We start from the raw sequence: 113,476 nt of genomic DNA, 5'->3' as shown, positions 1-113,476 counted from the left end.
CGACCATTATGTGCTGAACGGCACCAAGCAGTTCATTTCGGGCGGCGGGGTCAATGATGTCTATCTGATCATGGTCCGCACCGGTGATCCTGCCACGAAGGAAGGCGCGGGCGCGCGCGGCATTTCCTGCCTCTTGGTGGAAAAGGGCATGGAGGGGCTTTCCTTCGGCGCGCCGGAAAAGAAGCTGGGCTGGAACGCCTCACCCACCGCGCAGGTGATCATGGAGGATGTGCGCGTACCGGTTGCCAATCTGTTGGGCGCCGAAGGGGACGGTTTCAAAATCGCCATGGCGGGCATTGATGGCGGGCGGGTCAATATTGGCGCGGCATCGCTGGGCGGCGCGCAACGCTGTCTGGAGGAGGCGATTGCCTATACCAAGGACCGCAAGCAATTTGGCAAAGCCATTGCCGATTTCCAGTACACCCAGTTCCAGCTGGCCGATATGGCGACCGAATTGGAAGCGGCACGCCTGCTGCTCTATACCGCCGCCAGCAAGATCACCGAGGGCGCGGGCGACAAGACCAGCTTTGCCGCCATGGCCAAACGCTTTGCCACCGATACGGGCAGCAGTGTGGTGGACCGCGCGCTGCAAATGTTTGGCGGTTATGGCTATTTGCGCGACTATCCCATCGAACGTTTCTGGCGCGACCTGCGGGTCCATCGCATTCTGGAAGGCACCAATGAGGTGATGCGCCTGATCATTGCGCGGGAGTTGTTGAAATGAGTGATGTGCTGACCCGTATGGAAGGCGTTGCCGGTTGCATCTCGCTCAACCGCCCGCGCGCCATCCATGCGCTGACCTCTGACATGGTGCAGGCGATGATCGCAACCTTGCTGGAATGGCGCGATCTTGCCGAGATGACGGTGGTGATGATCGACCATGCCGTTGATCCGGCGGGCGCCCCCAAATTGTCGCGCGGCTTTTGCTCGGGCGGCGATATCAACCTGTTGCGGCAATCGGCTCTGAACGATGGCGGCGTGGCGGGGCGCCGGTTCTTTTACGAGGAATATCAACTCAACCATCTGCTGTTCACCTATCCCGAACGCACCGCTGGCAAGACGGTTGTGGCCTTTATGGACGGGATCACCATGGGTGGCGGTGTTGGCATTTCGCAGCCCGCCGCCTTGCGCGTGGCGACCCCGAACACCCGTTTCGCCATGCCGGAAAGCGGCATTGGCCTGTTCCCTGATGTGGGCGGCGGTTGGTATCTCTCGCGGTTGAAGGGGCGCTTGGGGCAATATCTGGCGCTGACCGGCGCGCGTCTGGACGGGGCGGAATGCCTGTGGGCGGGCCTCGCCACGCATTATTTGCCGGTCGAAGTGCTGCCCAAGGCAAAGGCTGCCATCGCGGCGGGTGAGGCGCCGGAATTGGTGCTGGATGCTTTGTCCTGCGCCCCTCCTCCCGCCCAATTGGCCGACCATGCGGAGGCCATCGAGCGCTTGTTCGCCAGCGACCATCTGGAAACCATCATCGCCGCGCTGGAGGCCGATGAGAGCGATTTTGCCCGCGAAACTTTGGCGACCATCCGCAGCAAAAGCCCGACGACTTGCAAGGTGGCGCTACGCCAATTGGTGCTGGGTGCGGCCATGCCTGATTTCGCCGCCAATATGGCGATGGAATATCGCATCGGCGCGCGCGTGTTGATGCTGCCCGATTTTGCCGAAGGGGTGCGCGCGGTGATCGTGGACAAGGACAATGCCCCGCAATGGTCCCCCGCCACGCCGGAAGCCGTTTCCGAAACCACTCTTGATGCCATTTTCGCGGCGCTGCCCGCGCAGGAAGAATGGAAACCCGTATGAGCTATGAAACTATTCTGGTCGAAACGCGCGGTGCGGTCACGCTGATCACGCTCAACCGCCCCCAAGCGTTGAATGCCCTCAATTCGCAAGTCTGCGCGGAGTTGATCGATGCCTTTGCCGCATTTGAGGCGGACAATAGCCAAGGCTGCGCCGTGCTGACCGGCAGCGGTGAAAAGGCCTTTGCCGCAGGCGCCGATATCAAGGAAATGGCCGAGAAGCCGGCGGCGGATTTCTTCCTCGGCGACTTTTTCGCCGAATGGCAAAGCAGCATCGTCAAACCTACCCGCAAGCCATGGATCGCGGCTGTCAACGGCTTTGCGCTGGGCGGGGGGTGCGAATTGGCGATGATGGCCGATTTCATCATCGCCAGCGACACCGCCCGCTTCGGTCAGCCCGAGATCAAGCTGGGCGTGGCCCCCGGCATGGGCGGATCACAACGCCTGACCCGCGCCGTTGGCAAAGCCAAAGCGATGGAAATGTGCCTGACCGGCCGGATGATGGGCGCGCAGGAAGCCGAAAGCGCTGGGCTTGTGGCCCGTGTGGTGCCTTTGGCCGATCTGCTGGAGGATACGTTGAAAACCGCTGCGGTGATTGCGGCTATGCCGCGCATGGCCGCGATGGTGAACAAGGAAATGGTCAACATCGCCTTTGAAACCACCTTGGAACAAAGTCTTTTGACCGAAAGGCGCCTGTTCCAGATTCTGACCGCAACCCAGGACAAGGCCGAGGGCATGGCCGCCTTTGTGGAAAAGCGCAAACCGGTTTGGACCGGACGATAATCACTGCGCCAAAATTCAAAGACATAAGGGAGAGGCTATCATGAAAATCGCATTTATCGGCCTTGGCAATATGGGCGGGGGTATGGCCGCAAACCTTGTAAAGGCTGGCCATGATGTTCGCGCTTTCGATCTGGCACCTGCCGCGCTGGAACGCGCCCGCGACAATGGATGCGCCACTTTTGCCACCGTGCGCGAGGCGGTGCAGGATGTGGATGCCGTAGTGTCGATGTTGCCCAATGGCGGCATCGTCAAAGCGGTCTATCAGGCAGATGTGATCGACCATGCGCCGACCGCTGCGCTCTTACTGGATTGCTCGACCATCGACGTGGGCACCGCCCGCGAAGTGGCCCAATTGGCACAGGACAACGGCTATGCCATGGCGGATGCGCCAGTCTCCGGTGGGATTGCCGCCGCCAATGGCGGCACGCTAACCTTTATGGTGGGCGGCAGCGATGAGATTTTCAACCGCGCCGAACCCATTCTGTCCGCCATGGGCAAAGCGGTAATCCATGCCGGTGACAACGGCGCGGGGCAGGCCGCCAAGATCTGCAACAACATGCTGCTGGGGGCCTCGATGGTGGCCACTTGTGAAACCTTCAAACTGGCCGAACGGCTCGGGCTGGACTTGCAGACCTTCTACGACATTTCCTCCAAGGCTTCGGGCCAGTGTTGGTCGATGACCTCCTATTGCCCGGTACCGGGTGTCGGCCCCGCCACACCTGCCGACAATGGCTATCAGGGCGGTTTTGCCACTGCCCTGATGCTGAAAGATCTGAAACTGGCCATGGCCGCCGCCGAGGCCGCGGGAGCGCCTGTCCCCATGGGGCATCGCGCCGAGGAACTTTACAGCGCTTTTGATGCAGATGGTCATGGCGGGATCGATTTTTCGGCCATTATCAAGACACTTTAACGGGAAAGTCCCATGTCGATCCTGATTGACAAGAATACCAAGGTCATCACCCAAGGGATGACCGGCAAGACCGGCACTTTCCATACCCAGCAGGCGCTGGCCTATGGCACGCAGATGGTTGGCGGCGTGACCCCCGGCAAGGGCGGCACCACGCATGACGAAACCGGTCTGCCGATCTGGAACACCGTGGCCGAAGCCAAGGCTGTTTCGGGCGCGACCGCCAGCGTGATCTACGTTCCGCCACCATTCGCTGCTGACTCCATCCTTGAAGCGATCGATGCCGAAATCGAGCTGATCGTAGCGATCACCGAAGGCATCCCCGTGACCGACATGATCCGCGTGAAGCGCGCGCTGTCGGGTTCGAAGTCGCGCCTGATCGGTCCGAACTGCCCCGGCGTTCTGACGCCCAACCAGTGCAAGATCGGCATCATGCCCGGTTCGATCTTCAAGGAAGGCTCGGTCGGCGTAGTTTCGCGCTCGGGCACGCTGACCTATGAAGCGGTGTTCCAGACCACCAACATCGGCCTTGGCCAGACCACGGCTGTCGGCATCGGCGGCGACCCGGTCAATGGCACCAACTTCATCGACGTGCTGGAACTGTTCCTGGCCGACGAAGCCACCAAGTCGATCATCATGATCGGTGAAATCGGCGGCTCGGCTGAAGAAGAAGCTGCCCAGTTCCTGAAGGACGAAGCCAAGAAGGGCCGTAAAAAGCCGATGGCTGGTTTCATCGCAGGCCGCACGGCGCCTCCGGGCCGCCGCATGGGCCACGCTGGCGCCATCGTGTCGGGCGGCCAGGGCGGCGCGGAAGACAAGATCGCCGCGATGGAAGAGGCCGGCATCAAGGTCGCCAACTCGCCCAGCCTGCTGGGTGAAACCTTGGCCAAAGTGTTGAAAAACCGATAAATGCCGACCGCGACAGACGTGCTCATGCTTTGCACCTGTCGCAGTCCGGCGCAAACCCTATTCAGGAGACAAGCGCGATGAAAATTGTGGTGCCGGTCAAGCGTGTGCTTGATTACAATGTCAAGCCACGCGTCAAGGCGGATGGTTCGGGGGTTGACCTCGCCAATGTCAAAATGAGCATGAACCCGTTTGACGAAATCGCGGTCGAAGAGGCCGTGCGCCTGAAGGAGCAAGGCACGGCCAGCGAAGTGGTGGTCGTGTCGGTTGGTCCGGCGAAAGCTTCGGAGACGCTCCGCTCGGCCTTGGCCATGGGCGCCGACCGCGCGATCCATGTGGTGAGCGAGGATGAGGTTGAGCCGCTGGCGGTGGCCAAGATCCTGAAAGGGGTGGTGGTCGACGAGACGCCCGATCTGGTTATTCTGGGCAAGCAGGCGATTGATGATGACAGCAATCAGGTTGGCCAGATGTTGGCCGCCTTGTTGGGGCGTCCGCAGGGGACATTTGCTTCCAAGGTGGAAATGGATGGCGCCAGCGTGCTGGTCACGCGTGAGGTTGACGGCGGGTTGGAGACGGTTCGCCTTGCCTTGCCCGCGATTGTCACCACCGATTTGCGCCTGAATGAGCCGCGCTATGCCTCGCTGCCCAACATTATGAAGGCCAAGAGCAAGCCTTTGGCCGCCAAAGCACCGGCAGATTATGGCGTGGACATCACCCCGCGCCTCAAGGTTTTGCAGGTGAAGGAACCTGCCCAGCGCAGCGCCGGTATCAAGATTGCGGACGTCGATGCCTTGATCGGCAAGCTCAAAGAATTGGGAGTGGCATAAGATGACTGTTCTGGTTTGGGCCGAGCATAATGGCGTGGCGCTGAAAGATGCCACTTTGAATGCGGTCACGGCGGCGGCGCAACTGGGCGCGGTGCATGTGCTGGTGGCAGGCTTTGGCGTTGACAGCGTTGCGGCGCAGGCAGCGCAGATTGCTGGTGTGGAAAAGGTGCTGGTGGCCGATGATGCCGCCTATGCTCATGGTTTGGCGGAAAATATTGCGCCATTGGTTGTCGCTGTGATGGCTGACCACGATGCTTTCGTCGCCACGGCGACCACCACAGGCAAGAATATTGCGCCGCGTGTGGCTGCCTTGCTTGATGTCGCGCAATTGTCCGAAATCCTGAGCGTCGAGGGGCCCAAGACTTTCACGCGCCCGATCTATGCCGGTAATGCCATCGCCACGGTGGAGAGCAGCGATGCCAAATTGGTGATCACGGCCCGTGGCACCGCTTTTGCCAAGGCTGAAGCCACCGGCGGTTCGGCAGTGATCGAGACCGTCAGCGGCGCAGGCGAGAGTGGCCTGTCCAGCTTTATCGGCGCGGAATTGGCCAAGAGCGAGCGGCCCGAGCTGACCAGCGCCAAGATTATCGTGTCCGGCGGCCGCGCCTTGAAGGATGCCGATACTTTTGCCGCCACCATTCTGCCCCTGGCCGACAAGCTGGGCGCAGCGGTCGGGGCAAGCCGCGCTGCCGTTGACGCAGGCTATGTCTCCAACGACTATCAGGTGGGGCAGACTGGCAAGATCGTCGCGCCCGAAGTCTATGTTGCGGTTGGCATTTCCGGCGCCATTCAGCATCTGGCGGGGATGAAGGATTCCAAGACCATCATCGCCATCAACAAGGACGAAGACGCCCCCATTTTCCAAGTGGCCGATTTTGGTCTGGTGGCGGATCTTTACACGGCCGTGCCGGAACTGACGGGAAAGCTGTAAGCTGATGACCATTGTGCGCGACGAGATGGCCTATGACGTTGTGATTGTGGGTGGCGGGCCAGCGGGCCTGTCGACCGCGATCCGGCTGAAACAGTTGAACGCGGATCTGTCGGTCTGCGTGCTGGAAAAAGGCAGCGAGATTGGCGCGCATATTCTGTCGGGCGCGGTGGTGGATCCGCGCGCGATGGATGAATTGCTCCCCGATTGGCGCGATTCTGATTGCCCGCTGGCGCAAACGCCGGTGACCGACAATTGGCACTGGGTGCTGACGCGCAAGGGCCATTACGCCATGCCCCATGCGCTGATGCCGCCCTTCATGAGCAATGAGGGCTGCTACACCACCTCCTTGGGCAATCTGTGCCGCTGGCTGGGGGGTAAGGCGGAGGAACTGGGGGTGGAAATCTTCCCCGGTTTCCCAGCGTCTGAAGTGCTGTTTGATGATAGCGGTGCGCTGATCGGGGTGCAGACCGGCGATATGGGCGTCGACCGTGAGGGCCAGCCCAAGGGCGATTTCCAGCCCGGCATGCGGCTGTTGGCGCGCTATACGGTGCTGGCCGAGGGCGCGCGTGGACACCTAACCAAACGGGTGAAGGCACAATTTGACCTTGAGCGCGATTGCCAGCCTCAGGTCTATGGGCTGGGCATCAAGGAATTGTGGGATATTGATCCGGAAAAACATGTTCCTGGCCGCGTTCTCCACACCCAAGGCTGGCCCCTGTCGGAAAGCGAGAGCTGGGGCGGCGGTTTCCTCTATCATCAGGCGGGTGGGCAGGTGGCGCTCGGTTTTGTAACCGCTCTGGATTACAAAAACCCGCATGTCAGCCCTTACGAGGAATTTCAGCGCTGGAAGCAGCACCCCTCGATCCGCGCCATTCTGGAAGGTGGCAAGCGCGTGTCCTACGGCGCGCGCGTGATCAATGAAGGTGGCTGGCAATCTGTGCCACAGCTGGCCTTCCCCGGCGGGGTTCTGGCCGGATGCAGCGCCGGTTTCGTCAATGTGCCGCGCATCAAGGGCAGCCATACCGCCATGAAATCAGGCATTTTGGCCGCCGAGGCGATCAGCGCCGCGCTGGCCGCTGGCCGTGGTGGCGATACTCTGGCCGATTATGATGCGGCGGTGCGCGACAGCTGGATCGCCAGCGAATTGAAGCTGGTGCAAAACGCTCAGCCTCTGGTCGCCAAATTCGGCGGCGCACTGGGCACCGTGCTGGCGGGGGCGGATATGTGGGCGCGGGTGTTGAAGGTTAACCCATTTGGCCCAATGCAGCATCACACGGATGCCGAGGCCACCGGCCGCGCCGATCTGTACAAGCCTATCGCCTATCCCAAAGCCGATGGCGTGATCAGCTTCGACCGGCTAACCAATGTGTCCTATTCCTTCACCAACCATGAGGAGGAACAGCCCTGCCACCTGCGGTTGAAGGATGCATCCGTGCCAGTCTCGGTCAACCTGCCGATCTATGCCGGACCAGAGGCGCGTTATTGCCCTGCGGGCGTCTATGAATTTCTGGGCGAAGGCGCCGAAAAGCGGCTGCAGATCAACGCGCAGAACTGCCTGCATTGCAAGACCTGCGACATCAAGGACACCACCGGCAACATCGATTGGGCCACGCCCGAAGGTGGCGGCGGGCCTAATTATCCGAATATGTAATGCCCTCTTCCGATGGATTTGATCAAAATGCCTAATACCACCCGACATATGACATCCACACTGGATGCAGATGGCCGCCTTACATTGGCCTTGGAGGAGGTGGAGCTTCCCGCCCCCACCGCCAGTCAGGTGGTGGTGCAAGTAGAGGCGGCGCCGATCAATCCGTCCGATCTGGGCCTGTTGTTTGGCCCTGCCGATGTGACGGGTGCGGAATATTCGAAGGGCAAGATTGTGGCGCAAATGCCGGCGGCCGCAATGCGCGCTTTTCAGGGGCGGTTGGGCCTGACCCTGCCCGCTGGCAACGAAGGCGCAGGGTTGGTGATCGACGCCGGTTCCGATCCGGCAGCGCAAGTCTTGCTGGGGCGGCGCGTGACGGCCTTTGTCGGTGGCATGTATGCCCGCCACCGCGTGATCGAGGCCAGGGATTGCATGGTCCTGCCCGAAAATGTCACTGCGCGTGAGGGCGCGGCGGCTTTCGTCAATCCTTTGACGGCGCTGGGTTTTGTCGAATGCCTGCATGCCGAAGGGCATAGAGCGATGGTGCATACCGCCGCGGCATCCAACCTTGGGCAAATGCTCCATCGCATCTGCGCCGCCGATGGCATCCCATTGGTCAATGTGGTGCGAAAGCCTGAACAGGCGGCGCTCTTGCGCAGCATCGGCGCCCGCTATGTTGTGGACAGCAGCGCGGACAGTTTCCGCCAAGATCTGCAAGCCGCCATTTCCGAAACCGGCGCCACCATGGCCTTTGACGCCATTGGCGGCGGCCCTTTGCTGGGCCAGATCATGGGCGCGATGGAGGTCGCGGCCAACAGCGGTTCGCAATATTCACGCTATGGCTCCACCAGCCCCAAGCGCGGCTATATTTACGGAATGCTCGACCCCTCGCCCACCATTCTCAACCGGAATTTCGGCTTTGTGTGGGATGTGTCGGGCTGGTTGCTGGCGCCGGTGATGGAACGTTTGGGGCAAGCCGCGCGCGAACGCATGTATGCCCGCGTCGCTGCCGAATTGACCACCACCTTTGCCAGCCATTACAAGGCCGAGGTCACGCTGGAAGCCGCTTTATCGCGTGAGGCGGTGCTGGATTATAACGCCAGGGCCACGGGCGCCAAATATCTGATCCTGCCCAACGGATAAAGGGAGCGGTATTACCGCCCCCCTCGCCCTTTCAACGTGTCGGCACCGGCGTTGCGCCGCTGTAATCATAAAAACCACGGCCCGATTTGCGCCCCAGCCAACCCGCCTCGACATATTTGCGCAGCAGGGGGGCGGGACGGTATTTGCTGTCCCCGGTGGTGTTCAGATAGACGTTCATGATTTCCAGCAGCGTATCCAGCCCGATAAAATCGGCCAGTTCCAGCGGCCCCATCGGATGGGCCAGCCCCAGACGCACGCCTTTATCAATGTCCACCACATTGCCGGTGCCATTGCCCAGCACAAAGATGGCCTCGTTGATAAAGGGCACAAAAATGCGATTGACCACAAAACCGGGATCATCCTGCGCCAACACCACCTGCTTGCCCATCCGCTCGCCCAGAGCGACGGTGGCATCGGTGGTGGCCTTGCTGGTGCCAAGGCCGGGGATCACCTCGACCAATTGCATCACCGGCACCGGATTGAAGAAATGCATGCCCACAAAACGGGCCGGATCGGGCGAGCCCTGCGCCATGCGCGTGATCGACAGCGACGACGTATTGGACGCCAAAATCGCGCCCGCCCCCAGCACCTTGCCCGCCTGTTCAAAGATCTTCATCTTGATCTCTTCACGCTCGGTGGCCGCTTCGATAATAATGTCTGCCGCCGCCATCGGGGCATAATCGCCAACCGGCGTGATCCGCGCCAACAGGTCTGCCGCGCTTTGGGTGGTCATCTTTTCCTTGGCCACCAAACGGTCCAGCCCTTTGGCAATGCGGTCCTTACCCTTTTGTGCCGCGTCCAGACTTATGTCCGACAGGATGACATCCATCCCCGCCTGCGCGGCGGTCTGGGCAATGCCTGTTCCCATCTGGCCCGCGCCGATTACACCCATGGATTGCATCATTCATCTCCCTATCCGCGCCCTGCGCGAGACAATACGGGCGCATGGCGCGCCCCTGTTGGTAAAAAGCTCAGCAGCCCTTGAACTGCGGCTTGCGCTTTTGGGCAAAGGCCGCGATGGCTTCGGCGAAATCCTGCGTGCGGCCACAAGCCGTCTGATGCTCGCGCTCGACCTCCAAAGTGGCATCGAAATCCAGCGTCAGCGCGCTGGCCACGGTTTGCCGAATCGAAGCCATGGCGCGGGTCGGCCCTGAGGCCAGCTTGGCAGCCAAAGCCTGGGCCTGACCCAGAACCTCGCCATCGGGCACCACGCGCGTGACAAGTCCCGCGCTGCGTGCCTCGGTAGCGCCCAACCTCTCGCCGGTCAGCGCCATGTCCAGCGCACGGGCGCGGCCAACACTGCGCGCCACCAGCCAAGTGGCACCGGCATCGGGCACCAGACCGATATTAACAAAGGCCAGCAGCAAATAGCCGCCCTCGCCCATCACCACAATGTCGCCTGCCAAGGCCAGCGACACACCCGCTCCGGCGCAAGGGCCGTTCAGCGCGGTCACCACCGGAATTTCCAGCGCGGCCAATTGCCGGACAAAGGGGTGGTAATGCTGGTCGAGCAATTGCCCCAGATCTTCGGGCAGGCCGTCATAACCCGCCCCGTCAGGCTGGATATCCGCCCCCGAACAGAAGAAACGCCCCTCCCCGGTCAGCACCAAGGCTCTGGCCCCGGCCTCGACCGAGGCCCGCACCGCCGCGCCCAATTCGGCAAAGACCGCAGGGGTTAAAGCATTGAGCTTTTCCGGCCGATTGAGCGCAATAGTGACAACATCACCCTCGCGCTGCGCCGCAATGAAGCGATAGTCCGCCATCACACCGCCTCGATCACCATGGCAATACCCTGACCACCGCCGATGCACATGGTGATCAAACCATAGCGCCCGCCGGTCCGTTGTAATTCATGGGCGGCCTTCACCACCAGAATGGCACCCGTTGCCCCGACCGGATGGCCCAAAGCCACGCCGCTGCCATTGGGGTTGAGCTTTTCGCTATCAAAGCCCAATTCGCGCGCAACGGCCAAGGCTTGGGCGGCAAAGGCCTCATTGGCCTCGATCACATCCATCTGGGCCATGGTCAGCCCCGCCCGTTCCAGCGCAATCGGCACCGCCTTGACCGGCCCCAAGCCCATCACGTCGGGCGCAACACCGGCATGGCCCCATGCCACGATCCGCGCCATGGGATTGAGCCCACGGCTCGCCACCTGCGCGCCCGTGGCCAGCACCACGGCTGCCGCGCCATCATTGATGCCGCTGGCATTGGCGGCGGTAACGGTGCCATCCTTTTTGAACACCGGCTTCATCGTGGAGAGGCTTTGGGCTGTGGTATCGGCGCGGGGGTGTTCGTCCGTGTCAAACAGGGTCACGCCCTTCCGGGTCTTGACCTCCACCGGCAGGATCTGGCTCTTGAAACGCCCTTCGGCAATGGCGCGAATGGCGCGGGCATGGCCCTCTACGGTTAGGGCGTCTTGATCCTCGCGGCTGATATTGCAACGGGCTGCGACATTTTCCGCCGTGATCCCCATGTGATAACCGTCGATGGGATCGGACAGGGTCTGCACCAAAGCGTCGACCAAGGCGCCATCACCCATCTTGCGCCCCCAACGCTGGCCATGGTCAAGATAGGGGGCGTTGGACATGCTTTCCGCGCCGCCCGCCACCGCGACCGAGGCCTCGCCCAATTGCATCATCTGCGCCGCCGAAATGATCGCCTGCAGGCCAGAACCACACAGGCGGTTCACGGTCAAAGCGGGCGTTTCCACCGGAATCCCGGCCTTCAACGCGGCGACCCGCGCCAGATAGGCATCCTTGGCGCTGGAGGGGATCACCTGCCCCATCACCACATGGCCCACATCCTGCGCCGGAACGCCCGAACGAGCCAGAGCCTCGGCCACCACCAAAGCACCCAGCTGGGCGGCATCAAAGGATTTGAGCCCCCCGCCGAAATCGCCAATCGCGGTACGCACGCCGCTGATGATGAAAATATCCTGCCGGTCAGTCATACATGGTCTTTCTTGAAACTTGGGTGGTGGCGCGCAGCATCAAGCCAATATCAGGCCGTTTGCGCAGCCTTGGACGCTGCTGCGGCCACCACAGGGTTGGGATCGAAATAATAGGGTTTGATCTCGGCCAGCTTGCCATCGCGGAAGAGGAAGAGTTCAAGGATTTCCGCAGGGCGCACCGCCGGATCGGCAAAGCGAAGCGACAGCTTCACCACGCCCATATCGTGTCCGACCATGGTCTCCTCCCGCTCGATCGCGGCGACATCCAGCGATCCGATCACCTTGGCGTAAAGCTCGCAAAGTCCGGCGCGCCCCGGATAGATGCCCTCCATCGGCAGGCCCGCAGCTTCCGAGACGAAGAAGTCATCCGTGATGCAGCGATCCACCGCTTCCCAATCGCCATTAGCGGTCATCGCGTAAAATTCGTCGACAAAATTGCGAATCTCGTCCGGTGTCATGATGCCATCCTCTCGCTTTTTGTGTTTTTCTTCGGCCCCACCATCGCCGCAAACCGGCCCCAGCATAACCTAGCGAAAGAGCCAGCAGGTAGGCGCGGCCACAAAGGCTTAGAAGGGGGACAGAACAAAGCTGGCCATCCGACCAAGGGGCCGCAAAAGGGGTAGATGATGGCCGATCAATCAAGCCTGATGGATAAAGATATTAGCACGCTGCCCGATGAGGTGCGGCAAATCGTGCTTTTGAAGCGTCCCTTGGGGGAACCCACAGAGGACTGTTTCGCGCTGCAAAATGCCCCCATGCCCCAGCCTGCAGAAGGGCAGATGCTGGTGCGGATGGATGTCTGCTCGCTCGATCCGGCCATCCGCGGTTTTCTGGATGACCGGCCCAGCTATTTGCCGCCTGTGGCAATCGGGGCGCCGGTCAATGGTATGTCCCTGGGCACGATTGTTGTGTCGCGCAACGCCGACTGGCCCGTGGGGACGGTGGTGCGCGTTTTTGCCACATGGTCGGACTATTATGTGATCGGGCCTGACGCGCTGGGTCTGGAGAAAGTTCAGGCAGCGCCCGGCGTGCCTTTGCGCCATTATATGGGAGCCTTGGGCCCTGTCGGCTTGACCGCATGGGTGGGCCTGTTCGCCGTGGGGCAGGCCAAGGCGGGCGAGACGGTGCTGGTCAGCGCGGCGGCCGGTGCCACCGGCAGCACCGTGGTGCAGATGGCCAAGGCCGCCGGTTGCCGTGTGATCGGGCTGGCCGGTGGGCCGGACAAGGCTGATCTGGTGCGGCAATTGGGCGCGGACGCTGCCATCGATTATCGCGCGGCGGGCGATCTGGGCGCGGCCCTGGACGAGGCGGCACCTGATGGCATTGATGTCTATTTCGACAATGTGGGCGGCCCGATGCTGGATGATATCCTGCCCCGCCTGCGCGAAAAGGCGCGGATCGCGCTATGCGGCATGATTGCCCAGTATAATGACGCCGATCACCCCTATGGCGTGACGCAGTTGTGGCAATTGGTGGTCAAAAGGGCGATGATGCGCGGATTCCTGACCTATGATTATGCCGACCGTCTGGGTGAGGCGCAGGCCATGCTGGATGATCTGCATGCCAGCGGCGCCTTGCGGCCAATCGAAAATCTCTACCACGGTTTTGCGCAATTGCCCCAAGCCTTTATCGCCTTGATGCAAGGGAAAACCACCGGTAAAACCTTGGTGGAAATCCATAAAAACTGAATAATCGGGATAGGAAGACGAGAATGAGCGCACAAAGCTGGCACAGGTTGCAAAGCGAAAGCGATCTGGCCGAAGGCGAGATCAAGGTGCATGCCGTGGGCGGGTGGCAAGTGTTGCTGGCCCGCAGCGAGGGCGAATTGGTGGCGATTAACGACCGTTGCACGCATCAGGCCGCCCGCCTGTCCACGGGACGCATCCGGCGCGGGGCGGTGATGTGCCCTTTGCATGGCGCAAGATTTGAACTGACCAGCGGGCGCTGTCTGGGCGGAGCCTATCCCGCGGTGCGCCAGTTTGAATTGCGCGTAGAGGATGGCATGGTCGAAGTGCTGGTGCCTGACGCTGCGCCGTCGATGGAAGAAACCGCGATTTCCATGTCTTAAAAAGCCTTGCTTGCCTCTCCATTGCGCTAGGCTGCCATGGAGAGGCATCGCGCTATGCTGCCTGCCAAGAACAAGCCTATATTGGGAGAGCAAGCATGCCTTATTCCGGACCCGCCGAAGATCGTCTGGCGCTGCGCGAATTGCTGGAAACCTATGCCGATGCTGTCACGCGTTGCGATGCGGACAGTTGGGGCGCGACATGGGCACAGGACGCGCAATGGTCGCTGCCTGACTATCCCGAAATCGGCACCACCCATGGCCGCGACGCGATTGTGGCCATGTGGGTAGAGGCCATGAAGCATTATCCAGGCATCATGTTCGAGGCATGGCCCGCCAGCATCGAAGTGGATGGCGACACCGCCAGGATGCGTTCCTATACCGCCGAGGTCTATGACTGGCCCGATGGCGTGCATCGTGATCGCGGCCTGTATGAAGATGAATGCGTGAAGGTGGATGGGCGCTGGCTTTTCAAGAGCCGGACCTTTCGCAATATCCATCGCCAGATCGGCCCCAAGGGCCTCTGAGCGGAGCGGGAACCATGACGCGCAACCATTATTGGCGGCTTGACCAGCATCCGGTGGGGCATGACTTTGCCTCGGCTCTCAGCTTGCAGGAAGAAACCCCAGCCCCCTTGGCAGAGGGCGAGGTGCGGATCGCGGTCGATTATCTGTCGATGGACGCGGGCACGCGGCTATGGATGACCGGACGCACAGATGGATATCAACCGCCCTTGCCGCTGGGTGCGCGCATGGTGGGACTGGTGCTGGGCCGCGTGGTGGAAAGCCGCGATGCCGCTTTTGCCGTCGGCGATCTGGTGCGCGGTTTTGGCCAATGGGCAACACTGGCAACGGTGGTTCCGGCCATGGCAGGGCTGGAGAAACTGGACGACAGCGTGCCGGATATTCGCCAGCATTTCGGCACCTTGGGCCTCAATGCATGGACCGCGTATATTGGCGTGGTGGATGTGGCGCAATTGCTGGCGGGACAATGGCTGGCCGTTTCCGCCGCCGCCGGATCGACCGGATTGATGGCATGCCAGATTGCCCGACAACTGGGCGCCAAAGTGGTGGCTATCGCGGGGGGCGAGCGCAAATGCCGCTATCTGCGCGAGGAACTGGGCGTCGATCTGGCGCTGGATTATCGCAAGGATGATGTGGCGGCGCGACTGCAGGCGATTGATGGCGGCCTAAGCGCCTATTTCGACAATGTCGGCGGGCCGCTGCTGGACGCGGTGCTGCCCGCTATGGCGCATTATGGCCGAATTGCCATTTGCGGCATGGTGGCTGGCTATGACGGCGACAGGCCCCTGCCCGGTCCTGCCCGTTTTGACCAGATCCTGATGCGCCGTCTGCGGGTCGAAGGTTTCTTCATTCCCGACAATCTGGCCCGCGGCGAGAGCTTTCCGCAAGTTTTGCGCGATTGGGCGATGGATGGCACTTTGACCATGCCCTTTGACCAGAGTGAGGGGATCGAGCAGGTGCTAACCGCCTATGGCCGGATGATGTCTGGGGCCAATATCGGCAAAACCATTGTGAAAGTGAGCGCCTGATGCCCATCATCCGCCATCGCGCGCCCTTGCAGGCCTTGGTTGCAGTACGCGGCCATCCGTTCGACCGCACCGCTTTTGACGCCATGTTTCAGGCCATGGATGGCATTGCCGCCACCATGGTCGACCAGCCCGCCGCCAGCTTGTTGATGAACCCGCAAGGCATGGCCGGTTTCGACGTGCTGGTGCTCTATGACATGCCCGGACTGGATTTCGAGGCTCCCGAAGGCGCGCCCCATTACCTAGCTCCCTCGCCTGAATTGCAGGAGGGTTTTCGCGCCTTGCTGGAAGCGGGCAAGGGCGTGGTGGCGCTGCATCATGCGCTGGCCGGTTGGCCGACATGGGGGGATTATCACGAATGGCTGGGCGGGCAGTTCCTGTATCGCCCATCAACCTTGCGCGGGCAGGACTGTCCCGACAGCGGATATCGCCATGATGTGACCCATACGATCACACCTCTGCCCCATCCCGTCACGGAAGGCGTGGATGGCCCCTTTACCATTACCGATGAACTCTATCTGGCGCAGGTGTTTGAACAGGATGTGGTGCCGCTGCTAACTTCGGACGCGTCTTTCACCCGCGAGAATTTCTGGTCGGCGCATTTGGCCGTGCAGGGGCGGATGTTTGACCATGAAGGCTGGGAGCATCCCGCCGGATCGAATGTGGTGGGTTGGGCCAAACAGGCGATCAACAGCCGACTGGTTTACCTGCAACCGGGCGACGGACCATCGGCCTATGAAAATGCCGCCTATCGGCGGTTGCTGGAAAACGCCATCCGCTGGGTGGCATGAAGTTCAAGGTGGCCGCGCGCGTGGCGGCCACCTGACTGTTGTTAGCGAGCCGTCATGCCGCCATCGACCACCATTTCTGTGCCGGTGATATAGCGCGATTCATCGGAGGCCAGAAACAGGTTGAGATTGGCCACATCCTCTGGCGCGCCCATATAGCCCATGGGGATCAAGGCCATGGTGGCGTCATAATTGGCGGCATTGTCTTCCAGCGCCACGCCCTGAATATTGGTGGCAATCATGCCCGGATGCACGCTGTTGCAACGGATGCCATCGGCGGCACCTTCAACCGCCGCCACCTTGCTGAACAAGCGAACCCCGCCCTTGGAAGCGGCATAGGCGCTGCAACCGGGCACGCCGATCAGGCCCGCCACCGAGGAAATGTTGATGATCGACCCGCCGCGCGCCTTGCCGTCATCGCCCTTGCGCCGCATCATTTCGGCGCCGCGCTTCGTGCCCAGGAACACGCTGTTGAGGTTGACATTGTTCTGATGCAGCCAAGCCTCCAACGTGCATTGGTCCAGCATGCCCAGCACCGCAATGCCGGCATTGTTGACCAGCACATCCAGACGACCATGGCCTTCGTCGATCGCGGCCATCACGCGGTCCCAATCGGCCTCGCTGGTGACATCATGCGCCAAAGCCTTGGCCTGACCACCCGCGGCCTTGATCCCTTCGGCCACCGCCTCGGCTCCGGCCAGATCGCGGTCGGTAATATAGACAAAGGCGCCTTCACGCGCGAAAACCTGCGCGGTCGTGCTGCCCAGACCGGGCACCGACGCGCCGCCGGTAACCAGCGCGATTTTGCCTGCAAGACGTCCCATCACCCTTACTCCTTGCTTATAGAAAAAGGGCCAGACAGAGATGTCCTGTCTGGCCCCAAGGTTTTATACGATTATCAGAACTTCAGACCAAGTGTGGCACCATAAGAGGTCGGCTCCAGCGCCGAACCGAAGGACCACAGGCCCGCCACCGTGAACGCATGGGTGGTCGTGCGCGTGTTGGCCAGATTGCGCCCGTAGACGCGGACATAGGCCTTGGCACCGTTGATCTTGAAATTGGCGGTGATGCTGGCATCGACCAGATTTTGCGTCACGGTCCGCACGCGCGGATCATTGCCATTCACCGTCACGCTGCTCACCGTATTGCCGCTGTAAACCGGCGTCAGGCTGGCCGACGAGATCTGTTCATCATAGGGGCTGATGTGGCGCAGGCCGACATTGGTGACCACATTACCGAAACTGGTGTCGGCAGTATATTCGGCCGAGATCGATCCGCTGAACGAGGGCGAATAGATCATGCGGTTGCCCGAATAATCAAACGGCACCAGACCAGCATTGGCGGTGGGACAAGCCTTGCCCGTGGGCAAAATGGCCGCCGGGCAGACGTTATTGGCGACAAAGCCGTGGAACTTGCTGTCCAGGAAGGCTGCCGTGGCAGAGATTTTCAAACCATGGGCGGGGCGCAGGGTGGTTTCAAACTCGGCGCCCATAATATCGGCCGAACCGATATTGCTGGTGATGGTCTGGCTACCCTGAGGCCCGCCGGGCAGGGTCACGTCCTGCTGCATGCTGGTATATTTGGAATAGAAGCCGGCCACGTTGAAGGTCAGCAGACGTTCCAGCAGGTCCAGCTTGGTCCCCACTTCAAAGCTGTCGACCATTTCGGGCTGATAGGGGGTTCCGGCTGTGGCCGCCGTCATGGCGCGCGGACTGAAACCACCCGAACGCGTGCCGCGCGACCAGCTACCATACAGCATGGTCTTGCTGCTGGGGCGCCAGTCGATGCCGATCTTGGGGGTAACCTTGCTGAAAGTCTTCGAACCATTGCCGATCACGCCCAAGGTACCGGGATAGGCATTGCTCAACTCGCGCTGATCCTGCGACCAACGACCGCCAAAGGAAATGCGAACCTTGTCCGCCACCGCCCAGTTAAAGTCACCGAAGGCGGCGACCGAACGGGTGTGGCCGGTAACCGTGTTATGTCCGGTGTTGCCACCAAATACAAAAGTATCGGCATCCAACGTAAACTTGGAGTCGAAGAAGAAGCCGCCCACCACATAGTCAAGGCTGTCAGTCAGCTTGCCAGCGGCGCGCAATTCCTGGCTCCACTGGGTATAGGTCTGCACGCGCTGCGAGACGTAGATATTGGTGCTGGAACCGTCGAAATCCTGCGTCTGGAATTCATTGGAATGGCGCCAACCGGTGATCGAGGTCAGCTTCACCCCGTCCAGCGTGTAATTCATCTGCAACGTGGCGGCGGGCGCGCGATAGTTGCTGTTCGCCTGCTGGGTGAAGACGGTATACAGATCGGTGGTCGTGTTGCGGTTCACCTGATTGGCGGGCATGAAAGCGCTGAAAGCTTCAGCCGAAGACGTCAGGTTGGCCACGGTGGGATCAAAATTCTGCTGGACCTGCTCGATGGTTAGCTGGGCATCAAAACGGCTGCCTTCGGGCTTGAACAGGAACGAGGCGCCATAGGCATCATTCTTGGAACCACCGGCGCTGCGCTTCAGATTGGCGTTATAGTAAAAGCCGTCGGATTGATTGTGGTAATACCACAATTTGACGCCAAAGCTGGAACCATTGCCGAAATTGACCACGCCGCGCGTGTTCCAGCTGTTCCAGCGGCCATAGGAGGCCTCCAGCTTGGCACCGGTTTGCATGGTGGGCTTGGAACGCTGGATATTGACCACGCCGCCGATGGTGTTCGCACCAAACAGCGTGCCTTGCGGACCGCGCAGCACTTCGATCTGTTCAATATCGAAAAAGTCCTGCAACTGGCCGGTGCTGGTGCCCATCATCACACCATCGACCACCACGCCCACGGTGGGGGTGGACGACTTTTCGATATTGGCAAAGCTGAGGCCGCGAATGGCGATATTGGCCGCCTGAGCGCCCGAATTCTGCTGGGTGATCAGCAGATTGGGGGCATCGCCCTGAAGGTCGCCAATATTGACCGAATTCTTGTTCTCCAGCATTGCGGCATTCACCGCGGTAATGGCCACCGGCGTGCTTTGCAGCGTTTCCGAACGACGACGAGCCGTAACAATGATGGAACCGCTGTCGGTCGTGGGCGCAGTAGCGGCCTGTTCTTCGGCGCTGGCGGCCATGGCCGGCGCTGTAAAACTAAGAAAAGTGCTAGCAAGCAGCGCGGGCATTACGCCGCGATACGCAATCCGTTTCATGAGTCATCCTCCCGATGATCTGGCAAGAAGGGTCTTTCCCTTTCTCCGGTCAGACTTACGCTTGCCCTTGGCCGCACACCTACTGCGATAAATCATAGGTGCATCGCCACAGGGTTCGGCCATGTTGCGCAGCATAGGAGAAGCAGATCATGGCCCCGCTGAAAAACCGTCGTTTCCTGTTGGTTAAAAGGCCCGAAGGCACACCGTCCCCCAGCGATTTTTCTTTGGTAGAGCAGCCCGTTCCCGCCGCGCCAGAGGGCGGGATGGTGGTTCGCAACCATTTTATCTCGCTTGATCCGGCCCAGCGCGGGTGGATGGATGACGCGCCCAGTTACATGCCGCCGATCACTTTGGGCGATCCGGTAAGGGCAACTACGGTGGGCGTGGTCCACGAGTCGCGGAACCCCGATTTCAAGGCTGGCGACTGGGTGTTGGGCCTCAATGCGATGGAGGATTACTCGATCGTGCTGCCCGGCGGCTTTACCAGCGCGATTGATGTCACGCTGGTGGACAGCCCTTCGCGCTATCTCTCGGCGGTGGGGGCGGTTGGGTTGACCGCCTATTTCGGCCTGCTGGAGGTGGGTAAACCACAGGCAGGCGAGACTTTGCTGGTTACTGGCGCGGCCGGTGCGGTGGGGGCCATGGTGGGCCAGATCGGCAAGATCAAGGGTGCGCGCGTGATCGGCATTGCCGGTGGGGCCGACAAATGTCGTCGCTTGATCGAGGATTACGGTTTTGACTTTGCCATTGATTACAAGGGCAAAAGCGAAGCAGAACTGTCCGCCTTGATCGCGCAGGCTGCACCGCAGGGCGTGGACATTGTGTTTGAAAATGTTGGCGGCGTGGTGATGGAAGCGGTCACGATGAACCTGGCCCAGCGCGCCCGTGTGGTGCTGTGCGGGTTGATCAGCGAATATAATGCGACCGAACGCGTGGGCCTGCGCAATCTGTGGCAGGTGATTGTCAAACAGGCCACGATTCACGGCTTCCTTATCGCGGGCTATGTCGACCGCTTTGCCGAGGGCGGAGCGCAAGTAGCGCAATGGATCGGATCGGGCCAATTGCGCGCCGATGAAGACATCCAGAACGGTCTGGAAAACAGCTATGATGCCTTTATGCGCCTGTTCTCCGGCGCGAATACGGGCAAGCTGGTGTTGAAAATCGCATGAGCGCCGCGCCAGAAAACGGACGCCTCGCAGGGCGCTGCGGCATCGTTACAGGTGGCGGCTCAGGCATTGGCGCGGCCACGGCGGCGCGTCTGCGTGCCGATGGCGCGAAGATCCTGACCGTCGACCGCGCAGGCCAAGTCGACCTTCTCATTGATGTTGCCGCGCCTGCGGCCAATGCCGAAATTGTGGCCGAGGCCATGGAGCGTTTTGGCAGGCTGGACCTGCTGGTGCCCTGCGCAGGGATCAGCGCCTTTTGTCCGCTGGAGGGCCATAGCGACGCCTATTTCGACGAGGTGATGGCGGTCAATGTCTCGGCCGTCTTTCGCCTCGTACGCAATGCCTTGCCCCATTTGAAGGCGGCAGGATCGGGGCGGATCGTGACCATCGGTTCAGTCACCTCGCAATTTGGCGATGCTGGTTTGGTCGCCTATGGCGCGTCGAAACATGCCGTGTTGGGCCTGACCCGCGCGCTGGCGGGGGAATTGGGGCCTTTTGGCATTACCGCCAATTGCATCATGCCCGGCGCGATCGACACGCCGATGACCGCGCCCGCCTTTACCGCCATGCCGCAATACCGTCAGCATTGGGAGCAAAAGGCCGCACTGGGCCGCTTAGGACAGCCCGAGGATATCGCCGATGTCATCGCGTTCCTATGTAGCGAGGACGCCCGCTTCGTCACTGGTCAGGGGCTGTTGGTGGACGGGGGAGCGATGACGCGGATGTAGTTTCCGCGCCATCGCATGCCCCTTGCCTCAGGCCTTCATCACGGGATGCGGGGTTTGGCCGGTTTCGTCCAGATAATAGGCGATCCACTGGTGGAAAAACTGGTTGCCCGGTTCGTTGCGGCCAAAGGTTTGATGGGTCATCGCCCCTGATTCCAGACCATTTTGCACCTTCAGCCCCAGAAAATAGTCCTCCTCCAGCACGACATTGTAGAAAAAGTCGCACATCTGGTCGAAGGCCTGCATCGCCTCCTCGCTCTCCGGCTTTTGGGGCAGGATGTAATTGAGGACCGTAGTGTTCTGATGGGGCTTGGGTCCGGGGAACAATTGGGCGAACTGGCACATTTCGGGCGCCAGAAAGAAGCTGAAATTGGGAAACAGCATCCGCACGAAATCATAGCCGTGGTTTTCCCGCTGCCCCCATTCCTCGCGCGGGATATCGCGTAGCTGGCCGATCGAATGCTGCGGGAAGCCAAGCCTGATATGCGGACCAAAGGCCTCATAATCGGCGCGGTTGGATGGCGTGCGGGTGGCCACCGTGTTGGTATGGGCCGCCTGGAAATGATAGCCTTCCAGATAGCCGTCATAGGCCACTTTCCAATTGGCGCCTTCCATGCTGCGCGCCTTGTGGAAATACCATGTCTCCAGCTTCAGAGCGGCAAAATCCTCATACATGCCGCCCAGCCATTCCACCGCATTGATCGGCAGATCGGGGGTCAGGATGACGAAAATCATGCCTGCGGCCTCGTCGCAGGGCAATGGAGTCATATGCAGGGTCGAACGGTCCACCGCGCCGAAAGTGCTGCTTTCGGCAATGCCCATCAATTGTCCATCATTGCCATAGGTCCACCCGTGATAAGGGCAGGCAAAGGCTTTGCAATGGCCGCGACCTTCGGGCGCCACATGCATGGCGCGATGTTTGCAGACATTGAGAAAGGCCCGCGCCTTGCCATCCTTGCCCCGCGTGATCAGCACGGGCAGGCCCATCACCTGCGTCGCCTTGTAATCATTGACGTTGGGCATTTCGATGGTCAGCGCCAACATCAAGGGGAGACGCTTGAAAATGCGTTCCATTTCCAATTGCCAACGCCCCTCGTCCAGATAGTCGGCGACCGGAACGCGCATGATATCGCTGGCCTGATCGGTCGAGCGGGTTTCCACAAAATGCAGCATTCTTTCGGCGGCATCGCCATATTGCGCGTAAAGTTCGGTCACGCTTTCTCTCCCCGATCAAGATAGTGGTCGAGCGTTTGGTGAAAATGGCGCAGGCGGACTTCCTGATAATCGGCCAGTTCAACCTGCTGGTTCTTCGATGCTTTCAACCCTTCATGGGTCAATTCCATATTCTCGGTATCCTGATCCAGCACACCGCCCAGCACGCCCAGTTCGGGGGCATCGGCCCATGCCTGATCCTCGCGCAGCATATGCATTGGCACGCCATGCAGCCGCTTGCCGGCCGCGCGTTGTACCTGCGTCATGCGGGCGATGACGCGCACTTCCATCAGGCAATGATCCTGATCGGGCCAAGGGCGCCAGCGATAGATGATATTGGGCATGAACCCGCCCCAAGGCGCAAAATTGGGAAAGACATTATAGACCAGCGCGTCCAGCAGCTCGCTTTCCGAAACGCCGGAATAATCACCGCCATATTGCTTGGCCGACACTTCGCGCATCTTGGCGCCAAGGGCCGCACGGGCGGTCTGGCCATCGGGGATGGCAATGGCATAGCTGTCTTTTTCCGGATCGTAATTGTCGACGCTGCGCCCGTTATATTTGCGGAACTCGTCGATAATGCGCTGCTGCGGCCAATGTTCATCCTGCGCCTGCGCGGCAATATGCGGGCTGACCACGCCAAAGGGGGTGTAATTCACATTCACATGCTGACCCAGCACATGATAGGCGGCATTGGCATCGCCGGTAAAAGGCATCAATTGCGGATGGGTGACATAGGCATGATAGCTTTCCATGAAAGCTTCCATGGTGATTTTCCAATTGGCCTTCACCACTTTGCCAACCCAGGCGACCGTCACGCATTCCTCGTGCCGCCACCTTTCAAAGAATTCAGGCAGAGGCGCCAGATAGTCCTCGATCGACGGGCCTTCGTCATTGTCACGCACAAAGACATAGCCCCGCCACCGCGCCACACTGGCTTCGGGCAATTGCATCCGCTCCTGCGTGCAATGGGCAAAGTCCCAGCGGCAGGGGATGTTGTTCAGGCTGCCATCGGTGTTCCAGGCAAAGCCGTGGAACGGGCAGACAAATTGCCGCGCGCTGCCGCTGTCAGTCTTTAACTTGCGCCCGCGATGCAGGCAGACGTTGTAGAACGCCTTGATCGTATCGTCATCCTGCCGGACGAGCAGATAGGAACGCCCCGCATTCTCATAGGTAACATAATCGCCCGCCTCGGGCAGGTCTTCCTCGCGCGCGGCAAATTGCCACACGGCAGGCCACATTTTCTCGATCTCGGCGCGAAAGAAATCGGGGCTGTAATAGCGCGCCGCATCCAGCGGCTGTGACCCCAGATAGGCATAGCGGTCCTGCGCCATGAATTCGGGCGGCGCGACATTATCGCTGGCCAGAATGTCTTCCCAACCGGGGCCGGGGCAACGCGGACGTTCCCATTGGTCCAGATCACGGTCTGCCATTGGCTTCCTCTCCTTTGCTGTGTTTATGGCAAGGAGATTTTCACGTGTGCAGGACCGATCCGTTGATCAAGGTCAAGAAAAAGGGGCCCCTCCCCCTCCGACTTTGGCTAGTTCCTAGCCAATTGGAGAGGGAGCGGGCCCCTATTACACAGCGGTTGGGATCAGAACTGGACGCGCTTGGTATAGCCGCCGTCGATCACCACATTGGTGCCGGTGGTATAGGACGAGGCAGGGCTGGCCAGAAACACCACGGTCTTGGCGACTTCTTCGGGCCCACCCCAACGGCCCAGCGCGAATTGGGCCTGTGTCGCGTCATACAATTCGGGCATGACCGACTGGATCGCTTCCCAATTGCCACCGGCAAATTTGATCGGGCCGGGCGAAACGGCGTTCACGCGGATGCCCTTGGGGCCAAGCGCCTGACTGAGCTGGCCTGCATAGACGACCAAAGCGCCCTTCAAAGCGTTGTAGCCCTGCGGCACGATGAAGGTTTCCAGACCGGCGGTGCTGGCCATGATCACAATCGAACCATTGCCCGAGGCAGCCAGCGCTTCTTCCAGCACTTCGGCGCCGATCACCGCGCCCATAATGTCGTAATCCAGCCCCTTTTGCCAATCGCCAGTCGCGCCAGCGCCGCTGGTGGAAATCATCGGCACGAAAATATCGCAACCGCCAAGATCGGCCAAAGCCTGCTGCAACCATGCGCGATAGGCGTCATGGCCCGCCTCCATGTCAAAGGCCGAACCGAACACCTTGCCGCCATGGACGCCCAGCGCCGTCGCCGTTTCGGCCACCTGATCGGAATTGCGCGAACAAAAGGCCACATCAGCGCCTTCAGCGGCGAACATTTCCACCGTGGCACGACCAATGCCGCGGCTGCCACCGGTCAGAATAACCTTTTTGCCCTTAAGACCCAGATCCATTGTTTCATCCTCTCACCCGGGCACAAGCCCTTTGCCATGATGGCAACTTTGGGACGTGCAAGGGCTGGCGGCCACTCACCTTTTGGAGAGGAATTCTGCGCCCATACCTATGTTAGCAAGGGGCAGAAGCCGCATCAGCGGCAAGAGGAGAGAAAAATGGGAAGGCTGACAGGCAAACGCGCCATTGTGCTGGGCGCAAGCAGCAAGGATAATATGGGGCAGGTCATCGCCCGCCGCTTTCTGGCCGAAGGCGCGCAAGTGCTGGTTTCCGGCCGCAAGGAAGGTGAACTGGCCCGTTTTGCCGCGCAGAATGGTTGCCATTATGCAACCGCCGACATTACCAGCGAGAGCAGCCTTGCCGCACTGGCCGATAGCGCCAAGCAAGTGATGGGCGGGGCCGATATTGCCGTCAACGCCACGGGCTGGGGCTTGCTTAAGCCTTTCCTCGACACGACACGCGAAGAACTGGACCAGATCACCGCGCTGCAATTTGTCGGCCCCCATCTGTTTTATCAGGCGATGATCCGCATCATGGCCCGCGACCATGGCGGTCAAGGCGGCTCGATCATCCAGATCAGCAGCGCAACCGCCACGATCATGCTCAATGACCATGCCGCCTATATGGGCACCAAAGCGGGCACCGATCACGTCATCCGCTGTGTAGCGCATGAATGGGGCGCACAAGGCATCCGCGCCAATTCGATCTCGCCGGGTCTGACCGACACGCCCATGACCGCCGAAGCCAAGACGGTGCCCGGCCTGTTTGACGCCTTCCTTTCCGGCTATCCCTTGGGCCGCATCGGCACTAGCGAGGATATTGCCGCCGCCGCCGTATTCCTGTCGAGCGACGAATGTTTCATGACCGGTGAAAACCTGCAGGTGAACGGCGGCCTGACCCTGCGCCGCAACCCCACCCGCGAGGAAATGGGCGCGGCCATCGCCGCAGCCCAAGCGTAACACCCGTCTAGCGGCGGAGGATCAAACCTCCGCCGCCATCTTTTCCGCAATCTCTTTACGCAACACATCCTTGCGGATCTTGCCCGAGACAGTGCGCGGCAAACTGTCGACCAGTTCAAACCTTTCGGGGATTTTTTGCTTGGCCATGCCGCTGGCGGCCACATGTTGCGCCAGATGGGCAGCCTCGACATCGCCCTTTCTCACCACATAGGCGCAAACGCCCTCGCCCAGACGGGCGTGCGGCATGGCAACCACCGCCACATCCTCCACCGCCGGATGCGAGAGCAGGGCGATCTCGATCTCGGCTGCCGAAATATTCTCGCCCCCGCGAATGATCAGATCCTTTTTGCGACCGGTCACGGTCAAGCCGCCATCGCCATCCCGCCGCCCCAGATCGCCGGTGCGGAAATAACCCTGCTCGTCCAGAGCCAGCGCCGTTTGCGCCGCATCCGCATAGCCCAGCATCATCGCCGGACCACGCGCCAGAATCTCGCCTTCCTGGCCGTCGGGCAAATCATGGCCCGCATCATCGACGATCCGCACATCATAATCGACAATCCGCCCATCGGTGCTGGCCGCCAGATCGGGCCTGTCGGGCCAGCCAAAGGTCACCAGTGGCACTTCGGAACTGCCGAAAACGCGGAAAGGGGCGCAATGGGCGAAGGCTTTGCGGGCCTGCACGATGATGTCAGGCGCGACCGCCGCCCCGCCACAGGCAAAGAAGCGCAAGGAGGGCAAGGTCTGCCCCTGCGCCAGTGCGGCGGACGCCAGTTCGACCAGAAAGGGCGTCGCCGCCACCGTACCGGCGACATCATGCCGCGTGATCAGATCTAGCGCCGATTGCGCATGCCAGCTTTCCATCAACACGGTGCAAGTACCCGCCACCAAGGGCATTTCCAGCCCGTTGGCATAGCCCGAAATATGCGTGACCGGCGAAGGCATCAACATCGCCTCCCCTTCCCGCAACCCCCAGAAGGTCGCGCTTTGGGCGATGACGCGTTGAAGACTGGCATGGCTGTGCAACACGCCCTTGGGCTTGCCGGTGGTGCCCGAAGTGTAGAGCACCATTTTTACCCCGCAGGGGTCCACCTCGGGCTGCGGAACGGGCAGGCTCCGCCCCTGATGCAAGAGGGCCGCGTAATCCTGATCCCCAGACCCACGCACGGTGAAAATATGCTGCAGGTCGGGCAAATCAGCCTGCACCCGCGCCGCCATGGCCCGATAGTCCACATTGCGGAACGCCTGCGGCACAAACAGCGCACTGGCGCGGCAATCGCCCAGCATCTGGCGGATTTCGGCATCGCGATAGATCGGCACGATCGGATTGATCACCAGCCCTGACATAGCCGCCGCGACATTGAGCACCGCCGCCTCGCGCCAATTGGGCAATTGGAACGCGACCACATCGCCCGCCACCAATCCGCGCGCTGCCATCCCCGCCGCCAGCGCGCAGGCATCATCCCACAAGGCCGCGAAACTCAGTTGGCCAACATCGTCGATCAGGGCGATCCTGTCGCCATGGCTGGCCGCCTTGACCCGCGCCAGATCGGCAATCGTGCCGCTCGCCCACAGACCTTTCTCGGCAAAACCGGCCTGATGCGGCGCGGGCAGAGCCATCTGGCTCCAGGGTAGATCTATCCTCATCCGTCATGTCCCAATTGGCCTGAACGCCCTGATTTGTCCCCAAGGCAGAGCTTTTTATCACTGTGTGACGCGCCGCCCCCGCTCTGTCCACTTGGTGAAAGTGGCAGGGTGTAATCGAGCCGGGCCAAGGCATTTATGCGACCCGAACCTAAGACCTGTCACAGCTTGGCAGCGCAACAGGCCTGCGGCAGTTTGGTCGGCAAACAAAACCCATGGCTGACCATGGCAGGAGAGGCATGATGACACCCCCGATAAACGACCGCAGCACGCGTATTGGCGATGTCGCCGAAATCCTGCTCGATTATGTCGAGCAGAAGACCACCTATCAGGCGCAGTCCATCGCGCATGTCCGCACCTCGACCTATACCGATCCCGATCAGTGGAAGGCCGAGATGGAACTGGTGTTCCGCCGCGTGCCGCTGATGCTGGCCTTTACCGCCGAATTGCCCGAACCTGGCGATTACAAGGCGATGGAGGCGATGGGCCTGCCCGTGTTGATCAACCGTGACAAGGATGGCACGGTCCGCGCTTTCCTCAATGTCTGTTCGCATCGCGGGGCGCCGGTGGCTTCCGAAGGGCGCGGTAATTGTGCGCGTTTCACCTGCAAATATCATGCATGGACCTTTGGTCAGGATGGCCGTTTGATCGGCCTGTCGGAAAGCGCGACTTTCGGCGATGTGGACAAGGCCAGCCTCGCGCTACGCGCGCTGCCTTGTGAAGAACGCGCGGGCATGATTTTTGTCTGCCTCACCCCCAATGCACCGCTCAATCTCGACCAGTATTTCCGCGGCTTCCTCGAAGATTTCGAGGGTGTGGGCTTCGACAAATGGACCTATCTGGGCCATCGCGTGATCGAAGGGGCCAATTGGAAGATCGCCTTTGACGGCTATCTCGAAGGCTATCATTTCGCCTCGCTCCACCCTTCGACCATCCAACCGCGCACGCCATCCAACCGCACCTTTTACGAAGGTTTCGGCCCCAGCATGCGTATCGGTTTCCCCCAGCACCGCATTGCCGAAGCGTTGAAAGACATCCCCCGCGACCAGTGGGGCGAGCAGGAAAACAATGGCTTCGACTTTGTGCGGATCCTGTTCCCCAATGTCTCGGCCTTTCTGGCGCCGGAAATCACGCAGGTGGCGCAACTGTTCCCCGGACCGACGCCGGACAAGAACCGTACCGTGCTGCATTACCTGCGCCGCGACCCTATCCGCGACGATGAAGACCGCGCCAATGTCGAAGCGGCGATCAATTTCTTCCGCGATGTAACCTATCAGGAAGATTATATTATCGGCATGGAAATTCAAAAAGGTCTGGAAGCCGGTGCCCATGACGAATTGACGTTCGGGCGCAATGAGCGAGGCAACCAATATTTCCACGAATGGCTCAACTGGTATCTGCAAGATGATCCCAGCCTGCCCGAGCCCAAGATGTAATCTAGACCCCAAACCCGCCCCGGCTCGCCCCGCCCCCAAAGCGGCCATGGCACCTAAACGGAGAGCGCGTCTCATGACTGTTGAAGATAAGAAATCCCGCTATTCGCCCGAGTTCGATGTGGATGTGCGCGGCGATACGATCACCGCCGACCGCTATATCAGCCGCGAATGGATGGAGCTGGAGAACAAGCATTTGTGGCCCAAGGTCTGGCATCTGGGCGGCATGCTGTCGGAGCTGGAGGAGGAAGGTGACTTCATCCGCCATAATTTCGGCAAGGATTCGGTCATCATGGTCCGTCAGGCCGATGGCTCGGTAAAAGCCTTTTACAACACCTGCCCGCATCGCGGGAACCGACTGGTGCTGGGTGAAGCAGGGCATACGCCGCGCATCACTTGCGGCTATCACGGGTGGCAATTCACCCCCGATGGCGTGTTGGCCAAGGTGCAGGACCCCGATGACTTTGCCGGTGGCGACCCCTGCGGCAAGGTCAAGCTGGCCGAGCTGCGCTGTGACACATGGGGGCCTTTCGTGTTCTGGTGCATGGATGAGGATGTCGCCCCGCTGAAAGACTGGCTGGCGCCCTTCCCCGAAAGGCTGGCTAATTATGGCCTGGAAAACTGGGTACGGGTGCTGAACCTGTCGTGTGACGCGGATTTCAACTGGAAGATCATCCGCGACAATTTCAACGAGAGCTATCACCTGCCCACCATCCATCCCGAACTGGCCACCTTCATCAATGACGGCCTGCCCACTACCCTGTTCGAGATGTATCCCACCGGCCATAATGCCATGTGGATGATCGGCCATCAGGCCACGACGCGCGTTGATTATCACAGCGCCGAAGTGCCTGCTCCGCTGGACGATATTGCCCGCGCATGGGGCATTAATCCTGAAGATTACAACGGCCATACCGGCGACATTCGCGCCGCCGTGATCAAGGCCAAGCGCGAGCTGGGGCCTTCGCGTGGCTATCACATGTATGCCAATATGACGGACCAGCAATTGGTGGATTATTTCCACTGCACGCTTTTCCCCAATCTCACGCTGACCATGTCGCCCGAACAATTGCAGGTGCTGCGTACCGAACCGCATCCCACCGATCCGGAAAAATGCATTTTCCAGCATTGGTGCCTCTATCCGCCGGTGGAAGGCCAGACCGAACTGGTGGGGCCGCTGGGCACGGTGCCGTTCAAATTTGACGCGGTGGCGCGGCATAGCAAATATGGCGATGGCGTCTCGCTGGGCTTTGTGGCCGATCAGGATCTCTCGATCGGCACCACGCAGCAGCAGGGCCTCAATTCGCGCGGCTTCAAGGGCTGTGTGCTGCCGGGTCAGGAAAAGCGGATCCAGCGGTTCCACGAATTGCTCAACGACTATGTAAAGGGCGAGAAATGAGCCTGAGCGCAGAAGATCGTTTCGCCATTGCCGATGTGGTCAATGGCTTTGCGCTGGCGGTGGATGATATTGGCAATGTGGATGGTGTCGTGGCGCTGTTTGCGCCCGATGCTGTCTATGACCTGTCCGCGCTGGGTATGGGCACTATTCTGGGGCAGGAAGGCGTGGGTGAGTTCTTTACCACCGCCTTTGCCGGCATGGCCCATAATGCCCATTACATGACCAATATTACCGCCTCCTCCACGGACGCAGGCGCCAAGGCCCAAGCCTATGGCCACGCCTTCAGTCTGGGCAAGGATGGCGCGATGATGGAGGTCAAGGCGCGCTATAATTTCGATCTGGTCCGGTCGGAAAAGGGCTGGTTGATCGCGCGGCTGACGATGGGCCTGTTGATCCCGATGGGGTAAGGCCCGTTTCGGCAAGCGCCAAAGGAAAAGGCCCGGCAGTGATGCCGGGCCTTTTGTGTGAGAGCAGGTGTGAGCCGGTCTCAACTCATGCAATAGCCGCCGTCCATCATGAATTCGCTGCAGGTCACAAAGCTCGCCGCTTCCGAACACAGATAGACCACACCGCCAGCCATTTCCTCAGGGCGGCCAAGACGACCGATGGGATGGGCAGCGACCACGCCCTTGATCGATTCCTCGATCGAAGGCACCGCGCCCAGATCGACATAGCTCTGCATGATCGATTCCAGCATCGGGGTTTCAATCCCGCCCGGATGCACGCTATTGGCGCGGATATTATAGCCCAGCGCGGCAAATTCGGCGCCCATACATTTGGACAGCATCTTCACCGCTGCCTTGCTGGTGCAATAGGCGCCGTTGAAAGGCGCACCCTTGATCCCGCCCACGCTGGAGAAATTGACGATGGAAGCGCCACCTTTGCGCGCCTTGCCGCCTTCTTTCAACATGGGCAGCAAGGTCTGCACGCCGATGATGATGCTCTCCACATTGACATTATACACCCGCTGCCATTCGGACAGCGGCGTGCCTTCGATGCTGGCCACGATGCTGATGGCGGCCACATTGACCAGAGCATCAATGCGGCCATATTCGCGCTGCGCCAGATCAGCAATCGCCTGCCAATCATCCGCATTGGTCACATCATGCACCATGGCATGATCGGCCCCCACATCAGGCGCCACGCGATCGGTGGCGATCACAGTCGCCCCCGCCGCCTTCATCGCCTTGACCACTTCGCGCCCGATGCCGCCGCCCGCGCCAGTGACCACGGCCACCACACTATCCAAACCAATCGTCATGGTTTCAATCCTTTATTGCGCGGTCCAACCGCCATCGACCACCAGTTCGGCACCGGTGACATAGCTGGCATCGCTGCTGGCCAGAAACACGGCGGGGCCTGCCAATTCGTCCGGTTCGGCCAGACGGCCAATCGGGGTCGCCCCTTCCATCGCGGCCACCAGATCCTCGGGCTTTTCGGCAAACCCCTTGTCCACCCAGCGCTGGAAACCGGCGTTGAGCAGCGGGGTCTTTACAAAACCGGGGTGCAGCGAATTGGCGCGGATCGGCATGCGCTTGGTGGCAAATTCAATCGCCAGCCCCTTGGTGAACAGGCGCACGGCGCCCTTGCTGGCATTATAGGCCGATACTTCGGAATAGCCGACCAGCCCCATGATCGAGCTGACATTGATAATGCTGGCCCCGCCCGCAACACCGGCCCCGCTTTGCGCCATCAAAGGCACCAGCGTTTTGACGCCCAGAAACACGCCATCGACATTGATCGCCATGATCTTGCGCCATGCGGCCAGTTCCAGCGTTTCGACCGCACCAGTCAGATCGATGCCCGCATTGTTGACCAGCACATGCAACGCGCCATGCGTCTGACGGATATGGGCCTCGACCCTCCCCCAGTCTTCCTCGCTGGCCACATTGGCCGAAACATAGCTGGCATTGGGGCCCAAACGCTCCAGCACCTCGCGGACGGCGGGGCTATCGGGCGCATCCAGATCGCTGAACACCACTTTGGCACCCTCGCCTAGAAAGCGCGTGCCAATCGCCAGTCCAATCCCGCGCAAACCACCGGAAACAAAAGCGATTCTATCCTGCAAACGACCCATCATCACACTCCCATCATGCCAGCGGTGGTAGCGCCATCAATGGTCAATTCCGCGCCGGAAATAAAGCCTGCCTCGTCACTGGCCAGATAGGCCACCAGCCCCGCCACTTCTTCAACCTGCGCCATGCGGTTCATCGGGGCCATGCCTTCATAAATGGCACGCACGGCCGCCGGATCGGGCTGGCTGTTCATGATCGAGCGGATGAGGTCGGTTTCCACCACACCGGGCAGGATGGCATTGACGCGGATCTTGTACCCCTTTTGCCCGCAATAGACCGCGCTGGATTTGGCCAAAGCGACAACGGCGGCCTTGGTGGTCGAATAGGTGACATAATTGCCCAAGGGACGCGCGGCATTCATCGAGGAATTGATGATGATCGAACCTGTGGCGCCTTCATTTTTCACCATGGCGCGGATTGCGTGCTGCACGGTCAGCATCACACCGGTCTGGTTGATGCCGACAATCTTGTTCCAGCCCTCGATCGAGACATCCTCGATATTGGCATCGCCCTGTTCGGTGCCCGCATTGGCAAAGGCAATATCCAACCGGCCAAATTCGCCCAGCACCACCTCCATCAAGGCGGGCCAGCTGGCGGCATCCTCGACGCGATGGCTGACAAAGCGCCCGCCGGTTTCCGCCGCCAGGGCGGCGCCGACATCGGCCTTGGAACCGGTGAACACCACTTTGGCACCCTGTGCCGACAGGCGGCGCACCACGCCCGCACCAATCCCGCTTGTGCCGCCGGTTACCAGCGCCACCTTGCCGTTCAAACCCATGGTCATAGGACCCTCTCTCCAATGTTTATTCGGCCCATCATGCGCGCGAAAGGGGCAATGAGAAACCTATGCTTTCAGCAAGGTGACGCAGCGGTTAGGGGCGATACGATAAGCGCTTGTATTCGAGGCTCGCGCCCGCGCGAATCAACGATATCCGGCGGAAATTCATAGACGAAACCAGCGGCCCAAGCCGCGGCGAGAGGATAGAGACCATGGCTGACATCGATTTCAAAAGCTCGACGGCAAGTCCGGAAAGCTGCGGGCTACCGGTAAGCGAGGGGATCAACTGGCTGGAACTGATGGCGCAGGATTCGCGCCCCGCGCCCGATGTGCTCACCACGCCCAGCTATCAGAACCGTGGCAGCAAGCCTCTGGCCGCCGGTCGCTATACCAGCGAGGCCTTTGCCAAGCTGGAGCGCGAAAAGATGTGGCCCAATGTGTGGCAATTTGCCGCGCGCGAGGAAGACCTGCCAGAGCCGGGCGATTATGTGGTCTATGAAAATGCCGGTCGCTCTTTCCTGATCGCGCGGCAGGACGATGGCTCGGTCAAGGCGATGCACAATGTCTGCCTGCACCGTGGGCGCAAGCTGCGTCTGGAAGATGGCGCCGCCGACAAATTCGTCTGCCCCTTCCATGGCTTTGCGTGGAAAAAGGACGGCAGTTTCGACCACATGCCCTGCAAGTGGGATTTTGAACATCTCGATCCGGCCAAGCTGGAATTGCCGCAGGCCGAAGTCGGCCAATGGGGCGGCTATATTTTCATCCGCGAAAATGCGGGCGGGCCCAGCCTTGAAGAATTTCTGGCCCCCCTGCCCGACCATTTCAAACGCTGGCGCCATGAAGATTGCGTGACGGTGATGTGGGTGGGCAAGGAAGTGCCCGCCAACTGGAAGGTAACCGCCGAAGCCTTTATGGAGGCTTGGCACACGATTGTTACCCATCCCCAATTGCTGCCCTTTACCGGCGATTGCAATGCGGCCTATTGGACCTGGGGCGACCATGTGAATGTCAATCTGGTGCCCTTTGGCATCATGTCGCCCCATATTGATCCTGCCGGCAAGACCCAGCAATGGGTGGTGGACGAATTCGTCAAATATAACGGGCGTAGCGGTGATAATTATGAATCCGCCTCCGATCCCTATTATGTTGCCGTACCCGAAGGCCAAACCGCCCGCGAGGCGCTGGGTGCCAAGATGCGTGCGGCCTATACCGAACAGACCGGCTATGACCATGCCGATGCGACCGATGCCGAATTGCTCGACGCGCTGGTTTACAATGTGTTCCCCAATTTCGCGCCCTGGGGCGGGTTCATGCCCAACATCATCTATCGCTGGCGCCCCGGCAAGACGCCCGACACCTGCATCATGGAAGTGCGCATTTTGATGCGCGTAAAGAAGGGCGAGAAGCACCCGCGCGGCGTGCCGATGAAGTTCCTGACGCTGGACCAGAAATGGACCGAGGCGCCCGAACTGGGCATTCTGGGCGATGTGTTTGAACAGGATATGGATAACCTGCCCTATGTGCAGCAGGGGCTGCATGCATCCAAGAATGGGGAAGTGCAGCTGGCCAATTATCAGGAAATCCGCCTGCGCCAGTTCCAGCAGACGCTCGACAAATATCTGGGCATTCCCGAGGGCAGCGACGGAAGCGAGGCATGAGCGAGGCCCAACCCAAGCGCATCAATTGCGTGCTGATCTGTGGCGGCGTATGGCACGACATGGACTTTGCCCGGCTTGAACTGCTCAAGCTGCTGGCCGAAGATCAAGCGGTGCGGACGCGCGTGTTTGAGGATTTCGAGAATATCGAAGCGATCAAGCAAGCCGACATCATCATCACCTATACGTGCAACGTCATACCCAGCCTTTCGGCGCAGGAAGCGCTGCTCGATTGGGTGAAGGCCGGTGGTCGGTGGTATGCGCTGCATTCCACCAATTCGGTGCTGCGCCTGCTCAGCGAGGGGCCGAATGCGGGGCTGTTTGACGCCCCGCGCTGGGCGCCCCTGTTCATGGAAACGCTGGGCAGCCAATTCATCAGCCACCCGCCCATCGCCCCCTATCGGGTGACTGTCGCGGATGAAACGCATGAATTGACGCGCGGGATCGAGCCTTTCGATACCAATGATGAATTGTACCACATGGAGTGCCACGGCGAGCTGCATGTGTTGCTGGAAACCGAGTGCAAGGAGGAAGGCACCGGTTTTGTCGAGGCAGCCGATGCGCCCGGCACCCATCCGGTGATGTATATCAAGCATCACGGATCGGGCGCGGTGCTGTATAACACTTTGGGCCATTGTCGCGGCCATTACGACCTGCAACCGCTGATGGATTGGTGGCCGACGGTGGACCGCTGTGCCTGGGATCTGCCGGTGTTTTATGACCTGCTGCGGCGGGGGATCGCGTGGGTGAAAGCGCCTTTGGCCAATTGATCACCGCCTCACAAAAAACCCGCCCCCGCTGATCCGGCAGGGGCGGGTTTTCTTATTCCGCCAATTATGCCGCCAAGCCGGCGAAACGGTCCAGTGCCGCACCCGCATCCTCGGGCCAGCGCGAGAGCATCAGCAAGCGTTTGTGCCCATGGCCGATCGCCAATTCATCGCTGACTCCCATGCCGCCGTGGAACTGGATCATCTCGTGGCCAAGGCTGATCGAGCCCTCGCTGATAAAGGCGCGAGCGCCATCCACCGCCTGGGCAAAACCATCCTGACCTTCACAAACCAGCGCCAGATTGATCAGCGCCCGCGCCTGTTCCAGCACAGCATATTGGGCGACCATCCGGTGCTGGATCGCTTGAAACTTGCCCAACTGGGTGTTGAACTGGCTGCGGGTCCGCAAATAGTCCAGCGTATCATCGAACAGGCGCTGCATAATGCCGACCGCCTCGGCCGCCTGCGCCAATTTGGCCAGCGGCATGACCTTGTCCAGACCGTCAAGGCCGTCCGAAAGGCGATGCGACAACGGAACCACCACATCGACGCATTCCAGATGCAGCGCCGCCCCGCCATCCACCTTGCGCCACGGGCGCTGGATCAGGCCAGGCTGGCTGGCGGGCACCAGATAGAGGTCGACACCATCCCGCTCACCGGCAGCGCCAGTGCTGCGCGCGCTGATCAGGAAGGCATCAGCCCCGACCCCTGCCGGCACGCAATGTTTGATGCCCTTGATACGGACATGATCGCCCTCGATATGCGCTGTGCTTTCCACCCATGTTGCAACGCCGCGACTCGCCGCCTCGGCATGGGCCAGCGCGATGCGTTTGTGGCCGGTGGCAAGATCATCCTGCCAAACCTCGACCAGATCATCCTGCCCCTGGGCCAGCAGCAATCTGGCACCGATCAGCACATTGTCGATCAAAGGCTCGACCGCCAGACCGCCGCCCAGGGCTTCAAACACCGGAACCAGCGCGCAGGCCCCAAAGCCCAGCCCGCCATTTTCGGGTGCCAAAGGCGCGGCAATCAGGCCCAATTCACCCAGCAAGCTCCAGTTTTCTTGGGAAAATCCTGTCTCATTGGCCAAATAGCCGCGTCGACGTTCAACGTCATATCGGTCCTGTACAAACCTCTGTGCGAGGCTTTGCACCATGGTTTCTTCTTCGCTGAGATCGAAGTTCAAGTTTCTTCTCCCTTGGCCGGTATTCTAACACTTGAACCAGTCCAGAAACGCTGGGAAAAAGGCTAGGATAAATCCTGCCCGCGAAAGAGAAGGCAAATAAAATGGTCCTGGAGATGGATGCACCAAGCTTGGATTGGGTTGATGCTGCGCGCGTCAAATCGCCCACCGATATTCGCCGCGCCGCCGAGGCGCTGAACGATATTGCCCACCGCACCGGCATGAAAGTGGCCCCCGCCCACGACATTGCCGACAAACGCACGCCCTGCGACGACAAAGGCAATATCCTTGCCGGTGACGTCTTTGGCTGGGCCAGCGACAAGGCATGGTGGCGCAATCCGCGCATCGCGCTGGATTCGCCGATCACCACCGCCTGCCGTTTCGAAAGCGAGCCCTTCTGGGCCAATGGCGAGGGTTTCCGCACCCGTCAGCCAAACCGCTACCTGTCCTCGATCGACCTCACCAATTTCGAGGCTCGCGCCTTGACGAAGGCGGCGATTGTGGTGCCAGTGCATCTGCCTTTCGGCCAGATCGGCGCGGTGAGTTTCAACCCGCTCGACAGTTCGCGAACGGACCTGTCGCGCGAATTTGAAGCCTATGGCGATATCTATGGCCTGTTGGGCCGGACCTTCATCGCCAGCTATGTCGGGGCAACCGGTACCGCTCAGGCGCTGTCGGGCGGATCGCGCTTGTCCAAGCGCGAGGTGGAATGTCTGCGCTGGGCCGCCATTGGCAAGACCGATCTGGAAATTTCCATGATCATCGGCCGCAGCCGCGCCACGGTGCGTTTCCACATCCACAATGCCTCGATCAAGCTGGATGCGGTCAACCGTAGCCAGACAGTCTTCAAGGCCGCCCAGTTGGGCTATATCTCGCTAGCCCGTTAAGCACGGGCCATGCGATGCCTTTGGCGTGCAGGGCCGAGCGGGCCTTGCGCGCCTGCGCTTTTGCGCCTTGCCTACAGGCCAGACGATAAGGGGTTTGGCGGCGCATGTTGGCCCATGTTGGCCCATGCACTTTGGGTCACGCCTTAGATGGCGCGGCGCGCTGACGCCAAAATAGCACTGTTTTTCAAAGATATGTAAATCACCAATCCCACTTCCTCACCCGCCCTAGTCTTTTTGGGAGTCGCGGCCAGAGCCTGCAAAGTTCTTAATGCCCTCAACAAGAATCGTGAGAGAAAGTCTGAAACCCGCCATGCACAACAGCCTGTTCACCGATGATGATCCAGTGCGCCTGATCGGCGGACGCCATCGTGAAAGCGGGCGGATCGTGTTCCCCTGCCCCGCCGATGCCGCCTATGAAGCGGTGCCGCTGGGCCGCAAGGGGCAGCTCTGGTCCTATACTGTGCAGCGCTTTCGCCCCAAATCGCCGCCTTATGCCGGGCCCGAGGCCTTTGAACCATGGGCCATCGCCTATGTCGAATTGCCCGGCGAGGTGATTGTCGAGGCATGGCTGACCGATGTGGCCTTTGAGGATATCCATATCGGCATGGAACTGGAACTGTCCCCGCAACCTTTGGGTGGCAACAGTTCGCTGATCGTGCCCGCCTTCGCTCCGGTCAAGGCCTTGGCAGCATGAGCCGCGTTTGCATCATCGGGGCGGGCATCCACCGCTTTGGCCGCACCGATGGCCTGTCGGGGCTTGATCAGGGTGTGTTTGCGGTAAGGGCCGCTTTGGCCGATGCAGGCGTTAGCTGGACCGATATCCAGTTCGCCTATGGCGGATCGGATTCAGCGGGAAACCCTGACACGATGGTCGAACGTCTGGGGTTGAACGGCACGCAATTCATCAATGTGAAGAACGGCTGCGCTACGGGTGGTTCGGCTTTGTTTTCTGCGCAAATGGCGATCAAGTCGGGCGAGTTCGATCTTGGCCTTGCCGTAGGCTTCGACAAGCATCCGCGCGGCGCGTTCGATGCCAAACCTGCCGAATATAACCTGCCCGAATGGTACGGCGATGCAGGCTTCATGGTCACCACGCAATTCTTCGCGGCCAAGATCATGCGCTATATGCATCTCTACGGGATCAGCCGCCGCACGCTGGGCATGGTTGCCGAAAAGGCTTTTATGAACGGTGTCCATGCGCCCCATGCGTGGCGTCGCGAACCCGTGGCGTTGGATACGATCCTCGACGCGCCGATGGTGTCGGATCCTTTCACCAAATATATGTTCTGCTCGCCCGGCGAAGGCGGCGTCGCGCTGGTTCTGGCCAGTGAAAAGAAGGCCCGAGAGTTGGGCGTCAAGCCGATCTATCTGGCCGCTGCAACCATGCGTACCCGCCCGCCTGCCAGCTTTGAGGTCTTTGCCCCCAGCATCGACATTGGCGGCGGCACCGCCACGGCCACGCGTTTGGCCAGCGCCGCTGCTTTCGAAATCGCCGGTATCGGGCCGCAAGACATTGACGTGGCCCAGTTGCAGGACACCGAGGCAGGCGCCGAAATCATGCATATGGCCGAAAACGGCTTCTGCAACGATGGCGATCAGGAAACCTGGCTGGCCGAGGGGCGCACGCGCATCAACGGGCAGTTGCCGGTCAATACCGATGGCGGATGCCTTGCCTGCGGCGAACCGATCGGGGCGTCCGGCCTGCGGCAGGTCTATGAAAACATCGTGCAATTGCGCGGGTCTGGCGAAGGGCGACAAGTGCCTGACAGCCCCCGCACAGCTTACAGCCATGTCTATGGCGCGCCGGGTGTTTCGGCCGTCACCATTCTAAAAAGATAAGCCCTATGGATCTGGAACTCACCCCCGAAGAACTGGCCTTTCGCGATGAAGTGCGCAGCTTCCTTGCCGAAAAACTGACGCCCGCCATCAAACAGGGCGCAGCCGCCACGCCTTCGGTCTTTGTCGAACCCGACATCGGTCAGGCGTGGAATGCGATCCTGCATGAACAGGGCTGGCTGGCCTATCAATGGCCAAAGGACGTCGGCGGCACAGGCTGGACTCCCGTACAACGCTATATTTTCGAAAAGGAATGTGCGCAGGCAGGCGCGCCCAACCTGACGGTCTTGGGGCTGAAACTGGTGGCGCCGGTGATCTTCACCTTTGGCACGGAAGCGCAAAAGGCCCATTATCTGCCCCGCATCCTGTCGGGCGAGGATTACTGGTGTCAGGGCTTTTCCGAACCGGCCAGCGGGTCGGATCTGGCCAGCCTGCAATGCCGCGCCACGCTGGTCAGCGACGATCAGGGCGAGCGCTATGTGCTCAATGGTTCGAAAATCTGGACCACCCATGCCCATTTCGCCAATATGATGTTCTGCCTTGTGCGCAGCAATCCCGATGTGCGCAAGAATGAAGGCATTTCCTTCCTGCTGGTCGATATGGACCAACCGGGCATCACGATCAGCCCGATCCTGACTTTGGCGGGCGACCATGAAGTCAATCAGGTCTTTCTGGAAAATGTCGTGGTGCCGGTGGCCAACCGGATCGGCGAGGAAGGCGATGGCTGGAAAATCGCCAAATTCCTGCTGGAAAACGAGCGCGGCGGTTCCTGCCATGCGCCCAAACTGGCCTATGACATCGACCAGATCGAGGCCGCGGCCCAAAACCAGCCCGACGGTCGCGGCGGCATGATGGCGCAGGACAAGGATTGGCAAAGGCGTGTGGCCAAGGTCCGCCTTGGCGTGCAATCGCTCGAAATGATCGAGCTGAAAATCCTGTCCGAAATTGCCAAGGGGCAGAAGCCGGGACCGCAAACCTCGCTGGTCAAGCTGCTGGCCTCCAATCTTCGGCAGGATATTGATTTGATGGGGATGGACCTGCTGGGTCTGGCCGGCATGGAACTGGAAACCCGCCGCCCGCTCTATGGCGATGAGGCGCCGGTGGCCGTGCATAACAAGGCCGCGCAAGTGGCCAGTGCGCGCTATCTCAACAGCCGCGCCTGGACGATCTTTGGCGGCACCAACGAGGTGCAGGCCAGCATCATCGCCAAAACCGTTCTGAACCTGTGATTTCAAGAAAAACCAAAACCCTGGGAGCCGAGATGCAACTGAGCCGAGACGCCCTGCTGGCCGCCTATCACCGGATGAAAATCATCCGCGAATTTGAAGAGCGCCTGCATATCGAGATCCAGACCGGCGAAATTGCCGGTTTCACCCACCTTTACTGCGGTCAGGAAGCCGTGGCCGTCGGCGTTTGCGAGCATTTGGGTGTGGAGGACAAGATCGTCTCCACCCATCGCGGGCACGGGCATTGTCTGGCCAAGGGCTGCGATGTCGATGACATGATGAAGGAAATCTGGGGCAGCCGTGATGGCCTTTGCAAGGGCAAAGGCGGATCGATGCATATTGCGGACGTTACCAAGGGTATGCTGGGCGCCAATGGCATTGTGGGCGCAGGCGCACCGATTGCCGTGGGCGCCGCGCTGGCTAGCCGCGTCGATGGGCCGGGCGAAAACGGCTTGAAAGTGGCGATCGCCTTTTCTGGCGACGGCGCCTGTAACCAGGGCACCACGTTTGAAGCGATGAATTTCGCGGTGGTGACGCAGGCTCCCTGCATTTTCGTGTTCGAAAACAACCATTATTCCGAACATACCGGCGTCGATTACGCCGTGGGCACCGCTGGCGATATTGCAAGCCGCGCCGAGGCCTTTGGCATGAAAGTCTGGCGTGCGGACGGCACCGACTTTTTTGCAGTCCATAACACGATGCGCGAAGTGCTGGACTATGTGCGCGCAGGCAATGGCCCTGCGGCGGTGGAATTCGACACCGAGCGCTTCTTCGGCCATTTCGAGGGCGATCCCCAACGTTATCGCGGCCCCGGTGAACTGGACCGCATCCGCGAGACCCGCGATTGCCTGAAGAATTTCCGCAAGGCCGTGACCGAAGCTGGCCTGCTGCAGGACGCCGATCTGGACGCGGTTGACACCCAATCGCTGGCCGAGATCGAGGCTGCCGTGACGGCAGCACGCGCCGCGCCGCGCCCCACCGCCGAAGATGTCCTTGCCGACGTCTACATCTCCTATTGAGAGCGGGAACCGACAGATGACAAAGATGATGTATCGTGATGCCGTGCTCTCCACCATCATGGAAGAGATGGAGCGCGACCCCAATGTGGTGGTGCTGGGCGAAGATGTGGTGGGCGGCATGGGCACCGCCGGTGGCCCCGAAGCCATCGGTGGGATCTGGTCCACCTCGACCGGTCTTTATGGCAAATTCGGCCCGACCCGCGTGATTGACACGCCGATTTCGGAAAGCGCGATCATGGGCGCGGCCGGTGGCCTTGCTCTTGCGGGCAAGCGTCCGATTGCCGAATTGATGTTTGCCGATTTCATCGGGGTCAGCCTTGACCAGATCTGGAACCAGATCGCCAAATTCCGCTATATGTTTGGCGGCAAGACCCGCTGCCCCGTGGTGCTGCGCATGGCCTATGGCGCGGGTTACAACGCTGCGGCCCAGCACAGCCAGTCGGTGCATCAGATCCTGACCGGCATGCCCGGCATCAAGGTGGTGATGCCCACCACGCCCGCCGACGTAAAGGGCCTGTTGCGCACCGCCATTCGTGACGATGATCCGGTGGTGTTTCTGGAGCATAAGGCGCTTTATGCCAACACTGGCGAAGTGCCCGATGATCGCGATTTCATGATCCCCTTCGGCCATGCGCGCCTCAGCCGTGCGGGCGGAGACGTGACGCTTGTCTCCTCTGGCCTGCTGCTGGGCTTTTGCGAAGCGGTGGCCGACAGGCTGGCAGGCGAAGGCATTGGTTGCGATGTGATCGACCTGCGCACCACCAGCCCGCTGGACGAGGAAACCATTTTGGACAGCGTGGAAACCACCGGACGTTTGGTGGTGGTGGACGAGGCGCCGCCGCGTTGCGGTCTGGCCGCCGATATTTGCGCTCTGGTGGCGCATAAGGCCTTTTCCAGCCTGAAGGCTCCGCCGCAGCAGGTGACCCCGCCGCATACGCCGATCCCCTTCGCCCGCGAATTGGAAAGCGCTTATTTGCCTTCGGTCGACAAGATCGAGGCGGCGGTGCGCCGCGTGTTGGCCTGGCGCTGAAGGAGGCTCTGATGGCTGAAATCCGCCCTTTCTGCATGCCCAAATGGGGCATCGAAATGACCGAGGGAACGCTTGCCGAATGGAAGGTCGGTCAGGGCGAAAGCTTCAAGCGTGGGCAATTGTTGTGCCTGATCGAAACGGCCAAGATCACCAATGAGGTGGAGGCCGAATTTGACGGTGTGATGGCGCGTATTCTGGTGCCCGAAGGGGGTGACGCGCATAGTGTGGGGACGCTGCTGGCCGTGATGGCCTCGGCCGATGCAGGTGAGGATGAGGTTGAGGCTTTCATCGCCGCCTTCAAACCTGCCGACACCAGCACAGCCGCCAAGGGTGGCGACAGCGCTGCTCCTGCCCCCGTGGCCAATGCGCCCGCCCAGCCAAGGGTGATCGAGACCAACCGCCCGATCAGCCCCGAAGCGCTGAAACTGGCGCAGGAAAGCGGTCTGGACATCGAGCCGATCGAAGGGTCGGGCCGTGATGGCCGCATCACTTTGCAGGACGTACATCAGGCGCTTCGTAGCCCTGCCCGTCCGGTGTTGCAGGGGGCGTTGAAGGTGGAAGCGGAAGGCCCCGTGTTTGCCTCGCCTTTGGCTCGCCGCATTGCAGCCTTGCACGGGATCAGCCTGGCAGGGCTGACCGGCACCGGCCCGCGTGGGCGCATTTCCAAGGCGGATGTCTTGGCGCTGGTGCCTGCCCCTTCTGCGTCGACCAGTGCCTTTGGCGCGCCCTTTGTAGCCGTGGCCAATCCGCCCAGCGTCACCCGCTTTGACAGCGTGCGCAAGGTTGTCGCGCAGCGCCTGACCGAGGCCAAGCAGACGATCCCGCATTTCTATCTGCGCATGTCGGCGCGGGTCGATGCGCTGATCGCCTTGCGCAAAACGGCCAATCTGGTGCTGGGCACCAAGGCCAGCCTCAATGACTATGTGATCATGGCCGCCTCACGCGCGCTGGCCCGCCATCCCGATGTCAATGTGCAGGTCCATGGGCAGGAAATCCACAGCTTTGCCCATGCCGACATTTCCATCGCCGTGGCCAGCCCCAAGGGTTTGGTGACGCCGGTGGTGCGGCAGGCCGACCGGATGCGGATCGACCAGATTGCCGCCGCCAGCAGCGACCTGATCACCCGCGCCAAAGCCGGACGTCTGGGCATGGATGACATGGCGGGGGGAAGCTTTTCGATTTCCAACCTTGGCATGTTCGGCATCGAAGATTTCGACGCCATCATCAACCCGCCCCAAGGCGCCATTCTGGCCGTGGGCACCATCACGCGCGAAGCGGTGGAAGATGGCGACGGTTTCGCCTTTGAAAGCCGGATGCGTTTCACCCTGTCGGTGGACCATCGCGCGATTGACGGCGCTGCCGGTGCCCAATTCCTCGCCACCCTCAAGAATTTGATCGAAGCCCCCGAAGATCTGTTCGCCTGACCCTGTTTCACGGAGAATTTCATGACCAAGCGCGGCGCTTTGACCGATCTGGCCCCGATCAACCAACTGGCCTATCTGCCGTCCGATTTTGATGCCGCCCTGCATCACTGGACACAGGTGGTGGGGGCTGGTCCCTTCTTTCTGATGGAGAATATCGCACTGGGCGATATGACCTATCTGGGACAGCCCACCGATGCCGTCTTCTCCGTGGCCATTGGCTATTGGGGCGATATGCAGATCGAGCTGATCCGTCCCGAAAATGACAGCCCCTCGATCTATTCCGGCAAATATGCCGTCAAAGACCGGCTGCATCATATTTGCATGGTGGTCGACGACATAGAGGTCGCACGTAAGGCTCTGGCCGAGGCGGGCGCTACCAATCTGGTCGAAGGCAAAGTGGGCGAGGATGGCTATGTCATCTATGCCGATGCGGGCGGCGGCCCCGGCAATGTGCTGGAATATGTGCAATTGATGAGCGGCGGGAAAGAATTGTTCGCGATGATGCGCGACGCTGCCAAGGGTTGGGATGGCAGCGATCCGCTGCGCAAGATCGGATAAGCAGCATGACCACCGAACGCGCTATTGCGATTGCCGCCCGTGTGGAAGATTTCGTCCGCACCCAGATCTTTCCCTATGAGAGCGACCCGCGCCGGGACCATCACGGCGCCCCGACCGACGAACTGGTCTATGAAATGCGCGAGAAGGCCCGCGCGGCAGGTGTGCTGCCCCCGCATATCCTGCCCGATGGCACGCATCTCACCCAGCGCGAAACCGCCACGGTGTTGATTGCCAGCGGTCTGTCTCCGCTGGGGCCTTTGGCCTGCAACACGATGGCGCCCGATGAAGGCAACATGTATCTGATCGGCCATGTCGCCTCCGATGATCTGAAGCAGCGTTTCCTCAAACCCTTGGTGGAAGGACGCGCAAGATCCGCCTTTTTCATGACCGAACCAGCCACGATGCAGGGTGCCGGTTCCGACCCCTCCATGATGATCACCACCTGTCGCCGCGACGGCAACCATTGGGTGGTCAATGGCAAAAAGCGCTTCATCACCGGCGCGCAAGGGGCGCAGGTTGGCATCATCATGGCCAAATCCGAAGAGGAAGACAGCCATGGCGGGGCCTGCATGTTCCTGGTTGATCTGCCCGATCCGGCCATCCGTATCGATTATGTGCCCAACACGATCGACACCTCCATGCCCGGCAGCCATGCCAATGTGACCATCGACAACTTGCGCATCCCTGCCGATCAATTGCTGGGGCAGGCCGGCGATGGCTTCAAATATGCGCAGGTGCGCCTCAGCCCTGCCCGCCTGTCGCATTGCATGCGCTGGCTGGGTTGTTGCATCCGCGCGCAGGAGATTGCCAGCGATTATGCCAACCGCCGCATGGCCTTTGGCAAACTGTTGATCGACCATGAAGGGGTGGGCTTTATGCTGGCCGAAAACATGATCGAATTGCAACAAGCGCAATTGATGATCGACTGGTGCGCGGGCGTGCTGGATACGGGCAGTCTGGGCACGGTGGAAAGCAGCATGGCCAAGGTGGCCGTGTCCGAGGCCTTGATGCGTATTGCCGACCGCTGCGTTCAGGTGATGGGCGGCACGGGAGTCACCGATGAAACCGTGGTGGAACAGATCTTCCGCGAGGTGCGCGCCTTCCGCATCTATGACGGCCCAACCGAAGTCCACAAATGGAGTCTGGCCAAAAAGATCAAGCGCCGTTGGAAAGAGGCTCATGGCTGACCCTATGCCCGATCTTGCCGCCGCCAACACTGGCGTGGGCGCTATGCGGACCGCGCTGGACGGCGCGGCCTTGCAGGACTGGTTGCAAGCCCATGTGGCAGGCTTTTCCGGCCCGCTGGAGATTGGCCAGTTCAACGGCGGCCAGTCCAACCCGACCTATCGCCTGACCACGCCCGACGCGCGCTATGTGTTGCGGCGCAAACCTGCGGGGCCGATCCTGAAGGGCGCGCATGACGTGCTGCGCGAGGCAAGGGTGCAACAGGCGCTGGCGGGCAGCGATGTGCCGGTGGCGACCATTCGCGCCGTTTGCGAGGATGAAAGCGTTCTGGGCAGCGCATTTTACGTGATGGATATGGTGGATGGCCGCGTCTTTTGGGATGCGGCTTTGACCCAGATCCCTATCGGCGAACGCGCGGCCTATTACGATGAAATGAACCGCGTGATCGCCGCATTGCACAGTGTCGATTATGCCGCCATCGGCCTTGGCGATTACGGGCGGCCGGGCAATTATTTCGCCCGTCAGATCGCGCGCTGGACCCGCCAGTATGAAGAAGACGAACTGGCTGGGCGCGATCCGGATTTGGATGCCTTGGTGGCATGGCTGCCCACGGCCATTCCCGATGGCGATGAAACCTCGATCGTCCATGGCGATTTCCGCTGCGACAACATGATCTTCCACCCCAGCGAGCCGCGCGTTCTGGCGGTGCTGGACTGGGAATTGTCGACCTTGGGGCATCCCTTGGCCGATTTTGCCTATCACGCGATGTTCTATCGCATGCCGCCCGATATTGTTGCGGGGCTGGGCGGGGTTGATCCAGAGGGGCTGGGCCTGCCTTCGCAGGAAGCCTATATCGAGGCCTATTGCCGCCGCACCGGTCGTCAGGCAATCGGGAATTGGGACTTCTATCTGGCCTTCAACTTCTTCCGTCTGGCCGCGATTTTCCACGGGATCAAAGGTCGGGTGCTGCGCGGCAATGCCAGCAATGCACAGGCCGCCTCACGCGCGGAGGCCTTCCCGCGTCTGGCCCGTCTGGCGCGCGACTGCGTGGGGATTTAACCGTCATCTAACAGAATATAGCCGCGGTCCAGCACTCTGGCCTCGGCTGTGGTGGCCGAAAACCAGATATGCGGGCCGTCTTTGACATGATCGATCACCAGCCTGTCCTGCGGATAGGCTGGTGCGGTAAAGCGCAGGGATAGCGCCTTGATGCCAGCGCCCTTCCCCAATCGCCACAGAGCCACCGCCGTCAGCCCCATGGACAGCAAGCCATGCAGGATTGGGACGCGAAACCCCGCCTGCTGCGCCGCCACCGGATCGGCATGCAGCGGGTTGGTATCGCCGTTCAAACGGTAAAGCAGGGCTGACGTTGCATGGGTCTCCACTATGCTGCGGCCCGCCAGCGGCGAAGGGGGGCAGGGCGGGATTGCCGACAGGGCCATGTCGCCGAACCCTTCGCCCACAGCTTCTGCATTGCGGAAAAACAGCATGGATTGCCCCCTCGCCAAGAGCGCGCCGCTATCACCACGCGTCAAAATACGCTCCACCAACACCGCCAGATGGCCCGCCCCGCGCGGGCGCAATCCGATGATGCGATTGCGGGCCAAGAGCGGCACATCTAGCGGAATGTCGCCATAGATCTCCAACGACTGCTCGCCATGCAATGGGCCTGAGGAGGGCAGGCCCAACAAGGGATCGCTCCACCACGCCCCCGGATCGCCCAGCACCACCGGCATGGTGGCAAAGACCCGCAAACCGGCGCCCTCATACACAAAGGGCAGTTCATCGGGCCCCGTGCCCAGCCCGATGGACAGAGCGTAAAGGATCGCCGCCTGTGGCGTGATCGAGCAGGCGACATCCGGCAAAGACAAAGCCGCCAGAGAGTCGATGTTTACCGCCATGATTGGCCTCCACCTGTGATCTGGCAAGGGATAGCGCATCATCGCCCGATCACGCCTGATGCATTGGATAGGTCCGCGCGCAACAAGGCTGGGTTAGTCTGTCCGTCAAAGGCGTATGTGCAGGCGGCGTGCAGCGCAGATACCGCAAAGAAAGCCGTCAGCGAGAGGTTTATCATGGAAAGCAACAAACAGGGCGCCCGTAATCGTCTGGATGGCAAGGTAGCCATTGTCACCGGCGGCGGCATGGGCATGGGAGCCGCAACCGCGCAGGTCATGGCCGGTTATGGCGCAAAGGTTCTGGTCGCGGATCGCAATGTTCCGGCGGCGCAAGCCACGGTGGATGCCATTCTGGCCGCCGGTGGTCAGGCGCTGGCCTGTGCCTGCGACGTGGGGGATGAACAGCAGGTAATCGCCATGGTGGAAACCTGCGTCGCCCATTTCGGGCGGCTCGATTGCGCGGTCAACAATGCCGCGATCGCCCCCGATCTGCTGCCCATTGCCGAGGCGGATATGGCCGTCTGGGATCGCGTGATCGCGATTGACCTGCGTTCGGTCATGCTTTGCATGAAATATGAGTTCCGCCAGATGTTGGCGCAGGGTCAGGGCGGATCGGTGGTCAATATCGCCTCGGTCAGCTCGGTCCGCCCGCAACCGGGCAATTCGGCCTATGTGGCGGCCAAGCATGGCGTGATCGGCCTGACCAAGACCGGCAGCGTGGAAGTGGCCCCTAAAGGCATTCGCGTGAACGCCGTCATGCCCGGCGCGATCGATACACCGATGCTGCGACAGGCTTTGGACGATACTGGCTATACCGAGGCCGATTTTGCCCCCGCACTCAGCCTGTTTGGCCGTTTCGGGCGGCCAGAGGAAGTGGCCGAGGCCAGCGCATGGCTCTGCTCGGATGCGGCCAGCTATGTTACCGGCCATGCACTGGGGGTCGAGGCGGGCTATCTGAGCCGTTAAATTGATAGGGGCGGGAAAAAATTTCTCCCCGCCCCTTCTTTTCCTCACGATCAACGGCCTCAAACGTTGGGGATCTGGCTCCCCAAATGACGGCCCGCCACATAGCCGAAGGTCAGGCCCGGGCCCAAAGTACCGCCAGCCCCGCCATAAATCTCGCCCAGCACCGCCGACATCACATTGCCTGCCGCATAAAGGCCCTGAATGGGATTGCCGTCCCAATCGACCACTTGCCCGTCGGCATTGACCTTGGGCCCGCCTGCCGTGCCCAGCGCGCCCGCCTCCATCTTGACCGCATAGAACGGCCCCTGATCGATCACGCCCAGCGTGCGATAGGGCGGCTCGAAATCCATGTCGCCCCACATGTAGAAATTGTCATAGCTGTTATCGCCACGGTTGAAATCATCATCATGGCCATTGCGGACCATGGTGTTGAACCGGTCAACCGTCGCCACCAGCCCTGCCGGATCAATCCCCGCTTTGCCCGCCAGTTCCTCCAGCGTGTCGGCCTGCATCATGAACGAGGGCGCGGGCGAACCGGGCAGCGAGTTGAAGGCGTGATATTTGTTCTTGTAACGCTGATCGATGATCAACCAATAGGGCAGGTTGGCGTAAGTATGGGTGCCCGCATCAAACGTGTTGAGCGAACGGCCCAGCGCGTTGTAATTGGCGGCCTCATTCACGAAACGCTTGCCCGCACGGTTGACCAGGATCGCACCGGGGCGGGCGCGCTCGTCCGAACCCAGCAGGTAATTGGCCTTGGCCCCGCGCTGCGGCTTCATTTCCAGCACGCTCTGCATCCAGAAAGCATTTTGCATATTGCCCAATTGCGCACCGGCATCAATCGCCATCAACAGGCCATCGCCTTCATTCTCAGGCACGCTGACGGGACCGGTCAAAGGCCCGCGGATGAAGGTTTTGACCAGCATCTCGTTCCATTCAAACCCGCCGGTCGCAATCACCACCCCGCGACGCGCCCTGACGGCAAAGTCGCGGCCATTGGCATCCTGTGCCACCACGCCGATGATGCGGTCGCCATCCTTGATCAGCTTGCGTGCGCGCTTTTCAAATTCCACCGGAATATTGCGATCCAGCACCGCCTTGAACAAGGCGCCTGCCAGCGCCTGACCCAGCCCGCGATAATCGCCCCGCTCGCGCTCGGCCAGCGTTTCCTCGTCCAGCGATCCGGTGATCGCCTCCATCAGGCTGCCGCGCAGGGGATAGGCCATCTTGCTGGGATTGACCCGCTGCGCCCATTTACCCAGCGTTTCAAAAGAGAAAGCCTCATTGTCCAGACTGCGCCCGCCATCAGGCTTGGCACCGGGCGAATAGGGCTGATAATCGGGGAAATCCTTGAAAGCGACCAGACGGACCGGCGTCTTCTCCTCCAGATAGCGCAGCATTTCCGGCCCGTTCTGCATGAAGGACCACAAGGTTTCAGGATCCAGCGCACCGGGCGAGAGCGAGTCAAGATAGGTTACCACCTCCTCGTCGCTATCCTCCAGCCCTAGCGCATGTTGGTGATGGTTGTTGGGGATCCACAGCATGCCGCCCGACATGGCGGTCGTCCCGCCGACCATATTGGTCTTTTCCAGAATGACCACTTTGCTGGCGCCGAAATCATGGGCGGCAATGGCCGCCGTCATGGCCGCACCACCTGAACCAAGTACGACAACGTCGGCTTCCATGTCCCACTTGATATCTTCGGTCATCCAACATCTCCCAATCGACGCCTGTTTTATGCCGCGTCTTTCTTTGTGCCCCGTCATGTGAAGGCGGCGCAGTGTAGGTTTGCGACAGGAAATTTCACCACTGCCAAATGTCCTAGGGTCGACCGGTCTTTTTCACCGCAGGTGTTGATACAGGGGCGTAGCCTCAGTGGGATGATGAATGCCATTCATAAAGTCTAGCGCATTGCCCCCACTAATGGTTGGAAGCCTTTTGCTCTATGGGGCCGACTGATCACGGATTTTTACGCCCCGCGGCGCCCACGGAGAATTCCCCCCATGCCTCGAACCCGGCCCCTTCCTTCATCCAGCCTTCAGCTGCCGCGCCATGGCGCAAAGGTGCTGCTGCCCGCCGCGATGGCGCTGATGCTCGCGGCTTGCTCCGCACCTCCGCCGCCACCTCCGCCACCCACGCCCGTGGTAGCCGCCGCGCCGCTGGAACGTCGCGTGGTGGATTGGGACGATTATGTCGGCCGGTTTGAAGCGGTGCAGGATGCCGAGGTGCGCCCCCGCGTCTCAGGCCAGATCCTGCGCACCATGCTCCAGCCCGGTCAGCGCGTGACACAGGGCCAGCCCCTGTTCGAGATCGACCCGCGCCCCTACCGTGCAGCTTTGGCGCAGGCGCAGGCTGAAGTGGCGCGGGCCAATGCGTTGTTGGTCAATGCAAGGCAGGAACGCATCCGCGCCGCCGACCTGTTCAAGGCGCAGGCCACAAGCCGCGAGGAACTGGAGCAGAAAGAGGCCGCAGAACGCAGCGCCCAAGCTGGCCTGATGGCCGCCAAGGCCGCCGCCAGCGCCCGCGCGCTGGATGTGGACTTCACCATCGTGCGCGCTCCCATCACCGGCCTCCTGTCGGACAAGCGCGTTTCTATCGGCGATTATGTCACCGCAGGGCAAACCCCGCTCACCCGCGTGGTCAGTCTGGACCCGATCCGTTTCACCTTTGATGGCGCGGAAAATCTCTATCTCAAATATATGCGCGAGGCAGAAAAGGGCGGGCGCCCGTCGTCGCGCACCAGCCCGAACCCGATCGATATCCAACTGGCCGACGAGAAGGGCTATAGCCTGCATGGCCGCATGGATTTCGTGGATAATGCCATCGATAAAGCCTCGGGCACGATCCGCGCCCATGCTCTGGTGGCCAATCCCGGGGGTAAGCTGGTGCCCGGCCTGTTTGGCCGCGCACGGCTGATCGGTTCGGGCACATATCCTGCTTTGCTGATCCCCGATGCGGCGATTGTCACCGACCAGACGCGCCAATTTGTCTATGTGGTGGGCCGCGATAACAAGGCCGCCATCCGCAACATTGCCACCGGCCCGATGGTCGACGGGTTGCGCGTGGTGCGTTCGGGCATCGACAAACGCGACAAGGTGGTGATCGAGGGGATTGGCCGTCTGCATGACGGGTCCCCGCTGGCCGCGCGCCAAGGTGCGATCACGCCCAAGCCCGATGCCCAATCCCCCATCTCGCAACCGGCGCAGGCTCCCCAGCCCTCGCAAGCAACCGCGAAGTAAGCCCCCCATGCGCTTCCCCCATTTCTTTATCCGCAGGCCGATCTTTGCGGCCGTGCTGTCCTTGCTAGTGATGCTGGTGGGCCTGATCGCCTATCCCAGCCTGCCTGTGGCGCAATATCCCGAAATCGCCCCGCCCACGGTGGTGGTGCGCGCCACCTATCCGGGGGCGACTGCCGATGTGCTGGCGCAGACCGTGGCCGCGCCGATCGAGGAACAGATCAATGGCGTGGACGGGATGCTGTACCTGTCCTCATCCTCGTCGGGCGATGGCAATCTGGCGATTACGGTAACGTTCAAGCCAGGGACCAATGTCGATCAGGCGCAGGTCTTGGTACAAAACCGCGTGGCCACCGCCGAACCACGCCTGCCCGAACAGGTGCGCCAGCTGGGTCTGACCGTCAAAAAGAGCTCGCCTGACTTGCTGATGGCAATCACGCTCACCTCGCCGGACCATTCGCTGGACCAGAAATATCTGTCCAATTACGCCACGTCCCAAGTGGTCGACCGGCTGCGCCGCATCAATGGCGTGGGCGATGTGCGCCTGTTTGGCGCGCGTGATTACAGCATGCGGATATGGATCGATCCGGACCGCGCCGCTGCGCTGAACCTGACCGCCGACGAGATTGTTGCCGCCGTCCGCGGTCAGAACACGCAGGTTTCCGCAGGCACCCTGGGCCAGCCCCCCTATAACAAGGGCAGCAATGCGTTTCAGCTCAACATTGCTGCCAAGGGCCGCCTGACCAGCCCCGAGGAATTTAGCCAGATTGTCATCAAGCGTCTGGACGAAGGCCGTGTAATCCGCCTGTCCGATGTGGCCCGCGTGGAAATGGGCGCGCAGGATTACAGCCTCAACGCCTTCAACAGCGGAGAGGAAACGATCAATATCGCGGTCGATCAGGCCCCCGGCTCCAATGCTCTGGCCACTGCCGAGGCGGTCGCTGCGGAGATGAAGGGAATGTCCAAGAGCTTCCCCGCCGGTGTGGCCTATCAAATCCCCTATAATCCCACCGAATATATCGCCGCCTCGATCGAGGAGGTGAAGCATACGCTGGTGGAAGCTATCGTGCTGGTGGCGCTGGTGGTGCTGGTCTTCCTGCAAAGCGGGCGCGCTTCACTGATCCCCATCATCGCCATTCCGGTCTCGCTGGTGGGCACTTTCGCGGTGCTGGCCGCCTTTGGCTACAGCCTCAACAATCTGTCTTTGTTCGGGCTGGTGCTGGCCATCGGCATTGTGGTCGATGATGCGATTGTGGTGGTCGAGAATATCGAGCGCCTGATGGAACAGGGCCTCTCCGCCCGCGATGCCGCGCATGAGACGATGGATGAGGTTTCCGGCGCGCTGATTGCCATTGCGCTGGTGCTGATTGGCGTGTTCCTGCCCACCACCTTCATCCCCGGCATTTCGGGCCAGTTCTTCAAACAATTTGCCCTGACCATCATCAGTGCTACCGCCTTCTCGGCCTTTGTCTCACTCACGCTCTCGCCCGCGATGGCCAGCCTGATCCTGCGCCCCAAGCGCCATGGCGAGCCGGTTGCTGGCTGGCGCGGATGGCCCGCGCGCGGTGCGCGGCGTTTCAATGCCGCGTTTGACTGGATCGGTGAGCGCTTTGGCCGCTACACTTTGCGCGCCTTGCGCGGACTGACCATGGTCCTGGTCTGTTATGCGGGCCTGATCGGGCTGACCGCATGGCGTTTTTCCGCCACGCCCACCGGCTTCATCCCCGCGCAGGATCAGGGCTATCTGATCGGCATCATCCAATTGCCTGCCGGTGCCTCGATTGACCGCACCAATGCGGTGTTGAAACAAGTCGAAGCCATCACGCTCAAAAACCCCTCGGTGGCGGGCACGCTGGCCTTTTCGGGCATGAATGCCATCACCCAGACCAATGCTACCAATGCCGCCGCCATGTTCACCGTGCTCAAGCCCAAGGGCAAACGCGCCTCGGCCGATGACGTGACCGCTCAATTGCGCAAGGCCTTGGGCGGGATCACCGGGGCCAATATCCTGATCATCTCGCCCCCTCCGGTGCGTGGCATTGGCAATGCGGGCGGGTTCAAAATGATGGTCAAGGATCAAACGGGCGGCAGCCTGCATGATCTGGAAACGGTCACGCAAGCTCTGGTGGCCAAGGCCGCGCAAGACCCCGCGATTGCCGCGCCTTTCACCTTGTTTGACACCCATACGCCGCGCCTGTTCGCCGATATCGACCGGCAAAAGGCCGAGCAATATGGCGTGCCGGTGGAAAGCGTGTTCAGCACTTTGGCCACCTATCTGGGCTCGTCTTATGTCAATGACTTCAACTTCCTTGGCCGCACCTATCGGGTGACGGCGCAGGCCGATGCGCCCTATCGCGATGCTCAGGCCGATGTGGGGCGACTGCGCACCCGTGCCGATTCAGGCGCCATGGTGCCTTTGGGCGCAGTGATGACATTGAAGAATGACAGCGGCCCGCATCGCGTGGTGCGCTATAACCTCTATCCCGCCGCCGAATTGCAGGGTGGTCCCTCTGCTGGCCATTCCAGCGGCGAGGCTCTGGCCGCGATGGAGCGCATTGCCGAAGAGACCTTGCCCGCCGGTTACAGCTATGAATGGACCGAAATGGCCTTGCAGCAAAAGCAGGCGGGCAACACCGGTACGCTGGCCTTTGGGCTGGCGGTGGTGGTGGTGTTCCTGCTGCTGGCGGCGCTTTATGAAAGTCTGGTGCTGCCTCTGGCGGTCATCCTGATCGTGCCCATTTGTTTGCTGGCCGCGATTGCGGGGGTCAATCTGATGGGGCTGGACAACAATATCCTCACCCAAGTCGGTTTGGTCGTGCTGGTGGGTCTGGCGGCGAAAAACGCCATTCTGATCGTGGAATTTGCCAAGCATAATGAGGATAATGGCATGGAGCGCCGCGAGGCGGCCCGTATGGCCTCCACCCTGCGTCTGCGCCCGATTGTGATGACCTCCATCGCCTTCATTCTGGGCAGCCTGCCTCTGGTGATCGGCAATGGGCCGGGTTCGGAAATGCGGCAGGCTTTGGGCGTGGCGGTGTTCTTTGGCATGATCGGGGTGACGGTCTTGGGCCTGCTGTTCACCCCTGCCTTCTATGTCCTTTCGCGCAATCTGGGCGATGCGGTGAACGCGCGCCTTGCCCGTTGGCGCCGCGTTGCCAAGCCTGCGCCAGCCCCCGAAGGGGAGACGATCTGATGAAACTGTTCCTAACTTTACCCCTGCCCCTGTTGTTGGCCGCCTGTGCCGTTGGGCCGGACTATCACCCTGCTACGCTGCCTCCCATCACTTTGGCCGAAAGCGGCGGGCAAGGGGTAGCGCCCGACCCGCTGCCTGACCGCTGGTGGCAGGTGTTTGAAGACAAGGCGCTGGATGATCTGGTCGACAAGGCCCTGCGCCATAACGCCGACCTGCGCATCGCGGCCGCCAATCTGCAAAAGGCGCGGGGCTCACTGGGTGAGGCGCGGGCGGGGCTGGTGCCCGAAGCCTCGGCTCAGGCGCAATATCAACGCCTGCGTTCGCGTGCCATTGTCAGCGATCGCGACGGCAATCTGACCGCCCGAACCTTTAGCGGCCAACTCTATTCGCCGGCCATGGATGCCTCCTATGAGCTGGATCTGCTGGGCGGGGTGCGGCGCGGCATCGAAGCAGCTCTGGCCGATCATGCCCGTGCCGCCGCCTTGCTCGATGCGGCGCGGGTCAGCGTCGCTGGGGATACGGCGCGCTACTATGTCACGGCCTGCGCCTATGGCGCGCAAGTGGCGGTGGCGCGTGATACGCTGGACTTGCAACGCCGCACGCTCACGCTGACACAGGCACGCGAGCAAGGCGGGCGCGGCACCCAGCGTGATGTGGCGCAGGCCAAGGCGCTGGTAGCGCAGGCCGAAGCGCAAATCCCCACGCTGGAGGCCGAAAGGCGAGCCGCGCTTTATGCTTTGGCCACGCTGACCGGCGAGCGTCCCGAAGCGCTGACTAGCCCTGCCACCACTTGCGCCGCCATTCCCGCCCCGCGCCAACCCTTGCCCGTGGGTGACGGGCAGGCGCTGCTGGCGCGCCGCCCCGATCTGCGCGCTGCCGAAAGGCAATTGGCGGGCGATATGGCGCGTATAGGCATGGCCAAGGCCGATCTTTATCCCAAAATCACGCTGCTGGGCACGGTGGGGCTCAATGCGCCCAGCCTGTCCAATCTGGGCGCTGCGGCCACCACCACCTATTCAGCCGGGCCGCTGATCAGTTGGAGCCTGCCGCTCAATGGCGCGCCGCGCGCAAGGCTGCGTCAGGCCCGCGCGCAGGCCGATGCCGCGCTGGCCGGTTTTGACAAGGCCGTGCTCACCGCCTTGCAGGAAACCGAGCAGGCGCTGGCACGTCTGGATGGCGCAGCCCGCCGCGAGGATGCGCTGAACGAGGCGGCCAAGGCCAGCGAACAGGCTGCCAGCCTCACCCAGACCCGTTTCCGCGCGGGGTCGGACAATTTCCTGCAATTGCTCGATGCCCAGCGCAGTCTGGCCAGCGCACGCGGTCAGGCGATTGCCGCCGCCTCCGACCGTGCCTTGGCGCAAGTCAGCCTGTTCAAGGCGCTGGGCGGCGGATGGCAGGAGGCGCCGGCGGTAGAGCGTTTAGCGGCCGGAAAGTAAGCCACGGGGTGGCGGGCGAGCTTGGTGCTTGCCACCCTATCCGTCGACATTTGGGAAAAATCGTAGCTTGCGATTAATTTTAATTCGATTAAATTATGAGTCGAGCACGCAGACAAGACAAATGCCGCGGCCAATTGGGGGATGGATATGTGCAGGATAGCCAAGGGCATTCGACGCCCGCTTCAGGAATGACCCTGACTTAATTGCTAAATCCGTAGTGCCCCATTGGAGTGGCGCTTTAGCCTGCGTAATGGAATCGGTTACCGCAAGGAGAGCCGATTTCCGGCGCAACCTGCGCCTACGCGGCATTCAGCATTTTCGGGCCAAGCCCAACACCCCCCGATAGACCCATAGGTCAAGGGGACCATCACAAGGAGAGAGATGGTATGCGAAGTGTAATCGGTTTCAGATGGGCGCTGTTGAGCTGTTCCGCCCTTGCCCTGTCCGGGCAGGCGATGGCGGCGGAAGGCAATGCCAAACCAGCACCCACCAATGACGATATCGTGGTGACCGCCACCCGCACATCCTCGCTTTTGTCCAAAACGCCAATCGCGATGACCGCCATTGGCGGCGCGGAACTAACCAAAGCGGGCATCAGCAACCCCACCCAGCTCGACACCGCCGTTCCCAACCTCACCATCAACCGCAACAATGGCCTGCAGATCACCATTCGCGGCGTCACCTCCACCGACAACACCGAAAAGGGCGACCCTTCGGCGGCCTTCATGCTGAACGGCGTCTATATTGCCCGCCCGCAGGCGCAGGAGGTCAGCTTTTTCGACATCGAGCGCGTGGAAGTGCTGCGCGGCCCGCAGGGCACGCTTTATGGCCGTAACTCCACCGCAGGCGTGGTGAATGTGTTAAGCGCGCGTCCCAAGTTCAAACTGGGCGCTTCGCTGGATGCGGTTTACGGCAATTACAACACGCTCAACCTGACCGGCGTGATCAACGCGCCTTTGTCGCCAACGCTGGCGCTGCGTGCGGCGGTCAATCTCGATCGGCGGGATAATTTTGTCTATGATGGCAATCTTGCCGATGGCGTGACGCTCCATCCGTTCAAGAAGAACATGGCCGCCCGCCTGTCGCTTTTATGGCAACCTAACAGCAATCTCGACATCTATCTGGTGGCTGATTACAGCAAATCGAAAGGCACGATTGACGCAGGCGTTCCGCCCGAAAATTTCTATGCCAATATCGTTTCCGGCGCTCGCCCGACATTTGACCCGCCCGTGCTGCTGGATCGCTCTAGCCGTGCCTATCGCACCCTGTCGGTTGCCCAAGGCCAACAAAGCCGCCGCAACAATGATGACAAAGGCGTCATGGGCGAGCTGAATTATGACATGGGCAAGCTGCGCGCCACCTATGTCGGATCCTATCGCGAGTCCAAGCGTGACGAGATCTTCAATTATGCCAATGGCAATGTCATGGCCGCTTTCCCCGGCCTTTACTGGCAGACCTCGCATGAATTGCGTCTGGCTCTGACCGGTGATGGCCCGTTGCAGGCACAGGTTGGCGGCTATTATTTCAAAGAGCGCTCGAACATCGTGCTGGACCTGTACAACCTGTTGGGGCCCAACACCGCCTTTGGATTTTTGCGCAACCCCACCATTTCGGAAAACAAATCCGCTTTCGGTCAGGCGACCTATAAGTTGGCAGATGGTCTGAAGCTGACGGCGGGTCTGCGCTATTCCAATGACACCAAGTCGCGCTATGGCTCGACGGTCGTCGACACCTATAGCAACATCCAGAATGCCTATAATCTGGGCACGTTCATCAGCCGCTCGACACAGGAAGTGACCGCCGCCAAGCGCAGCTTCAGCAAGCTGACATGGCGCCTTGGCGTGGATTATGACACGCCGCTCGGTCTGGTTTTCGCCTCGGTTTCGACCGGTTACAAAGCGGGCGGTTTCAATGATGGTTGCGAAGTGGGAACCGGCCCCGGTTGCAGCCAGAACGCCAATGCGCTTTATTATCAGCCCGAAACACTGACGGCCTTTGAATCCGGCTTCAAACTGCGCCTCAACCCCGCCATCCGTTTTAACGGCACGGTGTTCCATTACAATTACCAAGGCCTGCAACTGAGCCAGACCGCCAATATCTGTGGCCCCGGTGGCAACCTGCCCTGTCAGGTAACCCGCAATGCCGCTTCGGCCAAGGTCAATGGTATCGAACTGGACAGCGAATTGCGCCCGATGAACAATCTGGCCGTGCATCTGGCGCTCAATTACCTCAACGCCCGCTATGCCCAGTTCATCCCCACCCCGGGCGTCAATTTTGCCGGTCGGCCGCTGGATCGCAGCCCGAAATGGTCGGGTACGGTGGGTGTCAATTACACTATTCCGGTGGGCGAAGGCAAAGTGGTGGCTTCGGGGCAAACGCGTTTCAGCAGCCGCTATCAGCTGACCGATATGGGCAATTATGTCTATTTCTATCAGCCCTCCTTCACCAAATCGGATCTGACGCTGACCTATACCGCTCCGCAAGAGCGCTATTACATCAGCGCCTTTGTCAATAATCTGGAAAACAAGGTGACAGTCACCAATGCCACATCGGGCTTCTTTGGCACGGTCAATTTTGCCGATCCGCTGACCTTTGGTGCCCGCGCCGGTATCAAGTTCTAAATCGCGCGAAAGGCAGGGACTGTAGACGCAGTTCCTGCCTTTTCTTGCTCACGATTGCCGCAAATCGCCTATCGCATCGAACAAAACTTGCGCTGCATCCACCTTGGGATCGACCAGCGACTGCAATTGCAAACCGTCGGACAAGGCGATCAACTGGCGCGCTTTGGAAACAGGATCGACATCGGCAGCTATGCGCCCCTGTCGCTGTTCCTCGACGATCCGCTGTTCCAACGTCTGGCATACCCGATCAAAGCGCTGGCGGAAAAAGTCATGCGCGGCATGGGCGGGATCAACCGCTTCGGCGGCAAAGGTGAGATAGAGATGCACTACGCCGGGTATGGCAATATTGCGCCGGACCTGCTCGGCAAAATTGTCCAGCGTCATCGCCAGACCATCGGCATATTGCGCAGCATTTTCGTCCCAGCGGATGATGACGCTTTGCAGCAAATCCTCGCGGCTTTTGAAATAATAGAGGATGTGGGCCGGTTCCAACTCCAGCGCCCGCCCGATTTCCCGCAAGGAAGGGTTGCGCAATTCCTGCTGGGCAATCTTGTCCATCAAACCGCTCAGGATCTCCTCGCGTCTGGCCGCGCCTTTGGGAGAAGCGCCAACCGGCGCCTTGCCCTTAACCGATTTTGCGGTTTTTGCAGCAGGCGCCTTTTTCGCCCGCGAAGGTTTGGCTTGAGAGCTTTCCATGGCCGCCTTCTGCCTCAAGAGCCCATCGCATACAATGGCAAGGGCTGCCCGCCAGCAGCAACCCTTGCCTTGTTTGCCTAGCCTTGGGCTATGGCCAGAGCCAAAGCCGCATCGCTTGCCCAATCGCGCAAGGCCTGCGTATCGGCGGGCCATGCACCGGCCACCGCCTTGCGCAAGATACTGCGCAGAGCGTTTTCATAGAGGCTGGGCATATTGCGCATGCCATCACCGTTCACATGCCAAGCCACGACCGGACGCGGTTTGCCGCTGCTGTCCAGTTCGAGACAAGCGCTGTCGGTCGGCCCATGCGCCATCCACCGCAACCGCGCCAAGCCCGCGCGGCAACGCACCGCACCAAGCCGTAGCAGCACCTCTTGCCCGCGAAGGCGCGCCGCCAACATGGCCAAAGCCTGATCCTGACCCGCAGTGGCATTCAACAGCTCGCCCATGGTCATTCCCATGCCGCGCGCCACCCTGATCTGCGCCAGCAAGAGACTGGCCAGATCGTCCTCTCCCTGCGCCTCGACGGTCACCGTGCTGAAAACCGGTTGCAGACCGGCGGCAAAAGGCGCCACTGCGGGATTATCACTGTGGGTCTCGCACAAAAGCAGGAGCGCCCCCGCCGCTTCGACCTGTTCGATCACAGGCCCGAGTTCTGGCACAGGAGCAGGGTCGAGCAGGATGATCCGCTTCGCCCCCTGCGCCAAGGTCGTCATCAAACGCGCTGGCCAATCGCCGGCGCCCTGCAACAACACAACATCGCCTTCCCCCTGCGCCAAGGAAACCGGCAAAGACGCCACCAGTGACGCCATGAAACTGGCGCTCAAACCGTTACCGGCCACCAACATCGGCTTCATTGCGCCATCTCCTTGGCCACCAAAGCGCAGGCCTGTTGCGCGATGGCATGAGCAAACAGAAAGTCCCGCACCACATCCTGCGGGTCGGGCGGGGCGGCTTCCCCCGACAGGAACGCCGCGATCGCCTGCCACTCGCCCGCATAGCCATTGTCGGCTTGCGGGATCATCGCATGGCTGGCCCCCTTGGCGGTGAAACTGGCGCTGCCAGACCCTGCCATCACAAAGGAGGGCGTGAATTCGGCATGGGCCTGCCAATCCAATGCCGTGGCGGTCAGCGTCCATTCGGGGCGCCAATGGCCATGCATAAAGGCGAAAAGATCGACCAATTGCTCACCGGCCTTGATGCTGAGCATATAGCCGAAGGGCGACAGGCGCTTGGCGCTGGTCACTTGCACCCCAGCATCATCGCGCAACAGGCGACGCACCAAGGGCAGGTCATGGATAGCCAAGCCCATGATCGCCCCCTCCATCATCATCACCTCGCTGCGCAAGAGCGGCGGGGATCCGGCGGGAGGCGGAGGCAGGATTTCCTCGCTGGCCCATTGATCGAAACGCCCGTTGGGGGGCAGGATGATACAGGAACGGATCAGCGAGGGCGCACTATCCTGCGCCGCCACCTGCTGCTCCATAAAGCGCCATGCAGGGTCGAACAGATGCATCGCCCCCACCAACACCAATCCGCCCGTCTCGCGCGCGACTTGCGCGATATCCTCGGCTTCTTGCGGAGTGGAACACAAAGGCTTTTCCACCAGCACCGCTTTCTTGCCCGCGCGCAAAGCCGCGATCGCCTGCCCCGCATGGAATTGCGCGGGACTGCCGATCATCACCACATCAATCGCCGGATCGGCCAGCATGGCCTCAAGGCTGGGTGCAGCCTGCGCCCCGCAACTGGCCGCTGTGGCCTGTGCCAGCGCAGGATTAACGTCCCAAAGGCTGCGCAAGGCAAACAAATCGCCCAATGCGGCCAGCGCCGGAATATGGATCGAACGGGTCACCAGACCCGATCCGACCAACCCCACTCCCCATCTTTGTGTCATCGCCCTCATCCTCTCAATGTTTGGCCACAGGCAGGGCAAAGGCCGAATAGCCCGATCCGGCAGGCGCCTTGGCCTCGCGGCTGTTGCTGGTGGCGATCACCACATATTGGCGGCCCTTGGCCATATAGGTGACCGGCGTGGCCACCCCGCCCTGCGGCAAAGTGGCCGACCACAGGATCTTGCCACTGGCCGCGTCAAAGGCGCGCATCTGGTGGTCGTAAATCGTGGCGCCAATGAACAGCAGGCCACTGGCGGTGACAATCGGACCGCCATAATTCTCAGTGCCGGTCGGGGCCAAACCGGCCTTGCTCAAGGCCGGATATTCGCCCAGCGGCACGCGCCACAGATAGCGCCCGCTATTCATATCTATCGCGCTCAACGTACCCCATGGCGGGGTGATGGCGGGATAGCCCTCGCTGTCGAGAAATTTGCGATAGCCGGTGAAGATGAAACGCTGCGTACCGGCCTCGCCGCTTGCGAACTCCGTCTTCTGCGTATCCCCATGGCGCAAATAATCGAGCAAATTGCCCAGTTGCGGCGCCAGATGCCCGAAACCGGGCATCCTTCCCTTGCCTTTCAGGATGATGCCCGCGACATCCCCGTCCAGATAGCGCTTCATCACACCCTCCAGCGAGGGGAAGGCGCCGGCCGAACCTTTGCGGTCCATGCCATGGCAGGCCGCGCAATTCTGTTGGTACAGGCTGGCACCCTGCCCCTGCGCTGCCGGTGCCAGAGCGCCGGTCCAGGCCACATCATTGGCGTTGATATACAGGATGCCCTTGCCCTGCGCGATGGCTTGCCCGCCCCATTCCGCGCCGCCGTCAAAGCCGGGGAACACCACCGTGCTTTGCCCCACACGCAAAGGCGCGAAAGGACCATCGCTGACCAGCCCCGCAAAGGCTTTGGCCGCCTCTTCATGCGCGGCAGGCGTGCGCTGCGTCAACATATCCGCCGTCAAGCGCTGACGGGCATAGGGTTCGGGCAGGCGCGGCATGGGCTGGGTCGCAGAGCTGGCCTCGCCGGGTACCTGACTTTGCGGAATAGGCACCTCGTCAATCGGGAAGAGCGGCTTGCCGGTCACCCGATCAAACAGGAACAATTGGCCGTGTTTGGTGGCCTGCGCCACGGCATCCACCTTGCGCCCTTCCTGCATCACGCTCAGCAAGACCGGCGGGCTGGGCGGATCGCGGTCCAGAATATCGTGATGAACCAATTGGTAATGCCACAATAACTTGCCGCTGCGCGCGTCCAGCGCCACCAGCGAATTGGCATAGAGATTATCGCCTTTGCGATCCCCGCCGTAAAAGTCGCTGACCGCGGAGCCAAGCGGGGCATAGACAATCCCGCGCGCCGTATCGACCACCATGCCCGCCCAATTGTTGGCGCCACCGGCGGTCTTCCACGCGCCCTTGGGCCAAGTGTCGGCACCCTTTTGCCCATCATGGGGGATGGAGAAAAAGGTCCAGCGCAATTTCCCGCTACGAATATCATAGGCGCGGATCGCACCGGGGGCGGCAGGCGCGGATTCGGCTGTGCGGAAACCGACAATCGCCAGATCGCCCCAGATGGTAGCCGGTGTGGTCAGCGCCAAGGCAATTGAGGTAACCGGACGCCCCAAACCAGCGCGCAAGTCTATGCGGCCATGATCGCCAAAGGATTTGATCGAAGCGCCGCTGCTCGGGTCGAGCGCATGGAGATATTGCCCAGCCCCCACCAACAGGCGTTGCTCCTTGCCCACATGCCAATAGCTCAATCCGCGCACCGGCTGCAGGTTGCTGTCGGGCAATTTACGCTGCCACAGCTTACGCCCGCTGGCACCGTCGACCGCCAACACCTGCTGATCCGGCGTCAGGGCATAAAGCACGCCATCGATCACCAAGGGGGTGGTCTGCAATCCGCCCTCGCCAGTCTCGATCCGCCACGCCGGTTGCAATTGGGCGACATTGGCAGGGGTAATCTGCGTCAGGCTGGAGAAGTGATCCCCTGCAGGATTACCATGATAGCTGGCCCAATCCCCGCCCCCCTTGGCGCTCAATCCGGCGGCAAGGGGCAACAAGGCCAGACCACCCGCCAACAGCGGGACAATTTTTTTCTCAGCGCGGCTGCGCATCCTCTTCCTCCACGGCTTGTTATGAGATAATTTATCAGAATTAAAAAATAAAGCCAGCCCGATAATCATCGGCAAAAACATGGCCATACCCCTGATGATACGGCGCTTTCCTTCTTTGAAGCTTGCGCGAATCACAGGCAGGTCGGGCCAAAAGGGAAGAGAGAGACAGACAGGATGTCGCAAAGCACCTATGCCACCAGCGAGGGCATCAAACAGCCCGCCAACCATCCTGCCACCAGCGAGCAGGCCTCTGTCTCGCCCGCCTTTATGGCGGTCTATGCCTTCATCCAGTTCTCGCATTGGCTGGCCGTTTTGACGCCGGTGACCATCACCATCGCCATGCGCATTGGCACCATAGCCCCGCCCGACCAGAAAAGCGCCTATCTGGCCAGCATCATGTCCATCGGCGCGTTCTTTGCCATGGTCGCCGCGCCTTTCTGGGGGGCAGTGTCGGACCATACAAGATCGCGTCTGGGCCGTCGTCGGCTCTGGATCAGCCTTGGCGCTCTATTCCTGTTGGCAGGGTTGATGCTGATGGCGCTCACCACCTCGATCTGGTTGTTCGGCTTGGGCTGGGTCATCTGTCAGGTGGGATCAAACGCTGCGCAGGCGGCGATCAATGCCCTGCTGCCCGATCAGGTCCCGCTACACCAACGCGGGCGCATGTCATCCCTTCTGGGGCTGACCACCATTCTGGCGACCGCGGCGGGCACCTTCCTGACACAATATACATTGGGCAGCAGCGTCGCGATGTTTCTGGTGCCTTGGCTGCCTTGCCTTTTGGCCAATGTGTTGATGTTCGCCATCATCCCCGATGCCCCATCACAAAGCGAGGAAGGCATTTCGCTGGCCAGCGTCTTTTCGGTGTTCCGCGTCAATCCGTTCAAAAGCTGGGACTTTGGCTGCGTTTTCGCCAGTCGCTTTCTTCTGGCCACCGGCAATGCTTTTGCCCAGACCTATCAGGTCTTTGTGCTGATCGATGTCATCGGCATCGTCTCCGGCCAAGTCCCCCGCGCGCTTTTGGGCATTACCTCCACCGTCGCGGTCATCAGCCTGATCCTGACCCCCGTGGCAGGCTGGCTGGTAGACCGCACAGGTCGGATGAAGCCGCTGGTGGTGATCACCGGACTGGTCGCCACGCTGGGGCTGGCCATCCTGACGCAGACCCATTCGCTGCCCCCCTTTATGCTGGCCATGATCGTGCTGGGCGTGGGGAAAAGTGTGTTTTACGCGCTGGCCACCGCCATCAGCGCCACCGTCCTGCCCAGCAAATCCAGCGCAGCCAAGGATATGGGCATCATCCAGATTGCCAATAGCCTGCCCCAATCGCTGGCCCCCGCCATCGCGCCGCTGTTTCTGGCAATTGGCGGTGGCAGCGCCAATTACGACGCCATGTTCATGGCGGCCACCTTGTTCGCCGCTGCGGGCACTTTGGCCATCCTGCCCATTCGCAATGTCCGATAGACCTCATCATAAAAGGCCCCCGTACCATGACTGAATTAGACACATTGCTCGCAAGGGAGCAGGCCCTGTCCCTCCCCCGTTTCAACGCCGATGACGCGTGGTGGCTGGGCAGCTATCTGCGCGAGGCAGGACGCGCCATCAACGCTCCCGTCGCAATAGAGATTACTTTGGGCCACACTTGCCTGTTCACCGCGCTTTTGCCCGGGGCCACATCCGACAATCCGGGCTGGATCCGGCGCAAGGCGGCGATTGCATGGCGGTTTCAATGTTCCAGCTATGCCATGAACCGCAAATTCTCCGCCGCGCCCGACATGTTCGAACGCTTTGGCCTCGACCATGCCACCTATGCCGCCGCCGGTGGCGCGGTTCCCATTCTGGTCGACCATGTCGGCATGGTGGGCGTGGTCGGCGTTTCGGGCCTGCCGCAACTGGATGATCACGAATTGGTGCTGGCCGCATTGGCCGCATTGCAAAACAAGCAAAAGGGAGAGGTATGATGCTGCAGGAGGACGGTTTTCGCCCCTTGTTCGATGGCAAGACATTGCAAGGATGGCGCGCCATTCCGCGCGTCTATGGCGCGATCTACCCCGGCGGCCCCACCGTGGCCGAGATCTGGGCGCAAAGGGGCATCCCCGCGCCGGTCGAACCGGAAAAGCACGCGGCGCATTGGTTTGTCGAAGATGGCTATATCGTCGGCGAACAGGAATTTGCCGGCAGCGGCTATGGCGGCTATCTGATCACCGAGGAGACTTTCGGCGATTTTGAACTGGTGCTCGAGGCGCGCCCCGACTGGCCCGCCGACACCGGCATTATGGTGCGCCGCCAACGCGATAGCTGGGAAGGTTTCCAGATCCTGCTGGACCATCGCGAGAGTGGCGGGATTGCAGGCTTTTTCGGCAATGGACTGGCCTCTTTCATGGCCGCGCCTTTCAAGATCAAGGCGTTACGCAATGAAGCGGGCGAACCGATCGGCCTGCAAGCCGATACGCCCGAAGATTCCCACGAACCGCTGCAACCCGAACAATTGGCCGCCTGTCCTATGCCGCCGATGTGCAGGAATTTCTGCAAGCATGGCAATGGGGCGAGTGGAACGAAATGCGCATCCGCGTTGTGGGTGCCTTGCCGATAATCACCACATGGGTAAACGGGGTGAAAATCGCCGAACTGGACACCGCCGCGATGCAGGCCCCCGATTATGATCCAGAAGCGATCCTGAACCTGCTGGGCCCGCGCGGTCATATCGCGCTGGAAGTGCATGACAATGACCCCGTGTTCAAGGATGCACGCTGGGGCCATGGCGCCCAATGTCGCTGGCGCAACATCCGGATCAAGGAACTGTAACCCCTGATCCGGCCCATGCGCCACTGTGCCGGAACGCGAGCAAAGGTTCCGGCACAGTGAACCGGTCAATCCTCCACGTCACCCGACACCGAATAGGTGATAGCCTGTTTGCGGGTGGCCAGATATTGCTCCAGCGTCTCGCCACGGAAATGGGCGTAGACCTCCGGATTGGACACGCCCAAAACCGCCGCCATCTTTTCCAGCACAAAGAAGCTGACGCCGCGCTGGATGAGTTTCAACCATTCGCGGTTCTTGATCAGAGCGGTTTCTTCTTCCGTCAGACCATATTCGATGGCCAACGCATCAAAGTCATTCTTAAAGCGCGCACGATGCGCCGGAACGATCAAGCGATGCAGGAAAGCATTGACGCGGTAATTGGCGCGACTGCGGTCCAGCGTAAAGGGATAGGTCCCTTCCAGCTTTTCGGCGCCAGCCAATTCATAACCGACATGCGCGCGATAGGCTTCAACGCCCGCCTTGGAAGGGGCCGAACCGGTATCTTCAAACACCAGCGTGGCAATATTGGTGGCCGAGGGAGCATAGGTGGATTTGTGAGCCAAGTTCACCTTGTCCGACAAAGCCCCACGCATGATCAGCCACATGATGACCTCGGCGCCTTCCATTCCGCCCAAAGCGGCATATTCGGCCAGACGCTTTTCCACCAAAGCTTCCGGCGATTTTTCCAGCAGGTCGAGGAATTCATCATCCCTCGCTTCATTGATGAAACCGGCACGCTCGCCATGCACCTGATGCGACAGGCCGCCGGTGGCCATCACCGCCACGCGCAGATCTTCGGGATAGGACTCGATCGCCTTGCGTAAGCTCTTTCCCAGCTTGTAGCAGCGGCGCGCGTTGGGGATCGGCAATTGCAGCACGCCCACCTGCAGCGGCACCACCGCGCCTTGCCACGGGCCATTGTCATCGCCCAACATGCCCAGCGGCGAGAGGAAACCGTGGTCCACCGGCTTGCCCTGAAAAAAGCTCATGTCGAATTCGTCGGCCACGAGACTGAAACCGATATGGCTGGCAAGGCCCAGATGGCCCTTGACCGGCGCGATCTTGCGCGGGCCGCCGCCTTCGTCGGCCGCGACATATTGATCGTCAATACCAAGGCAAAAGGCCGAATAATGGTCGAAAAAGAACGAGGTGACATGATCGTTATAGATGGTGAAGATCACGTCGATCTTCTCTTTCTGCACCCATTGGCGGATCTGGGCGAAACCTTCAAAGATCGGCGCCCATGCCGGATCGTTCTGTTTGCCGGTATCCTTGGCAAATCCGATAGTGGGCGAGTGAGAGGCGCCAATGCCGCCGACGAGAATAGCCATCAGTGATCCTTCCCATAGCAGGTTGATGATGGCGATTTAGCATTGGCCAAATCGCAAACAATCGGCCTAGAAAGAACGCATCGTTCACATATGGAAACAAGCCTATGCGCTGGCAACTCGACGACCTGTCCTATTATTGCGCCATCGTCGAAACCGGCGGTGTGACGGCGGCGGCGCGGCGGCTCGATTGCCCGAAATCGACGGTCAGCAAGGCGTTAACCCGATTGGAACATGATCTGGGCATGCGTCTAGTGGAACGCAGCTCGCGCGCTTTACGCATCACGCAGGAAGGGGAAGCCTTTCACGCCCGAGCGAGCAGCATTCTGGAGCTGGCGACCGAAACCGACGCCTTTATGCAAGGCTTGCGCGCCGCTCCTTCGGGCAAGGTCCGTCTGGCCGCCCCGCCTGCCTTTTGCCGCGAAATCCTCAGCCCGCGTCTGGTGGATTTTGTCGCGCGCTATCCCGCGATCGAGCTGGATATTATCACCAATCTGTCCCAACCCGATGTCACCGGCGGCGCCTGCGATCTGGCCGTGGTGGCCGGTATGCAACCTGACTCCGGCCTGTCGCAAAGGCATCTTCTGGGTGGCCGCCTGATCTGGATCACCAGCCCCGCCTATGCCCAAGCGCATGATATCAGACCTGATTCCACCCCCGATTTCGGCCATATCAAGCTAGTCGAGAGCCGCTATAACAGCCAAGCGCTCTCGCTGCGCGTGCATGGCGAAACGCAGAAACTGGCTCTGGGGCGCAAGGTGATGCAAATCACCGACCCGCTGGCTGTGCGCGCGGCGGTGGAGGCGGGGCTGGGCGTGTCTTTCCTGCCCGATCGCTATTGCCACGCCGGCCTGTCCAATGGCTCGTTAACCCAGGTATGGACCACCGCCAGCTTTGATCAGGAAGCCGCGCGCATGACCATCATCTACCCCGGCCAAAGGCTGCTATCGCCGCGCTATCGGGCCGTGATCGACTTTCTGGAGGCCATTTGCAAAGCGTGATGCCCCCCTTTCGAAGGGCGCCAAACGCCGGTCAGCGGCCTTGAGGCAAAAATTTGATGTCCGACACCTGATCGATGCGCAAGCTTTGCACCAGATCCAGCACCTTGCCACTGGCAGGATCGCGGCGAAAAACCTTCACGGCCTGACTGCGTTGATTGGCCACCAGCACAAAGCGCCCATCGGGGGAAAAGGCAAATTCGCGCGGCTCCACACCTTCCACCGCCCGCCGGTCGACACGGGTGAGCGAACCATCACTGGCGGAAATCGCAAAGCTGACCAGATGGTTGTCATCCCCGCGACTGGTCACCGACAGAAACCGGCCATCGGGCGAGAAATGCAACGCCGCCGCGCTCAGCTTGCCCGCAAATCCCTCCGGTGCCAGCGGCAAAGTCTGGCGCAGGGTCAAGTGCCCTTCATGGTGCTCCAGAACCGCCACCTGCCCCGTCATCTCCAAGGTAACGTAGGCATAACGGCCATCACGCGAAAACAACAAATGACGCGGCCCCGATCCGGCGGGCAGGGCGGTAAATGGCTGCTCGGCCAAAGCCGCCAATGGAGCCTCGCGCCGCTCCGGGTGATAGCGATAGGCATAGATCCGGTCCCCGCCCAGATCCTGCACGAAAACGAAGCGCCCGTCGGGAGAGGACACCACCGAATGGACATGGGGCGAGGACTGTCTTTCCACATTCACCATGCTGGCACGATAGGTCTTGACCTGCACCGCCGCGCCCAATGCCCCATTCTTGCCCACCGGCAAGACCGTCAACATCCCGCCAGGATCGGCCGAAACCGCATAATTGGCGACAAACAGAAAGCGCCCGTCCTTGCTCAAACTGGCATGGGTCGGCTCTGTCCCCAGCGATGCCGCGCGGTTGATCATCCGCATCGTGCCATGCACCGGATCGATGCGGTAGGCGCTGACCCGCCCGATCGGGTCCCGCGCCCCTTCCCCATTTTCGTTCACGGCAAACAGGACATGGCGATCCGCCGACAAGGTCAACCAAGATGGATTGTCCGATAGCATAACCTGTTGCGGTTGGGGGGTGATCTGCCCGCTGTTTTCATCAAAGCGGTAGAGATAGATGCCTTTGCTCTGCCCACCGGTATAGCTGCCCAGCAGCAGCGGCACAGATGCGGCCTGCGCCGGTGAAACGCCCAAAGCAACGCCCAAAGCAACCGGAAACCATTTCGAATGCATCACCCAACCCACCTTATGTCTGCGCATGACTGGTGGCCGCTTCAACCGATCCCGTCAAGGCAGGCCATTGCCCTGTGGTGAAAGCAGGCCGCATGGTTTGACGCTGAATGACGCCAGCGCTATCGGCACGCCTATGATTACCCTGCTTTCCCCCGCCAAAACGCTGGATTTCGAACGCCAATTGCCGCCGCTGGACCTGTCGCGCCCCCATTTCGGGTCAGAGGCGCTGGAACTGGCGAAAGCGGCGGCCCATCTCTCGGCGGAGCAATTGGGCAAATTGATGCATATTTCGCCCAAGCTGGCGCAATTGAACGTCGAGCGGTTCAACAATTTTGCCGACCAGCCCGAAAGACAGGCCCTGTTTGCCTTTGCCGGCGATGTTTACACCGGCTTTGAGGTGCATACGCTGGACGAGGCCGGTGTCGCCTTTGCCCAGAACCATTTGCGCATGCTGTCGGGCCTTTATGGCCTGCTGCGCCCTTTGGATGCGATCCGCCCCTATCGTCTGGAAATGGGCACCAGATGGGCGCCGCCGCAGCCTGCGGGTAACAAGAAACTGACCGACTGGTGGGGCACGCGTATTGCCGCCCGTCTGCTGGAGGAAGTGGCCGAGGAAGGGTCGGGCGTGGTGCTCAATCTGGCCAGTCAGGAATATTTTGCCGCCGTTGCGGGCAAGCTCAATGGCCTGCGGGTGATCGAGGTGGAATTCCGCGAGGGCGGCGGCCCCGATGGCCCCCGCTTCATCAGCTTTCACGCCAAGCGCGCGCGGGGCATAATGGCCCGCTGGATGTGCGAAAACCATATTGCCGACATTGATGCCATGCGCGGCTTTGACACGGATGGCTATCGCTTTGACGCAGCGGAAAGTGACGCAGACCGCTGGCGCTTTACCCGAGGGTGAGAAGCCGCCGCGCCAAACTCTTGCGGCGCGGCGACCTCTACTGGTTCAAGCCTTAGAACGAATAACCGATGCGAGCCATTACCGTACGCGGGGCGCCGGGCGCCACCCATAGGGTGGAATAGCTCGACGCGTACCAAGTGACATTGAACAAGTTGGTGACATCAACACCCATGCGGATGTTCTTGGTCGGCTCAAACGTCACCAAAGCGCGGGTGAGCGTATAGGCGGGCAGAATAAAGCTGGTCGCCGTCTCGCCAAGGCGCGAGGAGACATGGTTTACCCCTGCCCCCACGGTCAGCTTGCCATCCTCGCCCAGATCAAAGCCCTTGGTGACCAAGAGATTGGCGCTATGGGCGGGGATGTTGATCAGCTTGGCACCGGGCTGGATCGTCTGGCCAAAATTCACATCGCGCGAGGCGCTGGTCCAATGGGCATCGGTATAGGCATAGGTGCCATGCAATTCGACCATGCCGGGCAGATGGGCATCCACGCTGGCCTCGACACCCGTGCTGCGCGCGCTGCCGCCGGTGATGGAAAAGCCGGAGTTGAGCGGGTCAAAGGTCAGGATATTCTGCTTGGTCATGGTGAAGACCGCCAGCGATCCGCTGATGACCTTGCTGGTATAGCGTGTGCCCAATTCATAGGACTTGCTGTTTTCCGGCGCAAAAGGATTGCCGCGCACATCCTGCCCGCTGTTGGGGCGGAAGCCATTACCCCATGCCGCAAACAGGCCAAGGCGCGGGTTGAGATCATAGAGCAGGCCGACCGTCGGGCTGAACCTTTCCTTCACCACATTGGTGGTCAGGTTAAATTCGCCCACACGCGCGCCAATTTGCTGGTTGAAATGGTCAAACCTTCCGCCAAAGCGCAGCTTCAGCTTTTCACCCACATCCATCTGGTCCTGAAAATAGATGCCCCAACTCTTCTGCTTTTCCAGCGAATTGGTGAGAATGGCGGTGGGCACCGGTTGCTGGCCATAGACGGGGTTGAAAATGTTGATCGCATTATTGGCCGATGTAATCGCCCCGCCCGCCGTATAGGCCGAGGGTCGGATGCGCAGTTGCAGCATGTTGATGTCAAATTCGTCAACATCCCCGCCCAGCATGACATGGTGCAGGATCGGACCGGTCTTGATCCTTCCAGAAATTTCCGCGCGGCCCGTAACATTCTGCGTGCTGAAATCGCGATAGCGGCGTTGGCGCGCCAACATCGTGCCGGTGCTGGCCAAAGTCTGGCGGCCGCTGGCCAGTTCGGGGTCTTCGGAATAGCCGATCATGCTGGTGTTGCGCTTGCCAAAGCCAAGGATCGCCAGCCAATCGCCGCCCAGCTTTTGCTGGACCTGTGCCTGATGGCCCCAGACGTTGACGCGCATCGGACCATCGCCCGGCTCGCCCAGAAAGGTGCTGCGGCTCACCGCGCCCAGCTTGCCATTCACCGCCACGATACCGCGATCGAACGGGCTGCGAAGTTTCACATATTCCAGCTCATAGCTGATCGTGGTCTTGTCGGTAGGCTGGAACAGAACCGAAGGATTGGCCACTTCTTTCGACGTATGGACCGTTCGGCGGAAGGAATCGGCCGTTTCCACCGCGCCATTCACCCGCACCGCCAGCTTTTCTCCGATGGCGATATTGGCATCGCCTTCGCCGCGATAGGTGTTGAACGATCCGCCCTGCAGCCCCACACGGCCAAAGCTGCTGCCCAGCTTCGCCTTTTTGGTGATGATATTGATCGTACCGCCCGGTTCACCGCGCCCGAAAACCGCGCCATTGGGGCCTTTCAACACTTCGATCGTTTCAACATTGGACGCATCGCGCGCACCGCCGTATCCGCGTCCGCCGTTAAAGCCGTTGACTAGAATGCCGGTCGGGAAATTCTCGTCACCGGCAAATCCGCGAATGGCGAAACTGTCCCACAGACCGCCGAAATTGTTCTGGCGCACCACGCCGCTGGCGATTTCGGTGATGGAATCAAGCTTGGTCAGGTTGACCTTGTCCATCAATTTCGCATCGATCAACTGGATCGACTGTGGCAATTCCTTAACCGGCACATCGCCGCGATAGGGTTGGCGCTGGGCGGTGACGACAATATGGTCATCCCCAGCTTCCGCCGCATGGGAGGGCGCGGCGATCAAGGCCGCAAGGCTAACACTGGCGGAAAACAGCCAATGGCATTTGGGTTTCATCACATAAGCTGACGTCATCATCTTTGGCCCCCTTCATTGTTCCACAAACCGACCCTGCGCTATGTTATATTGTATCATGAGTCGCAAGACTGGTTTTGTGGCTGCTCCCCCCTGCGAAAGGTCTGCAAGCCATCAGCCTATGCGGGGCCAGACGCATAATTCACCGAAATGAAACACAGACGCGGCGCGATATTCGCATTTAGCCATCGGCACGGGAACTTGTGCCGAAGCGCCGCAGCACCATCAAAAGTATTTGAGAAAACCCAAATCCCGCCGCCTTTGCTTGAAACCGGCAAACCAACGGGTTGGCCCGTAAAGCGCCACCAACAGGACCAGCACCCAAAGCCAGACCGTGGACAGATAATCTACGCCGAAGAAGCGCCCCTTTACCGGACCATAGAGGGCCAAGGCCAGATTATAGAGCAGTTTCAAGGCATAGAGATGGACAATGTAAAAGAACAAGGGCGCCCCGCCCATCTGCGCCAGCCCCACCATCAACCGGTGCTGGTCCAACTTCTCGAACCAAGCCAGCAAGAGACAACCGGCCCCCAATGTCGGCATCAGGAACAACAGGCTGGGGGGATATTTGGTCAAGGCCAGAAAGCTCATGACTGTGCGCAAAGGCGTTTCAGCCCAGAACCAAGGCTTGTCGCCATAGAGGTTGATCCCGCGCAGCAGGACGAAGCCGGTCAACAAGGCGCCGCCCAGCAAGGTCAGACGATGCCGCCGGATCGCGCCATCGCTGCCCCGCGCGAACCAAGGGCCTATCGCATAACCCAGCAAGATCACCCCGATCCATGGCAAAACAGGATAGGTGGTCTTGATGGTCAACCAATCGGTCACATGGATCACCGAACGCTGGTGCAGCAAGGCAAAAGGTACAAAACCCGCCTGCCCCTCGACCAGATGCACAGGGTCCAGCAGATTATGCAGCCCGACAATCCCCAGCCCCAGCGGTAGCAACAGCCCCCGCGGCGCATGGATCAGCAGGGCAAGGCACAGCATCGACACGCCAATCGCCCACATCACCTGCAACCAAATGGTCGACGGCGGAAAGCTGTTGGCCTGCGTCACCCACGCATAGGCAACCACCGAAAGCTCGAGCGCCAAGAGGAACAGCCCCCTTTTGACCAGAAAGGCCGACACTTCGCCCTTGCTATGCGATTGGCCATAGAGCCATGCCGAAAGGCCGGTGAGCGCCACGAAAACCGGAGCGCAAAAGCTGGACAGCAGGCGGGTGAAAAACAGACCGGGTTCTACACTATGCGCATCGACCGGATCGCTGACCTGCAAATGCAGAAAGAACGTTTCCCGCACATGGTCCACCAGCATGAACACCATCACCAACCCGCGCAGGGCATCAATAGATAATAGGCGCGAAGGCTGGCTCAGGTTGCTGGTCGGCGGGCTCATGCTCGGGTTCTCTCCCCATGGCGGAACAAAGGCCAGACTAGCCTAGTCGCTATGGATCAGGAACCATGCCGAATATGATCAGATGAACGGCAGGCCATGGGGTTGATGCCCATGGTCGCGCCATTTTCATCCAAGGGCCTCACGCCTCCTTGGGAACGCAGATCAGACCGATCACACCCGATGCCAGCAACAGACCTGCCGCGCCATAAAAGGTGAAGGCATAGCCCAGACGATCAAACAGCCAGCCTCCCCATGCCGCGCCCAGAGTGATGGCCATCTGGATCACCGCCACCATCAAACCACCGCCAGCCTCGGCATCATCAGGCAGCGTGCGCGCCAACCACGCCCACCATGCCACCGGCACCGCCGTCCCGATACAGCCCCACAGCGCCAGAAGCAGGCCTGTCACCCATGGGATATGCCCCCACTGCGTCAGTCCCAGAGCGATCAACACCATGGCCAAGGGTAGCAGCAGTAAGGTGCATCGCAACGACCGCGCCACCAACCGCCCGATCACAGCATTGCCCACCAATCCGGCCGCTCCCATGCCCAACAGGATCAAGGAAAGCAGCTCGACATTGACGCCCGTCACTTGTTCCAGAAAGGGCCGGAAATAGGTAAAGGCCGTGAATTGCCCCATGAACAGCAAAGCCGCCGCCGCCATGCCCAAAGGAACCTTGGGTTTACGCAGCACGCCAAATGTGCTGACCTGAGGCCCATCAGCGGGGGCAGGCAGGCTGGGAAGACTGAAATATTTCCACGCGAAGGTGAGCCCCGCCATTGGCACCACCACGAAAAAGGCCCCGCGCCAACCGATATATTGCCCCAAAAAACTACCCAGAGGCGCGGCGATCGTCGTCGCCAATGCATTGCCACCATTGAGCAAAGCCAGCGCGCGCGGGACATCGGCAGGCGGCACCAGACGCATCACCGTCGCCGCCGACATGGACCAGAAACCTCCGATCACCACGCCGATCATCGCCCGCCCCAGCATCAGCACCAGAAAATCAGGCGCAAAGGCCACCACCACACCCGACAGGCCCATCAAAGCGGTCAGCCCCATCAGCAGATGGCGCCGGTCCACTCCCGCGCTCAACCGCGCGATGAACAGGCTGGTCAACACCGCGAACAGGCCGGAAATGGCGATGGCTTGACCGGCGGTGCCCTCGCTCAGATGCAGGTCCTGAGCGATGGGGGTCAACAAGCTGACCGGCATGAATTCCGATGCGATCAACGTCGATACGCATAGGGTCAAAGCAAGGACCGCGCTCCAGGCCGCAGGTTGTGGCTCTGCCTGCTCCATCACGCCCGTGGCGACCAATCCACTCACGCCAATTTCCCCTTTAAGCCAGTTCCGCATGCATCGTTGAACGCACGGCCCCCTTATCATGCGATCCCGATCCGGATGAGACAGAACTTCTTTCATGAAGCGTTGAGACGAATTCACCATAGGCTCGCCCATCATCGCGCAGGCTGGCCTTTGTGGCAGGTGCCGCATTAGCCCCAACACCTAGTGATAGACCCAAGCCTCCGCCATTTTATGGCCATAACAAAAAGAGGTAGGAGAGGACATCAAGCATGGCAGACAACAACTCCGGCATAAAGCCAGCGGCCACCTATGCCGTGGTCGCGATTGCCGCCGGTGCAGGGGTGGTGCCTGCCCTGCAACCTTTGCTGCTGGGCGCATTGCTGAAAGAAGGCAGGCTGGATGCGGCCACGTTGGGCCATGCGGCGACGCTGGAAAGTCTGGGCATGGCGGTAACATCGCTGTTGGCGACATTCTTTCTGCGCCCCGATCATGTGCGCCGCGACATTCTGCTCGCTCTGTTGACCACCTTTGCCGCCTGTGCCTTCACCCTGTTGGCGCAAGGCGACGCGATTGTCTGCGCCAGAGGGTTGAACGGCGCCGCCAATGGCATCTTGCTATGGTTGCTGGTGGGGCTGATGACACGCGCGCGGCATCCAGCGCAGATTTTCGCCTTTTACATCACCGGACAATCCGTGGCCGCCTTTGCACTCTCGACCACATTGGCCGACAAGGTCCTGCCGCAATATGGCGCGAATGCGGGCTATCTGGTGCTGTTGGGGCTCAATATTCTACTGCTGTTCGGCGCGGCGCCTTTCGCGCCCAAAGCTTTTGCCAGTATGGAACAGGGGGCGTCCCGCATGGCTATGCCACCCTTATGGGGCTGGCTTGCGCTGCTGGGCGTAGGCGCCCAAATTGCGGCCATCATGGCGTTCTGGGTCTATGCCGTCCCCTTGGCCACCCATGCCGGATTCACCGCCGGACAAGGCAACCACATGGTCAGTCTGGCCAGTTCGGGGCTGATTGTCGCGGGCCTTGCCGCTTGCCTGACCGCATCGCGCCTTGGCCCCGTTCCGGCGATCCTTGCCACCAGCGCTGCCAGCATCGCAGCCCTGCTGATCACCGCCAGCCAAAGCGACAGCACCGCATGGACCGCCGCGCTATTCCTGTTCGCCTTTGCATGGACCTATGCCCCGCCCTTTCACATCACCCTGCTGCTCAAGGCCGACCCTTCGGGGCGTGCGGCCATGCTGGTCAGTCCGGCGCAATTGTTGGGCATGGCGATTGGCCCCATGGCGGCGGCCAGCGTGGTTTCGGGTGAGCAATATAGCGGGGCGCGTTGGGTGGCGATGGGCGGCTTCGCACTGATGTTTGCCATCACCGCCATGATCGGATGGCATCGCCGTCTGCGGGCCTGACGACAAAAAGGGGCAATCGCCATGCGGAGATTGCCCCTTCTGTTATCGCCATGCCACCCTTCACCAATGGCATGACGGGTGGGTTGGCTGCCTTTTCCGTTTCTCCTGGGAGGGGGAGTGTGCCGGATCAGGCAGCCACCATCAGCTATCCATCCACCAGCATGGTGCGATAGGTCCGCTGTTTGAACAACCAGCCTTCGCCCTGACGCGTCAGCAGGTCATCGTAACGGCCCCTTACCCGCAGGCGCTTGCCACTGGCCGGATCGTCAAAGATTTCGCTGGTATAGACCACGGCCTCGGCGCTGTCCCCCTGCACCACAATCCTGCCCGGAGTGGCGACATAGATCATCGGCTTGGAACAATTGTCCAATCCATAGACTTTCATCGATTCCGTCCAGCCCGCCACAATCGCCGCCTTGCCGGAAAATCCGCCCAGATCGGGGAATTCGGGCAAGGCCCAATAGGCATCCTCGGCCCATGTCGCGGCCCAGATGGCGGCGTCACGGGTCATCACGCCATGGGCATAGGTTTCGATCAATTCGCGAATGGCAATCCTGTCGGCCAATGGCCCTGCATAATTCATCCAGCCTCTCCCCCATCCTGATATGATTATTGTGCGGTCAAACCGCCATCGACGACAAATTCGCCGCCCGTGATATAGCCCGCCGCATCGCTGGCCAGAAAGGCGACCATTTCGGCAATGTCATCGGGTTCGCCCATCCGCCCCATCGGGATGGAAGCATTGATCGCATCATATTGCGCCGGATTGTCGCGAATGGCCACTTGCTGCATGTCGGTCCAGATCACGCCGGGGTGCACGGAATTGACCCTGATCTTCTCCCCCGCCCATTCCATGGCCAAGGATTTGCTGAAAAGCCGCACGCCGCCCTTGCTGGCGGCATAGGCGCTGGCCCCGCCGATCCCCACCAGACCGGCGACTGAGGACAGGTTCACCACCGATGCACCCTTGGGGCTGGCTTGGGCCGCAACGCGCAAAGCGGGCAGGGCCGCACGGCACCCCAGATAGATGCTGGACAGGTTCACATTGATCTGGAGGTGCCAGTCCTCCGGCTCCAAACTCTCCAAACTGTGCAAGACCGCAATGCCGGCATTGTTGACCAGCACGTCCAGCCTTGGCCCGATGGCTTGTAGCACCGCCTGCCAGCCTTCCTTGCTGGTCACGTCATGGGCCATAGCCTGCGCCGACAGACCATCGGCCCGCAATTCAGCCGCACGTGCGTCAACCGCCCCGCCATCCAAATCGGTCAACCAGACCTGCGCGCCCGACTTGGCCAAACGGCGCGCTGTTGCAAAACCCAGACCTGCCGCAGAGGCAGCGCCGGTCACCAAGGCAATTTTTCTGTCAGACATTGTCTCTCTTCTCTTTCAAGCTTTGGCCAACCAAGCGCGCTGGCTGGTGCGATCGGCTTCACCATGGCCGCCCAGCAAGGCGCCCGTAATGCGGCCCAGATAATGATCGCTGGCCGGATCGCTGCGCACCCAATCGATCAGCTCGCTGCGATGGGCGATTTTCCAGACGCCATCGCGCTGTTCATAACGGTCGGCATAGCGGCCCGCGATGATCAGATCCGTGGGCGCTTCACCATCCATGATCCGGTGCCATGCGAAATAGTAAACCTCGCCATAGGCCTGCGCGCCGTCCAGATCGATGTTGATCTGGCCCAGCAGATGCAGATTGCCCAGATGCTGGGTCAACATCGCTTGGGCAAAGGTGACGAATTCGGGGCCGCTGCCTTGGAAAAATCCATAATCGGTGGTGGAATCAGGCCAGAACACGCCTGCCATCAAATCCGCATCCCGCCGGTCCAGCCCGCGCATATAGGCACCCGACAAGGCGCGGATCTCGTCCTTGGCGATAAGGGCTGCAATCTTGTCCATCCTGCCTCGCTCCTTCGTCAAAAATGGCATCGCGGCGGGGAGACCGCGATGCCCGATAGTTCGATCAGAAGCGCACCGTACCCTGCAACTGGACCGTGCGCGGCATGTTGACAAAGCCCAGCGTATCGGCGGCGCTATTGGGCGCATCAATCGCCCCGCCGACAATGAAGCGGTTGGTGATATTCTTGCCAATCAGCGCCAGTTCATAGCGGTTGTCCGAGGTTTTCAGCCGCACCGAAGCATCCACCGACAGATAGGCGTCCTGCCGTGAATTAGGCTTGCCAAAGGCCGAGGCCAGATAGTGCCCCGAATAACGGCTATCGACCGACAGGCCCGCCCGCCATTTGTCCGACACTGCAGCCTCATAGCTGACGCCCAGAGACCCCGCCCATTCGGGTGCCACCGCGGTTGGCGTGCCCGACAGGTTTTGCGCATCGGCGCCATGGAAGCTGAGACCACCGACCCCGCAACCGGTGGCCAGCGTCTGCCCGCCATAACAGGGGGCGATATAATTGGTGTAACGCGCCCGATTGTAATTGACCGAGCCATGCAGGTTCAGCCCCTCTACCGCGCGTGGTGCATATTCATATTCAAACTCTATCCCGCGTGTGCGGGCCCCACCGGCATTGGTGGTGATAAAGGCAAAGGTGCTGGCGTTGAAGAAGTCTACCTGCAAATCCTTGTAGAGATAGGAATAGACCGCCAAATTCAAACGCAATTGACGGCCCAGCAGTGTGCTTTTGAAACCCAGTTCAAAACCGGCAGCCGTTTCGGGGTTAAAGGCCACATCGCTGGGCAAGGTGCTGGCGCTGACAAAGCCGGAATTGGAAAAGCCGCCCGATTTATAGGCCGTTTTATAGGCGCCATAGAGCGTCAGATCACGGGTAGGCTTCCACGTCAAAGTGGCCTCGGGCGACCAATTGTCCCAAGACTGGTTGGCCGTCACCGCCTGGTTTTGCGGGAACAGGAATTGCAGCGCGGCATTGACATAGGGCTGCTTGAGATAGCTGTCCTTGGTTTCATGCGTGTAACGCGCACCCGCCGCAGCCGTCAGCGTGGACAGGATCTTCCATTCGGCCTGCGCATAGCTGGTGATCGTTTCCCCGCTGGTTTCCGAACGTTTGAAATAGCCCAGATAGCGCATGGCCGCAGGCGCGCTGCTGTCGGACACGCCGCCAAAAGAGCCTGTCTGCGTGTGGTTACGCTTGGTGCTTTGATACAAAACGCCCGCCATCAGATTGACCGGAGCGTCAAAACGGGTCTGGGCGCGGAATTCGGTTGAAAAGGCGCTGAACACCGAATGTTCGGTCGAAGGCGCCGACAAGGGATCGGGCGCCGAGACAATCGTGCAGTCACAGGCCCATTGGTTCACATTCTTGTTGTAATTGCTGACCAAAGTCAGGTTCACATGGTCAAGGCTGTAATCGGCCTGCCCCGTCACCGCCCAGCTACGGTATTTGTTGTAAAGCCCGCCATCGCGACGCGAATAGGGATTGGTGCCCGCCAGATCGGCAGGAAAGGCGTTTTGATAGATGGTAAAGCTTTTCGAGCAGCGGATGGCCGGATTGATGCCGAAAGTGCCATTGGGATTGGCGCAGGCATAGGGCACATAGTTCCAGCTGTTATTGTCATTATCATCCATCGACGAATTGGCGCGCAGCGTCACTGTCAGGCGGTTGGTCGGCTTATATTGCAACGTCACCCGTCCCAGCAGGGCACGCGCGCCCGGATTGTCGGTGGTCAGGGGCGGGGCATAATGGCTGGTGGTGACGCCGGTGGCCACGTCATAGGTCGAATAGGTTTTGGCCAGACCCGCATTGTCAAAATAGCCGCCAAACATGCGTGAACCGCGCAAGGCCACGCGAATGCCCAGAGTATCGGACAAAGGCCCCGAAGCCACCGCTTCGCCCACCACTTCGCGGCCCGCCATTTCATAGCCGACCCGCGCCATGAATTCGGCGCGTTTGGTCGGCTCGGCGCTTTTGAGCGAAATCACGCCCGCCGTGGCATTCTTGCCAAAGAACAGCGCCTGCGGGCCTTTGAGCATTTCCACGCTTTGCAGATCAAGGAAGCCTTCGTTGATCACACGGCCCTGACCATAATAGACGCCGTCAAGGATCACCGCGACCGATTGCTCGATCCCGATCGAACTGGCCGAGGAGCCAATGCCGCGCAGGGTCAATTGCGCGCCCGAACCATTGGAGGCGCGGCCGATGGTGAATTGCGGCGTCTGGGTCGAGATTTTTTCCAGACTTGTCATGTCATAACGCTGGATCTGCGCGGCGGAAATGGCCGTCACCGCAACCGGCACATCCTGCAGGTTTTCAACTTTGCGACGCGCAGTAACGACAATATCGCTCAAACCGCCCTGCGGGTTTTGATCATCGGCATAGGCCATAGTGGGAAAAGCGGCCACACCGGCCAACAAGATAGAAATATAGCGTGTTTTTGATATTTGCATAAATGCACTCCCCTCTTTGTGTTTTTATATGTGCAAGGGTTGCATGGCTTCGGCATGGCAAGCCCTATTGGCTTGCACATCAGCGCGTCAGCAATCCTCTCCAGAATTTGTGCTTTATGGGCGCAATAGAGAGGATGAGTCGGGTGCTGTCAAAGATAATTACAGCGCGCTATAAAAAGTGTGAGGTCAGAGGCGGGGCGGGAACCTTTGCGCCAGACTTTGCTGCGCAGCAAAAACAGTCTGTTGCATTGCCGGAAGCCCGCTTTTGGCGTGGGACAGCAAAGTTTCCGCAAGCCGCAGATGCAGAAAGGGGCGCAATTCCTCATCCCACAAATCGCCCTTGGCCCAGAAACCAACACCCGACACCATCGCCAATTGCACCAGATGCGACAGCAAGGCGAGTGGCGCGGCTTCGGCCAGCACGCCCTGTTCCACCATGGCCCGCATCGCTTGACCAACATGCCGGTCATACAATTGGGCCAAGCCGGTCATTTCCAGATGGTCAATCACCGCTCCGGCCAAGGCACGCGCCATTTCCGGCGCCTCCAGCGTGACATTGGCCACCGCATCACACAGGGCGATCAACCATTCCCAACCCGGCACTGGCACCAGATCGCTGGCCAGAACAAAGACGCTGGCGCTGCGTTCATAGGCCGCGGCGGCCAACAGCCCGTCCTTGTTGCCGAAAATGTTGAACAGGGTTTTTTCGGTCACGCCGCTGGCGGCGGCAATGGCGCGCATACTCACCGCATCACAGCCATGTTGCGACACCAGATCCCGCGCGCTGGCCAGAATGCGCTGTCGCCTTTCGATCTGACGCGGCGTTTGCTCCCGTTTGGCGGCGGCGACTGACAGCACAAGATCCCTCTTTTTTGCCCGATTTCACTATGGGTTGGTCAATGGCTCCTGACAAGGTGGCGGAGGGAAATGAAGCCGTGGACCCGCTTGACGCGGCAGGCATCCATGCGCCAAGCCTTCTTGCATGACATCCCGCCCCATCGACCCCGACACCGCGCCAGCACAGGCAGCAGGCCCAAAAAGGCGGGCCAATGGCGTGGCAAGGCGCAAGCTGATCATGGATGCGGCCGAAAGGATTTTTGCCGAACGCGGCTATTTCGGCAGCACGATGCGCGAGGTTTCGCAGGAATCGGGCGCGGCGCTGGGTGTGATCCACCACCACTTCCCCTCCAAAGGCCAGCTATTTGCCGAGGTGGTGGAGCGCAAGCGTGAGCGCTTGCTGGCCATCATCCGCGACAGTCTGGACAAGGTGGAGGCCGGACCACAGGCGGCGCAAGGCACGATCGAGGCCTTTCTGGGCCCGTTTTTTCGCATCTGTGCGGATAACCGGCATGAATTCCGCGATTATATCGTCCTGACCTCGCATTTCATGAGCCATTATGGGCAGGCCGAGGTAGGCGATGCCTTGGGCAAATTGCTGCCCATATCCCACCTGTTCATGGAACGCTTGGGCCAAACCGCTCCGGCCATGAGCAAGGCCCATCTGCAAATGGCCACCTATCTGATCGAAGCGGCGCTGGTTTTCATGGTGCAGGACACCGGCTTTCTCGATTCCATGTCGGGCGGGGATTTGTCCAAGGCCAATCTTGACGCCTTGATCGAGGAAGCCTCGGTCTTTTTCGCCGGTGGCGTGCAAGCACTAGCCGCGGCTCCAGCCTGAACACACGCCTGGCAGAAATCCTAGGCAAAGTGATAGTGGGACAAATGACCTACTAAGCTATCATCTCCCCATTCCGCAGAGGCCAAACATAGGCTTCGCGGGCCGTGGGAGAGACCAACATGATGCCGCCAAGGCCAAAACCCCCGATTGTCGCGCTACCTGCCATGGCCCAAAGAGGAGGATTTCATGCCTGACGCACAGGTTCTGGAGCTTTCTCCTACCGAGGCCGGTTTGCGCCTGCTGGCCGACCGTGACCAGATCCGCAACATTCTGGCCCTGCACAGCCGCGGGGTCGATCGCGCCGATGCCACGATGCTGGGCGCGGCCTATCACGACGACGCCACCGTGCATTACGGCTTTTTCGTAGGCACAGCGGCTGATCTTGTCGCCTTTCTGGCGCGGGCGCAAAAATCGGCAAAACCCAGCCTCCACCGCACCGCCAATATCGACATTCGGGTCGCTGGCGATCGGGCGGCCAGCGAGTCCTATGTCATCGCCCGCGTGGGCGACGGCGATCAGGAACGGATCGTCCTTGGCCGTTATCTGGACCGGTTTTCCCGCCGTGACGGCCAGTGGCGCCTCGACCATCGCTATTACGTGATGGACGGCAACACCAATGAAGCCGCTGCCCCAGAAGCAGGCGATCCCCCTTCCGGCCATGATCATTTCGCCCCCGTCGGCGCCAAGGGTGCCGCCGATGCCGCCCGTGTCTTGATGACCCAGCACCGCGCCGCCGCCACCCATTTGCAAGAGGCCCCGCCCATGACCCATTCCGCCGCCGACATTGACGCCGCGCTGTCACGCGATGCCATCCGCTCCCTGCTCACCGGTTATTGCCGTGGGGCGGATCGGGCCGATGCCGATATGCTGGCCGCGCAATTCTGGCCCGATGCCGCCGTGGTCAGCGGCGCCTTCAATGGCAAGGCGCCCGATTTCGCCCGCACGGTGGCCGAACAGATCCGCAACTATCTGGACAGCTGTTTCCATTCCATCGCCAATGAATGGATCGAGGTGAAAGGCGACCATGCCATCGGCGAGCATTATGTCATCGCCCATACCCGGGGCGCGGGCACCGATACGCTGGTCGGTGGGCGCTATGTCGACAGTTATGAAAGGCGTGACGGCATCTGGAAAATCGCGGCCCGAACCTTTGTGCAGGATTGGAGCAACAACCGGCCCAGCACCTATGAAAGCGAGGGCTTTTACGCCGGATTGACCACGCGCGGTTGTTACGGCGCGCAAGACCCGATCTATGCCCATTGGGCATCCTTGTAATCGCGCCGGATCAGGAGAAAGCCCATGTCCCATGCCGTTCTTGAACACGGTTTGCCCCGCCCCGCCAGCGCCGAGGAAATAGCCAGCGCCCGTTGCCCTGCGCCATCGATGCAGGAGATTGTCGCGGGCGACACTGTACCCCCGCCACCGGTGCTGGCGCATGAGGAACCGGCCTATCTGGGCAGCGAGCCGGTCAAGGTCGATCGCTATTTCGACCAGTCGATTTTCGAGGCCGAAATCGAGAAGATCTGGAAAAAAAGCTGGCAATGGGTGTGCCGCGAAGACCATATCCCCGAACCGGGCGATAATTACACCTATGAAGTGGCCCATCTGTCCTATCTGGTGGTCCGGCAAGAGGATGGCAGCGTCAAAGGCTTCGTCAATTCCTGCCTGCACCGCGCGACGAAATTCAAACGCAGCGAGGGGATCGGGATGGGGGACCAGATCCGCTGCCCCTATCATGGCTGGTCGTGGAACAATGACGGCTCGTTGAAGGCGGTCCCCTGTTCATGGGACTTTGGCCATATCTGCCCGTCCAAAATGGCTCTGCCGGAGGTGCGCGTGGGCCATTGGGGCGGCTTCATCTTCATCAATCCTTCGCCCGAAGGGCCAAGTCTTGAAGATTTCCTCAGCCCCCTGCCCGAGCATTTCGCCCATTGGGACATCGCCAACCGCTATGTCTCGGTCCATGTGGCCAAGGAATTGCCCTGCAATTGGAAAACCGCGCAGGAAGCCTTTCTGGAATCCTATCATGTGATGGAAACCCACCCCCAGCTGATGAAAGGCGTAGGGGATGCCAATGTTCAATATGACATACATTCCGACCACATAACCCGTTTTTACGCCGCCAGCGGCGTCAACTCGCCCCATCTGGCCAACCCGCTGTCGGAGCAGGAACTGCTGGCCACGATGATCCTGGGCGACCAGAATTCGCGCGATGACAGCCTGACCGTCAAGGAAGGCGAGACCGCCCGCAATGTCATGGCGCGCCATTTGCGCAAAGTGATGGGCGAGGCCTATCAATGCGACCTCTCGCATCTGTCGGACAGCGAGGTGATTGATACGATCGAATATCACATCTTCCCCAATATGGTGCTGTTCCCCGGCCTGTCGCTGCCGATGGCCTATCGCTTTCGCCCGATTGGCAGCGATCCGAACCGGACCTTGTTCGAAATCCTGTTCCTGCGCCCCAACCCGTCCGAAGGGCGCATCCCAGAGCCGCCCGAACCCTATCGCGTGGCGGAAAAGGAAAGCTATTCCTCCGCCCCCGGTTTCGACGCGGCCATGGGCTATGTCTATGATCAGGACACGGACAATCTGCGCGCCCAGCAGGAAGGTTTCCGCGCCAGCGCCACTGGCGTGCAGCAATTGGGCAATTATCAGGAGGTGCGCATCCGCCACTTCCAGCAAGTCATCGACAAATATCTCAACGCGTGAGGCCCTATGACCAAGACCTTCAATCTGGAAGCCGAAGTCCGCGATCTGGCCGCAAGGCGCGACATCCAGCGCGCCCTGATGCGTTATATGCGGGGGCAGGACCGGCTTGACCCTGTCCTGCATCTGTCGGCCTTCCATGCCGATGCCTATGTCGATTGCGGGCTGATGCAGGGCAGCGCACAGGAATTTGTCGACTTTGCGCAAGGCTTTCTGGCCGATCTGGAATCGAGTCAGCATATCATCGCCCAATCCGACATCGAGGTGAATGGCGCGGTGGCCAGCGGCGAGATCTATTTCTACGCCTGGCATCGCCTGCATCAGGATGGTGAGGCCAAGGATCTGATCGTCGCCGGACGCTATATTGACGAATATGCCGAACGCGACGGCGATTGGCGCATTGTAAAGCGCCGCGAATTGATCGATTGGGCCCGCACCGATCCGGCCGCCGACGGCTTTCTGGCCGAAAACCCGCATCTGCCGCGCGGGGCAAGGCGCGGCGCGGATTTCAGCCAGACCCGCGACTGGCCCTAACCGCCTTGTTCATCCACAACCCTGCAAGCCCTATGCGCATCCCCATCGCATAGCGCGCACATGGCATGGATGATCCCCGCCACAATCGGGTCTTTCAACCGGTACCAACGGGTCTGGGCATCGATCCGCACCTGCACCAGATCCTGCGCCCGCAACTGGGCCAGATGTTGCGACACGCCCGATTGCGACAGGCCGGTCAAGGCTACCAGCTCATTGACCGAGACCTCGCCTTCATCCATCCGGCACAGCATCAACAAACGGTCCGGATGGCTCATCTGTTTCAGGCGCGAGGCCATATGTCCGGCATGCCGCTTCATGTCGTCCAGCGCCACAGGCTTCATGCTTTGCCTCCTGCCATCAAGACCCCGTCATCACGCAGCACCACATAAATTGCTGGAATAACCAGCAAAGTCAGCAAGGTGGAGGAGGCAAGGCCGAAAAGCAGCGAAATCGCCAGCCCTTGGAAAATCGGATCGGTCAGGATGACCGAGGCCCCGATCATGGCCGCCGCCGCCGTCAGGGCAATCGGCTTCACGCGGATCTGCCCTGCCTCGATCAACACCTGCCTTAAAGGCTTGTCCGGCGTGGCCGTATGCCGGATGAAATCCACCAACAGGATCGAATTGCGCACGATAATCCCCGCAAGGGCGATAAAGCCGATCATGCTGGTGGCGGTAAAGGGCGCTCCAAACAGCATATGCCCGGCGACAATCCCGATCAGCGTCAACGGCACCGGCGTCAGGATTACCAGCGGCAGTTTGAAACTGCCAAATTGCCCCACCACCAACACATAGATCGCCAGCAAGGCCACCATAAAGGCCGCCCCCATATCGCGGAAAGTGACCCAGGTGATTTCCCATTCGCCATCCCACAAGAGGCTGGTCCGGCTCTCGTCCTGCGGTTGGCCATGCAGCACAATGGCAGGCTTGACCAAACCATGCGCCTTCCAGTCATAGGCATCGATCGCCGCATCCACCGCCAACAGGCCATAGATCGGCGCCTCATAACGACCGGCCAGATCGGCCATCACCATCGTCGCCCCGCGTCCGTCGCGGCGATACAGGCCCTGCCCGCCAGCTTCGACCCGCGCCTCGACCAATTCGCCAAGGCTCAACAATTGGCCCGAAGATGTTTGCGCCACCGGCGTTGCGGCCAAATCCCCGTTCCATTGCCGCTGCCCCTGATCCAGCGCCAGTTCGATCGGCACCGGCTGTCGATCCTGCCCGCCCAAGGCCAGATTGCTCGAGGCATAGGCCAGCCTCTGCCCCCCCATCAACGCGCCGATGGAATCCAGCACCTGCTTTTCCGATACGCCATAATGATCCAGCTTGGCGCGGTCGGGCACCAGTCGCAGCGTCGGCCTTGGTTCGCCAAAACTGTTGTCAGTGTCGACGATGAAGGGGATCGAGCGGAAGATCTGCTCCACCACGCGGGCGGTTTTCTGCCGCGTGGCTTCATCCGGCCCATAGATTTCGGCCAGCAGCGTTGCCATCACGGGCGGGCCGGGCGGGGTCTCCACCACTTTGATAACCCCACCTTGTGGCAGGGCAACCGCCTTCAACCTCTCCCGCAGGTCAACGGCAATGGCATGGCTGGAACGGCTGCGCTGATCCTTGGGCAACAGCGCCACCATCACATCGCCCATTTCGGGCTGGGAACGCAGGAAATAATGGCGCACCAGACCGTTGAAATTGAAAGGCGCCGCCGTGCCTGCATAGAGTTCCATGGCGGTTACCTCCGGCATCTGGCGCGCCACGGCAGCAACCTGTTCCAGCACAAGCGCGGTGGATTCCAGCGCGGTGCCTTCGGGCAGATCGACCACCAATTGCACTTCGCTCTTATTGTCAAAGGGCAGCAGCTTGACCGTCACAGCCTTGAAATAAAACATCGAACAAGCCAGCAAAGTCGCCAGCCCCACACCCCACAAGAAACGCTTGGCGCTGCCCCGCGTGGCGATCACGCGCGTGGCGTAACGGGCATAGATTGCGCCCAACCTGCCCCCGCCCGCTGCCTCGTGCCCCGCATCCAGCGTTTGACGGGCAAAGCGGATCATCAACCATGGCGCGATGACCACCGCAACAAAGAAGCTGAACACCATGGCGGCGCTGGCGTTGATCGGAATGGGCGCCATATAGGGCCCCATCAGGCCGGACACAAACAACATGGGCAACAGCGCCGCCACCACAGTCAGCGTGGCGATGATGGTGGGATTGCCCACCTCCGCCACCGCCTCGATAGCGGCCTGCTGGCGGCTGCGCCCATCCTGCATTGCCCCCCCAAGTTTTGACCAATGGCGCGCGATATTCTCGATCATCACAATGGCATCATCGACCAGAATGCCGATGGAAAAGATCAGGGCGAACAGCGACACGCGGTTGATGGAAAAACCCATCATGCGACTGGCAAACAGGGTGAGCATGATGGTGGTGGGAATGACAATCGCCGTCACGCCCGCCTCGCGCCAGCCAATGGCAAAACCGATCAGGATGACGATGGAGACGGTTGCCAGCGCCAGATGAAAGATCAGCTCATTGGCCTTTTCATCCGCGCTCTGGCCATAATTGCGGGTGATATTCACCGACACACCGGCCGGAATCAACGTCCCCTTCAACGCCTCCACCCGCGCCACGACATCGCTCGAAACGCTGACCGCATTGGCGCCGTTACGCTTGGCAATGGCGATGGAAACCGCTGGCGCCATGGTCCAGCCCTTGCCCTCCCTCGCCCAGCGCCAGCTGCGCGCCTGATCCTGCGCGGCGCCCTGCACCACTTGAGCCACATCGCCCAACAGGACCGGCGCCCCATTGGCCGCACGCAAGGTCAGGTGGCGGATTTCCTCGGCACTGGCCAAAGATTGTCCGGCGGTCACGGCCATGGCCGCGCCAGCTTCGCGCACCTGCCCCGCAGGGAAACTGCGCCCGCCCTGTACGACACTTTCCATCACGCTGGACAAAGGCACATGCGCCGCCGCCAATCTGGCGGGATCGGGCACAATACGGATCACCGGCGGTTGGCCGCCCGTGATGAAGGTCACCCCCACATCCTCTACCTTGGCGATTTCATGGCGCAACTTGTCAGCCAGATCATAGAGCGCGGCCTCGTCCCATGCCGAAGATTGCGGGGTGAGCGTCAAAACCACAATCGGCACATCCGAAATGCCGCGCACCGTCACCTGCGGCATGCCGATGCCCACCGGCAGGCGATCGGCATAGGCCTTGATGCGGGCATCCAACCTGATGGCGGCGTCTTCGGGCCGCGAACCCACCACGAAACGCGCCGTGACCAGCAATCCATGATCCTGCGCCTGCGTATAGACATGCTCGACCCCGTCGACGCTTTTGGCGATGTCCTCCAGCGGTTTGCCCACCAGTTCCACCGCATCGCCCGCCGATAGACCCGGCGTGGCAACCCGCATGTCGACCATCGGTACGCTGATCTGGGGTTCTTCTTCACGCGGAATGGTGATGGTGGCCAACAGGCCCACCAAAATCGCGGCCAATAGAAAAAGCGGGGTCAGGGGCGAGGCAATGGTGGCCTTGGTGAGGCGACCCGAAAGGCCCGTATTCATTGCCCCTTCCCCTGAACACCCGCTCCTCCAGCACCTGAGACCAGCGTATCGCCAGCGTTCAGGCCGGATAGGATTTCTACATGATCACCCTGCGCCTTGGCGGTCTGCACCGCAACGGTCGAAATGCTGCCGTCCTTGGCCACCACATTCACGTAATCCAGCCCATAGCGCGTGGTGACAAACCCGCGCGGCAACAGGATGGCCCGCCGCATACCCGTGGCGATGCGGGCCGCCACGCGGTGCCCGATCAAACGCTGGTCCAATCCTTCCATCGCCACATCGGCGCTCACCCGCCCTGCGGTTACCGCAGGGTAGATCCGCGTCACCCGCCCCTGCACCACGCCGTGTCCCGCCAAGCCTTCAAGCTCGACCAAAGCCCCATGCTGGACGCGGACCGCCAACGTTTCGGGCAGATCAAGCCGCAGCAAAACCGGCCCCGATGTCACCACCGCCACCACCATGCCCGGCGCCACCGCCGCGCCCGCCGGTATCTCTGCCCGCAGCACCAGACCCGATGCGGGCGCGACCAATCTTTGCGCGGCCGAGGCGCCATGAACCTGTGCCTGTGCCATGCGGGCCATGGACTCGGCCTGATCCAGCTTGGCCTTGGCATAGACGCCGTTTTGATAAAGGAAGCGCACCCGCTCCAGTTCCTGCCGCGCGACATCCGCCTGCGCCCTGGCCGCCGCCGCGACCGATGCACCGCCCCCCAGATCGTCGCTGATCTGGCCGATCAATTGCCCGCGCGTGACCCGATCGCCTGCCCTGACGGTAAAGGACGATAGCACGCCTGCGCTGCGGGCGAGCACCTGTGCCTGATCCTGCGCGGTAATCTCGGCCGAGACCGCTTGCCAATCGGGAACGTCACTATAGCGCAAGGTGATCCGAGGGCCGGAAGGCACCGCCATGCTGGCGCGCTCCGCCTCGGGGGCCTTCTCCCCGCAAGCCGTCAAAGGCAAAGCGGCCAACAGGGCAAGGGCCAACACCTTTCGCATCGTGACGCCCCCCTCTTATCGCTCGACGGGAAGGCCAGCCTGAGCCCAGGCGCCAAAGCCACCTGCCAGATGGCCCTCCACGGCCGCCTGTGCCGCAACACATTTGTCCAGCGCCATCCCCGAACGCTTGCCCCCCAGACAGTTCAGCACGATCATTTTGCCATCCGCGTCGGGCAATTGGCTGACATCAAAGCTGGACAAGGGCAGGTTCAGCGCCCCCGGGATATGGCCTTGCGCGAACTCATCGCCTTCACGCACATCGACCACCACCACCTGCCGGGCGGCGATCATGGCCTGCAATTGCGCCGCATCGAATTCGCGATGCTGGGCACTTTTACCAAATCCGAACATGGCCTTCTCCTTTTCGCCCTCTGGCGGCGAGTCTAAAAATCATGTATTGCTTATATGGTTATTTTGCAATATAAGGCAAGCGCAATGTTAGAAGCAAGGAGACCAACCATGTCGATTGATTCTGCCGTGATGCGCTTTGTCGGTGTTCTCGTCCTCGCCAGCGCTTTGGCCGCCCATTTCCTCAATCCGGCCTGGATCTATCTGACTCTCTTTGCCGGCGCGAACCTTGTCCAGGCCAGCTTCACCGGCTTTTGCCCTGCCGCCAAACTGTTTAAAGCCATGGGCTTTTCCGCTGATCCGACGTTCAAGTAAGGGGCTTGGATCATGCGCCGCCTGACCGGTCTCTGGCTTGTCCCGCTGCTGCTGTATGGCCCCTTGGCGCAGGCACAGGAACCGGCGCAGGACTTGACCGCCACGATAGCGCAAGCCTTGCGCCACGCCCCCGCACTGGATCAGGCCCAGGCCGAGGCTGATGCCGCCAGAGCCAGAAAGGAAGGCGTGCGCGCCGAAACCCTCCCCTTGGTCAGCCTTCAAGGGCAGATCGGCTATGGCCGGATCGACAATGACGGCTTCTTTGGCATCGGCCCCAAGAATGTCATGCCTTTGGCGGTGCAGGCGGGCGCGGAAATGCCGATCTATTCCGGCGGGCGCTGGAAGGCAGCGCAAGATCAGGCAAGGGGCGGCCTCGATCTGGCGCGACTGGGGCAGGATGAGGCGCGGGCGCAAGTAACCCTCGCCGCCGTCACGGCCTATGTCGAAGTGCTGAGCGCGCGCCAGATCGAGCTTCGCTTCCGTCAATTGACGCAGGAACTGACCGAAGTCGCAAGGCAGGCCCAATTGCGCTATCAATCCGGCGAGGTACCCAGCTCTGAACTGGCCGCCGCCACAGCCCGCCGTGCCGAGGGGGAGGCAGGATTGGCGCAGGCCGAAGGCCGCCGGATCAGCGCCTTGGCCCAATATCGCCGCATAACCGGCGAGGGTGCCCCTGACCACTTGCCGATGCCCGATCTACCGCCCGTGCCAGCCACTCTGGACGAGGCGATGGAGGCGGCACAGCGCAACAATCCGGCGCTGGCGCAGGCCGAAAAATCGGTGGACATCGCCCGCGCACAGGCACGCGCCGCTCAGGCCGAAGCCATGCCCAGCATCAGCGCCTTCACCGAGGCCAGCCATACGCGCGACCAGTTCTTTCCCGATTACCGTGCCAATACGGTGAGCCTGGGCTTGCGGGGCCGCTGGGTGCTATGGTCGGGCGGGCGCATCTCGGCCAAACGCGCCGAGGCAGATGCCCATCTCTCCGGCATGCAAGCCCGTGCCCGCGAGGCGCATGAGGCGATGGACAGCGCCGTGATCGCTGCATGGACCGGCCTGCAAACCGCCCATCGAATGGTCGCTGCCAGCGAGGCGCGCAGCACCGCCGCGGCCGAAGCGCTGCGTTCGATCCGATTGGAAGCCAAAGTGGGCGCCAAACCGCAACTGGCCTTGCTGGACGCGGAAAGAGAAGCGATCACCGCGCAAACTTCCGCCATTGAAGCCCAAGGCCAGCGCCTGTTGGCGGCATGGCAATTGAACGCATTGACGGGGCGGCTGCCCTAACTCGCGCCTCAGTCGGGGAATTCGATCACCTGCCACCATTGGGTTTGGCAATTGGTATAATGGATTTCCAGACCTTCACGGTCAATTTGTTCAAATTTTTCAATGCTGGTGATGCGCGTTCCGGCGGGCAAAACGGGAATATAGCGCTGATAGCGAGGTTTGAGACGGGCCGGATCAACCTACCATTGTGGCTGGCCTTCAAAGAAGCGCCGCCAGAAATCAATCCGTTCCGGCGTGGCCACCGGTATCGGGCCGAAATGATCGCCCAATTCCATCACCCTTGGCTGTGCCCGATCATAGGCGGGCCAGAGGGGCAAGGGATGGCCACCACCATCGCGGCCATTGGGGTTACCGGTGGCGATAATATTGGCCCAATAGGAGGACATCACTTCGGCGATCTGGCGATCCTGCTCCGTCCATGGGCGGTTCACCGCATCCAGACTGTTGAACGCATAGGTGATTTCCGACCCATGATAAGCCCCGCGCATGTCATGATCAGGGCCGGGCGGGCCATGGGTCCAGAAATAGCTGTAGACCGGCAGCGGCGAGCCCTTGCTCCACAATTGGCCCCAAAGGAAGGTGGAAATGCGCGAACAATCGCGGGCCGCGGCGTCATTCTGGATCGCGGCGGTGGCATCGTCACCGGCGGGATAGAGGCGCAGGAATTCCTCTGCCATCGGCCCGAACTTGCGCCGCGCCGCCGCCTGAAACGCGGCCAGCGTCACGCTGGTTTGCGGCATGCCCGCGCGCATCGGTGGCGGATTGTTGCGCAAGCGTTCAAAGGCCGTTTCAGGCACCGCGCCCGTCTCGTCCTTGTTGTTGCCTGCCACATAGGTCACTTTATTCTGCGCCTGTGCGGCATAGGTTTGCGCATAATTGCGCGGCAGGACATAGCCATCAACCACTGGTCGGAACAAAGGCGGCTTGCCATCCGATCCGGTTTCGACCGCCATATCGACGGTGTTGCTGCCCTCGATGATCTTTTGCCACGGCATGGCGCGCAATTGCGCAAGGTCGGTGCTGCCATGCGCGGCGGCATAGGCCTGACCGGCCTTCTCCGCCTCATCCTTGCGGCGATAGGACACCGAGAGATAGCGCAATTCCGTATCGCCGGGGTGACGGGCATGGCTTTGGCCAATGCTGGCGCGGAACAGGCCTTTCGTCAGCGGTGACATGGTGAGGAAGCCCACCGACCCCGCCCCTGCCGATTGGCCGCCGATGGTTACTTTCGCCGGATCGCCGCCAAAAGCCGCAATATTGCGCTGAACCCAACGCAGCATGGCGATTTGATCCATCAAGCCGTAATTGCCCGAAGCGCCTTGCGGGCTTTCCTTGCTCAGTTCCGGTGTGGCCAAAAAGCCCAAGGCGCCAACGCGATAATTGAACGTTACCACGACGATGCCCTTGCGCGCCAAGGCCTCGCCGTCGAATTCAGGACTTGCACCGGTGCCGCCGATAAAGCCGCCGCCATAGATCCAGACGTAGACGGGGCGCTTTTCGCCGCTACCTGCCGATGCGGTGGTCCAGATATTGGCGGTCAGGCAATCCTCGCTCTGCGACAGGCCGCGCGCCATGTCGCCCCCCGGCTGGGGACAGGCGGGGCCAAATTGGCCAGCATCGCGCAGGCCCTGCCAAGCGGGCACAGGCGCGGGAGCCCGCCAACGTAAATCCCCCACAGGCGGCGCGGCATAGGGCACGCCTTTATAGACATTGACCGCCCGATCGCGCCCCGCCGCGCCGCGCAGCAAACCGCTTTCCACCCGCACTTCCCGCGCGTTCTGGACGACCGTTTGCGCCATTGACGCACCATGCATGGTCAAAGCCGACAGCGCGACGCCCCATGTCAAAACCCTAAAGCGCATCGCTTACTCCTTGCCGCCAAACCGGCCAGCAGCGCTCAGCCATTGGTCGATGTAATCATAGGTTGTTTTCTGGGTATCACCGAACTGGCCCGGCATTTTCTCGCAAGGCTTGCAGGTGTTGTAGAGGTGGTCAGCCCCTTCGACGAAGGCGATGGATTTGTCCCTTGATCGGGCCAGATTATAGATGGTTTCCGCCGCCAGAAATTCCCAATGCGCGGTCATCCCCATCACCAGCAAGGGCGCGGCGATAGACTGCACATTGCCCGGAGGGCTGGCATAGGTCGAGGTCCAATCCACACCGGTCACGCCGCTGGCGTCATAGGAGAAGTCCTTGCCCACCCGAATGGCATAGGTGGACAGATAGGACCGCACCGATGTCCGCAAGGCCCCCCGCCGATAGGAAGGCGAGAGGTTCTCGGTGTTTTCCGGCACACGCACCGTTTGCACCACCTGCACGCTTTGCGAACCATCGGCATGGATCAGGGGATAGGCCGCTTTGGTGCGCGCCATCAGGCTGACATCTTGGGAAAACAATTTGTTATTGCCACCCAACAGGCTGGCTCCGGCCACGGTAAAGGGGGCATCATCGGCAAATGGCCCCTTGCCGCTGCGCAAATCATCCATGGCCGCCTGTGCTTTGGCGGTGATCGCGCGGCTGCGCTGCGCCTCGACGGCCAGAAAACGGGCGGTGAAGGCAGGGGAATAGTTCGAGCCGGAGGCGCCAAACCCGTTGGCCGGATCGAACATGTCGAGCGCCGGATCAAGCCGCGTGGCATGGGCCTCGTCCTGCACCGCCGGATCGAGGCTGAACAGGGTCATCGCGCCCAGCCCCCAATTGGAATCGACCAGCATGATCCCGTCCGCCGGTGGCATACCGGCCAGCGTATCGGGGCATTTCCAGATCTTCTCGGCCCCTTGGCAGGTTTTCACCCCACCCTCGGCGATCATCTGATAGGCGCTCATCACCGTGCCGCCGCCACTATGGCCCAGCAGCACCACACGCCGCACGCCCGGTTGCGCGCGCAAGACCTGCATCGCCGCCTTGATTTCCAGCAGCACCTGATCGAGCACGCCATCATTGAAGGCGCCCGACTTGCTGGTGCTATTGTTGACACAAAGCGCCTGATAGCCGCGTTGCGCCAATTGGGTGCAACCGGGGAAGGCCAGATAATCCGCGGCCGAATGCATAATCAACACGGCGGTGGCCGACTTTGGCCCCATGGTCGCGGGCGTATAGAGCACAGACGGCACCCCCTGCGCCACGCGGATAAACCGCGTGTTGACCGCATCCTGTGCCATCGCCGTATGGGTGCCCGCGACAAGGCCCAAGGCCCCCGCCATGCCCAAAATCCCGCGCCACCATAGGCTGCTTTTGCCTGTCATGCTTTCCTGTCTTTCCCGCAACGGATGTAAAGGGCCGCCGCAAAGGCAGCCCCTCGCATCACCCCTTAGAGCTTGGCGCGCAAGCCGAGGGTGAAGTAGCGGCCCACCGGATCATCGGTGACCACAAAGCCACCAAACCCGCCCGGCGAAGTGGCCGTACCCGGCGCATTGGCCACCGGCGGCTTGGCGTTGAGCAGGTTCTGGATGTTGAGGAACATCTCCACCTTCCTGCCGCTCGACAGGTTGACCGTTTGCGACAGGTTCACACCCAACTGGCCAAAGGGTGCGACTTTGCCCTGCCCTGCAGCCCAGGCCACCGTGGGATCACCCCACAGCTTGAGCGCATTGCGCCAGCGATAGATCGTATCGACGCGCAGGTTGTCATTGACGTTAAAGCTGGCCGTGGCAGTCAGGCGCCACGATGGGCTGGCCGTCAAACCATTGGTGCCAAAGGCCACCCCGCCCTGATCAATCACGGCCACACCGGGCTGGATATAACGGATATGCGGCTGATAGGCGGCCAGACCGCGCAGGGCCAGCTTGTGGCTGCCGATCGAGCCATTGTAATTGGCCTCTACGTCCAGACCATAGGTGGTGACCTTGGACAGGTTGATCGGCTGCACATACCAAGCCGTCACCGCGCCGCTGCTATCACGCTGGATCAGGCCGCAATAGACCGCCAGACCGCCGCTGTTGCAGCCCTGCTGGATGGTGGGCTGGAAACCCTGCACCGTGGTGATCGCATTGCTGACCTTGATGTCATAATAGTCCACGGCCAGGCTGAAACCGGGCAGAAAAGCGGGCTTCATCACCAGACCGGCGGTCAGGGTCCGGCCAATTTCGGCGGTCAGATTGGGGTTGGACACATTCACCGAAGGCAGCAGGTTGGTAGCGCCGGTCTTCAGGTCCTGATTGGTCACCATCGTGACCGAAGTGGCGGCGAACAGGTCGTTGAGCGTAGGCGCGCGAATATCGCGGCTGATCGTGCCACGGAAACGCAGCCCGTCGACAATGTGCCAATCCGCGCCCAGCTTCCACGTCCAATAGGTGCCCACCGTGTTATATTTGGTGTAACGCGCCGCTGCATTCAGCCCCAGCGATTTGACCAACGGCGCATCTTTGAGCAGCGGCACATTCACTTCGCCCGCCAATTCCATCACCGATTGCGACACATGCGGGTTGGACGCCAAAGTGTTGGCATAAAGCAGCGTGCGCGCACCGGTCGCCACGCAATTGTAACGCAGATTGGTGCAATCGGCATACATCGAGGGCGTTGCCGTGCTTTGCGAGATGAAGGACTGATAACGCCATTCACCCGACAGGGCTGCGGTCACTTCACCGGCCCATGTGCTGAACGGGCTGCCCGAAATTGAGGCGTTAAAGTCATGCTGGCGCGTGGTGGCCACGTAAGTGGTCGTGTCCATGATATAGTTGAGCGCCGCCGCGCTGGCTGCCGAGGGGCCGAACAGGTTGAGCGGCGTGCAACCGGCATAGGCCGAGGCGGTTGCGGCCTGTGTCGCGGCATAGCAGGCAGGCCCGCTGGCCGTGCTCACGGCATCCAAAGCCGCCGACAGCTTTTGATTGTTGACCTGATTGGAACTGGTCGTGGACAGGCGGGAATCGCCATACACATAGGACAGGTTCCAGTTGTAATTGCCCAGCTTACCCTCAAGGCCGGCAATGGCCATCAACTGGCGGGTCTTGGGCTCGTAACGGGCGCGCTCGATCTGGGTGTTGATCTCGCTCAGCACGAAAGTCGAGCCCGGCATTTGCGCGGCATAGGCGGCAGGCAGGAAAGCATTGGCGGTGGACAGCGTATAATTGGCAAGGCTCAGGTCGCCGCCATAGGACAGGTTGCGCTTGAAATTGCCGCTCAGCGTGAAGAAGCCGTGGATATTGTCGTTAAAGTCATAATCGGTGCGCGCATAGATCTGGTGCGAACGCTGCGCCGCTTTCAGCGACATGTCCAGATAGCCACCCGCACCGCCGCTTTGCGTGGTGGTGCCGCTATAGGTCGTGCCGTTGACAAAGGGGCTGAGCACGCCATTGCTGGCAAAATACTGGCCTGCCAAGGCGCAACCGGTCCCGCAGGAGATGATCTTGCCGCCAAAAGGCTGGGCCGCCAGCGTGCCATTGGTGATCAGCGAATAGGGGATGGTTGTGCCATTGCCCACCACCACGGCGCGGTTGTACCAGCTGCGCTGTGAACGGCGCAGGATGCCGTCATCGTTGCGATATTCATAGCTGACTTCGAAATGGCCGCGCCCTTCGGCAAATTTAGTGCCCCATGCCAGAGCCGCCTGCTGCGAAGGGTTGTCGCCATAGGTCGACACGCCCATCTGGGCCTGCACTTTAAGCCCCTCAAACTTGGTGTCGGTGACAAAATTGACCACGCCCGACACCGCATCCGAACCATAGACCGCCGACACGCCGCCCGTCACTGTATCCACCCGCTTGACCAGCAATTGGGGGATTACATCGGCGTCCACGATATTGGTATAGGAAGTGGGCGGAACACGGCGGCCATCGAGCAGCACCAGATTGCGCACCCCGCCAAGGTTGCGCAGATTAAGCTGCGCCGCGCTGCCATTGCCGCCCGACACGCCGCCCGAAACGCCCGGATTGCTCAATTGCCCGCGCGATCCGGAGAAAACCGGCAAGGTGTTGATCGATTCCGTCAGGCTGGTCGGGCGCAGATTGACCAGATTTTCGGTGGTGACCACGGTGACCGGCGTGGGGCTATTGTCGCCATTTTTCACCACGCGCGAACCGGTGACAATGATGTCCTGCGCCGAAGGGGTTGCCTCTTGCGCCGATGCCTGACCTGCCACGAACAGGCCGGATACCAGACCGGTACCCGCCAAAAAAATGGCCTGAAGCTTTCTCATCTTGTCCTCCCATAAACAGGACGGGCAAGCGCAAAGCACTTTCCGGCTTCGCATGATGCGCCACGTCCCGACATTTTGCTTATGGGTGTTCATTGATCCAAACCGAGGCCAAACGCGCTATCAGTTTGGTGGCAGTCATGATTGAATTTGGGTTTCGGTCGCGGCGAGTGGCGAAAATTTGACATTGACGCCCGCAACCGAAACAGACCAAGGCTGTGAACCGCCTTGGATGAAAGCTGAACGCGTCAGTATGACACGCCCGACTATTATCGATATCGCCAAACATGCCGGCGTCTCGTTCAAGACCGTTTCGCGGGTGCTGAACAAACATCCCAAGGTGGGGGAAGACTATCGCCGCAAGGTTGAACAGGCGATGGAAGAGCTGAATTTCCGCCCCAACCGCGCCGCCCAGCAATTGCGCGGAGGGCGCTCCTCGATGCTGGGCCTGCTGGTGAGCGACAGCGCCGCGATCCATAAGCTGGATGAAGGCAACCGCCTGCCCAGCTATCTGGCCGATATTATCACCGGCATGCTGCAATCCTGCCAACAGGCAGGATTTCATCTGGTGACCGAGAACATCGATTCCAGCGATGCCGAAGCGGGGCGGGCTTGGCTGGACGATTGTTTCGATGCGGTCAGCTTTGACGGCCTTTTGCTGATGCCGCCGCTGTGCGACTGTGATTGGCTGCTGGATGAACTGGACGCGCGGCAGGTCCGTTATGCCCGCATGAATCCGGGCACCCAACTGGACCGTGGCCTGTGTTTGGTGATCGACAATTATGCCGCGGGGCGCGAGATTGGGGCCTATCTGCTGGCGCAGGGGCATCGCCGTCTGGGCTATATCACCGGCCCTGCTTCCCATTTTGCCCATACACCGCGCCTTGACGGGTTGCGCGATGCCATGGCCAACGTGCCCGATACGCAATTGCAGATAGAGCAAGGCGCCTTCACCTTTGATTCCGGTCTGAAGGCAGGCGCGGCCATGATGGACAGCGCAATACCCCCCACCGCCATTTTCGCCGCCAATGATGAAATGGCCGCAGGCGTTTTGGCCATGGCCTTTGAACGGGGCCTGCAAGTGCCCGCCCAATTGTCCATTTTCGGCTTTGGCGGCTTGTTGATCTCGCAATCGACATGGCCGCGCATTTCCACCGTCAGCCAACCCACCATCGCCATGGCGCGCATGGCCGCCGATGCGCTGATCGCCGCGACCTTGGAGGGCAAGGAATGGGAAGCGCGGTGCGTGCAGATCGACTATGAACTCAAACTGCGTCAATCCGTGGCCGATATTTCGGGATAGCACGACACCGCAAGGCAGTGGAAACTCGGGTCAAATGACCGAGGGCATGGCCTGCCGCAAAGCTTCGATCGCCACCTGCACCCGAGCCGACAGATGGCGGCGCGAGGGATAGACCGCCCAGATCGATTCATCAGCCTGCCGGAACTGGTCAAGGATCACGGCCAATCGCCCGTTCTTGATATCCTCCGACACATAAAATTCGGGCAAATGGCAAATGCCCATATCCTCGCGCGCGGCGGCCACGATGGCATGGCCATTGTTGCAATGCCACCGCCCCTGCGCCCGCCACAGCACGGTCTCGCCATTCTGGCGAAAACGCCATTCATCCGATGTGCCCACCAGACAGGCATGTTGCGCCAGATCGCCCACCTTGGCCGGTGTGCCATGCTGCGCCAGATAGGCGGGCGAGGCGCAGGTCAGCACGCGCCTTTGGGCAATCTGGGTGCAGATGAGGCGGGAATCGGTCAGATCGCCGGTACGTATCGCCAGATCATAGCCCTCCCCCACCAAATCCACCACGCGATTGGTCAGGTTGAGATGGATCGATAACTGGGGATGCTTGCGGCATAATTCGCGCATGATCGGGGCCACAAAGCGCTCCCCCATCGCCGCCGAACAGGTGATGCGCAAATCGCCATGCGGTTCGCCCCCGCTGTCCAGCGTGGCAAAGGCCTCGTCCCTTTCCGCGACCAATCGGGCAAAGCGGGTGATCAGCAAGCGCCCGCTATCGGTCAGTTTCACCACGCGGGTGGTGCGGGTAAACAGGCGTGTTTTCAGCCTTTGCTCCAACCGGTCAATCGCGCGGCTGACATTGGAGGGCGCGGTGTTCAGCCTTTGCGCCGCGCGGACAAAGCTGCCCATTTGGGCCACCATCACCGCTTCCTCGATCCCCTCCCACGCAGCCATTATGCCATTCCTGCAACAATGTATTCCAGATAAGCCCTTTATCCCAATATCATTGATTATATAGCAAGGCCAATGGAGAGATAAGGAGAAAATCCCCATGAAGACCCGCGCCGCCGTGGCCTTTGCGCCCAAGACCCCGTTGGAAATTGTTGAGCTGGATCTGGAAGGCCCCAAGGCCGGCGAGGTTCTGGTGGAAATCATGGCCACCGGCGTGTGCCACACCGATGCCTATACGCTCGATGGCTTTGACTCCGAAGGTATTTTTCCCAGCGTGCTGGGCCATGAAGGCGCAGGCATCGTGCGCGAGGTGGGCGCGGGTGTTACCTCGGTCAAGCCGGGCGACCATGTCATCCCGCTCTACACCCCCGAATGCCGCCAGTGCAAAAGCTGCCTGTCGGGCAAGACCAACCTGTGCACCGCGATCCGCGCCACGCAGGGCAAGGGGCTGATGCCCGATGGCACCACGCGCTTCAGCTATAAAGGTCAACCGATCTTCCATTACATGGGCTGCTCGACCTTTTCGAACTTCACCGTCCTGCCCGAAATCGCCGTGGCGAAAATCCGCGAGGACGCGCCCTTCCAGACCTCGTGCTATATTGGTTGCGGCGTGACGACCGGCGTTGGCGCGGTGATCAACACCGCAAAGGTGCAAGTGGGCGACAATGTGGTGGTGTTCGGCCTGGGCGGCATTGGCCTCAATGTCATTCAGGGCGCGCGTCTGGCTGGCGCGAACAAGATCATCGGCGTCGACATCAATCCCGATCGCGAGGAATGGGGCCGTAAGTTCGGCATGACCGATTTCCTCAACACGCGAGACATGAACCGCGAGGATGTGGTGGCCAAGATCGTGTTGATGACCGATGGCGGGGCCGATTACACGTTTGACGCCACGGGCAACACCGAAGTGATGCGCACCGCGCTGGAGGCCTGCCATCGCGGTTGGGGCACCAGCATCATCATCGGCGTGGCCGAAGCGGGCAAGGAAATCGCCACTCGCCCGTTCCAGCTGGTCACGGGCCGCAATTGGCGCGGCACAGCTTTTGGCGGGGCCAAGGGCCGCACCGATGTGCCCAAGATTGTCGACATGTATATGCAGGGCAAGATCGAGATCGACCCGATGATCACCCATGTGATGGGTCTGGAGGAGATCAACACCGCCTTTGACCTGATGCACGCAGGCAAGTCGATCCGCAGCGTGATCGTGTTCTGATCCAACCCATGCGCGGGGTGGGTTAAGGCTCGCCCCGCGCATTTATCCCGATGTTTTCGGCCAGATCCCTATGGCCGCCGCAATTGGGAAATCGCATCCAGCATATATTGCAAGGCGTTGACGCCGGGATTGACCAGCGATTGCAATTGCAAACCATCCGCCATGGCGATCAATTGACGGGCGGTGGATTGTGGGTCGATATGGCCTGCGATGCGGCCCTGCGCCTGCTCCTCCTCGATCCGTTGGGACAGGGCCATGGCCACACGGTCAAAACGCTGCCTGAAGAAATCATGCGCGGGATGGGCCGGATCGACCGCTTCGGCGGCGAAATTGAGATAGAGATGGACCACGCCGGGAATGGCAATGTTACGCTTGAGCAAGTTGGCGAAACCGTCCAGCGTCACCACCTGATCGGGCGCGGCGGCGCGGGCCTCTTCGTCCCAACGCATGATCACGCTTTGCAGCAGAGCTTCACGGCTGCCGAAATAATAAAGGATATGGGCCGGTTCGATCTTTAACGAACGCCCGATTTCGCGCAGCGAGGGATTGCGCAATTCCTGCCGCGCAATTTTGCCCATCAAGCCTTGCAGGATCTCCTCACGCCGCGCCGCGCCCTTGGGCGAGGTTCCCACCACCGCCACGCCCGCGCGCTTGGGGCGCAGTTCGCTGCTTGGCTTGTGGTCAGGCGGTAACGGCGGCAATCTGTCCAACTCCCCTTCTTTCATGGCGGTGCCCTTGGCACAGGACGGACAAAATCGACAAATCTTTTCCGCTTGTTCCTTGGTAGCAGCCCTTCCCACCCTGCCGCCCCTTGCGCTAAGCCCGCCGCCAAAGGAGCCTATGCCATGACCACCCCTTCGCTCGAAGCGCTGTTGCAGCAGGAAGAGGCGCTGATCCTCTCGCGCTTTAGCGTGGATGATGCGTGGTGGCTGGGCTGCTATTTGCGCGAGAAAGGCGCCGCCGGACATTTGCCGATTGCGATAGAGATTTGCCTCGGTCCCACCTGCCTGTTTTCGACGCTCTTGCCCGGTGCCACCGCCGATAATCAGGGCTGGATCAAACGCAAGGTGGCGCTAGTCTGGCGCTATCAACGCTCCAGCTATGCCATGGCCCAGAAATTCGCGGCCAAGGAGGGCAGTTTTGAACGCTATGGGCTGGACCACCAGACCTATGCCGCAGCCGGGGGCGCGGTGCCCCTGCGCGTAACGGGCGTGGGCATGGTGGGCGTGGTGGCCGTCTCCGGCCTGCCGCAACTGGACGATCATCTGATGGTGCTGGACGCTTTGTCCGCGTTGCAGGACTGGCAAAAAGGCCCAGCTCAGGCTTAAACCAGATCGACCACCTCAACCACGGGCAGAGGCGCTGCCCCCGGTTGCCTTTCCCAATGGCGCGCCAACAACACCCCGCCATGGGCGCGCAATTGGGCGACAACATCCAAATCCACCTCGGCAAACAGCCATTGCGCACGGTCCATCTCGCCCATGGCCAACACGCCATTGGCGGGCAGGCGCCAATCGCCCCCCTTTGGCCCATCGGGCGGGCCATAGAGCCCTGCCGCCCCGTGGTTCACATCCACCGCCGGAGACCATGCAGCCTCGCCAATGGTGGGCGATTGCGCGACCAGCATCTGCCCTTCCAAGGCGCGGGCCTGCGATCCGATCCGCACCCGCCAATAGCCCTGCGGCGTATCGGTGCAGCTGGGCACCAACAGCAATTGCACGCCCGCCTCGACACAGGCGCGGGCAATCAACGGAAATTCGCTGTCATAGCAAATGGCAATCGCCAAACGCCCCAAGGCCGTTTCAAACAGGCGCAAGGGCGACCCCACCGCCGAGGCGGGCGCAATACCCCATTCCTCGGCCTCGAAACGGGTCATCATCAATTTGTCCTGATAGCTGGCCTTGCCATCGGGGGTGAACAGGCGGGCGCGGTTCACATAAAGCCCATCCACCAGCACCGGTCCACTGGCCGCCAGAATATGCATCCCATGGCGCGCGGCCAGTTCGGCATGCAGCCCGTCTACTTGCGGCATCAACGCCGCGACCGAGGCCAGCGAGCCTTGAAGATCACCCGCCGTCGCCGGATCGAGGCTGGCCAGTTCCATCGCGCCATATTCAGGGAATACCGCCAGCGCCGCGCCGCCAGCGGCTGCTTCCTCCACCCAATGCGTCAGCTTGGCCTGATAGGCAGCCCAATCGGGCAGGGCATCAATGGGATATTGCGCCAGCGCGATGATAAAGGCCATTATAGCGCCTTCATCCAATATTGCATCGGCTTCTCGCTCTGCTCTCCATCGCCAATATCGGCCCAGGAGAAATGGGCGATCAAGCCCGGGATCATCGCATAACCGCGCTTTTGCCAGAAGGCATCGAGCGGGCTGTAATCGGCAGGGCGCGCCGGATGGTCGGCGGGGCGGATCACGCCGCAAAAAGTCGCCGCCTTGGCGCCATGCAGGCGGGCCTGTTGCTCGCGGTGGTCAAAGAAAGCATGGCCCAGCCCGCGCCCGCGATATTGCGGCAGCAGCACGCTTTCCCCGAAATAATAGAGCGAGGCGACATCGATCCCGCGCTCGGCAAATTTGGCCTGATAGTCCGGCTTCTGGCCACTCATGGGCGAGGCCGTGGCGATGCCGATGATCGCATCGCCATCTTTTGCCGCAATGATCACCGCGCCTTCGGCCACGGCGAAATCACGCAGATAATCGCTCTCATAGGAAGGATCGCCGTGATAGAGATAGGGCCATTGGGCAAAGACCGTGCAGCGCAAACGGGCCAGATCGGGGATCGCCGCGCGCAGGGCGTCGCCGCTCAAAGGTTCAACCGTGATCATACCTTGGCGCTCCCTTCCACTTGAGCAATCCAGTCGGCCAGATTGTAATGGTTGGAAATGCGGGTGATCTTGCCATCGGCCAATTCAAAGAAAGCCCCGACCCGCAGGCGATAGGTCTGGCCGCTGGCGGGGGGCAGGCCTTCATCGCTGACCAGATAGCGCCCGTCGAGCATGAATTCCGCCGCCGCGCGCGTGCCATTGGCCGAAACCATGAACACCGGATCGATCACCTGTTCGGCATAGCAATTGTTCATATGCGCCAGAAAGGCCCGGAAAGCCTCCAGCCCATGGCGCGCCTGCCCTTGGCTCGGCTCATGGACGATTGTTTCGGCCAAAAGCTTGCACATGCCTTTCACATCCTGACGGTTGAAGGCGGCATAATAGCTGGCCAACACATCCAAAACAGGCTGGTGAGGGGCAGGAAGGCTCATACACATTCTCTCCAAGGGGCTTTGCATCGCGCGTCTAGCAAAGGATGGCGGACTTGTCGCGGGGGCTGGCGCGGCGATTTACGCATCATCGCTTAGTCTCCTGTCAGAATCTACATCACCATAAAACTTATCGTGATGTTCAGGGCAAAAGCGCAAAGCCATAGCAAAGATATCAGGAGAGTTGGGAAGCGCATGGCTTGGAACGACCATTTTGTCGGCAAGGGCCGCGGGCTGAACAGCATTCCCGTGCGTTTCGCGCTGATGGCGGGTGTCACCACTTCGGCCACGCTATGGCTGGCCAGCCATTGGTTAAGCGGCGCCAAGGGCGGTTTGGCCATTGCGGCGCTGCTGCTGCTGCTGGCCCTGCCCATGGCGATCAACTATCTGGCCGCCAACAAGCTGGCCGGTATGATCCGTTCCCTGCGTCAAAGCACACAGGCGCTGGTCGCGGGCGATTTCGACCGGCCGGTCGAGGTCGATTGCGCCTGCGAGGTGGGGGGATTGGCCGATAGTTTCCGCGCAATGGTCTCACGGCTCAACAGCAATATCCTGCGCATGAATGTGCTGGCCTATACCGATGCGGTCACCGGCCTGCCCAACCGTGCGGTCATTTCGCATGTCTTGTCTCTGGCCCAGCAAATGCCGCCCGAAACCTGTGCGGGAGCGATTGTCTTTATCGATCTGGACGGGTTCAAACGGGTCAATGATACGCTGGGCCATGACGCGGGCGATGATCTGTTGCGGCAAGTGGCAGACCGCGTGGTGACGCAGGGCTTGCAAATGTCACTGGCCGATCTGGACAGTTGCACCACCGCCTTTGGCGAATTGTGCCAAAGCTGCCCCACCCGTCCGGTCTTTGCCCGTTTTGCCGGTGATGAATTCCTGCTGCTGCTGCCCGGCCATTTCAGCCGCGAGGATCTGACGGTCATCGCGACCCGCATTCAGGAGGCCTTTGCCCAAAGCTTCACCGTGTTCAAAAATCAGGTTTTCGTCACCGCTAGCATGGGGCTGGCCCGCATGCCCGAAGATGCGGCCACGCCTGCCGCGCTGCTGACCTATGCCGATATCGCCATGTATCGCGCCAAGGAAGCGGGCAAGAATGGCTTCATGTTCTTTGACGCTTCTTTGCGCGAAAAGGTCGAAGAACGCGCGTTGATCGAGCGCGAATTGCACCGCGCGGTCGAACAGGAAACGCTGGACCTGCATTATCAGCCCAAATTCGACGCAAGAACCATGCAGGTCAGCGGAGTGGAGGCCCTTGCACGTTGGTCCTGCCCCGGATTGGGGCCGGTATCGCCGGATATTTTCATCGGCATTGCCGAACAATGCGGGCTGATGGTGCCGATGGGCGAGGCCATTTTGCGCATCGCCCTGCGTCAGACACGGGCATGGCAAGAGGCGGGACTGGCCATCAAGGTGGCCGTCAATGTTTCGCCGGTACAATTTGAACGGCCCGGCTTTGTCGAAACCGTGCTGGAATCGATCCAGACCTATGGCGTAGCGCCCGAATTGCTGGAACTGGAAATCACCGAAACCATCGCCATGGCCGATTTCTCACGCACACGCGAAAGAGTCGACGCCTTGCGCGAGGCAGGGATTGCCATTTCCATCGACGATTTCGGCATCGGCTATTCCAACCTCTCGCAACTGGCCCGCCTTGATTATGATGCATTGAAGGTGGATCGTTCGCTGGTGGCCAGCATCGGCGCCGATCCCAAGACCGAGGCGATGTTGACCGCCATTCTGACCGTGTCCAAGGCGCTGGGCCACAAGGTGATTGCCGAGGGCATTGAACGGCCCGAGCAGTTGAACCATCTGATGGCACGCGGTTGCGACGAGTTTCAGGGCTATTTGCTGGCCCAACCCATGCCGGCCCATGTGCTGGAGGGATGGCTGGCCGAACGGCGGGCCTGTCCGGTGCAAACCATCCTGCCGCCTGCCCGGCAAAAGCCGCTCAAACGGCGGGCGTAAGCTCGGCCTTGCGCCATTGGCGATAACCGATGATGGCCAGCCCCACGAAAAGCCCATAAAGCCCCGCCGTCTGCCACAGGCCCTTGATGGCAAACATGCCGACATAGAGCACATCGACCAACACCCACAGCAGCCAATTGGCCGCATGGCGCCGCGCAGACCACACCTGCGCCACCAGACTGAAACTGCTGAGCGTGGCATCCATCCAGGGCAGCGAGGCATCGGTATAATGGCTGGTGAACCATCCGATCAGCACGGCCCCGCCTGCTCCCGCCGCCAGCCCCGCCATGGCCAGAGGCAGCGATAGAGCGCGCACCACCACCCTGCCATCATCGCCCTGCCCGCGACGCCACACTATCCAGCCATAGAGGATGGCCAGACCGAACAGCGCTTGCAGCACCATATCGGCATAGAGCCGCACATCGTAAAACAATTTGAAATAGAGCGCACAGGCCACAAGATTGACCGGCCAGCACAGCATCACCCGCCGCGCCGTCAGCCCAATGCCCAGCAGGCTGACCGCCACGCCCAAGCTTTCCAGCGACAGCATCACAGGCCCAGACCTTCGCGCATGTGCCCAAGGAAGTCCTCCCCCGACGGGCTTGCAAACCAGTCGGCATGGTCGATCAGATAGGCCTGCCAAGCCTGCTGCGCCTGTGCCGCATCGCCGACCAGCCCCGCGAAATAATCTACTTCCGACAGGGCAAATTCGACATGCACCAAAGGGAGCAAATCGAGCATAGTGGCTAGATCATCGGCGCTTAACGCGCACTCCTGCCGATAGCCCTCGATCAAGGCCAAAGCCGCCCTTGCGTCACCTTTGATAGCCGTGCCCTCCTGCCAATCCAGCCAAGGGATAGCGCAACGCTCGATGGCCGTAGCCAGATCATGCAGGGCAAAGGTCCGCGTGGCCAAGCCGAAGTCGAACACACAGGCCACCTCCCCCTCCGGCGACCACAGGAGGTTGGACGGGTGCCAATCATTATGCGTCCACAGCCTAGGCTGCGCGGCCAGCCTTGCCGCCAAATCCGCAGGGGCATTTGCCAGAACCCGCGCCAGCTCGGCCTGCCAAGGGCGCTTACTCAGGAAACCCGCCAAGGCCGGACGCGCCGCCACATAGGCCTTGGCCGCCCCCATAGGATCATCGGCGGGCAGAATGGTGCAACTGGCGATCAGGGGATCAGGCCCGCGCGCAGCGGCATGATAGGATTGGGCAGCCCGATGCAATCGCCCCAAAGCATTGCCTGCCGCCGAGGCATGGGCAATGTGCTGAAAACCGGTCCATGATGGCGCCTCGCGATAGAGGTCCTGCCCCTGCCCCATGCGGTGCAATTCATAGGTCCAATCGCCCTGCGCCACGGCGGTTTGCCCGCCATGCGCCACCATCACTTCGGGGACGGGAATGCCCTGCGCCCTCAAATGACGCATGAAGCCATGCTCCTGCGCCAAAGATACTGGCGAGCGCAGGCGCGCATGATGGCGTTTGAGGAAGAAACGGCCTCGCTCCGTCTCCACCAGAACCGCTGCGGAAAAGGGCCGCGGGGAATGCCAGCATAAAGCCTGCAAATCCCCCGCCTGCGCAAACAAGGCCAGCACCGCCTCGGCCTCGTCACGCGTGATCGCGGGCCAGACCGGTTTCTCCAGTTCCTTGCCCATGCCATGGACAAGGTGCCCCGCTGGCGAAGCGCCCGCACTCACCGGTTACGCGCTCAAAACGCGCGCGACAGCGTGGCGACAAAGGCGCGCCCGCCGCCGATGTAATAGGCCGGTGCCGAAGCGCCGATTACCGTACCATTGCGCCCCACCGTATCCTGCGCGTTAAAGCCGACACTCATCACGCCCGACAGCACGCGAGGATTGGTGATATTGATGGCATTGACGCGCAAATCGGTGCGCTTGCCATCCAGCAGCCCCCCCAGATGCAGACCCAGCGCCAGATCCAGCGTGGCATAGGCCGGAATGCTCTCGTCATTCATGAAGGTGGAATATTGGCGGCCCAGATATTTGAGCGCCGTGCTGCCAAACAGCAGGCCGTCATCATAGGTGCTGCCGACACCGAACTGGAATTTGGGGCTGGACACCGCCTGCTTGCCCCGCGTGGGCAGATAGTCGCCGCCCACTTCCAGATCATTCTCCAGACGGGTGCGCAAATATTCGCCCGAAACATAAAGGCTCACCCCCTTGGCCGGACGCCAATCGATCTCGCCATCCAGACCATAGGAGGTCTGGCCGCCGCCATTGATGGTCGAATTGACCAAGGCCCCGCCATTGTTGATCACCGTGGCGACCTGTCGGTTGCGGAAATGGTAATGGAACGCCGCCAACGAGAAGGAGAGATTGGGGCCGATATAGCGATAGCCCAGCTCTTGCGAGAGCGTATATTCATTCTTGAGCGCGCTGGTGCCCTTGGTGCTGATATCGCCACCCCAATAGCTGTTATAGAGGGCGAATTCGGTCGGCGCGCTGAAACTGGTGCTGATGTTGGCAAAGAGTTGCTGACGATCATCAATGCGGAAATGCACGGCGGCACGGGGCAGCGCGGCAAAGCTGTCATAATGCACCGCACCTTGTGGTCCGGGCAGATAATTGCGGCCGTTGCGCTGAATATTGACGCCCTTGAAGCCCAGATCAATTTTCCACTGCGAGCCAAGGGCAATGCTGTCGGCCACAAAGAAAGCCTGAGCCTTGGTGATCGTCCTGATGTTTTCATAGGCCAGCAAGCGGCCATCAGCGGTCTTGATCGCCTTGCTTTGATAGCCCCATTCATCCACCGGCGTGCCATCGGCGCCCACCGAAGTATAGGATTGGGTCACGCGATCATTGCCGTAATCATACCAAAGGCCCGCCGTCAGGCGATGGGCACCGGCCTGCAGCACCAGCTTGGTCACATTGCCGCCACGGAACTGGTTGCCGGTCCAATTGCCCAAAACCGTGGCCAGACCGCTGGCATCCGCGCCGGGCAGGGACACTGGCTGGGTCAGCGGTTCAGTGCCCAGATAATTGCCGGTGGTGGTCAATTGCGTGCCATAGGGCGAATTGCCATAGCCCCATTGCAGATAGGTGGTGGTGTCCAGCGTCAGGCGATCATCGAGTTGCAGATGCACCGGCGCGGACAGATAGACATTGCGGAAAGGCGCGCGATAGAACCGCCAATAGGCCGTATCGCCCGCCGTATAGGTCTGGCTGTAATTATACCCACGGCCATAGGCCTGCCAATCGGCCAGCGTCGGGGCGGGATAGGTCGATGTCTTGGCCGAATTGAACGAGACAGCCAGACTGGCGCGATTGCCCTGCCCCCATTCCTTCAGCAACTTGCCATCGACATGGTTGCGCATGTCAAAACCGGCCCCGCGCCAATTGTCGGCACGGTTATTGGAATAGGAAACAAAGGCGCGCAGCCCGCTATCGCCCATCGTGCCAGTGTCGACACGGACAAAACCGCGCCGCTCATTATAGGACCCGAGCGAAAGATTGACCAAGGCCCCGCGCTTTGCCGACGGATCATCCAGGCTGAGCGACAACAGGCCACCGGCCGCGCCCAGCACTGGGGAATCCAGATCGACATTGCCCTGCGACAGGGCCACTTGCCGCACATTTTCCGCATCGGCGAATTGCGATGGATAGGCGTAGTAATAGCCAATATCATTTTGCGGCGCGCCTTCCATCAACACGCCGATCTTGTCCTGTCCCAAACCGCGCAGGGTCAGGCTGGAACTGGCCGACAGGCCATAGGGGTCGGTGCTGGCCGCATTGGCGCCGGGCAACAGGCCCACCAATTGGAACGCATTGAGCGTGGGCGCCTGCTTGGTGATGAAATCGGCCGAGATGGCGCTGACCACTTTGGGCGCGGTTTGATCGGGCAACAGGCCTTCGGGATCAGGATGGCCCAGAACGCGGATCGCCGATGGTTCTTCCCCTTCCGCCGCCATGGCGGGCGAGGCCATGACCGTGCCGGTCAGGACAAAGGCCAAAAGGCTGCTACGGGTCAGGATTGTGGGGAAATTTTCAGCCATCATCATCTCTCGCATGCCAAAGGGAGAGACAACGGACCTGCCGCCAACCCTCCCTACGCCGGTATCAACCGGATCAGGTTCAGCGGGTCGTGGTCTGCTGACCACCTCTCAGCCGCGCGATAGCGGCCCCCCGGGGATGGCCTCCCCCTAGGCGTTCTTGCGCCTTGTGAAAAGCCCCCGATGGTACAGTCTGCCAGATGGCTGGCTTTCTGTGGCCGGAAAGCTATAGGCGGGCGAACTAGGGCCGACGCGCAGATGGAGAATATTGCTTGGACCAGACCCCTTATGACGCGCTGGGCGGCGAAAAGATGGTGCGTGCGCTCTGCCGCCGGTTCTATGTGCTGATGGACAGTCTGCCCGCTGCGGCCGCCACACGGGCTGCCCATCCGCCATCCTTGGCCAATGCAGAGGAAAAGCTTTATGAATATCTGACCGGATGGCTGGGCGGATCGCCGCTCTATACCGATAAATATGGCCATCCCCGCCTGCGCATGCGCCATTTTGTCGCGCCGATCGGGCGAGCGGAAGTGGAAGGCTGGCTGCTGTGCTTTCATCAGGCATGGGGCGAGATCGTGCCGCCATCGCCTCTGGCCACGGCCATTCTGGACAAGATCGATGCTTTGGGCTGGCATATGATCAACAAACCCGAAAACGGGGACGGTTGATCGCGCCTTCGTGGCGAGTGCTCTAATTTTCCGCACAACCTATGCCAGAAACGGCAATAGACGTTACAAGGTCAAGCAATTAGCCATGCTGCACCGCAACAGGTGCCGCACAGGGGCGGCCCGTCACACCATCGGGAATTGCACGCCATGGGCCGCATCGGGGCCAAGCATCTAGCACGCGCCAGTCTGGCGGTCAGCCTGTTGGCGATGTTGGCCACAGGGGCGTTACGTTCGGCCGCACCGTCGCCTGCGCCAAAGCCCTTTGACGGGAAAAGCGCCGAGGCCATGGTGGGTGATTATTGCGCCTCTTGCCATAATGACATTGATCAGGCTGGGTCGTTGTCCTTTGACGATCTGCGCGGCGGTGATATCGCTGCGGGCCGCCATGCCGAAAGCTGGGAGGCGATCCTGCGCAAGGTGGTGCAGGATGAAATGCCCCCGCATACCAAGCGCCAGCCTTCGCCGGAAATGCGCGCGGCCTTTGTGCGCTGGGTGGCCAGCGGGCGGGATGCCTTTGCGGCGGCTCATCCCGATCCGGGCAAGGCTACTTTGCGCCGCCTGAACCGTGTGGAATATGCAGCGGCAGTTCGCGATCTGCTGGCGCTGGACGTGGATGTGGCGCGCGATCTGCCG

Annotated in this window: 102 protein-coding genes and 1 riboswitch (2 of these 103 only partly in view); of the genes, 56 read left to right on the top strand and 46 right to left on the bottom strand. The window is 60.8% G+C overall.

All coding sequences use genetic code 11. The annotated features are described in order from the left end of the window. The 9 genes from EOE18_RS07180 to EOE18_RS07140 form a co-directional block, all read left to right on the top strand. Positions 1–724 carry the 3' portion of an acyl-CoA dehydrogenase family protein gene (locus EOE18_RS07180; protein WP_127707712.1) on the top strand. 437 nt of this gene lie to the left of the window's left edge, so only the last 724 of its 1,161 coding nucleotides appear in the window; its start codon lies off the left edge, out of view; it ends in the stop codon at positions 722–724. Continuing rightward, entirely contained in the window at positions 721–1,800 is a 1,080-nt protein-coding gene (locus tag EOE18_RS07175; protein WP_127707710.1) for an enoyl-CoA hydratase/isomerase family protein, read from the top strand. Before EOE18_RS07180 ends, EOE18_RS07175 begins: the two co-directional genes overlap by 4 nt. After that, complete coding sequence (locus EOE18_RS07170; protein ID WP_127707708.1) at positions 1,797–2,579, top strand: enoyl-CoA hydratase-related protein; 783 nt, start codon at positions 1,797–1,799, stop codon at positions 2,577–2,579. The genes EOE18_RS07175 and EOE18_RS07170 overlap by 4 nt, the downstream gene beginning before the upstream one ends. Positions 2,580–2,619: 40 nt before the next feature. Continuing rightward, on the top strand, positions 2,620–3,489 hold the full coding sequence (mmsB, locus tag EOE18_RS07165; RefSeq protein ID WP_127707706.1) for a 3-hydroxyisobutyrate dehydrogenase: 870 nt from the start codon (positions 2,620–2,622) through the stop codon (positions 3,487–3,489). A 12-nt stretch (positions 3,490–3,501) separates the two neighbouring features. Then, entirely contained in the window at positions 3,502–4,395 is an 894-nt protein-coding gene (sucD, locus tag EOE18_RS07160) for a succinate--CoA ligase subunit alpha (protein WP_127707704.1), read from the top strand. A 77-nt stretch (positions 4,396–4,472) separates the two neighbouring features. After that, entirely contained in the window at positions 4,473–5,219 is a 747-nt protein-coding gene (locus EOE18_RS07155) for an electron transfer flavoprotein subunit beta/FixA family protein (protein ID WP_127707702.1), read from the top strand. Position 5,220: 1 nt separating this feature from the next. Further along, the gene (locus EOE18_RS07150; protein ID WP_127707701.1) at positions 5,221–6,150 is read left to right on the top strand and encodes an electron transfer flavoprotein subunit alpha/FixB family protein; all 930 of its coding nucleotides are present in this window, start codon (positions 5,221–5,223) and stop codon (positions 6,148–6,150) included. 4 nt (positions 6,151–6,154) lie between these two features. Next, positions 6,155–7,801 carry an electron transfer flavoprotein-ubiquinone oxidoreductase gene (locus tag EOE18_RS07145; protein ID WP_127707699.1) on the top strand — a complete coding sequence of 549 codons (1,647 nt, stop codon included), beginning with the start codon at positions 6,155–6,157 and terminating at the stop codon, positions 7,799–7,801. A gap of 48 nt (positions 7,802–7,849) precedes the next feature. Further along, entirely contained in the window at positions 7,850–8,941 is a 1,092-nt protein-coding gene (locus EOE18_RS07140; RefSeq protein ID WP_425464288.1) for a zinc-binding dehydrogenase, read from the top strand. A gap of 31 nt (positions 8,942–8,972) precedes the next feature. Here EOE18_RS07140 and EOE18_RS07135 read toward each other — a convergent pair whose 3' ends face one another. From EOE18_RS07135 to EOE18_RS07120, 4 genes are all read right to left on the bottom strand, one after another. Continuing rightward, the gene (locus tag EOE18_RS07135) at positions 8,973–9,842 is read right to left on the bottom strand and encodes a 3-hydroxyacyl-CoA dehydrogenase NAD-binding domain-containing protein (protein ID WP_127708075.1); all 870 of its coding nucleotides are present in this window, start codon (positions 9,840–9,842) and stop codon (positions 8,973–8,975) included. Positions 9,843–9,912: 70 nt separating this feature from the next. Next, positions 9,913–10,704 carry an enoyl-CoA hydratase-related protein gene (locus EOE18_RS07130; RefSeq protein ID WP_127707695.1) on the bottom strand — a complete coding sequence of 264 codons (792 nt, stop codon included), beginning with the start codon at positions 10,702–10,704 and terminating at the stop codon, positions 9,913–9,915. Beyond that, complete coding sequence (gene bktB / locus EOE18_RS07125) at positions 10,704–11,891, bottom strand: beta-ketothiolase BktB (protein WP_127707694.1); 1,188 nt, start codon at positions 11,889–11,891, stop codon at positions 10,704–10,706. Before bktB ends, EOE18_RS07130 begins: the two co-directional genes overlap by 1 nt. 50 nt (positions 11,892–11,941) lie before the next feature. Beyond that, entirely contained in the window at positions 11,942–12,349 is a 408-nt protein-coding gene (locus EOE18_RS07120) for a nuclear transport factor 2 family protein (protein ID WP_127707692.1), read from the bottom strand. Positions 12,350–12,538: 189 nt separating this feature from the next. On the opposite strand from EOE18_RS07120, the gene EOE18_RS07115 reads away from it, so the two are divergent. The 5 genes from EOE18_RS07115 (at position 12,539) to EOE18_RS07095 (ending at position 16,296) form a co-directional block, all read left to right on the top strand. Further along, positions 12,539–13,579 carry an NADP-dependent oxidoreductase gene (locus EOE18_RS07115; RefSeq protein WP_127707690.1) on the top strand — a complete coding sequence of 347 codons (1,041 nt, stop codon included), beginning with the start codon at positions 12,539–12,541 and terminating at the stop codon, positions 13,577–13,579. A 23-nt stretch (positions 13,580–13,602) separates the two neighbouring features. Next, on the top strand, positions 13,603–13,959 hold the full coding sequence (locus EOE18_RS07110) for a Rieske (2Fe-2S) protein (protein WP_127707688.1): 357 nt from the start codon (positions 13,603–13,605) through the stop codon (positions 13,957–13,959). Positions 13,960–14,054: 95 nt separating this feature from the next. Beyond that, a complete protein-coding gene (locus EOE18_RS07105; RefSeq protein ID WP_127707686.1) occupies positions 14,055–14,483 on the top strand; it encodes a nuclear transport factor 2 family protein in 429 nt (142 codons plus the stop codon). A gap of 14 nt (positions 14,484–14,497) precedes the next feature. Beyond that, positions 14,498–15,508: an NADP-dependent oxidoreductase gene (locus EOE18_RS07100; RefSeq protein WP_127707684.1), complete on the top strand. Its 1,011-nt coding sequence runs from the start codon at positions 14,498–14,500 to the stop codon at positions 15,506–15,508. Then, the gene (locus EOE18_RS07095) at positions 15,508–16,296 is read left to right on the top strand and encodes a ThuA domain-containing protein (RefSeq protein WP_127707682.1); all 789 of its coding nucleotides are present in this window, start codon (positions 15,508–15,510) and stop codon (positions 16,294–16,296) included. The genes EOE18_RS07100 and EOE18_RS07095 overlap by 1 nt, the downstream gene beginning before the upstream one ends. A gap of 41 nt (positions 16,297–16,337) precedes the next feature. Here the strand turns inward: EOE18_RS07095 and EOE18_RS07090 are convergent, their stop codons facing one another. Beyond that, positions 16,338–17,117 (bottom strand): SDR family NAD(P)-dependent oxidoreductase, encoded by a 780-nt coding sequence (locus tag EOE18_RS07090; protein WP_127707680.1) that lies wholly within the window; start codon positions 17,115–17,117, stop codon positions 16,338–16,340. 74 nt (positions 17,118–17,191) lie between these two features. Then, entirely contained in the window at positions 17,192–19,480 is a 2,289-nt protein-coding gene (locus EOE18_RS07085) for a TonB-dependent receptor (protein WP_127707678.1), read from the bottom strand. A gap of 149 nt (positions 19,481–19,629) precedes the next feature. On the opposite strand from EOE18_RS07085, the gene EOE18_RS07080 reads away from it, so the two are divergent. After that, the gene (locus EOE18_RS07080) at positions 19,630–20,649 is read left to right on the top strand and encodes an NADP-dependent oxidoreductase (RefSeq protein WP_127707676.1); all 1,020 of its coding nucleotides are present in this window, start codon (positions 19,630–19,632) and stop codon (positions 20,647–20,649) included. Continuing rightward, positions 20,646–21,374: an SDR family NAD(P)-dependent oxidoreductase gene (locus tag EOE18_RS07075; protein WP_127707674.1), complete on the top strand. Its 729-nt coding sequence runs from the start codon at positions 20,646–20,648 to the stop codon at positions 21,372–21,374. Before EOE18_RS07080 ends, EOE18_RS07075 begins: the two co-directional genes overlap by 4 nt. A 27-nt stretch (positions 21,375–21,401) precedes the next feature. Here the strand turns inward: EOE18_RS07075 and EOE18_RS07070 are convergent, their stop codons facing one another. From EOE18_RS07070 to EOE18_RS07060, 3 genes are all read right to left on the bottom strand, one after another. Beyond that, a complete protein-coding gene (locus EOE18_RS07070) occupies positions 21,402–22,586 on the bottom strand; it encodes an aromatic ring-hydroxylating oxygenase subunit alpha (RefSeq protein WP_127707672.1) in 1,185 nt (394 codons plus the stop codon). Next, positions 22,583–24,016, bottom strand: a complete 1,434-nt coding sequence (locus EOE18_RS07065) for an aromatic ring-hydroxylating oxygenase subunit alpha (RefSeq protein WP_127707670.1) — start codon at positions 24,014–24,016, stop codon at positions 22,583–22,585. The genes EOE18_RS07070 and EOE18_RS07065 overlap by 4 nt, the downstream gene beginning before the upstream one ends. A 161-nt stretch (positions 24,017–24,177) precedes the next feature. Further along, a complete protein-coding gene (locus EOE18_RS07060) occupies positions 24,178–24,939 on the bottom strand; it encodes an SDR family NAD(P)-dependent oxidoreductase (protein ID WP_127707668.1) in 762 nt (253 codons plus the stop codon). 156 nt (positions 24,940–25,095) lie between these two features. Between EOE18_RS07060 and EOE18_RS07055 the strand changes: the two genes are divergently transcribed. After that, the gene (locus EOE18_RS07055) at positions 25,096–25,896 is read left to right on the top strand and encodes an SDR family oxidoreductase (RefSeq protein WP_127707666.1); all 801 of its coding nucleotides are present in this window, start codon (positions 25,096–25,098) and stop codon (positions 25,894–25,896) included. A gap of 21 nt (positions 25,897–25,917) precedes the next feature. Here the strand turns inward: EOE18_RS07055 and EOE18_RS07050 are convergent, their stop codons facing one another. Continuing rightward, on the bottom strand, positions 25,918–27,540 hold the full coding sequence (locus EOE18_RS07050) for an AMP-binding protein (protein WP_127707664.1): 1,623 nt from the start codon (positions 27,538–27,540) through the stop codon (positions 25,918–25,920). A gap of 236 nt (positions 27,541–27,776) precedes the next feature. Between EOE18_RS07050 and EOE18_RS07045 the strand changes: the two genes are divergently transcribed. From EOE18_RS07045 to EOE18_RS07035, 3 genes are all read left to right on the top strand, one after another. Then, a complete protein-coding gene (locus EOE18_RS07045) occupies positions 27,777–28,973 on the top strand; it encodes an aromatic ring-hydroxylating oxygenase subunit alpha (RefSeq protein ID WP_246027307.1) in 1,197 nt (398 codons plus the stop codon). Positions 28,974–29,046: 73 nt separating this feature from the next. Continuing rightward, positions 29,047–30,369: an aromatic ring-hydroxylating oxygenase subunit alpha gene (locus EOE18_RS07040; RefSeq protein WP_127707662.1), complete on the top strand. Its 1,323-nt coding sequence runs from the start codon at positions 29,047–29,049 to the stop codon at positions 30,367–30,369. Then, the gene (locus tag EOE18_RS07035) at positions 30,366–30,776 is read left to right on the top strand and encodes a nuclear transport factor 2 family protein (RefSeq protein WP_127707660.1); all 411 of its coding nucleotides are present in this window, start codon (positions 30,366–30,368) and stop codon (positions 30,774–30,776) included. Before EOE18_RS07040 ends, EOE18_RS07035 begins: the two co-directional genes overlap by 4 nt. Before the next feature lie 80 nt (positions 30,777–30,856). Here EOE18_RS07035 and EOE18_RS07030 read toward each other — a convergent pair whose 3' ends face one another. The 3 genes from EOE18_RS07030 to EOE18_RS07020 are packed head-to-tail and all read right to left on the bottom strand — an operon-like array spanning position 30,857 to position 33,228. Continuing rightward, positions 30,857–31,630 (bottom strand): SDR family NAD(P)-dependent oxidoreductase, encoded by a 774-nt coding sequence (locus EOE18_RS07030; protein ID WP_127707658.1) that lies wholly within the window; start codon positions 31,628–31,630, stop codon positions 30,857–30,859. Between the two features lie 12 nt (positions 31,631–31,642). After that, the gene (locus EOE18_RS07025) at positions 31,643–32,446 is read right to left on the bottom strand and encodes an SDR family NAD(P)-dependent oxidoreductase (RefSeq protein ID WP_127708071.1); all 804 of its coding nucleotides are present in this window, start codon (positions 32,444–32,446) and stop codon (positions 31,643–31,645) included. Positions 32,447–32,448: 2 nt separating this feature from the next. Then, the gene (locus tag EOE18_RS07020; RefSeq protein ID WP_127707656.1) at positions 32,449–33,228 is read right to left on the bottom strand and encodes an SDR family NAD(P)-dependent oxidoreductase; all 780 of its coding nucleotides are present in this window, start codon (positions 33,226–33,228) and stop codon (positions 32,449–32,451) included. Between the two features lie 206 nt (positions 33,229–33,434). On the opposite strand from EOE18_RS07020, the gene EOE18_RS07015 reads away from it, so the two are divergent. Both EOE18_RS07015 and EOE18_RS07010 read left to right on the top strand, forming a co-directional pair. Further along, positions 33,435–34,880: an aromatic ring-hydroxylating oxygenase subunit alpha gene (locus EOE18_RS07015; protein WP_127707654.1), complete on the top strand. Its 1,446-nt coding sequence runs from the start codon at positions 33,435–33,437 to the stop codon at positions 34,878–34,880. Further along, positions 34,877–35,647: a ThuA domain-containing protein gene (locus tag EOE18_RS07010; protein WP_127707652.1), complete on the top strand. Its 771-nt coding sequence runs from the start codon at positions 34,877–34,879 to the stop codon at positions 35,645–35,647. The genes EOE18_RS07015 and EOE18_RS07010 overlap by 4 nt, the downstream gene beginning before the upstream one ends. 64 nt (positions 35,648–35,711) lie before the next feature. Here EOE18_RS07010 and EOE18_RS07005 read toward each other — a convergent pair whose 3' ends face one another. Continuing rightward, positions 35,712–36,830, bottom strand: a complete 1,119-nt coding sequence (locus EOE18_RS07005; protein ID WP_127707650.1) for an acyl-CoA dehydrogenase family protein — start codon at positions 36,828–36,830, stop codon at positions 35,712–35,714. Positions 36,831–36,943: 113 nt separating this feature from the next. On the opposite strand from EOE18_RS07005, the gene EOE18_RS07000 reads away from it, so the two are divergent. From EOE18_RS07000 to EOE18_RS06955, 10 genes are all read left to right on the top strand, one after another. Next, positions 36,944–37,714: a helix-turn-helix transcriptional regulator gene (locus tag EOE18_RS07000; protein WP_127707648.1), complete on the top strand. Its 771-nt coding sequence runs from the start codon at positions 36,944–36,946 to the stop codon at positions 37,712–37,714. Between the two features lie 310 nt (positions 37,715–38,024). Continuing rightward, positions 38,025–38,408: a Zn-ribbon domain-containing OB-fold protein gene (locus EOE18_RS06995; RefSeq protein ID WP_127708069.1), complete on the top strand. Its 384-nt coding sequence runs from the start codon at positions 38,025–38,027 to the stop codon at positions 38,406–38,408. After that, positions 38,405–39,553: a thiolase family protein gene (locus EOE18_RS06990; RefSeq protein WP_127707646.1), complete on the top strand. Its 1,149-nt coding sequence runs from the start codon at positions 38,405–38,407 to the stop codon at positions 39,551–39,553. The genes EOE18_RS06995 and EOE18_RS06990 overlap by 4 nt, the downstream gene beginning before the upstream one ends. Before the next feature lie 5 nt (positions 39,554–39,558). After that, the gene (locus tag EOE18_RS06985; protein ID WP_127707644.1) at positions 39,559–40,779 is read left to right on the top strand and encodes an acyl-CoA dehydrogenase family protein; all 1,221 of its coding nucleotides are present in this window, start codon (positions 39,559–39,561) and stop codon (positions 40,777–40,779) included. 32 nt (positions 40,780–40,811) lie between these two features. After that, positions 40,812–41,795 carry a thiamine pyrophosphate-dependent dehydrogenase E1 component subunit alpha gene (locus EOE18_RS06980; protein ID WP_127707642.1) on the top strand — a complete coding sequence of 328 codons (984 nt, stop codon included), beginning with the start codon at positions 40,812–40,814 and terminating at the stop codon, positions 41,793–41,795. Between the two features lie 16 nt (positions 41,796–41,811). Then, complete coding sequence (locus EOE18_RS06975) at positions 41,812–42,825, top strand: alpha-ketoacid dehydrogenase subunit beta (RefSeq protein WP_127707640.1); 1,014 nt, start codon at positions 41,812–41,814, stop codon at positions 42,823–42,825. Between the two features lie 11 nt (positions 42,826–42,836). Continuing rightward, positions 42,837–44,249, top strand: coding sequence for a 2-oxo acid dehydrogenase subunit E2 (locus tag EOE18_RS06970; protein WP_127707638.1), 1,413 nt, complete (start codon positions 42,837–42,839; stop codon positions 44,247–44,249). A gap of 21 nt (positions 44,250–44,270) precedes the next feature. Next, a complete protein-coding gene (locus tag EOE18_RS06965; RefSeq protein ID WP_127707636.1) occupies positions 44,271–44,807 on the top strand; it encodes a VOC family protein in 537 nt (178 codons plus the stop codon). Positions 44,808–44,812: 5 nt separating this feature from the next. Then, positions 44,813–45,994 carry an acyl-CoA dehydrogenase family protein gene (locus EOE18_RS06960; protein ID WP_127707634.1) on the top strand — a complete coding sequence of 394 codons (1,182 nt, stop codon included), beginning with the start codon at positions 44,813–44,815 and terminating at the stop codon, positions 45,992–45,994. After that, on the top strand, positions 45,987–47,051 hold the full coding sequence (locus tag EOE18_RS06955) for a phosphotransferase family protein (RefSeq protein WP_246027306.1): 1,065 nt from the start codon (positions 45,987–45,989) through the stop codon (positions 47,049–47,051). The genes EOE18_RS06960 and EOE18_RS06955 overlap by 8 nt, the downstream gene beginning before the upstream one ends. Here EOE18_RS06955 and EOE18_RS06950 read toward each other — a convergent pair. Further along, on the bottom strand, positions 47,048–47,893 hold the full coding sequence (locus EOE18_RS06950; protein WP_164852688.1) for a MaoC/PaaZ C-terminal domain-containing protein: 846 nt from the start codon (positions 47,891–47,893) through the stop codon (positions 47,048–47,050). The genes EOE18_RS06955 and EOE18_RS06950 overlap by 4 nt on opposite strands. Before the next feature lie 174 nt (positions 47,894–48,067). Between EOE18_RS06950 and EOE18_RS06945 the strand changes: the two genes are divergently transcribed. Then, entirely contained in the window at positions 48,068–48,856 is a 789-nt protein-coding gene (locus tag EOE18_RS06945) for an SDR family NAD(P)-dependent oxidoreductase (RefSeq protein ID WP_127707630.1), read from the top strand. Positions 48,857–48,915: 59 nt separating this feature from the next. On the opposite strand, the gene EOE18_RS06940 is transcribed toward EOE18_RS06945, so the two are convergent. After that, positions 48,916–50,565 (bottom strand): FAD-dependent oxidoreductase, encoded by a 1,650-nt coding sequence (locus EOE18_RS06940; protein WP_127707628.1) that lies wholly within the window; start codon positions 50,563–50,565, stop codon positions 48,916–48,918. 354 nt (positions 50,566–50,919) lie between these two features. Here EOE18_RS06940 and EOE18_RS06935 point away from each other — a divergent pair, with 354 nt between their 5' ends. From EOE18_RS06935 to EOE18_RS06920, 4 genes are all read left to right on the top strand, one after another. Continuing rightward, a complete protein-coding gene (locus tag EOE18_RS06935) occupies positions 50,920–52,095 on the top strand; it encodes an efflux RND transporter periplasmic adaptor subunit (protein WP_246027305.1) in 1,176 nt (391 codons plus the stop codon). 7 nt (positions 52,096–52,102) lie between these two features. After that, positions 52,103–55,285: an efflux RND transporter permease subunit gene (locus tag EOE18_RS06930; RefSeq protein ID WP_127707624.1), complete on the top strand. Its 3,183-nt coding sequence runs from the start codon at positions 52,103–52,105 to the stop codon at positions 55,283–55,285. Further along, positions 55,285–56,721 (top strand): efflux transporter outer membrane subunit, encoded by a 1,437-nt coding sequence (locus tag EOE18_RS06925; protein WP_127707622.1) that lies wholly within the window; start codon positions 55,285–55,287, stop codon positions 56,719–56,721. Before EOE18_RS06930 ends, EOE18_RS06925 begins: the two co-directional genes overlap by 1 nt. A 386-nt stretch (positions 56,722–57,107) precedes the next feature. Continuing rightward, positions 57,108–59,342, top strand: a complete 2,235-nt coding sequence (locus tag EOE18_RS06920) for a TonB-dependent receptor (RefSeq protein ID WP_246027304.1) — start codon at positions 57,108–57,110, stop codon at positions 59,340–59,342. 48 nt (positions 59,343–59,390) lie between these two features. Here EOE18_RS06920 and EOE18_RS06915 read toward each other — a convergent pair whose 3' ends face one another. The 4 genes from EOE18_RS06915 to EOE18_RS06900 form a co-directional block, all read right to left on the bottom strand. After that, positions 59,391–60,038 (bottom strand): TetR/AcrR family transcriptional regulator, encoded by a 648-nt coding sequence (locus tag EOE18_RS06915; protein ID WP_164852687.1) that lies wholly within the window; start codon positions 60,036–60,038, stop codon positions 59,391–59,393. A gap of 77 nt (positions 60,039–60,115) precedes the next feature. Next, positions 60,116–60,895 (bottom strand): hypothetical protein, encoded by a 780-nt coding sequence (locus tag EOE18_RS06910; RefSeq protein WP_127707618.1) that lies wholly within the window; start codon positions 60,893–60,895, stop codon positions 60,116–60,118. Further along, positions 60,892–61,932 (bottom strand): Gfo/Idh/MocA family protein, encoded by a 1,041-nt coding sequence (locus tag EOE18_RS06905; RefSeq protein ID WP_164852686.1) that lies wholly within the window; start codon positions 61,930–61,932, stop codon positions 60,892–60,894. The genes EOE18_RS06910 and EOE18_RS06905 overlap by 4 nt, the downstream gene beginning before the upstream one ends. Before the next feature lie 13 nt (positions 61,933–61,945). Then, positions 61,946–64,042, bottom strand: a complete 2,097-nt coding sequence (locus tag EOE18_RS06900) for an outer membrane protein assembly factor BamB family protein (protein WP_127707614.1) — start codon at positions 64,040–64,042, stop codon at positions 61,946–61,948. Between the two features lie 174 nt (positions 64,043–64,216). Between EOE18_RS06900 and EOE18_RS06895 the strand changes: the two genes are divergently transcribed. From EOE18_RS06895 to EOE18_RS18680, 4 genes are read left to right on the top strand one after another with little or no spacing between them, the layout of a single operon-like run. Beyond that, positions 64,217–65,506, top strand: a complete 1,290-nt coding sequence (locus tag EOE18_RS06895; RefSeq protein ID WP_127707612.1) for an MFS transporter — start codon at positions 64,217–64,219, stop codon at positions 65,504–65,506. Between the two features lie 26 nt (positions 65,507–65,532). After that, positions 65,533–66,003, top strand: a complete 471-nt coding sequence (locus EOE18_RS06890) for a heme-degrading domain-containing protein (protein ID WP_127707611.1) — start codon at positions 65,533–65,535, stop codon at positions 66,001–66,003. After that, the gene (locus tag EOE18_RS06885) at positions 66,000–66,635 is read left to right on the top strand and encodes a 3-keto-disaccharide hydrolase (RefSeq protein ID WP_220445982.1); all 636 of its coding nucleotides are present in this window, start codon (positions 66,000–66,002) and stop codon (positions 66,633–66,635) included. Before EOE18_RS06890 ends, EOE18_RS06885 begins: the two co-directional genes overlap by 4 nt. After that, entirely contained in the window at positions 66,602–66,847 is a 246-nt protein-coding gene (locus EOE18_RS18680; protein ID WP_220445981.1) for a 3-keto-alpha-glucoside-1,2-lyase-like domain-containing protein, read from the top strand. The genes EOE18_RS06885 and EOE18_RS18680 overlap by 34 nt, the downstream gene beginning before the upstream one ends. Positions 66,848–66,912: 65 nt before the next feature. On the opposite strand, the gene EOE18_RS06880 is transcribed toward EOE18_RS18680, so the two are convergent. Next, positions 66,913–68,175, bottom strand: a complete 1,263-nt coding sequence (locus EOE18_RS06880; protein WP_127707609.1) for a gallate dioxygenase — start codon at positions 68,173–68,175, stop codon at positions 66,913–66,915. A gap of 104 nt (positions 68,176–68,279) precedes the next feature. On the opposite strand from EOE18_RS06880, the gene EOE18_RS06875 reads away from it, so the two are divergent. Further along, entirely contained in the window at positions 68,280–69,173 is an 894-nt protein-coding gene (locus tag EOE18_RS06875; RefSeq protein WP_127707607.1) for a LysR family transcriptional regulator, read from the top strand. 31 nt (positions 69,174–69,204) lie between these two features. Here the strand turns inward: EOE18_RS06875 and EOE18_RS06870 are convergent, their stop codons facing one another. Continuing rightward, on the bottom strand, positions 69,205–70,398 hold the full coding sequence (locus EOE18_RS06870; RefSeq protein ID WP_246027303.1) for a lactonase family protein: 1,194 nt from the start codon (positions 70,396–70,398) through the stop codon (positions 69,205–69,207). Positions 70,399–70,504: 106 nt separating this feature from the next. Here EOE18_RS06870 and yaaA point away from each other — a divergent pair, with 106 nt between their 5' ends. Beyond that, positions 70,505–71,272, top strand: a complete 768-nt coding sequence (gene yaaA / locus EOE18_RS06865) for a peroxide stress protein YaaA (protein ID WP_127708061.1) — start codon at positions 70,505–70,507, stop codon at positions 71,270–71,272. A gap of 52 nt (positions 71,273–71,324) precedes the next feature. Here the strand turns inward: yaaA and EOE18_RS06860 are convergent, their stop codons facing one another. From EOE18_RS06860 to EOE18_RS06850, 3 genes are all read right to left on the bottom strand, one after another. Next, complete coding sequence (locus tag EOE18_RS06860) at positions 71,325–73,478, bottom strand: TonB-dependent siderophore receptor (RefSeq protein WP_246027302.1); 2,154 nt, start codon at positions 73,476–73,478, stop codon at positions 71,325–71,327. 222 nt (positions 73,479–73,700) lie between these two features. Further along, the gene (locus EOE18_RS06855) at positions 73,701–74,870 is read right to left on the bottom strand and encodes an acetyltransferase domain-containing protein (RefSeq protein WP_127707605.1); all 1,170 of its coding nucleotides are present in this window, start codon (positions 74,868–74,870) and stop codon (positions 73,701–73,703) included. Between the two features lie 139 nt (positions 74,871–75,009). Continuing rightward, complete coding sequence (locus tag EOE18_RS06850) at positions 75,010–76,200, bottom strand: MFS transporter (RefSeq protein WP_246027301.1); 1,191 nt, start codon at positions 76,198–76,200, stop codon at positions 75,010–75,012. 248 nt (positions 76,201–76,448) lie between these two features. On the opposite strand from EOE18_RS06850, the gene EOE18_RS06845 reads away from it, so the two are divergent. Beyond that, the gene (locus tag EOE18_RS06845; protein WP_127707603.1) at positions 76,449–77,594 is read left to right on the top strand and encodes a hypothetical protein; all 1,146 of its coding nucleotides are present in this window, start codon (positions 76,449–76,451) and stop codon (positions 77,592–77,594) included. 145 nt (positions 77,595–77,739) lie between these two features. Here EOE18_RS06845 and EOE18_RS06840 read toward each other — a convergent pair whose 3' ends face one another. From EOE18_RS06840 to EOE18_RS06820, 5 genes are all read right to left on the bottom strand, one after another. Then, positions 77,740–78,177: a nuclear transport factor 2 family protein gene (locus EOE18_RS06840; RefSeq protein WP_127707601.1), complete on the bottom strand. Its 438-nt coding sequence runs from the start codon at positions 78,175–78,177 to the stop codon at positions 77,740–77,742. A gap of 26 nt (positions 78,178–78,203) precedes the next feature. Further along, positions 78,204–78,965, bottom strand: a complete 762-nt coding sequence (locus tag EOE18_RS06835) for an SDR family NAD(P)-dependent oxidoreductase (RefSeq protein WP_127707599.1) — start codon at positions 78,963–78,965, stop codon at positions 78,204–78,206. 15 nt (positions 78,966–78,980) lie between these two features. Then, positions 78,981–79,493 (bottom strand): nuclear transport factor 2 family protein, encoded by a 513-nt coding sequence (locus tag EOE18_RS06830; protein ID WP_164852685.1) that lies wholly within the window; start codon positions 79,491–79,493, stop codon positions 78,981–78,983. A gap of 64 nt (positions 79,494–79,557) precedes the next feature. Then, a complete protein-coding gene (locus EOE18_RS06825; RefSeq protein ID WP_127707595.1) occupies positions 79,558–81,954 on the bottom strand; it encodes a TonB-dependent receptor in 2,397 nt (798 codons plus the stop codon). Between the two features lie 186 nt (positions 81,955–82,140). Beyond that, positions 82,141–82,812, bottom strand: a complete 672-nt coding sequence (locus tag EOE18_RS06820) for a TetR/AcrR family transcriptional regulator (protein WP_127707593.1) — start codon at positions 82,810–82,812, stop codon at positions 82,141–82,143. A 124-nt stretch (positions 82,813–82,936) separates the two neighbouring features. Here EOE18_RS06820 and EOE18_RS06815 point away from each other — a divergent pair, with 124 nt between their 5' ends. The 4 genes from EOE18_RS06815 to EOE18_RS06800 all read left to right on the top strand — a co-directional run bounded on the left by EOE18_RS06815 (position 82,937) and on the right by EOE18_RS06800 (position 86,875). Further along, positions 82,937–83,632: a TetR/AcrR family transcriptional regulator gene (locus EOE18_RS06815; protein ID WP_127707591.1), complete on the top strand. Its 696-nt coding sequence runs from the start codon at positions 82,937–82,939 to the stop codon at positions 83,630–83,632. A gap of 186 nt (positions 83,633–83,818) precedes the next feature. Next, positions 83,819–84,907: a nuclear transport factor 2 family protein gene (locus tag EOE18_RS06810; RefSeq protein WP_127707589.1), complete on the top strand. Its 1,089-nt coding sequence runs from the start codon at positions 83,819–83,821 to the stop codon at positions 84,905–84,907. Positions 84,908–84,931: 24 nt separating this feature from the next. Then, on the top strand, positions 84,932–86,344 hold the full coding sequence (locus EOE18_RS06805) for an aromatic ring-hydroxylating oxygenase subunit alpha (RefSeq protein WP_127707587.1): 1,413 nt from the start codon (positions 84,932–84,934) through the stop codon (positions 86,342–86,344). 6 nt (positions 86,345–86,350) lie between these two features. Next, positions 86,351–86,875, top strand: coding sequence for a nuclear transport factor 2 family protein (locus EOE18_RS06800; RefSeq protein ID WP_127707585.1), 525 nt, complete (start codon positions 86,351–86,353; stop codon positions 86,873–86,875). On the opposite strand, the gene EOE18_RS06795 is transcribed toward EOE18_RS06800, so the two are convergent. The 4 genes from EOE18_RS06795 to EOE18_RS06780 are packed head-to-tail and all read right to left on the bottom strand — an operon-like array spanning position 86,872 to position 91,789. Next, on the bottom strand, positions 86,872–87,216 hold the full coding sequence (locus EOE18_RS06795) for an ArsR/SmtB family transcription factor (RefSeq protein ID WP_127707583.1): 345 nt from the start codon (positions 87,214–87,216) through the stop codon (positions 86,872–86,874). The two genes, EOE18_RS06800 and EOE18_RS06795, sit on opposite strands and share 4 nt — an antisense overlap. Next, positions 87,213–90,443: an efflux RND transporter permease subunit gene (locus EOE18_RS06790; RefSeq protein WP_127707581.1), complete on the bottom strand. Its 3,231-nt coding sequence runs from the start codon at positions 90,441–90,443 to the stop codon at positions 87,213–87,215. Before EOE18_RS06790 ends, EOE18_RS06795 begins: the two co-directional genes overlap by 4 nt. Then, positions 90,440–91,438: an efflux RND transporter periplasmic adaptor subunit gene (locus EOE18_RS06785; RefSeq protein WP_127707579.1), complete on the bottom strand. Its 999-nt coding sequence runs from the start codon at positions 91,436–91,438 to the stop codon at positions 90,440–90,442. The genes EOE18_RS06790 and EOE18_RS06785 overlap by 4 nt, the downstream gene beginning before the upstream one ends. Positions 91,439–91,453: 15 nt before the next feature. Continuing rightward, positions 91,454–91,789 carry a rhodanese-like domain-containing protein gene (locus EOE18_RS06780; RefSeq protein ID WP_127707577.1) on the bottom strand — a complete coding sequence of 112 codons (336 nt, stop codon included), beginning with the start codon at positions 91,787–91,789 and terminating at the stop codon, positions 91,454–91,456. A gap of 108 nt (positions 91,790–91,897) precedes the next feature. On the opposite strand from EOE18_RS06780, the gene EOE18_RS06775 reads away from it, so the two are divergent. Continuing rightward, positions 91,898–92,101, top strand: a complete 204-nt coding sequence (locus tag EOE18_RS06775; protein ID WP_127707575.1) for a YgaP family membrane protein — start codon at positions 91,898–91,900, stop codon at positions 92,099–92,101. 12 nt (positions 92,102–92,113) lie between these two features. Beyond that, positions 92,114–93,385 (top strand): TolC family protein, encoded by a 1,272-nt coding sequence (locus EOE18_RS06770; RefSeq protein ID WP_127707573.1) that lies wholly within the window; start codon positions 92,114–92,116, stop codon positions 93,383–93,385. 8 nt (positions 93,386–93,393) lie between these two features. Here EOE18_RS06770 and EOE18_RS18930 read toward each other — a convergent pair whose 3' ends face one another. From EOE18_RS18930 to EOE18_RS06755, 4 genes are all read right to left on the bottom strand, one after another. Next, a complete protein-coding gene (locus EOE18_RS18930; RefSeq protein WP_281278038.1) occupies positions 93,394–93,516 on the bottom strand; it encodes a hypothetical protein in 123 nt (40 codons plus the stop codon). A gap of 48 nt (positions 93,517–93,564) precedes the next feature. Next, entirely contained in the window at positions 93,565–95,247 is a 1,683-nt protein-coding gene (locus EOE18_RS06765; protein ID WP_127707571.1) for a carboxylesterase/lipase family protein, read from the bottom strand. 3 nt (positions 95,248–95,250) lie between these two features. Beyond that, the gene (locus EOE18_RS06760; protein ID WP_127707569.1) at positions 95,251–96,630 is read right to left on the bottom strand and encodes an alpha/beta hydrolase family protein; all 1,380 of its coding nucleotides are present in this window, start codon (positions 96,628–96,630) and stop codon (positions 95,251–95,253) included. A gap of 65 nt (positions 96,631–96,695) precedes the next feature. Next, complete coding sequence (locus tag EOE18_RS06755) at positions 96,696–99,518, bottom strand: TonB-dependent receptor plug domain-containing protein (protein WP_164852684.1); 2,823 nt, start codon at positions 99,516–99,518, stop codon at positions 96,696–96,698. Positions 99,519–99,768: 250 nt separating this feature from the next. Here EOE18_RS06755 and EOE18_RS06750 point away from each other — a divergent pair, with 250 nt between their 5' ends. Beyond that, positions 99,769–100,818, top strand: coding sequence for a LacI family DNA-binding transcriptional regulator (locus EOE18_RS06750; RefSeq protein ID WP_164852683.1), 1,050 nt, complete (start codon positions 99,769–99,771; stop codon positions 100,816–100,818). 30 nt (positions 100,819–100,848) lie between these two features. On the opposite strand, the gene EOE18_RS06745 is transcribed toward EOE18_RS06750, so the two are convergent. Then, positions 100,849–101,724 carry a LysR family transcriptional regulator gene (locus tag EOE18_RS06745; protein WP_127707563.1) on the bottom strand — a complete coding sequence of 292 codons (876 nt, stop codon included), beginning with the start codon at positions 101,722–101,724 and terminating at the stop codon, positions 100,849–100,851. Between the two features lie 97 nt (positions 101,725–101,821). On the opposite strand from EOE18_RS06745, the gene EOE18_RS06740 reads away from it, so the two are divergent. Then, positions 101,822–102,934 carry an S-(hydroxymethyl)glutathione dehydrogenase/class III alcohol dehydrogenase gene (locus tag EOE18_RS06740; RefSeq protein WP_127707561.1) on the top strand — a complete coding sequence of 371 codons (1,113 nt, stop codon included), beginning with the start codon at positions 101,822–101,824 and terminating at the stop codon, positions 102,932–102,934. A 68-nt stretch (positions 102,935–103,002) separates the two neighbouring features. Here the strand turns inward: EOE18_RS06740 and EOE18_RS06735 are convergent, their stop codons facing one another. Further along, positions 103,003–103,659, bottom strand: coding sequence for a TetR/AcrR family transcriptional regulator (locus EOE18_RS06735; protein WP_127707559.1), 657 nt, complete (start codon positions 103,657–103,659; stop codon positions 103,003–103,005). 120 nt (positions 103,660–103,779) lie between these two features. Here EOE18_RS06735 and EOE18_RS06730 point away from each other — a divergent pair, with 120 nt between their 5' ends. Continuing rightward, entirely contained in the window at positions 103,780–104,262 is a 483-nt protein-coding gene (locus EOE18_RS06730; protein ID WP_127707557.1) for a heme-degrading domain-containing protein, read from the top strand. Here the strand turns inward: EOE18_RS06730 and EOE18_RS06725 are convergent. The 3 genes from EOE18_RS06725 to EOE18_RS06715 are packed head-to-tail and all read right to left on the bottom strand — an operon-like array spanning position 104,259 to position 106,194. Continuing rightward, entirely contained in the window at positions 104,259–105,179 is a 921-nt protein-coding gene (locus EOE18_RS06725) for a carbon-nitrogen hydrolase family protein (RefSeq protein WP_127707555.1), read from the bottom strand. The two genes, EOE18_RS06730 and EOE18_RS06725, sit on opposite strands and share 4 nt — an antisense overlap. Further along, positions 105,179–105,763 (bottom strand): GNAT family N-acetyltransferase, encoded by a 585-nt coding sequence (locus EOE18_RS06720; protein ID WP_127707553.1) that lies wholly within the window; start codon positions 105,761–105,763, stop codon positions 105,179–105,181. Before EOE18_RS06720 ends, EOE18_RS06725 begins: the two co-directional genes overlap by 1 nt. Next, on the bottom strand, positions 105,760–106,194 hold the full coding sequence (locus tag EOE18_RS06715) for a ketosteroid isomerase-related protein (protein WP_127707551.1): 435 nt from the start codon (positions 106,192–106,194) through the stop codon (positions 105,760–105,762). The genes EOE18_RS06720 and EOE18_RS06715 overlap by 4 nt, the downstream gene beginning before the upstream one ends. Positions 106,195–106,386: 192 nt before the next feature. Here EOE18_RS06715 and EOE18_RS06710 point away from each other — a divergent pair, with 192 nt between their 5' ends. After that, positions 106,387–108,165, top strand: a complete 1,779-nt coding sequence (locus EOE18_RS06710) for a bifunctional diguanylate cyclase/phosphodiesterase (RefSeq protein WP_164852682.1) — start codon at positions 106,387–106,389, stop codon at positions 108,163–108,165. Here EOE18_RS06710 and pnuC read toward each other — a convergent pair. The 3 genes from pnuC to EOE18_RS06695 are packed head-to-tail and all read right to left on the bottom strand — an operon-like array spanning position 108,149 to position 112,178. Further along, positions 108,149–108,715 (bottom strand): nicotinamide riboside transporter PnuC, encoded by a 567-nt coding sequence (gene pnuC, locus EOE18_RS06705; RefSeq protein ID WP_127707547.1) that lies wholly within the window; start codon positions 108,713–108,715, stop codon positions 108,149–108,151. The two genes, EOE18_RS06710 and pnuC, sit on opposite strands and share 17 nt — an antisense overlap. Beyond that, positions 108,715–109,821, bottom strand: coding sequence for a phosphotransferase enzyme family protein (locus EOE18_RS06700; protein ID WP_127708055.1), 1,107 nt, complete (start codon positions 109,819–109,821; stop codon positions 108,715–108,717). Before EOE18_RS06700 ends, pnuC begins: the two co-directional genes overlap by 1 nt. 53 nt (positions 109,822–109,874) lie before the next feature. After that, positions 109,875–112,178: a TonB-dependent receptor gene (locus EOE18_RS06695; RefSeq protein WP_164852708.1), complete on the bottom strand. Its 2,304-nt coding sequence runs from the start codon at positions 112,176–112,178 to the stop codon at positions 109,875–109,877. A 33-nt stretch (positions 112,179–112,211) separates the two neighbouring features. Continuing rightward, positions 112,212–112,321, bottom strand: a riboswitch (TPP riboswitch). Between the two features lie 126 nt (positions 112,322–112,447). Between EOE18_RS06695 and EOE18_RS06690 the strand changes: the two genes are divergently transcribed. Continuing rightward, positions 112,448–112,843 carry a globin domain-containing protein gene (locus EOE18_RS06690; RefSeq protein WP_246027300.1) on the top strand — a complete coding sequence of 132 codons (396 nt, stop codon included), beginning with the start codon at positions 112,448–112,450 and terminating at the stop codon, positions 112,841–112,843. Positions 112,844–112,990: 147 nt separating this feature from the next. Then, positions 112,991–113,476, top strand: the beginning of a protein-coding gene (locus EOE18_RS06685) for a DUF1592 domain-containing protein (protein ID WP_127707545.1). 1,986 nt of this gene lie beyond the right edge of the window; the window shows 486 of its 2,472 coding nt (coding positions 1–486); its start codon is at positions 112,991–112,993; its stop codon lies beyond the right edge, outside the window.

It is taken from the genome of Novosphingobium umbonatum (assembly GCF_004005905.1).
GTDB lineage: Bacteria > Pseudomonadota > Alphaproteobacteria > Sphingomonadales > Sphingomonadaceae > Novosphingobium > Novosphingobium umbonatum.
Note: the sequence above shows the minus strand (reverse complement) of the source record. Positions and strands in the feature narration are given on the sequence as shown.

What these genes read in the sequence shown, in the direction of transcription:
- EOE18_RS07135 (WP_127708075.1), bottom strand. Translation starts at nt 9,842, where the DNA reads ATGCAATCCATGGGTGTAATCGGCGCGGGCCAGATGGGAACAGGCATT.
- EOE18_RS06960 (WP_127707634.1), top strand. Translation starts at nt 44,813, where the DNA reads ATGACCACCGAACGCGCTATTGCGATTGCCGCCCGTGTGGAAGATTTC.
- EOE18_RS06980 (WP_127707642.1), top strand. Translation starts at nt 40,812, where the DNA reads ATGCAACTGAGCCGAGACGCCCTGCTGGCCGCCTATCACCGGATGAAA.
- EOE18_RS06830 (WP_164852685.1), bottom strand. Translation starts at nt 79,493, where the DNA reads ATGGACAAGATTGCAGCCCTTATCGCCAAGGACGAGATCCGCGCCTTG.
- EOE18_RS07060 (WP_127707668.1), bottom strand. Translation starts at nt 24,939, where the DNA reads ATGGATCTGGGTCTTAAGGGCAAAAAGGTTATTCTGACCGGTGGCAGC.
- EOE18_RS06925 (WP_127707622.1), top strand. Translation starts at nt 55,285, where the DNA reads ATGAAACTGTTCCTAACTTTACCCCTGCCCCTGTTGTTGGCCGCCTGT.
- EOE18_RS06740 (WP_127707561.1), top strand. Translation starts at nt 101,822, where the DNA reads ATGAAGACCCGCGCCGCCGTGGCCTTTGCGCCCAAGACCCCGTTGGAA.
- EOE18_RS06845 (WP_127707603.1), top strand. Translation starts at nt 76,449, where the DNA reads ATGGCAGACAACAACTCCGGCATAAAGCCAGCGGCCACCTATGCCGTG.
- EOE18_RS07110 (WP_127707688.1), top strand. Translation starts at nt 13,603, where the DNA reads ATGAGCGCACAAAGCTGGCACAGGTTGCAAAGCGAAAGCGATCTGGCC.
- EOE18_RS06695 (WP_164852708.1), bottom strand. Translation starts at nt 112,178, where the DNA reads ATGGCTGAAAATTTCCCCACAATCCTGACCCGTAGCAGCCTTTTGGCC.
- EOE18_RS06880 (WP_127707609.1), bottom strand. Translation starts at nt 68,175, where the DNA reads ATGGCTATTCTCGTCGGCGGCATTGGCGCCTCTCACTCGCCCACTATC.
- EOE18_RS07020 (WP_127707656.1), bottom strand. Translation starts at nt 33,228, where the DNA reads ATGACCATGGGTTTGAACGGCAAGGTGGCGCTGGTAACCGGCGGCACA.
- EOE18_RS07015 (WP_127707654.1), top strand. Translation starts at nt 33,435, where the DNA reads ATGGCTGACATCGATTTCAAAAGCTCGACGGCAAGTCCGGAAAGCTGC.
- EOE18_RS06855 (WP_127707605.1), bottom strand. Translation starts at nt 74,870, where the DNA reads ATGAGCCCGCCGACCAGCAACCTGAGCCAGCCTTCGCGCCTATTATCT.
- EOE18_RS07035 (WP_127707660.1), top strand. Translation starts at nt 30,366, where the DNA reads ATGAGCCTGAGCGCAGAAGATCGTTTCGCCATTGCCGATGTGGTCAAT.
- EOE18_RS06905 (WP_164852686.1), bottom strand. Translation starts at nt 61,932, where the DNA reads ATGACACAAAGATGGGGAGTGGGGTTGGTCGGATCGGGTCTGGTGACC.
- EOE18_RS07105 (WP_127707686.1), top strand. Translation starts at nt 14,055, where the DNA reads ATGCCTTATTCCGGACCCGCCGAAGATCGTCTGGCGCTGCGCGAATTG.
- EOE18_RS07175 (WP_127707710.1), top strand. Translation starts at nt 721, where the DNA reads ATGAGTGATGTGCTGACCCGTATGGAAGGCGTTGCCGGTTGCATCTCG.
- EOE18_RS07000 (WP_127707648.1), top strand. Translation starts at nt 36,944, where the DNA reads ATGGATGCACCAAGCTTGGATTGGGTTGATGCTGCGCGCGTCAAATCG.
- EOE18_RS06930 (WP_127707624.1), top strand. Translation starts at nt 52,103, where the DNA reads ATGCGCTTCCCCCATTTCTTTATCCGCAGGCCGATCTTTGCGGCCGTG.
- EOE18_RS06730 (WP_127707557.1), top strand. Translation starts at nt 103,780, where the DNA reads ATGACCACCCCTTCGCTCGAAGCGCTGTTGCAGCAGGAAGAGGCGCTG.
- EOE18_RS06815 (WP_127707591.1), top strand. Translation starts at nt 82,937, where the DNA reads ATGACATCCCGCCCCATCGACCCCGACACCGCGCCAGCACAGGCAGCA.
- EOE18_RS07025 (WP_127708071.1), bottom strand. Translation starts at nt 32,446, where the DNA reads ATGGGTCGTTTGCAGGATAGAATCGCTTTTGTTTCCGGTGGTTTGCGC.
- EOE18_RS06710 (WP_164852682.1), top strand. Translation starts at nt 106,387, where the DNA reads ATGGCTTGGAACGACCATTTTGTCGGCAAGGGCCGCGGGCTGAACAGC.
- EOE18_RS06915 (WP_164852687.1), bottom strand. Translation starts at nt 60,038, where the DNA reads ATGGAAAGCTCTCAAGCCAAACCTTCGCGGGCGAAAAAGGCGCCTGCT.
- EOE18_RS06795 (WP_127707583.1), bottom strand. Translation starts at nt 87,216, where the DNA reads ATGAAGCCTGTGGCGCTGGACGACATGAAGCGGCATGCCGGACATATG.
- EOE18_RS06940 (WP_127707628.1), bottom strand. Translation starts at nt 50,565, where the DNA reads ATGACCGAAGATATCAAGTGGGACATGGAAGCCGACGTTGTCGTACTT.
- EOE18_RS06755 (WP_164852684.1), bottom strand. Translation starts at nt 99,518, where the DNA reads ATGAGAAAGCTTCAGGCCATTTTTTTGGCGGGTACCGGTCTGGTATCC.
- EOE18_RS07030 (WP_127707658.1), bottom strand. Translation starts at nt 31,630, where the DNA reads ATGACGATTGGTTTGGATAGTGTGGTGGCCGTGGTCACTGGCGCGGGC.
- EOE18_RS06835 (WP_127707599.1), bottom strand. Translation starts at nt 78,965, where the DNA reads ATGTCTGACAGAAAAATTGCCTTGGTGACCGGCGCTGCCTCTGCGGCA.
- EOE18_RS07055 (WP_127707666.1), top strand. Translation starts at nt 25,096, where the DNA reads ATGGGAAGGCTGACAGGCAAACGCGCCATTGTGCTGGGCGCAAGCAGC.
- EOE18_RS06775 (WP_127707575.1), top strand. Translation starts at nt 91,898, where the DNA reads ATGTCGATTGATTCTGCCGTGATGCGCTTTGTCGGTGTTCTCGTCCTC.
- EOE18_RS06890 (WP_127707611.1), top strand. Translation starts at nt 65,533, where the DNA reads ATGACTGAATTAGACACATTGCTCGCAAGGGAGCAGGCCCTGTCCCTC.
- EOE18_RS06860 (WP_246027302.1), bottom strand. Translation starts at nt 73,478, where the DNA reads ATGATGACGTCAGCTTATGTGATGAAACCCAAATGCCATTGGCTGTTT.
- yaaA (WP_127708061.1), top strand. Translation starts at nt 70,505, where the DNA reads ATGATTACCCTGCTTTCCCCCGCCAAAACGCTGGATTTCGAACGCCAA.
- EOE18_RS07095 (WP_127707682.1), top strand. Translation starts at nt 15,508, where the DNA reads ATGCCCATCATCCGCCATCGCGCGCCCTTGCAGGCCTTGGTTGCAGTA.
- EOE18_RS07045 (WP_246027307.1), top strand. Translation starts at nt 27,777, where the DNA reads ATGATGACACCCCCGATAAACGACCGCAGCACGCGTATTGGCGATGTC.
- EOE18_RS07130 (WP_127707695.1), bottom strand. Translation starts at nt 10,704, where the DNA reads ATGGCGGACTATCGCTTCATTGCGGCGCAGCGCGAGGGTGATGTTGTC.
- EOE18_RS07010 (WP_127707652.1), top strand. Translation starts at nt 34,877, where the DNA reads ATGAGCGAGGCCCAACCCAAGCGCATCAATTGCGTGCTGATCTGTGGC.
- EOE18_RS06735 (WP_127707559.1), bottom strand. Translation starts at nt 103,659, where the DNA reads ATGAAAGAAGGGGAGTTGGACAGATTGCCGCCGTTACCGCCTGACCAC.
- EOE18_RS06805 (WP_127707587.1), top strand. Translation starts at nt 84,932, where the DNA reads ATGTCCCATGCCGTTCTTGAACACGGTTTGCCCCGCCCCGCCAGCGCC.
- EOE18_RS06995 (WP_127708069.1), top strand. Translation starts at nt 38,025, where the DNA reads ATGCACAACAGCCTGTTCACCGATGATGATCCAGTGCGCCTGATCGGC.
- mmsB (WP_127707706.1), top strand. Translation starts at nt 2,620, where the DNA reads ATGAAAATCGCATTTATCGGCCTTGGCAATATGGGCGGGGGTATGGCC.
- EOE18_RS06800 (WP_127707585.1), top strand. Translation starts at nt 86,351, where the DNA reads ATGACCAAGACCTTCAATCTGGAAGCCGAAGTCCGCGATCTGGCCGCA.
- EOE18_RS06785 (WP_127707579.1), bottom strand. Translation starts at nt 91,438, where the DNA reads ATGCGAAAGGTGTTGGCCCTTGCCCTGTTGGCCGCTTTGCCTTTGACG.
- EOE18_RS06700 (WP_127708055.1), bottom strand. Translation starts at nt 109,821, where the DNA reads ATGGGCAAGGAACTGGAGAAACCGGTCTGGCCCGCGATCACGCGTGAC.
- EOE18_RS06745 (WP_127707563.1), bottom strand. Translation starts at nt 101,724, where the DNA reads ATGGCTGCGTGGGAGGGGATCGAGGAAGCGGTGATGGTGGCCCAAATG.
- EOE18_RS06985 (WP_127707644.1), top strand. Translation starts at nt 39,559, where the DNA reads ATGGATCTGGAACTCACCCCCGAAGAACTGGCCTTTCGCGATGAAGTG.
- EOE18_RS06970 (WP_127707638.1), top strand. Translation starts at nt 42,837, where the DNA reads ATGGCTGAAATCCGCCCTTTCTGCATGCCCAAATGGGGCATCGAAATG.
- EOE18_RS07075 (WP_127707674.1), top strand. Translation starts at nt 20,646, where the DNA reads ATGAGCGCCGCGCCAGAAAACGGACGCCTCGCAGGGCGCTGCGGCATC.
- EOE18_RS06870 (WP_246027303.1), bottom strand. Translation starts at nt 70,398, where the DNA reads ATGCGCAGACATAAGGTGGGTTGGGTGATGCATTCGAAATGGTTTCCG.
- EOE18_RS06720 (WP_127707553.1), bottom strand. Translation starts at nt 105,763, where the DNA reads ATGATCACGGTTGAACCTTTGAGCGGCGACGCCCTGCGCGCGGCGATC.
- EOE18_RS06715 (WP_127707551.1), bottom strand. Translation starts at nt 106,194, where the DNA reads ATGAGCCTTCCTGCCCCTCACCAGCCTGTTTTGGATGTGTTGGCCAGC.
- EOE18_RS06900 (WP_127707614.1), bottom strand. Translation starts at nt 64,042, where the DNA reads ATGCGCAGCCGCGCTGAGAAAAAAATTGTCCCGCTGTTGGCGGGTGGT.
- sucD (WP_127707704.1), top strand. Translation starts at nt 3,502, where the DNA reads ATGTCGATCCTGATTGACAAGAATACCAAGGTCATCACCCAAGGGATG.
- EOE18_RS07080 (WP_127707676.1), top strand. Translation starts at nt 19,630, where the DNA reads ATGGCCCCGCTGAAAAACCGTCGTTTCCTGTTGGTTAAAAGGCCCGAA.
- EOE18_RS06760 (WP_127707569.1), bottom strand. Translation starts at nt 96,630, where the DNA reads ATGACAGGCAAAAGCAGCCTATGGTGGCGCGGGATTTTGGGCATGGCG.
- EOE18_RS06750 (WP_164852683.1), top strand. Translation starts at nt 99,769, where the DNA reads ATGACACGCCCGACTATTATCGATATCGCCAAACATGCCGGCGTCTCG.
- EOE18_RS06825 (WP_127707595.1), bottom strand. Translation starts at nt 81,954, where the DNA reads ATGCAAATATCAAAAACACGCTATATTTCTATCTTGTTGGCCGGTGTG.
- EOE18_RS06975 (WP_127707640.1), top strand. Translation starts at nt 41,812, where the DNA reads ATGACAAAGATGATGTATCGTGATGCCGTGCTCTCCACCATCATGGAA.
- EOE18_RS06770 (WP_127707573.1), top strand. Translation starts at nt 92,114, where the DNA reads ATGCGCCGCCTGACCGGTCTCTGGCTTGTCCCGCTGCTGCTGTATGGC.
- EOE18_RS06965 (WP_127707636.1), top strand. Translation starts at nt 44,271, where the DNA reads ATGACCAAGCGCGGCGCTTTGACCGATCTGGCCCCGATCAACCAACTG.
- EOE18_RS18680 (WP_220445981.1), top strand. Translation starts at nt 66,602, where the DNA reads ATGCGCATCCGCGTTGTGGGTGCCTTGCCGATAATCACCACATGGGTA.
- EOE18_RS06910 (WP_127707618.1), bottom strand. Translation starts at nt 60,895, where the DNA reads ATGAAGCCGATGTTGGTGGCCGGTAACGGTTTGAGCGCCAGTTTCATG.
- EOE18_RS07120 (WP_127707692.1), bottom strand. Translation starts at nt 12,349, where the DNA reads ATGACACCGGACGAGATTCGCAATTTTGTCGACGAATTTTACGCGATG.
- EOE18_RS06810 (WP_127707589.1), top strand. Translation starts at nt 83,819, where the DNA reads ATGCCTGACGCACAGGTTCTGGAGCTTTCTCCTACCGAGGCCGGTTTG.
- EOE18_RS07050 (WP_127707664.1), bottom strand. Translation starts at nt 27,540, where the DNA reads ATGAGGATAGATCTACCCTGGAGCCAGATGGCTCTGCCCGCGCCGCAT.
- EOE18_RS07150 (WP_127707701.1), top strand. Translation starts at nt 5,221, where the DNA reads ATGACTGTTCTGGTTTGGGCCGAGCATAATGGCGTGGCGCTGAAAGAT.
- EOE18_RS07140 (WP_425464288.1), top strand. Translation starts at nt 7,850, where the DNA reads ATGACATCCACACTGGATGCAGATGGCCGCCTTACATTGGCCTTGGAG.
- EOE18_RS07115 (WP_127707690.1), top strand. Translation starts at nt 12,539, where the DNA reads ATGGATAAAGATATTAGCACGCTGCCCGATGAGGTGCGGCAAATCGTG.
- EOE18_RS06765 (WP_127707571.1), bottom strand. Translation starts at nt 95,247, where the DNA reads ATGCGCTTTAGGGTTTTGACATGGGGCGTCGCGCTGTCGGCTTTGACC.
- EOE18_RS06780 (WP_127707577.1), bottom strand. Translation starts at nt 91,789, where the DNA reads ATGTTCGGATTTGGTAAAAGTGCCCAGCATCGCGAATTCGATGCGGCG.
- EOE18_RS06950 (WP_164852688.1), bottom strand. Translation starts at nt 47,893, where the DNA reads ATGGCGGTAAACATCGACTCTCTGGCGGCTTTGTCTTTGCCGGATGTC.
- EOE18_RS06955 (WP_246027306.1), top strand. Translation starts at nt 45,987, where the DNA reads ATGGCTGACCCTATGCCCGATCTTGCCGCCGCCAACACTGGCGTGGGC.
- EOE18_RS06725 (WP_127707555.1), bottom strand. Translation starts at nt 105,179, where the DNA reads ATGGCCTTTATCATCGCGCTGGCGCAATATCCCATTGATGCCCTGCCC.
- EOE18_RS07040 (WP_127707662.1), top strand. Translation starts at nt 29,047, where the DNA reads ATGACTGTTGAAGATAAGAAATCCCGCTATTCGCCCGAGTTCGATGTG.
- EOE18_RS07065 (WP_127707670.1), bottom strand. Translation starts at nt 24,016, where the DNA reads ATGGCAGACCGTGATCTGGACCAATGGGAACGTCCGCGTTGCCCCGGC.
- EOE18_RS06945 (WP_127707630.1), top strand. Translation starts at nt 48,068, where the DNA reads ATGGAAAGCAACAAACAGGGCGCCCGTAATCGTCTGGATGGCAAGGTA.
- EOE18_RS06895 (WP_127707612.1), top strand. Translation starts at nt 64,217, where the DNA reads ATGTCGCAAAGCACCTATGCCACCAGCGAGGGCATCAAACAGCCCGCC.
- EOE18_RS07090 (WP_127707680.1), bottom strand. Translation starts at nt 17,117, where the DNA reads ATGGGACGTCTTGCAGGCAAAATCGCGCTGGTTACCGGCGGCGCGTCG.
- bktB (WP_127707694.1), bottom strand. Translation starts at nt 11,891, where the DNA reads ATGACTGACCGGCAGGATATTTTCATCATCAGCGGCGTGCGTACCGCG.
- EOE18_RS07155 (WP_127707702.1), top strand. Translation starts at nt 4,473, where the DNA reads ATGAAAATTGTGGTGCCGGTCAAGCGTGTGCTTGATTACAATGTCAAG.
- pnuC (WP_127707547.1), bottom strand. Translation starts at nt 108,715, where the DNA reads ATGCTGTCGCTGGAAAGCTTGGGCGTGGCGGTCAGCCTGCTGGGCATT.
- EOE18_RS06885 (WP_220445982.1), top strand. Translation starts at nt 66,000, where the DNA reads ATGATGCTGCAGGAGGACGGTTTTCGCCCCTTGTTCGATGGCAAGACA.
- EOE18_RS06990 (WP_127707646.1), top strand. Translation starts at nt 38,405, where the DNA reads ATGAGCCGCGTTTGCATCATCGGGGCGGGCATCCACCGCTTTGGCCGC.
- EOE18_RS07100 (WP_127707684.1), top strand. Translation starts at nt 14,498, where the DNA reads ATGACGCGCAACCATTATTGGCGGCTTGACCAGCATCCGGTGGGGCAT.
- EOE18_RS06920 (WP_246027304.1), top strand. Translation starts at nt 57,108, where the DNA reads ATGCGAAGTGTAATCGGTTTCAGATGGGCGCTGTTGAGCTGTTCCGCC.
- EOE18_RS07085 (WP_127707678.1), bottom strand. Translation starts at nt 19,480, where the DNA reads ATGAAACGGATTGCGTATCGCGGCGTAATGCCCGCGCTGCTTGCTAGC.
- EOE18_RS06875 (WP_127707607.1), top strand. Translation starts at nt 68,280, where the DNA reads ATGCGCTGGCAACTCGACGACCTGTCCTATTATTGCGCCATCGTCGAA.
- EOE18_RS07170 (WP_127707708.1), top strand. Translation starts at nt 1,797, where the DNA reads ATGAGCTATGAAACTATTCTGGTCGAAACGCGCGGTGCGGTCACGCTG.
- EOE18_RS06790 (WP_127707581.1), bottom strand. Translation starts at nt 90,443, where the DNA reads ATGAATACGGGCCTTTCGGGTCGCCTCACCAAGGCCACCATTGCCTCG.
- EOE18_RS06840 (WP_127707601.1), bottom strand. Translation starts at nt 78,177, where the DNA reads ATGAATTATGCAGGGCCATTGGCCGACAGGATTGCCATTCGCGAATTG.
- EOE18_RS07145 (WP_127707699.1), top strand. Translation starts at nt 6,155, where the DNA reads ATGACCATTGTGCGCGACGAGATGGCCTATGACGTTGTGATTGTGGGT.